Genomic DNA, 102,154 nt, shown 5'->3' on the forward strand with positions numbered 1-102,154 from the left:
GCCCTCCGGACCACCGACAGGGGATCCAGCCGCAGCGCGGCCTGCTTCGCCAGCGCCCCGATCCGTTTATCCCCGCACCCGTGCAGCGTCTTCGGATTCGAACACAGTTCCTTATCGATGCGGGCGCGGTCTTCCACACTCAGGCAGGCGGTTTCGCGGACCAGGATGGTCGCCCGCCACTCGTTCAGCCGGCCCTCTGCCAGCGCCCTATAGGTGTGCGGCATTTCCCTGATCAACGTGGTCGCCAAGCCCAGGTGCTTGCCGCCCCGGTTGGGCGAGTCCTTCCGGGCCAGGCCGATCTCCTTGGCCAGGCCCCGGCCCCGCCTCTCCACCGGAACCCCGGCCGCGGCCCGGGCCTCCCGGCGGGAGGCAACAAACGCTTCCGTCTCGCGGGCCTGCGCGGCAGCGAGGGCGCCCTTGAGTTCCTCCATCGCGGTGATCCGGTCAATCCGCACCCCCTCCGAAACATCCTGGTCCAGACCTGCGAGTTCGGCGGCCCAGCCGCGGACCAGCACAGCACCCGGATCCCCGGGAACCGGCTTCACCGGATCCACCTCCGCTGGAACGATTGACTCGAACATACATTCGACTCTACCGTCGTGTGACGAAGGGCACAACAGGTGATGCGGGGATGTGGATAACGGAAGAGCGCTTAGCGAACGGCCGGGTTTGCTTGATTGGCTTGGCCCTAGATCTAGCCTCATGAACCTGGACCCCCCCCACGCGAGGAAGCCCCCGCCAAGAGCGGAGGCTTCCTGCGTCAGTGCGAGTGACTGCGAGTGACGATTTCTTATTTATAGCTGGCCGAACTCTTCACGCACCGGCTGTGGCCGGTTGTCGGCGTCGTATTCGTAGATGCCGATGTAGGCCTCGGTCGGATCACCGTTCTCATCGAAGGAGATCGGGCCGGAGATGCCGTCGTAGTCGATATCGGTACCCTCGCGGAGCAGGGTCACACAGCCGGCGAAGTCGTAGCACTTCTCGCCTTCCATGGACACCGACTGCATTTCTCCGGCGATGTCTTCGCCGTTGGTGCTGCCGGCAGCTTCGGCGGCCAAAGCCACGAGGTTCACGGCATCGTAGGATTCACCGGCATAGGCGTAGGAAGTTAACGCGTCATCGATTTCCGCGAGAGAGGCCTTGAACTCGTCCTTTGCGAAGGTGCCGGGAATGGTGCCCTGCGCGCCTTCCATGGCGCCCGGGTCCATATCTTCACTCAGGTCGGCGGTGTTGCCGTCCACCAGGAACAACTGGTCCGGTGTGATGCCCTTGGCCAGCAGAAGCGGGGCAATGGACTTCACCTGGTCGAACGTGATCAGCGCGATGGCATCCGGGTTGGCCGCTGCGACGGCGTCAACCTGCGAGCTGAACTGCGAATCGCCCTCATTGAACATTTCCGTAGCGACAATCTGGCCCCCGGCGCCTTCAAACGCGGTCTTCACGTTATCCCGCAGGCCCGTGCCGTAGGCATCGTTCAGGACGATCATGCCCAGCGTCTGCGCTCCACAGGAGACCATGTAGCTGCCCAGAGTACGCCCCTGGAGCACGTCCGAGGGAGCTGTACGCCAGTACAGGTTGTTGTCGTCCCAATCCGTGAAGTCCGGCGAGGTATTCGCCGGCGAGATCTGCAGGACGCCAGCCCCGGTGATCTGGTTGATTACGGTCTTCGAAACGCCAGAGGAGGCTGCGCCGACAATGGCGTTAACATCCTGGCCGAGCAGTGCGGACACGGACTGGGTGGCGATATCCGTGGTGGTGTCGCCCGAGTCCCGGTGCACAACGTCGACGTCTTCACCGAGAACGCCTCCTGCCTCATTAATCTGCTTGATGGCCAGATCAACGCCGGCAATTTCGGGCGGGCCAAGGTAGGCCAGCGCACCCGTGGTGGGCAGCAGTGAGCCGATCTTCAGCGGTGTATCCGTGGACCCCTTTGTCTCCGGTACCGCTGCCGGATCCCCCTTGGTTCCGGTGGTCGGACCCGCGGCTTCGCCGCCCTCTGGGCAGACAAGCCCGGCGGCTGCGGGTGCAGAGCCGCCGTTTCCTTCGGTTTCGGTCGAAGTGCCGCCCCCACAGGCTGACGCGAACAGTGCGACGCCGAGACCGAGTGCCGCGAATCTGGCCGCGCGCGCGGTGTTACCGCCGGCGCCAAACAGCACTGCGTTACGTGTTGCAGTCATGAATTTTTCTCCTCGATCCAAAGGTCCGCGAACCTTCGATGCGAATATCAGGGTTTCCTGATTAGAAGAAAAGCTAGTGCACAAATCGCCAAAAAATAAGACTATTCGGTTACATCATTGTAACGCTCGTCACAGTCGGGCTCTTTTACCCCGAAAAGGACCCTTCCGAGACCTTCCGGAACGGAAAGTTGTACCCCCGGTGGGACTCGAACCCACACTGGATCGATTTTAAGTCGACTGTCTCTGCCATTGGACTACGGGGGCGTGCCGTGAAAATGCACCTCCTAAGCCTACTCGATCCGCCCGGGCCAGGACGAGGCGGGCACGAAGGCCTACAGCCGTGCGAAGGGCTCGGCGTAAGGGAACGTTCCAGCAGGCACCTCGCTGCCACCAAGCGGCAGCGCCATGAAGTAGTTGCCCCATTGCGGATCCGGCGCTTCGATGCCGAGCTCGGAGGCCGGCCGGTAGCCGAATCTTGGGTAATAGGTGGTGTGTCCAAGCAGCACGATCACCGACTCCCCCATCCCCTCGGCACGGATTCTGGTTTCCTCCAGCAGCGCTGCCCCGATTCCCTGCCCCTGACGTTCGGGCAGGACGGAAATCGGGCCCAGACCGAGCGCCGGCTGATCACCGATAAAACCACGGGTGGTGATCGAATGGCCAACAACCATGTCCGCATCGACAGCAACAATCGAGAGCCCGGGCAGGTAGCCGTCGCATTCGAACAACTCAGCCAGCAGGGCCACCTCGGCCGGCGGGTTGGGCCCTTCCTCAGTGGCGAAAGCACGGCCGGTCAATTCCAGTATCGCCGGCCGGTCTCTCGTGTGTTCGCTGCGCAATTCCATCATTGCAGTCTAGATCGCCAGCCAACCAACGCCATCCGCACAGCCAACCAAGCTCATGACGGCGGGAGCCGGGGTTCCGTACGAAACCCCGGCTCCCGCCGTCGTTAGGTTCTGCTCCGCCCGTCGCTGAACCCGGATCCCGGATCGTTAGCGCTACGAGGCTTGACGGGTTGTTAGCGCGAGTCTGCAGGCGCCTGCTCGTCGGCCTTGTCCTCTGCCTGCTTTTCGGCGGGCTTCGGCTCGGCGGACTTACGCGGCGGCGTGGCAGCGGTGCGGAAGGCGCGGTACGGCGTTTCCAGGTCGGCGATCTCCGTGGTGTCGCGGCCAAGGACCGCGTTGAGCAGCCAGTCGGCGACGACGCGGATCTTGCGCTCCACGGTCGGCATGGCGAAGCCGTGGTAGCCGCGGTGTGCCAGCCAGGCCAGCGGGCCCTTGAGCTTGATGCCCATGACCTTGGCAACGCCCTTGTTCAGCCCCAGGCCGGCAACGGCACCGAGGTTCTCGTGCTTGTACTCCTTGACCTCGCCCACGCCCCAGCGTTCGGCGAGGATGTTCTTCGCCATGAGCTTGGCCTGGCGCACGGCGTGCTGGGCGTTCGGGACGCAGAAGCCACCCACACCGCCGCCGGTCAGGTCCGGGACGGCTGCGACGTCGCCGGCGGTCCAAGCGCCGTCGATCGGCTGGCCGTTGTCATCAATGATGTGGAGTTCGGCGTTGGCCTTGACGCGGCCGCGGTCGTCCAGCGGGAAACCGAACTGGCGGACGATCGGGTTGGCCTGCACGCCGGCGGTCCACAGCAGGGTGTCGGTTTCGAAGGACTGCGCCGGGGTCTTGTCCGGCATGTTGATCAGGTCCAGCTTGCCACCCACGGCCGACGCCAGCGAGGTGTTCAGCAGCACCTCGATGCCGCGCGAGCGCATGTGCGAGACAACCCACTCGGCCTGGTGCTCGGTGACCTCAGGCATGATGCGGCCCATGGCCTCCACCAGCACGAAGCGCAGGTCCGAGCGCTTCAGGCGAGGGTTGTTTTCCGCGGCGTGGCGGGCCATGTCCTCGATCTCGGTCATGGCTTCGATGCCCGCGAAGCCGCCGCCGACGCCGACGAAGGTCAGGGCGCGCTGCTTCTCCGGGCCGTCCGGCATGATGGAGCCGGCTTCGATCCGCTCCAGCACGGTGTTGCGCAGTTCCAGCGCTTCTTCAATGGTCTTCAGCCCGATGCCCTCTTCGGCGAGGCCCGGGATGGGGAAGGTGCGGGTCACCGCGCCGGCGGCAATCACGACGTCGCGGTACGGGATGTCGAAGCTGACTTCGCCGTCTTCGGATTCAACCACGGCAGTCTTGTTGGCATGGTCGATCGAGGTCACGCTGCCGGTGATGACTTCGGTCTGCTTCAGGTGCATGCGGTGGGAAACCACGGCATGGCGGGACTCGATGGAGCCGGCAGCCACCTCCGGCAGGAACGGCTGGTAAGTCATGTAGGGCAGCGGGTCCACCAGGGTCACGATGCCGCCGTGGGCCTTAACCTTCTTCTGGAGCTTAAGGGCCACATAAAGTCCGACGTAGCCACCGCCGACTACGAGGACGCGAGGACGGTCTGAAAGAGCAGGAGTGTATGCCATACGAAATAGTGTAAACCCTTTTGTGAAAGTTTTCACTAAGTGGCCGGAGCTCGCGCGGAACCGCGTGAAGCGGGCGCTGAAACGCGGTCAGGTCCTCGTGTAGTCAGCGGTTCTGCGGATCGCTGCCTTTGCCGGTTCCTTGGCCCATACTCTTGCCCGATTCCTTGAGCAGCGGCTCGCGGATCGGCGGCAGGAAACCCGTGTCTTCGCCGTCGTCGGCCCCACCTTGTTCAGCGGCTGCCAGATGACGGGCGCGCAACGTCTGCTGGACGCCGAGGCCGATGACCAGGATAAACACGAGGCTGAACCCGATCACGATCACCGCGGGAAGCACGTCCCCTTCGAGCCGCGGCGCCTCTGCCACCGGAGTGGTGGGCTCTGGCACAGCCGGCTCTTCCTCCACACGGTTGGCGGGGGCCTTGGTTTCAAGCGGGGCCACCTGCCCCCTGCGGTGCACGGTGATCCACTGGGCGATCGAGCCCACCGGGTTCGCGCCGACAACCGGCACGTCCGCGGTCAGGGCCGCTTCGGCGTCGAGAATGCCGAAACCGTAAATCGGGTCGTGACCCGGGACGCCGGCGTCTTTGGCCGTGGAGATGATGCGGTTGACTACCTGGGCCGCGCTCATCTCCGGGTATTCGGCACGAATGAGCGCCGCAACGCCGGAGACCAGCGGGGTGGCGCCTGAGGTGCCGGACCAGTCCGCGTAGAGGCCTCCGGGCAGGCCGCCCACCAGATCCTCGGCGGGGGCCGCCACGCCAATGACGATGCTCTGGGCCGAAGCGCCTTCGCTGGCTTCGCCTTCGCGGTTCAGCCCGGCGACCGTCAGCACACCGGGAATGGTGGCGGGTGCCCCGGACTGCTCTGTTCCGCCGGCGCGGTTGCCCGCGGCGGCCACAATAACGACGTCGTTCTGCTCGGCATAAAGGAACGCTTCGTCCCAGCTTTCGGGCCAGGACGTGCTGGAGCTGGTCAGCGACATGTTGATGACCTTGGCACCGTTGTCCACGGCCCACTTCACCGCGGCGGGGATCTGCTCTTCGATGCTGACACCGGCCGGATTCGGCGAGCCGAGCCAGGTGGAGACGGTCAGCAGGTCGGCCTTGGGCGCCACCCCGATAACACCGTCGGTACCGGCGCCGATGCCCTTGTCCTTGGGCTCAGGCGCCTTCTCGTCGTCGTCCTTCTGGTCTTTGTCCTTGTCGGCGGCGTCCTTGTCCGCCTCCTTCTTTTCGGGGGCGTGGCCGCGGCCGGCCAGCAAGGTGGCTACGAGGGTGCCGTGTTCAGGAGTCTGGCCGATGCCGCGCTGCCCGTTGGGCGCGCCTGCGCCGGAAACATCCGTACCACCGACGACGGCGCCCCTGAGATCCGGGTGGCTGGCGTCCACGCCGCTGTCGATGACGGCGACCTTGACGCCTTCGCCCTGCGAGGTCTTCCACGCTTCGCGGATGCCGTAGGAGTCCAGCCAGTACTGCTTGTCCCGGGTGGCGTCGGCCATCGCCGCCGGGGCGAAGACTGTGCCGCCTACCAAGGCCAGCACGGAGACCACAGAGAGTGCGGCGGCTCGGACCGTGGCCCGACGGCCCGGTCTTCCGGCCCTGCTGTGCATGCGTGTCCTCTTTCCTGGATTCCCCGGTGTCCTGCCAGTCCGTTATACGGGGGCATGGCGGACTATCCTACCGTTGATCGGACCGGCGGCCCTTTTCGGTTACTTCGTGCTTACCCGCGGGCGGCGCTCATGGCGATGCCGTCGAGGATGTCGTGCTCACTGGCGGTGGCCCCGTTGACCCTGCCGGCAGTCAGTTCATTGACACGATTGTTAATGGTGCGCCAGATCAGTGCCCCGGCGCCAATCACGTCCACCCGGCCCGGATGCATGTAGGGCAGCGCGGCGCGTTCAGCATGTGACATGGACAGCAGCGATGTGCAGGCGGCAGCGGTTTTGGCCGTATCCAGCTCCGCTCCGTGGATGGTGTTGGGCTGGTAGTCAGTCAGGCCAAGGGCATGGGCCGTCACGGTGGTGATGGACCCGGCCACGCCGACCAGCCGGTCCGTGTCAGCGAGCGGTACGTCCGCCAGCACGGCGTCGATGTAGGCGTTGATATCCGATTCCGCGGCGGCGATTTCGACGGCGGTCGGCGGATCCGATTTGAGGTGCCGTTCGGTAAAGCGCACACAGCCCATGTCCGTGCTCAAGGCGGCCTGGACTCCCTCGGACGTGCCGAGGACGAACTCGGTGCTGCCGCCGCCCAGGTCGACCACCAGCACCTTCTCGCCCGGTGCGGTGGCCAGCACGCTTGCCGCTCCGGTGAAGGACAGTTCAGCTTCCTCGGCGCCGGTGACGACCTCCGGTTCCACGCCGAGCCGCTCCCGGATCCCGTCGACAAAGACCTGCCGGTTGCCGGCGTCACGGGTGGCGGAGGTGGCGACGAAGCGCAGGCGTTCGGCGCCGTGCTCCTGCAGCAGGGCCGCATATTCCTCCGCCGCGGCGAAAGTACGTGCCAGGGCTTCCTCGGCGAGCATGCCGGTGGCGTCGACGCCTTGGCCAAGCCGGACCACCTTCATCAGCCGCACCACGTCGGTCAGCACGCCGTCGTCGTCGATATCGGCAATCAGCAGGCGGATGGAATTTGTTCCGCAGTCAATGGCACCTACGCGGCTCATCGGGCTCCCTCTTCCTGTTCCGGCGCGCCGTGTTCGCCCGCCGGTTCCTCTTCGACAGCACGACGGCGTTCTGCCTTCTTGGCCTCGAGCTCTTCCGGGCTGAGGCCCTGGGTCTTGGTGTGGCGGCTCAGGTCCCTTGAGGGGGCCGGACCCGCGACGTCCCAGGCGCCGTCGCAATAGCAACGGTCCTTGGTCCACCATTCGGCGATCCCGTCCAGCGCCTCGTCGCCCAGCGGGTTGACGCCCGGGCCGACGGCCAGCGAATGGCCCACCAGCACGTGCAGGCATTTGATCCGGGTGGGCATGCCGCCGGCGGAGACACCGGCAATCTCGGGGACAGACCCCACGCCGGTGCGGGCGCCGATTTCGTCGCGGACGCGCAGATAGTCCTCGTGCGCTTCGCGGTAGGCGGCAGCCAGTTCCGGATCGTGTTCGAGCCGTTCAGTCATTTCGGTCATGACACCGGCGGCCTCAAGCCGGGACACGGCCGAGGTGATGATCGGATGGGTCAGATAGAAAGTCGTGGGGAACGGAATGCCGTTGCCCAGCCGCGGCGCCGTGGTGGCCACCAGTGGATTGCCGCAGACGCAGCGCGCCCCTATTTCCACCACGTCCCGCACAGGCCGGCCGAGCTGCCGGCTGAGGGTCTCCAGATCCTGGGGTGTGGGTGTGCGCGGGTCTTCCATGGCGCGGTCCTTCCTGACTGTGCGGACATGCTGGTGGGGGCTGGGTGGATGGCTCGTGCGTGCGGGCCCTGGCGGGTTGACTGACTGGTTCGGGCTGTTTTTTTGCCCCGGGCCGGCAGGCAGACCGGACCCGGCTTGTATGCTGCCACGGCTTCCCGACAACGTCCCGGGCCGATGCGGACCACGCCTCGGCGCTGCATCGGTTCCGCGGGCCATCTCTGCCGCCGGGCAGACCGGCTATTCCGCTGGTTTCTCGGCCTGTGTATTCGGCTTTTCCCCGGCCTTTTCCTCGTTCTCTTCCGCGGGAACATCGGTAGCTGCCCGCTTCACCGAGTCCCACAACGCGTCCACCCACGGCAGGTTGGACGGCGCCGCCACGGACGCATGCTCCTCGGATTCGCTCAGCCCCTCGGTCCCGGTCACCAGATAACGTGTCTCACCCGGCATTACATAGAATATGCGATCGCGGGCCTGTTGTTTGATGTACTCCGGGTCCTCCCAGCGGGCCAGCTCCCGCTCCAGCTTGCTCTGGGTCTTCTGCTCGGCTGCAATCTCGTGTTCCAGCGCGGCGATTTCGGAGCGTTGCTCAATGAAGATCCGCACGGACGGCGCCAGCAGAATGGTGATCGTCACGAGTACGACGGCGAGGGCCAGCATGCGTCCGGAGAAACCCCTGGCCGGGACCGGCGTGCTTCCGGTGCCGTCGCCGCCGTCCTCCGGCCGGTCCTGCGGCGTCGTCCTGCTGATGATGGGTTGCCGGATGCCGCCGGAGAGCTCGCGGCGTTCGGCCGCCCGGGCTTCCGACGGCGAGGGCTTCTTTTTGGTTCCTTCAGCTTTCGATCCGTGGGACTTAGCCTCGGAGCCACCGAAGTCCGCACGGATAACCTTCGCCTCGGACGGGGCACTTTCATGCCCCACTGCGCCGCCGTTGGTCCGCCCTGCGCTCCCGGACATGGAACCACCCGGCGCCCCTGAACCGGAACCTGTTTGCACAGGCCCGTTGCCGCCGGCCGGGCGGCCGGCACGTGGCACTCTGGGGCGTCGGGTGGCCATGGAGCTCCTAAATCATTGGTCGTCGGCAGGAAATGAGGTTATCAGTCCCCGCTTAAGACGATACAGATTCAGGGGCAGGGTTCAGGCTTTGAAACGCGGGAAAGCGCCAGCACCTGCATAGCGCGCGGCGTCGTCGAGCTCTTCTTCGATGCGCAGCAGCTGGTTGTACTTGGCCACACGCTCGGACCGGGCCGGGGCGCCGGTCTTGATCTGGCCCGCGTTGGTGGCCACCGAGATGTCCGCGATCGAGGTGTCCTCGGTTTCGCCGGAGCGGTGCGAGGTGATCGTGGTGTAGCCGTTGCGCTGTGCCAGCGAGACGGCTTCCAGGGTCTCCGTGAGGGAACCGATCTGGTTGACCTTGACCAGCAGCGAGTTCGCGGTGTTGGCGTCGATGCCCTGCTGCAGGCGCTCGGGGTTGGTGACGAAGAGGTCATCGCCCACCAGCTGCACCTTGTCGCCGAGTTCGGCGGTCAGGGTGGCCCAGCCTTCCCAATCGTCCTCGTCCAGCGGGTCCTCAATGGAGACCAGCGGGTAGTCGGCCACGAGCTGCTTGTAGTACTCGCTCATCTCGGCCGCGGTCAGGGACTTGCCCTCGAACTGGTAGGCGCCGTCGGAGTAGAACTCGGAGGAGGCGACGTCCAGTGCCAGCGCAATTTCCTTGCCCGGGGTGTAGCCGGCCTTGTTGATCGCCTCGGTGATCAGGTCCAGCGCGGCGCGGTTGCTCGGCAGGTTCGGGGCGAAACCGCCCTCATCGCCCAGTCCGGTGGACAGGCCCTTGTCCTTCAGCACGGTCTTGAGGCTGTGGTAGACCTCTACGCCCCAGCGCAGGCCTTCGGAGAAGGTGGCAGCACCCAGGGGCACCACCATGAATTCCTGGATGTCGACGTCGGAGTCGGCATGGGAGCCGCCGTTGAGGATGTTCATCAGCGGAACGGGCAGCACATGTGCGTTCGGGCCGCCCAGGTACTTGTACAGCGGCAGGTTGGCCGACTCGGCGGCAGCGTTGGCCACGGCCAGCGAAACGCCCAGGATGGCGTTGGCACCCAGGTTGGACTTGTTGGAGGTGCCGTCCAGATCGATCATGGTCTGGTCGATCAGGCGCTGGTCGGTCGCGTCGCGGCCCACCAAGGCTGGCTGGATGGTGTCGAGTACCGCGTTGACGGCCTGGCTGACGCCCTTGCCCAGGTAGCGGTTCTTCTCGCCGTCGCGGCGCTCGGCCGCTTCGAAAGCACCGGTGGATGCCCCGGACGGGACAGCAGCGCGGCCCATGGAGCCGTCCGAGAGCAAGACCTCAACCTCAACCGTGGGATTGCCGCGGGAATCAAGGATTTCACGCGCGTGGATGGCATCAATAAGCGCCATTGATTGCTCCTGTTCATTGGAACGAAAGATGAAACTCTTTACAACAGGCCGCCGGACAGCACTGTCGGTCTAAGCGTAATCGAGAACGGGGCGTGCTTACGCGCCCGTTACGCCGCGTTGAAACCGGCGCACAGCACCCCGCAGCGCCTGCTCTGCGTCCAGGCCTGCGGCAGAGGCTTGGCTAACGACGGCGAGCAGCAGGTCTCCGAGTTCGGTTTCGGAGGCCGGTGGCTGGTTTCCGGCTGCGGAGGCGCCGGGCTGTTGCTCCACGGGGAAGCCGGCACGCCTGGCCCGGTCGATCGACTTCGCCGCCAGCGTCAGTGCGGGCAAGGTCGGCGGGATGCCGTCGAACGGGCTGTCCCGTTCCGGCCGCTCGCCTTGCTTGACTGCATCGTAGCTGGCGACGATCTCCTCGATGCTTTCGGGGAAGGTCTCCTGCAGCGAACCGTCGGATTTGAACACATGCCGGTTCCGGCGGACCAGCTTTGCACTCAGGTACTCCGCCACATCTCCGAAGTCGAAGTTGCCGGCCTCCTCCTGTATCCGGGCATGCAGCAGCACCTGGAAGAGGACGTCGGCCAGCTCGCCCTTGAGTTCGGCGGTTGCGGTGCCCGGCCCGGCCTCGATGACCTCGGCCAGCTCGTGGGATTCCTCGATCAGGTACTCGACCAAGGACTCCTGGGTGAGCGCGGCTGTCCACAAGCAATGCTCGCGCAGCAGCGCCACCACCTGCACAAGCCGGCCGACCGCCGTCGTGCTTTCAGCCATGGCAGGTTTACCCCTGGTAGGCCCTGAACCCCTCGGCGATGTATTCGACCAGTGCTTCCCGCTCTTCCAGCGGCAGGAAGGCTGCTTCGGCTGCGTTGAGCGTGATTTCGAGCAGGTCATCGAGATCGTAGTCGAAGGTTTCGACCAGCAACTCGTACTCGTCGGTGAGCGTCACGCCGCTCATCAAACGGTTGTCGGCGTTGATCGTGACCTTGAAGCCGGTCTGGTACAGCAGGTCGAACGGGTGGTTTTCGATGCCCTCGCCAAAGGGCGCGGTGGCACCGGTCTGCAGGTTCGAGGACGGGCTGCATTCCAGCGCGATGCCCCGGTCCCGGACCCAGGCGGCAACGCGGCCCAGCGTGACGAGGCCCAGGTCGGCGTCGTTCTCTTCGTTCGGGGTGAAGTCCACCTGGATGTCCTCGGCGATGCGCACGCCGTGGCCCAGGCGCAGGGCGCGGCCGCTGACCAGGGCGTCGACGATGCTGTCCAGCCCGGCGGCCTCGCCGGCGTGGATGGTGACCGGGAACTGGTTTTCGGCCAGGTAGGTGAACGCGTCCTTGAACCGGTAGGGCGGGAAGCCGTCCTCGGCGCCGGCGATGTCGAAGCCGACGGCCCCCTTGTCCCGGTGCCGGATGGCGAGCTCCGCGATTTCCTGGCCGCGGTCCGCGTGGCGCATGGCGGTAATCAGCTGACCGACCTGGATGGGACGGCCGCTGGCTTCGACCGCGTCCACCCCTGCTTCCAGCCCGGCCTGGACTGCTTCGACTGCCTCATCCAGCGTCAGCCCCTTGGTGAGGTGCTGTTCCGGCGCCCAGCGCACCTCGCCGTACACCACGCCGTCGTCCGCCAGATCCTCGACGAACTCCTTGGCGACCCGGTGCAGGCCTTCCTTGGTCTGCATTACGGCTACGGTGTGGTCGAACGTTTCCAGATAGCGGACCAGCGAGCCGGAGTCCGCGGACTCCCGGAACCATTCGCCCAGCGCGACGGGGTCGGTGGACGGCAGCTGGTGGCCGACTTCGGCGGCCAGTTCGATGATGGTCCCGGGGCGGAGTCCGCCGTCGAGATGGTCGTGCAGCGAAACCTTGGGCAGGCTGCGGATATCAATGTCGACGTCGGCGGCAGGGTCAGCAGAGTAATTAGGCTCAGTCACAGGCACCACCTTACGTTGACAGCCGAACCGATGCACGCCTCGGCGGCCGTTGTGCAGAGGTGGTGGAAAACGCGATGTTCAGTGCGAGACCGGGGTGCCGGTCCGCGCGTGCGCGCTCTTGGAAGCGGCTGCTGAATCTTCCGTGGCCGAGGCGGTGTCCTCCGCCTCGTGGCTCTTGCGTACCTTGCGCTTGTAGAGCAGTTTCAGGCCATGGTCCACCACGAGACCCATGGCCAGGGCGATGACGATGGCCAGGCCGGCTGCCAGCAGGCTGTGGTCGTGGAACCACTGGCCGGCGAGGGCGCCGATGCCTACGGAATAGAGCGACCAGGAGATGCCGGCAATGATGCTGAAGAAGACGAACCTGCGCTGGTGGAAGCCGGTGGCGCCGGCGGTCATGTTGACGGCAACGCGGCCGATGGGAATGTAGCGGGCGCTGAGGATCAGCAGGGCTCCGCGCCGGTCGAGTTCCTTCCGCGCCCAGGCGAAGGCCGAGGCGACGCGCGGCCGCTGCATCCATTTGAAGCGGTTCGAGCCGATGCGCCGGCCGATCACATACGCAATGTTGTCCCCCGCTATGGCACCGGCGGCGGCGATGGCCATGACCAGCCACACATTCGGCACGCCCGCCGAAACGGACAGCGCGGCAAGGGCGACAACCACGGATTCGCTCGGCACCGGCGGGAAAATCCCGTCAATGAGGCAGAGCGCGAAAAGCAGCGGATACACCCACCATTGGGCGGCCGCATCGATGATGAAGACGTTAAGAGCGTCCATAAAAGCCTGCACGTGAATGATCCTGTTCGCCGGTTGGTTATTCCAACGATGTCACGTTGCAATAAGTGCCGCTATCGGGTGTTGCCCTGATCAACCCCCTGAGATAACGGTACGTGCCCGCAATCCTGCGCGCATCATTCCCACGTCCCATAACGGCAGGTTCCGCGCCTCTGACCACCGCGGCTGCCTCATCCCTCGGGTTGAGACAGCCGCGGCTCCGGCCACTCCCCCCGGGCACCGGTATGGCAACAATTATGCACGCGGTATGGCAGCTGCGGAAGAGGTTTGTCCATCCGATGTAGTTATCTCTACCCCAGTTTCCGCGCACTGGGGTAGGGGGAGCTCAGGCGATGCGGTCGATGACCAGTTGCTGGGCAGGCCTGTCCCCTTCGGGACCAATAACGACGGCGTCTGCCAGCGCTTCCTTCGCCCGGTCGAATTTGTCCGGCGTGTCCGTCAGCAGGGTCATGAGCGGCTCACCCGCCCGGACCATCGCGCCCGGTTTTGCATGCATCCGCACTCCGGCACCCGCCTGGACCGGATCCTCCTTGCGGGCGCGGCCGGCACCCAGTCGCCACGCGGCGACGCCGACGGAGAGGGCATCCAGGTCCAGCAGGACGCCGTCCGCTGCGGCATAGACCACTTCGGATTCTTTGGCGACAGGCAAAGCGGCCCGCGGATCGCCGCCCTGCGCCTCAATCATGCGGTTCCAGACGTCCATCGCCCGACCGTCCTTGAGCGCGGCGGCCGGATCCGCGTCCGGCACACCGGCAGCCTGCAGCATTTCTTCGGCCAGCCGGATTGTCAGTTCCACCACGTCCTGGGGGCCGCCGCCGGCCAGCACCTCCACGGACTCCTCCACCTCGATGGCATTGCCCGCGGTCAGTCCCAGCGGCGTGCGCATATTGGTCAGCAAGGCCACGGTGTTCACGCCGGCATCCTTGCCCAGGCCCACCATGGTTTCGGCCAGCTCGCGGGCCATGTCCTCGTCCTTCATGAACGCACCGGAGCCGACCTTGACGTCCAGCACCAGCGAACCGGTGCCCTCGGCGATCTTCTTGCTCATAATGGAGGAGGCGATCAGTGGAATGGCCTCCACCGTACCGGTGACATCGCGCAAGGCGTAGAGCTTCTTGTCCGCCGGGGCCAGGCCGGCGCCCGCGGCGCAGATCACCGCACCCACATCGGCCAGCTGGGCCATCATTTCGTCGTTGGACAGGTCCGCGCTCCAGCCGGGGATCGACTCCAGCTTGTCCAGGGTTCCGCCGGTGTGCCCGAGCCCGCGGCCGGACAGCTGCGGGACGGCAACGCCGAAGACGGCTACCAGCGGGGCCAGCGGCAGGGTGATCTTGTCCCCCACACCGCCGGTGGAGTGCTTGTCACTGGTCGCCTTGCCGAGCGAGGAGAAGTCCATCCTCTCGCCCGAGGCGATCATCGCCGTCGTCCATTGGGAGATTTCCTCGCGGCTCATGCCGTTGAGGAGGATGGCCATGTTCAGGGCGGACATCTGCTCATCGGCAATGGCGCCGCGGGTGTAGGCGTCGATGGTCCAGGCGATCTGCTCGGGACTCAGCGTGCCCTTGTCGCGTTTGGTCCGGATGATGTCGACGGCGTCGAACTTCTCACTCACGTGGCTCTCCTTCTTTCAGCGTGCCAGGACTCAGCCCAGGTTTTCGGGACCGAAGGCGTCCGGCAGAACCTCTTCCATGGACTTGATGCCGGAAACGGTCATCAGCTGCATGCCGGGCGCCCGGAATTCGTGGAGCAACTGGCGGCAGCGCCCGCACGGCATGAGGATGTTGCCGGCGCCGTCGACGCAGCTGAAGGCCACTAGCCGCCCGCCGCCGGACATATGCAGTGCGCTGACCAGTGAACATTCCGCGCACAGCGTCAGGCCGTAGGAGGCGTTCTCCACATTCGCCCCAGAGACGATCCGGCCGTCCTCGGTCAGGGCCGCCGCGCCCACCGGATACTTCGAGTAGGGCACGTAGGCGTGCGCGGAGGCCGCGCGCGCCGCGTCCTGCAGGCCCGCCCAGTCCACCTCTGCGGGGTCCGCCCCGGTCTGGTCCGCCTCGGCCGGGTGGACGTTCAGCGACGCCCGGCCGTCGTCGGGTGACGCCCCGCCATCGTTAGGTGACATTCCGCCGTCGTTGGTCGGATACGCTGGCATCTCCGTCATGTCAGCCCTTGATGTACGGCACGCCGTTGGCCGCCGGTGCCCGGGACCTGCCGACCAAACCGGCGACGGCGAAGATGGTCACGATGTACGGCAGCATGGCCAGGAACTGGTTGGGTACCGGGGTGCCCAGGAAGCTGAGCACGTACTGCAGGTTGGTGGCGAAGCCGAACAGCAGGGCCGCGAAGAAGGCGCCGATCGGATTCCAGCGGCCGAAGATCAACGCGGCGAGGGCGATGTAGCCCTGCCCGGCCGTCATGTCGCGGCCGAAACTGGAGACGGACACCAGCGTGAAGAACGCGCCGCCGAGTCCGGCCACGACGCCGGCCAGGGACACGTTCATGAAGCGCATCCGGTTGACCTTGACGCCCAGCGTATCCGCCGCTTTGGGGTGCTCGCCGACGGCCCGGGTCCGCAGGCCCCACTTGGTGTGGAACAGACCCACGTAGATCACCGCGACGGCGACATACATCAGGTAGCCCACAATGGCCTGCTCGAACAGGATGGGTCCGATGATCGGAATGTCGGAGAGGAACGGAATGGAAATGACCGGCAGGCGCGGCGGGGAGTTCCAGGTTTCGGCATCGGCGCTGAGCACGGTGGAGAACAGGAACCCGGTCAGACCGGACACCAGCACGTTGAGCACCACGCCGACAATGACCTGGTTGACCAGGTACTTGATGCTGAACACCGCCAGCACCAGCGAGACCAGGACGCCACCGACGGCGGCGGCGAGCAGGCCGACGAAGGCGCTGCCGGACAGGGATCCCGCGACCGCTGCCGAGAACGCGCCGAAGAGCAGCTGTCCCTCAATGGCAATGTTGATCACGCCGGAGCGTTCGCACAGCACGCCCGAGAGCGAGCCGAAGATCAGCGGCACGGCCAGCGTCACGGATCCGGCCAGCAGACCATAGAGCGCCACGTTGGGCGTGCGCGCGCTGCCGACAATCCAGCTCAGGAAGGCCGCCACAAAGACGACGGCGAACACGGCGATCAGCCAGCCCGGGACCGGCCGGCCCGCCCGGACCTGCACGAAGGCCAGCGCGGCTGCGGCAAGCATGATCACCGCGCCGATCCAGCCCATGACCGGGGCGAAGACGACAATCGGCGGGAGCACGATGGCATCTCCCGGGTCGGACAGCCGGAAGGTCACCTCGTTGCCGGGCGCCCCGATGGCGAAGACCAGCAGTGCGAAGACGGCCAGCACGGCCAGCGTAATGGGAGTCTTCCAGCTCCGCACCGCGCCGGCGCGGGTGATGCTCTGCTCGGGCGCGGTTGACACTGCCGTGCTCATGCTGAACCTCCGGTCGTGGCGGGCTTGCGGGATTTGGCTCCCTTGGGGCTCCTGGGCCCCTTGGTCTTGCCGGGCTCGGGCAGGTGGAACAGCGCCCTGACCAGCGGCGGGGCCGCGATGAAGAGCACGATCAGGGACTGGACCACCAGCACAATGTCGATGCTGGTCCCGGTGCTGATCTGCATGGTCACGCCACCGGCCCGGAACGCGCCGAACAGCAGCCCGGCGAAGAACGTTCCCCACGGCGTCGAGCGTCCCAGCAGAGCCACGGTGATGGCATCGAAGCCGAAGCTGGCTGCCACGCCGGAGGACAGGACCTGTTCGGTACCGGCCACCTGGGCCACGCCGGCGAGTCCGGCCAGCGCCCCGGCGATCAGCATGACCACAACGTAGCCCTTGGTCACGCTGATGCCTGCGGTGCGCGCCGCCACGGGGTTCGCACCCACCGCGCGCAGTTCGAAGCCGATGATCGACCGCTTGAGCAGCCACCAGACGAACACCGTGGCCAGCAGCGCCACGATGAAGCCCCAGTGCAGCCGGAAGGCGTCGCCGAACAGCGGCGGATACATGGCCGTTTCATCCAGCTGGGGACTGATCGGATTGGAGGAGCCCGGGCGCTGGAAGGCGGGCGTGGTCAGGAAATAGGTGACCAGGTAGATCGCCACGTAGTTGAGCATGATGGTCAGGATGACCTCGTGCGCGCCGGTCTTCGCCTTGAGCAGGCCCACCAGTCCGCCCCAGATCGCTCCGCCGATGATGCCGGCCACGATCACCAGCAGCAGGTGGATGCCCACCGGGAGGTGCAGGCTGAAACCGACCCAGGCCGCCAGCGTGGCACCGATGATGATTTGGCCCTGGGCGCCGATGTTGAACAGGCCTGCGCGGAAGGCCAGCGCCACGCCCAGACCGGCGCAGATCAGCGGCGTCGCCACCGTCAGGGTCTGCATCAGCGGGGAGATCATCCGTGTGAAGGTCTCGCCCTCGAAATTGAAGACGGACCCTTGGAAGAGCGCGAGGTAGGCCTCGGACGCGGCCGACCAGGCCGCCAGCAGCATGTCCTGCGGCCGGGCGAAGAAGTAGGTGGCTCTCTGCGCAACGTCCTCGTCCGTCAGCGCGATCAGGATTCCACCGGCAATCAGCGAGAGTACGACGGCGAGCACGGCCACCAGGGCGTCGCCGCTCATGATCCGCTGGACTACCGTCTGCGAGCTGGCTTCGGGGTGGAGGTCTCCGCTTTGCGCGGTGGCAGGTACCGGCGGCGGAGCAATCCGGCCGTCGTCCGTGTCGACCATGGCCTCAAGGCGTACCTCGGAGGCGTGCTCGTCGGTTTTCTTCCGGGCGTGCTTATGCTCGTCCTCGCTCATTTGTCCCCGCTTTCAGGATCAGTGCGTGCCGGATCAGTGCCTTGCGCTTCTTCCGCGCCCATCCCCGCCATCATCAGGCCCAGGGTGTCGCGCGAGGTGTTGCCGGGAACTATGCCCATCAGCCGCCCCTGGTACAGCACGGCGATGCGGTCCGCCAGCTCCAGGACTTCGTCCAGTTCCGTGGATACGATCATCACCGGTGTGCCCTGGTCCCGTTCTGCCACAATCCGTTTATGCAGGAACTCGATCGAACCGACGTCGACGCCGCGGGTCGGCTGCGAGGCGATGAAGAGTTTGAGCGGCCGGGACAGCTCGCGGGCCATCACCACCTTCTGCTGGTTGCCGCCGGAGAGCGTGCCCGCGGCAGCAGTGGCCGATTGCGTCCGGACGTCGAACTCGGCGATCCGCTCGGCGGCGTTCTCCGCCACAAGCGCCGGCTTCATGGCCAGCCCCTTGGCGAACGGCGCCTGGTCATAGCGGTTCAGGATCATGTTCTCGGCTACCGAAAAGGCGCCGACCAGTCCCTCCACGCTGCGGTCCTCCGGCACAAAGCCGACGCCGGAGTTGATGATCTCCTTGGTGCCGCGTCCCACCAGCTCCTTGCCCTCAAGCCGAATGGAACCGGAGACATGCTCCTGCAGGCCGAGGATGGCCTCGGTGAGTTCGGTCTGGCCGTTGCCCTGGACACCGGCGACGGCCAGGATCTCGCCCCGGGCGATCTGCAGGGAGATGTTGTCCACCACCCGCTGTCCCGTCGGCGACGTCACGGTCAGGCCGTCAATGGCAAAGGTTGCTTCCCCCGGCTGGGCAGGGGCCTTGTTAAGGGACAGGCTCACCGAGCGGCCCACCATCATGGAGGCCAGGTCGGTGGTGGAGGCGTTGGGATCCGCATCGCCGACCACCTTGCCGCGGCGGATGACCGTGATCAGGTCGGAGACGGCCTTGACCTCGCGGAGCTTATGGGAAATGAAGACAATCGATTTACCATCCGACTTCAACTGGGCGATGATCGCGAGCAGTTCGTCGGTTTCCTTCGGCGTGAGGACGGCCGTGGGCTCATCGAGGATCAGCACCTCGGCATCGCGGACCAGCGCCTTGATGATCTCGGCCCGCTGCTGGACGCCGACCGGCAGGTCCTCCACCACGGCGTCCGGGTCGACGTGGAAGCCGTACTGCTCGGAAATCTGCCGGATCTTGGTCCGGGTCTCGTCCAGGTTGAGGATCCCGCCCGCTTTGGTCGCCTCGTTGCCCAGGGCGATGTTCTCCGCCACGCTGAACACCGGTACCAACATGAAGTGCTGGTGCACCATGCCGATTCCCGCAGCCATGGCATCGCCGGGGCCGTTGAATTCAACCGGATTGCCGTCGATCAGGATCTGTCCCTCGGTGGGTTCGTACAAACCGTAAAGGACGTTCATCAACGTGGACTTCCCTGCGCCGTTCTCGCCAAGCAGGCTGTGTACCTGTCCCGGTTCGACCACGAGGTCTATGTGGTCGTTGGCAACAAAGGAACCGAATTTCTTGGTAATTCCCTTTAGCTCGAGCTTCAAAACCCCAACCAACCTGTTCTTTATAGGTGTCAGCGGAACGTTTTCGTGCAACGGGCGAACTGTCTACAGCCTAAACCGATCGCACCAATAACAGAACGAACCGCCGCCCCATGCGGATGAACGCACGGAGGCGGCGGTCCGGCCGGTTCAGCTGCTACTTGGGGCTTGCCTCGGATTCAACGGTGATTTCGCCGGAGATGATGGATTCCTTGATGGTCTCCAGCTCCTGCTTCAGCTCATCCGGAACGTTGGCTTCCTGATCGTGGAACGGCGCCAGCGAGACACCCTCGTTTTCCAGTGTGCCGACGTACGGCGTGCTGTCGAAGTTGCCCTCTAGATCAGTCCGGAGAACGTCCTCGACGGAGGCAGCCATGCCCTTCATGACCGAGGTGAGGATGAATTCTTCACCCTTGCCGGCGCTTTCGTAGCCGTCCGAGTCAACCCACACGACCTTGGCTTCCTTGCCTGCTTCGTTGGCTTCGATCACGGCGTCCAAGGTCCCCAGACCCACCGGGCCGGCGACGGGCATGATGATGTCCGCGCCCTCGTTGATGAAGTTCTGGGTATTGGTCTTGCCCTTGCCCTGGTCTTCGAAGTTACCGACAAAGGTGCCGTTCTGCCGCTCCTTGTTCCAGCCGAGCAGCTGGACGTCCTCGCCCTTCTGCTCGTTGTAGTACTTCACGCCGTCGGCAAAGCCATCCATGAAAATCGTGACGGTGGGAATCTGGATGCCGCCGTACGTGGCGACCTTGCCAGTCTCGGTGACACCGGCGGCCAGGTAGCCGGCCATGAAGGCGGCCTGGGCCGTGTCGTAGACGATCGGCTTGACGTTATCGGTGAACTCGGGATCCGAGTAGTCGACAATGGCGAAGTGGGTCTCGGGGTTGGCGGCGGCGGCTTCCTTAGTGACATCGCCAAGCAGGAAGCCGACGGTCAGGACCATGTCACACCCGGACTGCACCATTTCGTCCACGTTCGGCACAAAGTCGGTTTCCGCCTGGGACTCGGCCTGCTGGATCTGGATGCCCAGACCCTCTTCGGCCATCTTCAGGCCTTCGTAGCTGGACTGGTTGAAGGAACGGTCGTCGAAGCCACCGGAGTCGGAAACGATGCAGCCGAGGTAATCGGCTCCTTCCGCTCCCGCGCTGCCTTCGGTTTCGGCCGGAGGCGCGCCGCAACCGGCGAGGACGAGGGCAGATGCGCCGAGCATGGCCGCGGACACGCCGGTGCCGCGCTTGATGGTGCGCAGTGATTTCTTCAAGGTTCCTCCAAAAAAGAAAGATTGCCCCACTGCCGTAAACCACTGAGTGCAGTCAGGATCGTGTCCTGTCACCACTGGCATCCGCGCGGCGGGCGCACCCGTCCTGCAGGTGCGTTACGAGCCTACAATAGTGGCCGCGGGTAGGGCAGAGTATCAATTTCCGGCACTTGGACGAACATTGTTGAAAATTTGTTACTTACTGGTATCGCCACAGAACAAACGACGACGGCGGGGCCCGGCTGCGTGCCCCGGCTCCGGTTCATCTGCGGTCAGGCTGCTAGCCCTGGTCCTTGCCGCGGCAGGCCATGACGGCGGCGGCGGCCATGACGCGCACTCCTACGCCAATCGCGTGCTCGTCCGGCGTGTAGTCGCCGCGGTGCAGGTCGAACGTCTCGCCGCCCTTCGTCCGCGTGCCCAGCCGCATCATCGCGCCGGGAACTTCCTGCGTCATCCACGCGAAATCCTCGCCGCCCATGGACTGAGGCGTCAGTATGACGGAGCCGGGGCCAAGCTCCAGCCGTGCGGCGGCTTCGATCAAACCGGTTTCCCGCTCGGTGTTGATCACCGGGGGCACGCCGCGGATGTGTTCAAGCTTCACTTCGACGCCGAACGGCGCCGCCACCTGCGTGACTACCTCATCGAGCAACTCGCCCGCGGCATGCCAGGCCTCGCCGTCGAGACAGCGCATGGTGCCGGCCATGAACCCGTGTGCGGGAATGGCGTTCGGCGCGGCGCCGGCGCGGATCTGGCCCCAGACCACGGAGACCGCGCTGCGCACGTCGATCCGGCGGCTCAGCACCGCCGGGACGTTGACGGCAATCTCGGCCAGCGCGAAGACCAGGTCCTCGGTCAGGTGCGGCCGCGAAGTGTGCCCGCCGCGTCCGGAGAGTTCGATCCGGATGGTGTCCGATGCCGAGGTGATGGCGCCGATCCGGGTGCCCACCTGGCCCACATCCACGCGGGGGTCGCAGTGCAGGGCGAGGATGCGGGGCACATCCACCAGGACGCCCTGTTCAATCACGGCCAAGGCGCCGCCCGGCATGGTCTCCTCGGCCGGCTGGAAGATGACGCGCACCCGGCCGCCGAGCTCCCCTTCCATTTCCAGCTTGCACAGCACCAGGGCCACGCCGAGCATGACCGTGGTGTGGATGTCGTGGCCGCACGCGTGGCTGATGCCCTTATTAACCGAGGCGTATTCCAGCCCGGTCTCTTCCATGATCGGCAGCGCATCGATGTCGGCACGCAGGCCGATGGCCAGCGGCCCCTCGCCGATGTCCACGTACAGCCCGGTTCCCTCCAGCGGCACAGGCTCAAGCCCTGCCTCCCGCAGTCGGGCAATGAGGTTGGCCGTCGTACGGAACTCCTTGTGGGACAACTCCGGATGCTGGTGCAGATCCCGACGGAACTGCCGCAACCCGTCCACGAACGGGGCCGTCCACACACCTATGCGGGGAATGCTGTCCGAAGTCTCTGAAATAGTCTGCACAGACAAACTCTACCCAGTTGCCGCCGGAAGAGCCGCGTTCAACGTACCCGCGTTAAGCGAACCATGCGGCCCGTTTCAGAGGACGTCGGTGTCGCCGCTGGCGCGGAGGGATTCGACGGCCTTCTTGACCTGCTGGGCGTGTTCCTTGGTGGTGATCAGCAGCGCGTCCGGGGTGTCTACGACAACGACGTCGTTAATGCCGATCAGCGCGATCACGCGCTTGGTATCGGAGACCACCATCCCGGTCGAGTTCTCCGCATACACCCGCGCGCCCTCGCCGAGCACTGTCAGGTTGTTCGTCTCCGACGCGGCGTTCAGCCGGCCGATCGCGGCGAAGTCCCCCACATCGTCCCAGGAGAAGTCGCCGGGAATCATCGCCACGTCCCCGGCCGCGGCCGCCGGCTCCGCCACCGCGTAATCGATCGCGGTCTTCGCCAACCCGGGCCACACCCGGCGGACCACGTCGCGGCGCTTAGGGGTGTCCCAGGCCGCGGCGATCTCCATCAGCCCGGCGTAGAGCAGCGGCTCGTTCGTCTCCAGGTGCTTGAGCAGCAGCTGAACCGGGGCCACGAACATGCCCGCGTTCCACGAATACCCGCCCTCGGCCAGGTATGCCTGCGCGGTCTCGGCGTCGGGCTTCTCCACGAACTCGGTCACCCCGAGCGCGTTCGGCGCCGCGCCGATGCCCAGGTTCCCGTTGGTGCGGATGTACCCGAACCCGGTCGAGGGGTGGTTGGGGGTGATCCCGATCGTGACGATGTAGCCCTCGGCGGCGGTATGGATGGCCTCGCGCACCGCGTCCTGGAACTTCTCCACCGGGTTGATCACCTGGTCCGCGGCGAAGGAACCCATGATGATCCGCGGATCCCGGTGGTACAGGATCGCTGCGGCCAGCCCGATCGCGGCCGCGGAGTCCTTCGGTTCGGGCTCGAGCACCAGGTTGTTCTTTGTCAGCTCCGGCAGCTGCGCCAGCACCGCCTTGCGGTGCGCGGTGCCGGTGACCACCATGGTCCGGTCCCCGCACAACGGCTCCAGGCGCGAATACGTCGCCCGGATCAGCGTGCTCCCGGACCCGGTCAGGTCATGCAGGAACTTCGGCGCCGCCGCCCGCGAGAGCGGCCACAACCGGGTCCCCACCCCGCCGGCCGGAATAACACCGTAAAAACGGTCCAGCACATTGTCTTCATTGGCCGGGCCATTGCCCAGCGGCTTATCAGTAGTCATCACTTCAAAGGTAGACCAGTCCGGCGCCGGGCGTACTCATCCTGTGGAGGTATCCGGTGCACGCGCCTGTCAAGGGCTGTCCGCAGCGTGAACGCCGGGAACTGGCTTCGAAGCCCGTCTGCGAGGCCGGGAATAGGGCACGTTTTAATGGCCTAAATGGCCTAATTTGCCCCTATTTCGCGCGGATCGGCCGTTCGTGACAGCGCCGCTGTTAAAAAGCTCACATGACCATGTCTTCAAATTGAATAAGCCCTGAGCGAAGCCTAGATTAGTCTAGAACGAAGAGCGCTCTCGCATGGCGTAACTCTGCGTGGAAACCACGCTAGCGCCCTTGCGATGCAGGGAGGTTAATTCAGTGTCGAAGACACCAGCAGGAACCCTCTACCGCGGCCGAGAAGGCATGTGGTCATGGGTAGGACACCGCGTCACCGGCGTCGCAATTTTTTTCTTCCTCTTAGTACACGTACTGGACACCGCGCTGGTACGCGTATCGCCGGAGGCATACAACGTCGTTATAGCCACGTATAAAAACCCGTTCATGGCCCTTCTGGAAGCGGGGCTGGTAGCAGCCATCGTCTTCCACGCCTTTAACGGACTGCGTGTCATCCTCGTGGACTTCTGGAAGAAGGGCCCGAAGTACCAGGCACAGCTGTTGTGGGGCGTTGTCGGGCTGTGGGTTCTCGTCATGGTTCCGTTCCTGATCCGTCACCTTACGCTCGCATTCACCGGGGGTCACTAATCATGGCAGTTACATCTGAAATCCAGGCACCGCGCTCCGGTCGCGTTGCTCCCAAGTACACCCGCCATGGCAGCTCCCGCGGCAACTTTGAAATGCTCGCATGGCTGTTCATGCGCGTTTCGGGCCTCGTCCTGGTTGTCCTGATCTTCGGCCACCTGTTTGTGAACCTCATGGTTGGCGAGGGCGTGCATGCCATCGACTTCGGCTTCGTGGCCGGCAAGTGGGCCGACCCGTTCTGGCAGATCTGGGATCTGGCGATGCTGTGGCTGGCCATGCTCCACGGCACCAACGGTGTGCGCACCATCATCAACGACTACGCGGACAAGGACGGCACGCGCTTCTGGCTCAAGACCGTTCTCTACGCGGCCACGGCCGTCATCATTGTGCTCGGCACCTTGGTGATCTTCACCTTCGATCCGTGCCCGCCGAACGCCGCTGCTGAACTGCTGCCTTCCTTCTGCCCCGCGCCGTAGTCCGGCGCCCGGCCGCGCCGGAAACGCGGCCGGCAGAACATCCAGCAGAACGCCGCGGGCGCTGCCATCGGGGCAGCACCCGAGGCAGCATCAGCCCGTGAAGAACATTTGGTTTCAACAGAAAGAGCATCTGGTATGCAGGTCCATAAGTACGACGTCGTTATTGTCGGTGCCGGTGGCGCCGGTATGCGCGCCGCCATTGAATCAGGCCAGCGCGCGCGAACAGCAGTACTGACCAAGCTTTACCCCACCCGTTCCCACACCGGCGCTGCCCAGGGCGGCATGTGCGCCGCGCTGGCGAACGTGGAAGAAGACAACTGGGAATGGCACACCTTTGACACGGTCAAGGGCGGCGACTACCTGGTAGACCAGGACGCCGCCGAGGTCATGGCGAAGGAAGCCATCGACGCCGTGCTGGACCTGGAAAAGATGGGCCTGCCCTTCAACCGCACGCCCGAAGGCAAGATCGACCAGCGCCGCTTCGGCGGACACACGCGCGACCACGGCAAGTCCCCGGTCCGCCGCGCCTGCTACGCTGCCGACCGTACCGGCCACATGATCCTGCAGACCCTGTACCAAAACTGCGTCAAGCACAACGTTGAGTTCTACAACGAGTACTACGTTCTGGATCTGCTCCTGGTCGAGGAGGAAGCACTCCGCGAAGACGGAACTCCCTACATGCAGAAGCGTGTTGCCGGCGTCGTCAGCTATGACCTCGCCAGCGGCGAGATCCACGTTTTCCAGGCCAAGTCCGTGGTCTTCGCCTCCGGCGGCGTGGGCAAGGTCTTCAAGACCACCTCGAACGCCCACACCCTGACCGGTGACGGCATGGGCATCGCGTTCCGCCGAGGCATCCCCCTGGAAGACATGGAGTTCTTCCAGTTCCACCCGACCGGCCTGGCCGGCCTGGGCATCCTGCTCTCCGAAGCCGCGCGCGGCGAAGGCGGCATCCTGCGCAACGCCGACGGCGAACGCTTCATGGAGCGCTACGCCCCGACGATTAAGGACCTTGCGCCCCGCGATATCGTGGCCCGTTCAATGGCCAACGAGGTCCGCGAGGGCCGTGGCTGCGGCCCGAACAAGGACTACGTCCTGCTGGACCTGACCCACCTGGAGCCGGCGCACATCGACGCCAAGCTCCCGGACATCACCGAATTTGCGCGCACCTACCTGGGCGTGGAACCGTACACCGAGCCGGTGCCGGTGTTCCCGACCGCGCACTACGCGATGGGCGGCATCCCGACCAACATCAAGGCCGAGGTTCTGCAGGACAACGACACGGTTGTCCCCGGCCTCTACGCCGCCGGTGAGGTAGCCTGCGTCTCCGTTCATGGCTCCAACCGACTGGGCACCAACTCGCTGCTGGACATTAACGTCTTCGGCAAGCGCGCCGGTATCGCCGCCGCCGAGTACGCCAAGGTAGCGGAGTACGTGGAGGTTCCGGAAAACGCCGACCAGTTCACGATCGATCTGATCGAACAGGTCCGTGCGGCCAACGGCACCGAACGCGTTGCCCAGCTGCGCAAGGAACTGCAGGACACCATGGACGCAAATGTCCAGGTCTTCCGCACCGAGCAGACCCTGAACGAAACGCTGAATGTGATCGCGTCCCTGCGTGAGCGCTACAAGAACATCGGCATCCAAGACCGCGGCCGCCGCTTCAACCTGGATCTGCTCGAAGCCGTGGAACTGGGCTTCCTGCTGGACATGGCCCAGGTCATGACCGTTGCCGCCATGCACCGCGAGGAATCCCGCGGTGGCCACTTCCGGGAAGACTTCCCGGACCGCAATGACGAAAAGTTCATGAAGCACTCCATGGCATACAAGGATGACTTGGCTACGTCCGAGTCCGTTGCCGGTATCCGTCTGGAAACGAAGCCGGTTGTATTCACGCGCTACGAACCGATGGTGAGGAAGTACTAATGAGCACCCCGACCGAAATTCCCGAAGGACCGTCAAAGGTCGAGCTGGCCCCCGGGGTCGGCGGCGGAGGGGAAGTCCCGAGCTTCGACATCACGCTGAAGGTTCGCCGGTACGATCCCGAGGTTTCGGAAGAAGCCCGCTGGGACGAGTTCAAGCTGACCATGTTCGGCACGGACCGCGTGCTGGATGCCCTGCACAAGGCCAAGTGGGAGCACGACGGCTCCGTTTCTTTCCGCCGTTCCTGCGCCCACGGCGTCTGCGGCTCCGATGCCATGCGCATCAACGGCCGCAACCGCCTGGCCTGCAAGACGCTGCTGAAGGACCTGGACACTTCCAAGCCGATCCTCGTCGAGCCGATCAAGGGCCTGCCGGTGGAGAAGGACCTGATCGTGGACATGGAGCCGTTCTTCCAGTCCTACCGCGAGATCATGCCGTTCCTGATCAACTCGGGCCACGAGCCGACGCGTGAGCGCCTGCAGTCCGCCGAGGACCGCGAGCGTTTCGACGACACCACCAAGTGCATCCTGTGCGCTGCGTGCACCTCGTCCTGCCCGGTCTTCTGGACCGACGGCCAGTACTTCGGCCCGGCCGCCATCGTCAACGCGCACCGCTTCATCTTCGACTCGCGCGACGATGCCGGCGACATGCGCCTGGAGATCCTCAACGACAAGGAAGGCGTGTGGCGCTGCCGCACCGTCTTCAACTGCACCGAGGCCTGCCCGCGTGGCATCCAGGTGACGAAGGCGATCGCCGAGGTCAAGAACGCCGTGCTGAACCGCAAGATCTGATCCGTCCCGGCTTGCCGGGTCCGTCAGGTCCTTACGACCTGCCAGCAAACGTAAGGTGCCGATTCGTCAGGAATCGGCACCTTACGCTTTTAACCATCCGCCCGCATTCCGGCTCGAGGGCCAGACAGGAGCAGCATGACCACGTTCGAGAAAGTGAGCTTCCCAGGGGTTGGCGGCACCACGCTGGCCGGGGTCCTGGATATACCCGACGGCGAAGTGCGGGCCTGGGCGCTGTTCTGCCACGGCTTCACGCTGGGCAAGAACAGCGCGGCCGCGGCCCGGATCTCCAAGGCACTGGCCCGGCACGGCATCGGCGTGCTGCGGTACGATGCCGCGGGCCTGGGCGGCTCCACCGGAGACTGGTCGGCGGCCACCTTCTCCACAAAAATGGCGGACATCGGCAGTGCGGCGGCGTTCATGCGCGAGAGCGGTCGCCGGATCTCGCTGCTGATCGGCCATTCCCTCGGCGGGGCCGCCGTGCTAGGCGCGGTCGGCAGCCTCGACGAGGTCAAGGCCGTGGCCACCGTGGCCGCCCCGTTCCGGCCGGACCATGTGATGCACCTTTTCGACGAAGAGATTGACGACGTTGAGCGCACCGGCTCGGCCGAAATCACCTTGGGCGGCAAACGGCTCGAAATCCGTCGGCAACTCGTGGAAGATCTGCGCCGGACCGACCTGACCGGCTGCATCAGCAACCTGGACCGGCCGCTGTTGGTCATGCACTCCCCCACCGACAACACCGTGGGCGTGGAGAACGCCGGAGAGATCTTCGCGGCGGCCAAGCACCCCAAGTCATTCATCTCGCTCGAAGGCAGCAACCACATGCTGACCGACCGGGATCAAACGGACCGCGCCGGCCTGCTGATCGCCGCCTGGGCCAACCAGTACCTGGATACCGAAGACCCGCTGAGCTGACCCTGCCGGACGGAACCAGTAGCGGAACCGGCAGGACGGTTGCAGCCTGGCAGACTGCTCACGGAACGCTGGCGCCGTCGAGCGCGTGGTCGAGGCTACCGTCCTGCTTCAGCTGAGCGCGCCGGCGCAGGGACAGGAAGCCGCGTGTCCGGCCGCCGGCCTGTTCCCGGGCGTGCAGGTCCGCCTTGCCGATGGCGCCCCACGCCGTCGCTATCAGGTACACCTGGCTGAGGAAGTAGAACCAGACAAACAGGCCCAGGATCACCGCGAACGGCGCCAGCAGCGGGTTGTTTCCCACGGTGCCCAGCAGGTCCGACGCGAAGTACCGTAGCACGGTACTGCCGATCCCGGCGATCAGCGCTGCCTGGAACATGATGCTGCGCGGCATGCGGACACCTGAGGCGATCCGGAACAGCACCACGGCGGCCACCATGTCCAGCAGCAGCATGACCAGCACCGCGGTCATCTTCGTCAGCGGAACCACCGCGCCGCCTTCGAAATGGAGCAGATTGATGATCAAGTCCAGCGCAGTGTTCGCTATGCCGGCCACGGCCGAGGTCAGCATCAACGCCACCCCCAGCAACAGCAGCGTACCGACGTCCTTGAGCTTGATCAGAACCGGGTTCCCCTGCAGCGGCGGCAGCCCGAAGACACCGCGCATCCCCTCGCGCAGGCCGGCAATCCAGCCCAGGGAGGTCAGGATCATGGCGGCCGTGGAAATGATCAGCGTGATGCCGAACGCCCCGCTCTGGGAGAAGAGCTGTTTCGGGGTGGCCAGGCCGCCGTCGCCGGTATTGATCAGCCCGGGCGTGGAATCGTTGACCACTTCCACCACGGCCAGCTGCAGGTCGCGGTTTCCGGAAGCGATGAGGCCGAAGATGGAGAATCCCGCCACCAGCATCGCTGCCACGGAGAAGAACATATTGTAGGCGCTGCCCGCCGCCATGAGCGGCCCGTGGCGCATGCTGTAGAGCATCCAGACCCGCATGACCCGCCACGCATGGGCTTTCGCCAGAAAGTACTGCAGGGCGGCCAACACGGTCTTGCCCGTGGAGCTTTGGCGCCGGGCCCGGACGAAGGCGCGCCGCTTTTCCAGCTCGACAACCTTCAGCTTCTGCCGTTCGAGCGGATGCGGTGTTTCGGATTTACTCCCGCTGCTGCCCGTCGCCTTGCGCGCTGCCCTCTGCGCCGATTTCTGTCCCAAAGCTCAGCTCTTCCCGCAGTATCCAGACTCCTGACGAATCGTGCTCGTACAGGCCCATGCTACTGACGGCGAAGGAAGCGTCATAGTCAGCAAGCTTATTTTCGGCCGCATCCATGCCGGCATCGCTGACATCGTGGGCCACGGTGATGTGCGGGTGGAAGTCGAATTCCAGCTCCCGGGCCAGCGGTCCCGCCTGCAGCTTCCGGTGCAGCGCAACGATCTCATCGAAGCCCTCGGCAATGTTGAGGTAGACCACCGGCGACACCGGCCGGAAGCTGCCGGTGCCACGCAGGGCTACGGTGAAAGGCTGCTGGCTGCGGGCAATCCGGCGGACGTGTTCGGTAGTCGCAGCCCAGTCCGCTACCGGCGTCGTTGTCACCAGCGTGACGTGCGGCGGGATGACGGCGGCCATCGGGTCGCCGAAGGAGGCACGCCAGCTCTCAAGGTCGCCGGCCAGCGGCTCCGGAATACCGATAACGACGCCGGCACAGCCCACCTCAGGCAGGGCAGCCGGACGGACGCCGCCGTCCGGGGCGACGCCGGGGTCCACCTGCAGCGGGTGCTGGCACATTGCTAGCGCCGTGCTCCTGCGGGCAGGAAACCGACCTTGTCATACACATCGGCCAATGTAGCCGAGGCGATTCCGCGGGCCTTTTCGGCGCCGCGGGCCAGCAGCCTGTCCAGCTCGGCCGGATCGTCCAGCAGTTCCTGGGCACGGCTCTGGATCGGCGCCAACCGCTCCACCACGAGTTCCGCCAGATCCACTTTCAGGTGGCCGTACATCTTGCCCTGGTAATCCGCGACGATCGAGTCGATGCTCTTGCCGCTGAGCGTGGAGTAGATGGTCAACAGGTTGGACACGCCGGGTTTGGTGTCGCGGTCGAAGCGGATCTCGGTGCCGTCGTCGGTTACCGCGGACTTGATCTTCTTCGCCGCGGTCTTCGGGTTGTCCAGGATGTTGATCAGGCCCGCCGGGGAATCGGCCGACTTGGACATCTTGGCGTTCGGGTGCTGCAGATCGTAGATCTTCGCCCCCTCCCGCGGGATTACCGCTTCAGGAACCACGAAGGTCTCGCCGAAGCGGTGGTTGAAGCGCTGGGCCAAATTGCGGGCCAGTTCCAGATGCTGGCGCTGGTCTTCGCCGACCGGCACGCCGTACGGACGGTAGAGCAGGATGTCCGCGGCCATGAGGACCGGGTACGCGAACAGGCCCACGCTGGAGTGCTCGGCTCCCGACTTCTGCGACTTGTCCTTGAACTGGGTCATCCGGGAGGCCTCGCCGAAACCGGTAATGCAGTTCAGCACCCAGGCCAGCTCCGCATGCTCGGGCACATGGGACTGGACGAAGAGGGTGGACTTCTCGATGTCGATCCCGCCGGCAATGTACTGCGCGACGGTCACCCGGGTGCGCGTGGCGAGCTCGGCCGGGTCATGGTCCACGGTGATGGCGTGCATGTCCGGGACGAAGAAGATGGAGTCATATTCGTCCTGCATGCTGACCCAGTTCACCAGGGCGCCGAGGTAGTTCCCGAGGTGGAGCGAATCCGCCGAGGGCTGCATGCCGGAGAGCAGCCGCTTTCGCGAAGTGCTTGCGGCGGCCTTGGTGGTTTCGGCGTCGTCGGTGGTCTGGGTTGTGCTGGTCATATGAGCAGGATCTTTCTAGAAGCGGTAGTCCACTACCAAGGGTGCGTGGTCTGAGAAACGCGCGTCGTAGGTCTCGGCGCGGTCAACGACGGCGTCGGACGCGAGGGCGGCGAGCTCCGGGGTGGCCATGTGGTAATCGATGCGCCAGCCGGCGTCGTTGTCGAAAGCCTGTCCCCGCCACGACCACCAGGTGTACGGACCGGGGACCTCGCCGGCGAGGGAACGGTGCACGTCCCGCCAGCCGTGCTCGTCGCCGAAGAAGCGGTCGAAGTAGGCCCGTTCCTCGGGGAGGAAGCCGGACTTCTTGACGTTGCCCTTCCAGTTCTTGATGTCCAGGGTGGTGTGGCCGACGTTGAGGTCGCCGACCACCAGCGCGTAGTCCTTGGTGGTCTTCAGCTCCGTGAGGCGGTTGCCCATGACGTCCAGGAAGCGGTACTTGTCCACCTGCTTCGGCGTATCAGCCTGGCCGGAGTGGACGTAGGCACTGACCACGGTCAGCGTCTGGGTGCCGTCGTCGGACGGGATCTCGAAGTCCGCTTCAACCCAGCGGCCGGAAGTAACGAAGTAGTCGTCGCCGATGTGGTCCCGGGTGGCCACCGGGGCGATGCGGGAGGCAATGGCGACGCCGGCGCGGCCCTTCGCTTCGGCTTCGGCGTGCAGGATGTGCCAGCCGTCCCCGAGCAGTTCGCGCACAATCGCGTCAGGGGCCCGGACTTCCTGCAGGCACAGAATGTCCACATCGCGCTCCGCCAGCCAGGCTTCCATGCCGCGCTTGTAGGCGGCCCTGATGCCATTGACGTTGACGGTGGCGATCCGCAATTTTTGCCTTACCGCGATGCCTGCTCCGCCTGCTGCAGTACCGGATTCCTGAACGATGCCCTCGGGTGCCAAACTCACTCGACTACCTTACCCAAGCCCGCAGCTCAGTTGACAACCGTGCCCGTAACCGGACCCTCGCCGTCGTTCTTGCGGATCATGCCGCGGCCGTTGTGGGCGGTCACCTCGATGGTATCGAGGGCGCGCTCCACCATGCCCTCGTCCTTGCCCAGATAGTCCCGGACCACCTTGGCCTGGACCTGGACGATCTTGAAGCTGTGGTCCAGCTTCTCGTCCCGGACGGCGTTGGCCTTGGCCACCTGCTCCTCCACCACGGCGGTGCCGCCGGCGGTGCCCTTAGGCATTTGCTGGGCAGCGAAGTCTGCCTGGGCGGTGGCGAACTTCTCCTTGGCCTTCTTGGTGGCACCCCGGACGCTGAACACCACGAAGGCAGCCAGCAGCAACCAGCCGAGCGCGATGATGGCCACGATCCAGCCGATCACATCGTTCTGGTTGGCGGCGAAAACAACGGCAAAAAGAAAGACCAGCACCATGACGGCGATGCCGAGGTTGCCCGCCTTGAACGGCAGGACGCGGTTGGCAGAGGTATTCGCTGAGGGGTTCCCAAGGGATTGCATGGAGCTATTGTCTCAAATCCTGACCCCGGGCGCGGGCTGCTTCCACCGCAGGCGAACGATCCGCCGCGGACCGTCTTGGCGGCGCCCATTTGCGCGCACGCCGGGCAGCGTCACCAAAGCACCAAGCAGAACGGATGCCCCGCCGGGTCCAGATAGACCCGGAAGGTTTTGGTGCCTGACTCCATGCTGGTGGCGCCGAGCTTGAGGGCCAGTTCCTCGGCGATGTCCAGGTCCTTGACCCGAACATCCACATGCATCTGCTGCGGGTGCTCGCTGCCGGGCCACTGCGGCGGCATGTAGTCCTCCACCTTCTGGAAATCGATGCCGGGGCGGCCCGTCCCGTCGCCGATGCTGATCCAGCCGTCCTCGTCGTGCTGGATGCGGATCATGCCCAGCAATTGCTCGTAGAACGTGGCCAGGGAATCCGGATCCGGACAATCTATGACCAGCGACTGCCATGTACCTATCATCGCCAACTCCTGAACTTCGTGTAAGCGTTCTATCGGGCACCTTCCATGATCACCCGCACCCGGAGTGATGGCTACCCTCGCGTGGCCTGCCGGCTGTCGGCGGCAGAAAACAGGCGCACCATCACTGCAGGAACAGTTTCCGCAACCTCGCGGTAGTCAGGATCAGGCCGAGCACAATCATGACCAGGTAGTAGAGCACGTGGATGCCGGTCGCGGCGGTGAACGTGCCGACGCTGAGCTGGCGCAGCAGTTCCACCCCGTGCCACAGCGGCAGCGCCTGGATCATCCACTGGATGGCCTGCGGGTACACGGACAGCGGGTAGAACGTCGCGCTGAACAGGAACATCGGCAGCATGAGGAAGTTGATCCAGTCCATCTGCTGAAAGGTCTTCATGAAGCTGGTGATGCCCATTCCGAAGGACGCGAACCCGAAAGCTATGACCACCGACGCCGGAATCATCAGGAGCGCCCAAGGCGTGGTGATCAGCCCCATCACCCCCATGATGGCCGTGAAGCCCGTGGCGTAGAGCGCGCCGCGGAGCAGGGCCAGCGTGATCTCGCCGAGCGCCACGTCCAGCGGGCCCAGCGAGGTGTAGAGCATGCCCTGGTACAGCTTGGCGAAGTTCAGCTTGAAGAACACATTCCAGGTGGAGTCGTATACCGCGCCGTTCATCGCCGACACGGCCAGCAGGGCCGGGGCGATGTAGGCGATGTAGCCGATCTCCTGGCCGCCCGGGCCTTCCACGGTTCCGACCAGCGAGCCGAGCCCGATGCCCATGGCAATAAGAAAGAGCACCGGCTCCACAAAACCGCTGGCCATGACCGCCCAATTGCTGCCCCACGTCGCCTTCAGACCACGTGCGACGACGGCACGTACATTTCCCGAGTAAAGGGAACCGAAGGGGCGCCCCGACGGCAGGAGCTGAAGCTGGTCCCCGGAAGAAGTTGGGCCGCTGCCGGCGGTCGCGCTCATTTGCCCAGCCTCCGCTCATAGATCCGCTGGGAGAAGATCCAGCCGGCCAGTGCCAGCACCGCCAGATAGAGTACGTGGGTGATGGTCAGCCAGACCGGCTCCCCGTATCCGTAGCTGAGCACCCGGCCCAGCTCTGCGGAATGCCACAGCGGGGAAAGCCAGCCGATCCACTGCACCGCCCACGGCATGGAGGCCAGCGGGAAGAACGTGCCGGAGAACAGGAACAGCGGCATGACGATGAACCGCTGGACCATCGCAAACTGTCCGCGGTCCTCCTGAATGCTGGCGGCATAGGCCATCAGCGGCAGCCCGAAAGCCATCCCGCCCAGGGCGGCCGTGAAGATCATGATCCAGCCGGTGGAGCCGGGCACTGCCTCGAACAGGAGCAGGAACGCGAAGTAGATGCCGGTGGTCAGCAGCAGCCGGAAGGAAACTCCCAGCGCGTGGCCATTGACCAACTGATGGCTGCCCAGCGGGGAGGCATTGGGCCCGTAGTACGTGCGCCGCCATTTGAAGCCGGACATTACGGGATACGTGTTCTCCTCGCTGGCCACCATGATGCCGGCCGTAGCCAGCAGGGCCGGGGCCACAAAGGTGAGATAGGAAACCACGCCGCCATTGCCGCCGTCGAGCGTTGCATTGGTGTTGGCATCGACCAGCGAGGCCAGGCCGACGCCCATGGCATACAGGTAGACCAGGGGTGTGCCCACGGCCGTCATGGCCACCGTCCAGCCGTAGCCGCGCATGGTCCGGATCCAGTGCTCGGCGAAGTAGAGGGAGCCGTATTTCCGGGCCTTCGCGGCAGACTGCTCCGGGGTCAGGGGAACGTGGAGGGACAACAGCGGCGTGGCCGCGTCTGCCTCGCGGGCACTGGCGGACCCCGGGGGCGGGGTTGGCCCGGGCTGGAGATTGTTCTCAGTCAACGAGGCTCCTGCCGGTCAGGCGCAGGAACACGTCTTCCAGGCTGGAGCGGCGCACTAGCGAGGTCACCGGGTGAAGCCCCCGCCCGCTGACCTGTTCCAGCGATGTTTCGCCGTCGTGCGTGTAAATCAGTACGCGGTCCGGCAGGGTTTCGAGGCGCTCGCCGATCCCCTCGAGCTGGGCGGCCACGGTAGCGTTGCGCTCGGAGCCGAAGCGCAGCTCGAGCACCTCCCGCGTGGAGTATTCGCGAATCAGGGCGGCCGGGGACCCCTCGGCCATGATCCGGCCTTTGTCCACCACAATCAGGCGGTCGCAGAGTTGCTCGGCCTCGTCCATGTAGTGGGTGGTCAGCACCAGAGTCACGCCCTGTTCCTTGAGCCGGAACAGCCGGTCCCACAGGATGTGCCGGGCCTGCGGATCCAGGCCGGTGGTGGGTTCATCCAGCAGCAGGATCTTCGGCTCGTTGATCAGCGAGCGCGCAATGGTCAGCCGGCGCTTCATCCCGCCGGAGAGCGAGTCCACCTTGGCCTTGGCCTTGTCCGAGAGCTGGGCAAACTCGAGCAGTTCGTCCGCCTTGGGCCGCAGGTAGCTGTGCGGCAGGCCGAAGTAGCGCCCGTAGACAATCAGGTTGTCACGGACCCTGAGGTCCTCGTCCAGGTTGTCCTGCTGCGGGACCACGCCCAGATGCGCACGGACCTCGGGGCCATGCTGCTCCGGGTCCAGACCCATGATGGCCAGCTCGCCGGAGGTGCGCTGGGAGACGCCGCCGATCATCCGCATGGTGGTCGATTTGCCGGCGCCGTTGGGGCCGAGCAGCCCGAAGGATTCACCGGCGGGCACGTCGAAGGAGATGCCGTCGACAGCGGCGAAATCCCCGTACTTCTTGGTGAGCCCGCGGGCGGAAATAACCGTCTTGGTCAGCTGCTTCGGCTCTACTATGTTAGGCACGTCACAAGCCTAATCGAGTTCACTGATTGAGCAAGGTCAATCACCGCCACATGCCTAGGCAGGCGGCAGATTGCGGGCATTCCGGGCGGCGCTGGCGGCGAAGCCAACCATGGCCTCCGCGCGGTCAGTCAGCCTGATCGATTCGGGCCAGACCATCTTCACGGCAACGGGCTTCACGGCTGGCACGATCGGCTTGGGCACCACCGGCAGCCCCTCATAGGAGGAATCAATCGCCGGCCGCTGCACCAGCACCGAATACCCGACGCCGCGGCCCACCAGCGAACGCGTCAGCTCGAAGTCCGTGGTGCGGTAGCGGATGGCCGGGCTCACGCCGGCCTGCTCGAACAGCGTCATGGTGTGGTGGCTGCTTGGCGGGGCATCCAGCAGGATCATTGGATCCTCGGCCAGCTCCTGCAGCGAAACCTCCGGCTGGCCGGCCAACCTGTGGGCCTGCGGCAACAGCACATAGCCCCGCACGTCGTAGAGCTGGACCGAGCCCAGCCCGGGACTCAGGTCCATGTCGTACACGATGGCCAGGTCCAGCTCCCCGGCGAAGAGCCGCTCCTGGATCCGGTCCTGCGGCCCTTCCACGAAGTCCAGCTGCACCTTCGGATGGTTCACGGTGAAGCCCTCGATCAGCACCGGCAGGATGGTCGGCGCGACGGTGGCATAGCAGCCGATCACCAAGGGCCCGGCCAGCTCCCGCCCGCCGCTGCTGGCGTTGAGCTCCAACTCCTCGGCGGAGCGCAGGAGCTCGGCGGCCTGCGCGTAGAGGTACGTGCCGGCCGGCGTCAGCGACACCCCGTGGGCCTTGCGCCGGACCGTCAGCTGCGTCTTGAAGATTCGTTCCAGCTCGGTCACCGCTGCGGCGACGGCGGTCTGGGACACATGCAGCTTGGCCGCGGCACCGGAAATGGTTCCCGCTTCCGCCACCGCCGCGAAGTAGGAGAGCTGCCTCAGCGTGTAGCGCGCCACCGTTCCTCCTATCCCCCGCTTTTCTGCGGATAAATCAACTATTTATGAACTTTACCCGGGGATATGATTCCTGCCACACTCAGTTGAAAGACAGCTCACCTACCGTGCCGGTCCGACCGGCAGCAACAAGGAGTGGACGATGACCGCCGAAGCCATTGCAGCCCGCCCGGTGCCCACCGCGGACTGGGTGACCATCGAGGACCTCTACCGCAACCCGTTCCCGATCTACCGGAAGATGCGTTCCGAGGCGCCGGTCCATTGGGTGCCTGCCGTGAACCGCTACATGGTCACCAGCTACGCGGCCTGCCATACGGTCGAGAATGACCAGGAAATCTTCTCCGCCGACGAAACCAACTCGCTGATGAAGCGCGCCATGGGCCACTCGATGCTCCGCAAGGATGATCCGGATCACGACGTCGACCGCAAATCCTATGGTTCGGTGCTGCGGCCAAAGGCGATCAAGGAGCACTGGAACGCGATCTTCCAGGCCAACCACGAAAAGTACCTGGCCCGGCTCAAGGCCGCCGGCCCCGGCTCCGACCTGATCTGGGAGTACGCCGCTCCGTACGCGGCGGAAAACCTGCGCCTGGTGATGGGCTTCCACAACGCCACGCAGGAAGACATGCAGCGCTGGTCGCAGTCGATGATCAACGGCACCGGCAACTACGCCGATGACCCGGAGGTCTGGGCCGCCTCGGAAAAGTCCTACAACGAGGTCGACGACGCGATCGATGAGATCCTGCCCTACCTGCGCAAAAACCCGGACTCGAGCCTGCTCTCCGGCATGACCAGCATGCCGATCCCGCTGGAAGCCATCCGGGCCAACATGAAGATGACCATCGGCGGCGGCCTGAATGAGCCGCGCGACGTGCTCGGCGTGGCAGTCTGGGCACTGCTCTCCCATCCGGACCAGCTGGCCCAGGTACTGGCAGACCCCGCGATCTATCCCACCGTGTTCGAGGAGTCCGTCCGCTGGGTCGCGCCCATCGGCATGTACCCGCGCGAAACCACCCGCGACACCGTCCTGGAAGGTGTGCAGCTGCCCAAGGGCGCCCGCCTCGGCGTCGTTGTTGGTGCTGCCAACCGCGACCCGCAGGTCTTCGAGGATCCGGAGAGCTTCAACATCAACCGGCCCAAGAAGCCGCATCTGGCCTTCGGCGGCGGCAACCACTACTGCGCCGGCGCGTGGGTGGCCAAGGCCTCGGTGTCGGGGATCGCGCTGCCGCAACTCTTCGCCGAACTACCCAACCTGCGCCTGGACCCGGAACGGCCGGCCGTCGATGCCGGCTGGGTGTTCCGCGGCATGAACGCCCTGCCGGTCCGCTGGGACGCGAAGTAACCGGCATATCATCAGACCAGACCACACTTTCGAGAAGGAAATCTCCCATGGCTAAAGTCAGCTTCCACCACAATGACGGCAATGTAGACGTGCTCGACGTCGACCCGGGCACCTCCCTGATGCGCGCGGCCGTGACCAACGGCGTCGCCGGCATCGTCGGCGAATGCGGCGGCCAGGCAATGTGCGCCACCTGCCACGTCTACGTCCGCCCGGAGTACCTCGACGGCCTCCCGGAAATCAGCGAGGACGAAGAGGAAATGCTCGAATGCACCGCAGACCCGCGCGATGAGGACCGCAGCCGGCTGGGCTGCCAGATCAAGGCGGGCGAAGGCTTCGACGAGATCGAGGTCGACGTTCCCGCCAGCCAGATCTAGGAAGTCCGCCACCACAGAGAAGGGCCACCATGACCGCCGCACCCACCACATCGAGCAACGCGCAGCACTCCCAGAACCAGCAGAACATTGTCATTGTCGGCAACGGGCAGGCCGGCATCCAGCTGGTCGACTCGTTGCGCAGGGAAGGCTACGCCGGAACCATCACGGTCATCGGCGAGGAAACGCACTTCCCGTACCAGCGCCCGCCGCTGTCCAAGGACTTCATGGCCGCGGACAAGGAGCCGAAACCGCTGCCACTGCGCGCGGAAAAGTTCTTCACCGACAACGACGTCGACTCCCGCCTGGGCGTGCGGGTCACATCCATCGACCGCGCCGGACATACCGTTGCGCTGTCCGATGGATCCAGCATCGGCTACAGCACGCTGGTGCTGGCCACCGGCGCCGCCAACCGCGAACTCAACGTCCCGGGCAGCGGTCTGGAAGGGATCTACGGGCTGCGGACCCTGGCCGACGCCGAAGCCGTCCACGCCCGCCTGGACACCGTGCGCTCCGTCGTCGTCATCGGCGCCGGTTTCATCGGGCTCGAGTTCGCCGCCGCGGCGCGCAAACGCGGGCTGGACGTCACGGTGCTCGAATACGCGGACCGGCCAATGGCCCGCGCGCTGAGCCCCGTGATGGGCAACTGGTTTGCCCAGGCCCACCGGGACATGGGTGTGGACCTGCGCTTGGGCGAAGGCATCGCCTCCTTCACCGGCAACGACAGCGGGCAGGGCGAAGCCGGGCAGGCAAGCGAGCGCGGGCACGTGGCCGCCGCGGTCAGCACCACCGGCGAAACCTACCCCGCCGACATGGTGCTGGTGGGCATCGGCGTCATCCCCCGCACCGAACTCGCCGAGCAGGCCGGACTCGCGGTGGCGAACGGCATCACGGTAGACAGTGCCATGCGCACCGACGACGAGGACATCTACGCCCTGGGTGACTGCGCGAACTACCCCAGCCACCACGCCGAGGCGCGCACCCGGCTCGAATCCGTGCAGAACGCCACCGACCAGGCCCGGCACACCGCCAAGTCCATCCTCGACACCCACGACGGCGGCCGCGACTACACCGAGCTGCCCTGGTTCTGGTCCACCCAGGGAGACCTGCGGCTGCAGATCGCCGGCATCGCCCACCCCGACGACGAAAGTGTCCTGCGCGGAAACCCGGACGAGGGGAAGTTCTCCGTCTTCTGCTACCGCGGCGGCCGGCTGGTGGCAGTCGAATCCGTGAACCAGCCCGCCGACCACATGGCCGCCCGCAGGGTCCTCGCCCAGGGACGCACCCTGAGCCCGGGACAGGCCGCCGACCCGGAATTCGATTTCAAGGCCTACTCCAAGGCCGCCGCGGCAGGCGTCTAGCCGGTCCTCAGTCCTGGCCGCCCAGAACCCGCACGGCCAGGTCCACCACGGCTTCGGCCCGCGGGCTCAGCGACATGTCTTCGGGCCAGATGGCGCAGACCGTGGTCCGGGTGGCCGGCGGGGACAACGGCCGGATGGCCACCGGACGGCCTTCGACGGTCAGCCCCGGAGAGTTCGGCCTGGACATCAGCAGGGCATACCCAAGTCCGCGGCCGACCATGGCCTGTACGAGCACCATCTGGGGCATTGAGGAGACAACGTTGGGACGCAGGCCGCGTTCGGCGAAGACATGGTGGGTGTTGGCAGTGCTGGGGCTGGAGTCGTACATGATCAGGGACTCCCCGGCCAGCTGCGCCAGATCCACCGTCTCCTGCGCCGCCAGCTTGTGGTCCGGCGGCAGGACGGCCTCGAGTTCCGTCCGGTAGATGGTCCGCTGGTTGTAGCCCGCGGGCAGCTGCATGTCGTAGACGATGGCCATATCCAGCAGTCCGGCGTCCAGCGCGGGCAGCAGTTCGGTGTGCGTGCCCACGGTGACGTCCACGTTCAGCTGAGGATGTGAGGAAGGCAGGGCTTCGAGGATGCCGGGCAGCAGGTTGTGGGCCAGGCTGCTGAAACAGCCCAGCTTCACCGGGCCCTTGAGCGTGCCGGCTTCTCCTGCCAGGTCGTTGACCAGGTCGTCGGCGTCGCGGATGAGCCGGCGCGCCCGCTGGGCAAAGAACTGCCCCGCAGGAGTCAATTGGAGCCCGCGCGCCTTGCGCCGCACGCACAGCTGCTCCCCCGCGATCTTCTCCAGGGCGGTGATGGCCTGGGAGAGGGCCGACTCCGAGATGCGCAGGCTGGCGGCGGCCGCACTCAGGGTGGGGAAATCCGGCAGGGCAGCGAAAAGCTCCAGCTGGCGGAGCGTGAAGTTAGCCACAGTTCTTCGGTCCAATCAAGGAAGTTATGCAGTTCTCTGAAGTTTACCGGAGGAAGTTTTCCTGTGATACTCGTAACAACTGTGGACTAGTTCTACTTTTCAACCGTTCATGAATTCAACCGGCTCCCGTGCCGGCCACATTGCAGTAATCGCTCGATCAAGGAACATGTATGAGCACTCACACGCAGCCCCGCTCCGAGGCTTCGAACCAGCGCCGGGTGGCCTTTGCCACCATCATCGGCACCACCATCGAGTGGTACGACTTCTTCATTTACGCCACGGCCGCGGGTCTGGTCTTCGCCGACCTCTTCTTCAAGCCGGCCGGCGACTCGATCGGCCTGCTGCTTGCCTTCGCCTCCGTGGGCATCAGCTTCCTCTTCCGGCCTCTGGGCGCCTTCCTTGCCGGCCACTACGGCGACAAGATCGGCCGCCGCGCCATGCTGGTGCTCACGCTGATCCTGATGGGCGCGTCGACTACGTTGATCGGCTTCCTGCCCACCTACGCCACCGCCGGCGTGCTGGCTCCCATCCTGCTGCTCCTGCTGCGCATCGTCCAAGGCATCTCCGCCGGCGGCGAATGGGGCGGCGCGGTCCTGATGGCCGTCGAGCATGCTCCGCGGGACCGCCGCGGCCGCGCGGGCTCCTTCCCGCAGCTCGGTGTTCCCCTGGGCATGCTGCTGGCCTCGGGCGTCACCGCCCTGATGACCGGTGTCATCTCCCCCGGCGCAGCCTTCGTCGAATGGGGCTGGCGCGTACCGTTCCTGCTGAGCTTCGTGCTCATTGTGGTCGGCTACGTTGTCCGCCGGACCGTGGAGGAAAGCCCGGTCTTCCAGGAAATCGCGGAGAAGAAGGAGCAGCGCTCTGTTCCCGCCGTCGAGCTTTTCAAGAAGCATTGGCTGCTGGTCATCCTGGCCGCGCTGGTCTTCGCCGGCAACAACGCCGCGGGCTACATGGCAACCGGCGGGTTCATCCCCAGCTACGCCACGGATCCGAATGGCCCGGTCGGGCTGGACCGCACCCCGGTCCTGCTGGCCATCACTTTCGGTGCCGCAATGTGGTTTGTCTTTACCCTGCTGGCCGGCATTCTCTCCGACAAGATCGGACGCAAGAAGACCTACCTGATCGGCTTCACCGCGCAGGCCATCACCGTCTTCCCGCTGTTCTGGCTGATCAACACGGGCGAGCTGTGGGCGCTCTACCTGGCGCTGGGGCTGTTCTCGGTGGGCCTGGGTCTGGGCTACGGACCGCAGGCTGCCTGGTACAGCGAGATCTTCCCGGCCTCCGTGCGCTTCTCCGGCGTCTCCATCTCCTACGCGCTGGGCGCCATCCTCGGCGGGGCGTTCGCGCCGACCATTGCGCAGGCGCTGGTGCAGGCCACAGGTTCCTCCACCGCGGTGTCGGTCTACCTGCTGCTGGTGACCTTCGTGTCCATGGGCGCCGTGCTGGTCCTGCGGGACCGCCCGGGTATCGACCTGAGCATCAAGAACCAGGCCGAGCAGGAAGTCGGAGCCACCATCTTCGATAAGCGCCGCGGCGCCTCCACCGACGACGCCGACACCGTGAAGGCCACCGTCTAAAGCGCTCCTGCACAGAACAGCCCGAAGAGGCCCTGGATTTTATGTCCGGGGCCTCTTCGTTTGCGTCGTAGCCGGGGCCGGACCGGCCTCGGCTAGCGTTGCGGCTGGGCGCGAAGGACCTCCAGCCGTTGGCGGAACTCCGTCTCATCGATCTCTCCGCGGGCATACCGCTCGCGCAGGACGCCTTCGGCTCCCAGGACACTTTCCTGCCTGCGGTTGCGCCACATGGTGCGGCGGATCAGGAAGACGGCGAAGCCGATAACCAGGATCCAGAAGAGCGGAACCAGCAGGATCCACCAGCCGGGTCCGCGTCCGTCATTCCAGGGTCCCTGGGCGACAAGGCTCGTGGCGGCGATGGCGCCGGTTGCTGCGGTCAACATGATTGCTCCAAACTTTTCGTCCGTGACCGTCCGTCGATCACAGTTCAAGTCTTCCGAGCGCGACGCCGCAGGTCGTCGCCCCGGTGGAGACACTTATGCACCGCCGGCTACTCTCCCGGGAGTGCCCGGCAGTACTCCCACGTGACTTGGCTGGCCGGGCGGGCTGAAGGCTACGGCTGGCCGCCTTCGCTGCTTACCGGTCCGGCCCCGCGCCGGTCCAGCCGGGCCGCACCAGCCCGGACTCGTAGGCCAGGACCACCAGCTGCGCGCGGTCACGGACCATCAGCTTGGTCATGATGCGCGAGACATGCGTCTTTGCCGTCAGCGGCGTGATGCAGAGCTTCTCGGCGATCAGCGCGTTGTTCAGCCCGGCGCCGACCAAGGCCAGGACTTCCCGTTCCCGTGCCGTCAACTGCTCCAACGACGACGGCGCCGCGGGCGCGGGGCGGGACTCGGCGGCCACCTTGGTCAGGAGGCGGCGGGTGACGGACGGCGAGAGGAGTGCGTCGCCGTCGGCCACTGCACGCACGGCGCGGATCAGCTCTTCGGGCTCGGTGTCCTTGACCAGGAAGCCGCTGGCCCCGGCCCGGATGGAGTCGATAATGTAGTCATCCAGTTCGAAAGTGGTCAGCATGATGACGCGCGTACCGGAGAGCTCGGCCGCGGCCAGAATCGTTGCGGTGGCATCGATGCCGTCTCCCCCGGGCATGCGGATGTCCATCAGGACCACATCCGGCTTCGTTGCCTTGGCCAGGCGGACCGCTTCGGTACCTCTGCCGGCCTCCGCAACGACCTCCATGTCGTCTTCGGCGTTGAGCAGCGCCCTGAAGCCGGCCCGGATCAGGGTCTGGTCATCCGCGAGCAGCACTCTGATCATCGGTCTGCCCCTCCTGAACCCGGCATGCCGCCCGTTGCAGGCCGGCCGGCAGCTGCAGGCCTGTCGCCCGGCAGCGGAATGCGGGCGTGCACGCGGGTGCCTGCAGGCTCGCGCGTCCCCACCGCCAGTTCGCCGTCGAGCGTATCAAGCCGCTCTCTCATCCCGCGCAATCCGTTGCCTTCCGGCGCATTCCCCAATCCCACGCCGTCGTCCTCCACTGTCACTTCGAGCACGCCATCGGCGACGCGGATGCCCACCCATGCCTGACTGGCGTTCGCGTGCCGGACGATGTTCGTCACGGCTTCCTGGATGATCCGGTACGCCGTGCTTTCCGCGGCGGCTGCGCTTTCGGGCAGCTGGCCCGCGCGGTTATCCAGCCGGACCTGCAGGCCGCCCTGTTCGGCCCGTGCCAGCAGTTCCGGCAGCTGGTCCAGCCGCTGGGCCGGAGCCCTCGGCGCGTCCTGGCGCAGCACCGCGAGGACGTCCCGCACCTCGGCGAGGGCGTCCTTGGAACCGGACTTGATGGCCTCCAGCGCCTGCCGCATCTGCTCCGGATCCGGATCCTTCCGGGCCAGGTGCAGGGCGACCGATGCCTGCACATTGATCATCGAGAGGGAGTGCGCAACGACGTCGTGAATATCCCGGGCAAGGACCAGCCGCTCTTCATTCCGCCGGCGCTGCTCCGCCTCGAGCTCGGAGCGCCGGCGTTCGGCGCGTCGTCCGGCACGGGACGCCAGCAGCTCCCCCATCATGACGACTATGACCAGCCAGGCCACGCCTGCCCCGGCCCGGGCGGAATCGGCGAGCCCGCCGGTGAAGAAGGCGGCGAAAAAGAACAGCAGAGCCAGGCCGCCGACGGCCCCCCAGGCCCACCAGCGTGCCTTGGAGCGCACCGCGATGAACAGCGCCACCACCAGGGAGAGCCAGATGGGTCCGCCCGGATAGCCGGCCGCGAAATAGGTTCCCGTTGCCAGGGCTGCCCCGGCGGCCATGGGACCGGGAGCCTTGCGGCGCAGCGACAGCAGTGCGGGGCCGGCCAGCAGCAGCACGTAGGCCAGGGGATCCAGCGGACGCTGGGAAAACTGGTGGGCGGCGGCAAAACTGGTGCCGACCAGCTGGATGACGGCCGTCACCGCAATCAGGACGGCGGTGGGCGGCCCGCGGAAGCCCGGGTTCATGATCCGAGCGTACCTGCGCGACGGGGCGCTGCGCTTCCGCCCGGAGGTGTAGCGGGCCTACTCCACCGGGAGTAGGCCCGCCTCGAAGCAGGGTTTAACTGCGAACGGGACCCTGCTGCCGCCGTGAAAGCGGAGCAGAATCCCGAAACGCAGCAGAACTGCGGTCAGCGTGCCTGGCGCTCGGCGGCTTCCACCACGTTGGCCAGCAGCATGGCGCGGGTCATCGGACCCACCCCGCCCGGGTTCGGCGAGAGCCAGCTGGCCACGGACTTGGCCGCGGGCTCAACGTCGCCGGTGACCTTGGCCTTGCCGGTCTCCTCATCCTCAACGCGGCTGACACCGACGTCGAGCACGATGGCACCGGGTTTGAGGTCTTCGGCCTTGACCATGTGCGGCATGCCGGCGGCGGCAATCACCACATCCGCGCGGCGCAGCTCATCGGCCAGGTCCACGGTGCCGGTATGGGCCAGCACCACGGTGGCGTTGATGGACTTGCGCGTCAGCAGCAGCCCCAGCGGCCGGCCCACGGTGACACCGCGGCCCACCACAAGCACGCGCTTGCCGGCCAGCTCGATGTCGTGGCGCAGCAGCAGTTCCACGCAGCCGTGCGGGGTGCACGGCAGCGGCGAATCGAGCGGCGCGTTGACGTTGAGCACCAGCCGGCCCAGGTTCATCGGGTGCAGGCCGTCGGCATCCTTGGCTGGGTCGATCTTCTCCAGGATGGCGTTGGTGTCGATGTGCTTGGGCAGCGGCAACTGGACGATGTAGCCGGTGCAGGCCGGATCGTTATTCAGCTCATCGAGGACCGCTTCCAGTTCCTCCTGCGAGATGGTGTCCGGCAGGTCGCGGCGGATGGAATTGATGCCTACCTCGGCGCAGTCCTTGTGCTTGCCACCGACGTACCACTTGCTGCCGGGGTCCTCCCCCACCAGCACCGTGCCGAGCCCGGGCACGATACCGCGGGTCTTTAGCGCGGCAACCCGCTCGGTGAGCTCTTCCTTGATGCGTTTGGCCGTAGCCGTTCCGTCCAGCTTCTGCGCGGTCTGGGTGGCTTCAGAATTCATCGGGCTCCTGTTCGGAATACGTGTGGACTGCGGGAACCGGCCGGAGCCGGCGTTACCACTGCTCGTGGCCGGGGTACAGCGGGAACTGCTGGGCCAGCTTGGTCACGCGCGTGCGCAGCGCCTCGACGTCGGCCCCGCCCTTGAGCGCTGTGGCGATGATATCGGCAACCTCGGTGAATTCGGTAGAGCCGAAACCACGCGTGGCCAGCGCCGGCGTGCCGATGCGCAGGCCGGAGGTAACCATCGGCGGGCGCGGGTCGAACGGCACGGCATTGCGGTTCACGGTGATGCCCACCGAGTGCAGCAGGTCTTCGGCCTGCTGGCCGTCCAGTTCGGAGTTGCGCAGGTCCACCAGGACCAGGTGCACGTCGGTGCCGCCGGTCAGCACAGAGACGCCTGCCTCGGTGACATCGGCGGCGGTGAGGCGTTCGGCCAGGATGCGGGCGCCCTCAAGCACGCGCGCCTGGCGGTCCTTGAACTCCTGGCTGCCGGCAATCTTGAAGGCCACTGCCTTGGCAGCGATGACGTGCATCAGCGGTCCGCCCTGCTGGCCCGGGAAGACATTGGAGTTGATCTTCTTGGCGAAGTCCTGCTTGCCCAGGATGACGCCCGAGCGCGGCCCGGCCAAGGTCTTGTGCACGGTGGAGGTCACGACGTCGGAATGCGGCACCGGGTTCGGGTGCAGCCCGGCGGCCACCAAACCGGCGAAGTGCGCCATGTCGGTCCAGAAGTAGGCGCCGACCTCGTCCGCGATGGAGCGGAACGCCTCGAAGTCCAGCTGCCGCGGGTAGGCGGACCAGCCGGCGATGATGACGTTCGGGCGCTCGGCCAGGGCCTGCTCGCGGACCTTGTCCATGTCCACGCGGAAGGTCTGCGGGTCCACCTCGTACGCGGCGACCTTGTAGAGCTTGCCGGAGAAGTTCAGCTTCATGCCGTGGGTGAGGTGTCCGCCATGGGCCAGGGACAGACCCATGATCTTGTCGCCCGGATTGATCAGGGCGGCGAGCGCGGCGGCGTTGGCCTGCGCGCCGGCGTGCGGCTGGACGTTGGCGAACTCGGCGCCGAACAGCTTCTTGACGCGTTCGATGGCCAGGTTCTCGGCCACGTCCACGTGCTCGCAGCCGCCGTAGTAGCGGCGGCCCGGGTAGCCCTCGGCGTACTTGTTGGTCAGGACGGATCCCTGGACCTCCAACACGGAGCGCGGGGCGAAGTTTTCGGAGGCAATCATTTCCAGCGTGTCGCGCTGGCGCCCGAGCTCGGCATCGAGAACGGCAGCGATTTCGGGATCGACTTCGGCCAGAGGCTGGTCGGTGACTGACGGGGTGGAAGACGTCACGGGGTTCTCCTGGAGATAAGGGATTTGCTACAGGTCAGGCTACCGGTTGCGGACAGACTCACGCATTGTGTGTCCGGCCTGCAAAATTGCACCGCAAGGCGCATCCGGTTGAAACTTGACCCTCGGCCCAGGCGTGCGATCCGTGGTCTGCACTGTGCAGCGCCAATCAACCCACGGGTCGGTTGGCCCTGCCGCCGCTTCCTGATGGTGGTCCACCTGACGCCAGTCGCGACGATAGGAATTCTACTGCGCCTCCCGCAGACCCTGAAAAGTACGACGGCGGCGGCCTCCCTGGCTACGGGCGTCACCGACTTTTTTCGACACGTTTCGACACGTTCTCGACACATTTCCGGGCGGCATCCCGCCCCCATCCCGGCTCCCATCCCGCCTCCCCCCGCCCGACGCCGTCGAGGCATCTTGGAATACCCGGGCACCCAGGGCCGTTGGAACCCATAGAAGTTGACGCATCAACCAATTCGAGCGGGAGCGGCATGGACAAGGTTCTGGACGCAGTGATTATCGGCGCCGGCCAGGCCGGCCTCAGCGCCGCCTACCATCTGCAGCGGCGCGGCCTGGTTCCGGAACAGGACTACATGGTCCTGGACGCGAACGAAGGCCCCGGCGGCGCGTGGCGGCACCGCTGGCCCTCCCTGACCTTCGACGCCGCGCATGGGCTGCACGATCTCCCCGGCCTCCCGCTCGGGGTTCCCCACCCCGCGGAGCCGGCGTCCGCTGTCGTTAGCCGTTACTACGGTGCCTACGAGCAGAAGTTCAATCTTTCCGTCCACCGCCCCGAACGCGTCGAATCCATTACCAACGACGACGGCGGCGCCGGGCAGCTGCTGCGGGTCACCAGTGCCTCGGGCCGCGAGTGGCTGGCGCGCACGGTCATCAGCGGTACCGGCACATGGGACCGGCCGTACTGGCCCTACTACCCCGGGCGCGAGACGTTCCGCGGCCGGCAGCTGCATACCCACGATTTCCAGTCGGCCGACGAGTTCCGGGGAAAGCGCGTGCTGGTGGTCGGCGGCGGCACCTCGGCCCTGCAGTTCCTGCTCCAGCTTGATGCCGCCGGCGCGCGGACCGTCTGGTCCACGCGGCGGGAGCCCGACTTCATTACCGAGCCCTTCGATGCCAGCTGGGGCATCGAGGTGGAGCGCAAGGTCAACGAACGAACCCGCGCCGGGCTGCCGCCGGTGAGCGTGGTCGGCGTGACGGGCCTGCCGCTGAACGAGACCTACAAGGCAGGTATCGACGCCGGCGTCCTGGTCTCCCGCGGGCGGCTTGCCCGGATCACCGAGGACGGCGTGGTGTTTGCGGACGGATCGGCCGAGCAGGTGGATGTCATCCTGTGGGCAACCGGCTTCCGCCCCTCGCTGGACCACATGACCCCGCTGCAGCTGCGTGAGCCCGGCGGCGGTATCCGCATAGGGCCGGACGCCGTGTCCGTAGTCAAGGAACCGCGGCTGTTCCTCGTGGGGTACGGCTCCTCCGCCTCCACAGTCGGTGCCACCCGGGCCGGCCGGGCGGCGGCGATGGCAGCGGTGCAGCAGCTGAAGATCCTTCGGGTCCCGGAGCAAGGAGCGCATGCACTGGCAACGGTGGCCGGCTGACGCCGTCGCTCGTGACGCCGTCGTCGGTTTCGTCGCCCGCACCGGTAACCTTGGAGCTGTGAGTGAAGCTTTCCTGCCCAGCACCGATTCCACCTACAACCTGACGCTCTCCTGCGAGGACCGCCCCGGCATTGTGTACGCCGTGACCGGAGCGCTGGTGGAAGCCGGCTGCAACATCGTCGATTCGCAGCAGTACGGGAACCCGAGTTCCGGCCGGTTCTTCATGCGCGTTGCCGTTACCACCGGCACGTCCTACACAGACCTGCACCGGGCGTTGCAGCCCGTGGCGGAAACCTTCACCATGAAGTGGAGCCTGAACCAGCAGGGCGCCAGGATGCGCACTCTGCTGATGGCTTCCAAGTCCGCGCATTGCCTCAACTCCCTATTGTTCCAGCAGCGCTCGGGCACGCTGCCCATCGACGTCCCGATCATCGTCTCCAACCACACGGACCTGGCGGACATGGCCGAGTTCTACGGCATCGAATTCCGCCACATTCCGGTCACGCCGGACACCAAAGGCGAAGCCGAACAAGCGCTCCGCGACCTGGTGGCCGAGTACGACATCGAGCTCGTGGTGCTCGCCCGCTACATGCAGATCCTGAGCAACGAGCTCTGCACGGACCTGCAGGGCAAGGCGATCAACATCCACCACTCCTTCCTGCCGTCTTTCAAGGGCGCCAGGCCGTACCACCAGGCGCACGACCGCGGCGTCAAACTGATCGGCGCCACGGCGCACTACGTCACGCCGGATCTGGACGAGGGCCCGATCATTGAGCAGGAAGTCATCCGCGTGGACCATGCGAAGTCCGCGGAGCAGTTCGTGGCCATGGGCCGCGACGTCGAGGCGCGCACGCTGGCCACCGCCGTCCAGTGGCATGCCGAGCACCGCGTCCTGCTGGACGGGCAGCGGACGGTCGTCTTCAACTGACCGGGCTCTCCCGCACCTGCCCTTCTCCTGGCTGCCGTCCCCACGTAGGGTCGGAGCATGGGCAACTATGAGAGGGACCTGACAACCTACTATGACCGGCAGGCCGAAGTCCGCGATGCCCGGACACCGGATCCGCAGCGGGTGGCCAAGCGCAGCGAGTTCATCGAGCACCTCAAGGCGACCCGCCGGCACGACCTGCTGGAAATCGGCTGCGGCACCGGCGTCGACGGCCTCGCGTTCAAGGCCGCCGGCATCCGTTACACCGGGGTAGACCTCTCCGAAGCGAGCGTGCGGATCGCCAGGCACAAACAGCTTGAAGCCTCGGTCGCCTCTGCCCGCGAGCTGCCGTTCGCCGACGAGACCTTCGACGCCGCCTGGACCATGAGCACACTGCTGCATGTCGCCAACGCCGACCTCTACGGGGTCCTGACCGAAATCATGCGCGTCCTCAAACCCGGCTCCCCCTTGGCCGTGGGCCTCTGGTCCGGCTCCGACAGCGAGGGCATCAACGCCGCGGACGATCAGGAACCGCAGCGCTTCTTCAGCCGCCGCTCCGACGAGACCCTATTGAGCCTGTTCGAACCGCACGGCACCATCCGCGACTTCACCACCTGGGAACACGACCAGGACCCCGGGCATTACCAGTACTTCATGATCTATAAACCCTGATTTACGACGGCGGTGCGCACGCCGCGCTGCAACCCCGGCTTGGGTAGGCTGGTGCCATGGCCCACATCATCACACTCGCCGGCAAAACCCCGGCCACCGACCCGTCCGCCTTTGTCGCTCCCACCGCCACCTTGAGCGGCGATGTGGAGCTGGCCGCCGATTCCAGCGCCTTTTACGGCGTCTCGGTCCGCGGCGACAGTGCCCCGATCCGGGTGGGAGCAGGCAGCAACCTGCAGGACAACGTGGTGCTTCACGCGGACGCGGGCTTCCCCTGCACCGTTGGTGCCGGCGTCAGCATCGGACACACGGCCGTGGTCCATGGCTGCACGGTGGAGGACAACTGCCTGATCGGCATGAGCGCGACCATCATGAACGGCGCCGTCGTCGGCGAAGGCTCGCTGGTTGCCGCGGGCGCCTTGGTACTCGAGGGCACGCAGATCCCGCCCCGGTCGCTGGTGGCCGGAGTTCCAGCAAAGGTCCGACGCGAACTCAGCGACGAGGAATACCAGTCCGTCCTCGACAACGCGGCGCACTACGTCGAGCTCGCCAAGCTGCACCGGGATGCCAACGCATAATTTCCAGTCCACCTGGTCGTCTTTCGTTAACTTCTTGACTACAAGGGGTAGCGGGAGCACCCTGTTAGGTATGCCAGCCGAACCAGCCACAGTGACGGGCACCGACCACCGGCCCGGCTCCCAGAGTGCACTGCGCAGGCGCAACAGCCAGCGGGTCATCCGCGCGCTCATGACCAGCGGCGGGCTGACCCAGGCCGAGCTGGCCCGGCAGACCGGTCTGTCCACCGCGACCGTGTCCAACATCGTCAAGGCCATGGTCGATGACGGCCTGATCCTGACCTCGCCGACCACCAGCTCCGGCCGCCGGGCGCTCTCCGTCACACTGAACGGCCGCGGTGCGGTTGCGGTCGGCGTGGATTTCGGCCGGCGGCATGTCAACGTGGTGCTGGTCAGCCTGGACCACCGGGTTCTGGCTGAGGACGGCGTCGAACTGCCCCTCGGCCACCAGGCGGAGGAAGGCATCGAGGCCGCCGCCCAGCTGGTCCGGCGGCTGCTGGCGGACACCGGCGTGGAACCCGGATCGCTCCTCGGCCTGGGCGCCGGCATTCCCGGCCCGATCGACCACCGCACCGGCAAGGTCATCCACGGAGCGATCCTGCCCGAATGGGTGGGCATCGATTTGCTGGGCCGGCTCCGCGAGGCGTTCGGCATTCCGGTCTTCATCGACAACGACGCCAATCTGGGTGCATTGGCACAGGTCAGCTGGGGCCCCTACCAGAACGTGCAGAACCTGGTTTTCCTGAAATTGGGCTCCGGCATCGGTGCGGGACTGATCCTCAACGGCGCACCGTTCTACGGCAACATCGGCGTGACCGGCGAAATCGGCCACGCCACCGTCGCCGATCACGGCCTCATCTGCCGCTGCGGAAACCGCGGCTGCCTTGAAACGGTGGCGTCGACCTCCACGATGATCGAGCTGCTGAGCCGCGGCAAATCCGAACCGGTCAGCACCGAAGACATTGTCCGGATCGCCCTCGACGGCGACCCGGCGGCACTGCGGGTAATCGACGACGCAGGGTTGGCGGTTGGCCGGGCGCTGGCGAACGTGTGCAATCTGGTCAACCCGGAAGTCATTGTCCTCGGCGGCTCCCTGACCGGGCTAAACGCCATCCTGCTCGACCCCGTGCGCCGGGGGCTGCTGCGCCATGCCGTACCCGCCGTGGGCGAATCCACCGAACTGGCCATGTCGGGACTGAGCAACCGGGCCGAAGCCCTCGGCGCTGCCACGCTAGTCCTGCAGCAGGCCGAGCTGCCCTCGTTGTAAAAACAGCCCGCATGCTGGCTCGGCAGAAGTTTTGCGTTCAACTCTTGACGGCAACGTGTGTGACGGAGTTAACTTCATGGCAAGCCACGAACCCGTGTGCAAACTTCAGCCAGACGACAAAGTAGTCAATGACTGCTCAGTAATGGAGGCGTTATGCGACGCGTATCTTTGCTCGCCAGCGTTGCGGCAGCAGGCTTGCTCCTGTCCGCATGCGGCGGAGGAAGCTCGGTCGAAGAAGCGAACCCGACAGAAGCTACCGGTTCGGTCGGGGTCTTTACCTGGTGGGCCGACGGGTCGGAGAAAGTAGGCCTGGATGCGCTCGTGGACATCTTCGACGAGCAGTATCCGGATCTGACCTTCGACAACCTGGCCGTGGCCGGCGGCGCGGGCAGCCAGGCCAAGAGCGTTCTTGCGGCCAACCTCAAGTCCGGCAATCCGCCGGACTCCTTCCAGGCCCATGCCGGGGCCGAGCTGCAGGACTACATCAATGCGGACCAGCTCGAGGATTTGAGCTCCTTCTACGAGGAAGCCCAGCTCAATGAGGCTTTCCCGCAGGATCTGCTGGACCGCCTGACCGTGGACGGCAAGATCTATTCGGTTCCGTCCAACATCCACCGCGCCAACGTGGTGTGGGCCAACGTGGAAGTCCTTGAGGAAGCCGGCCTGGATCCGAACAGTCCACCAGCCGATCTCGACGCCTGGTTCGCGGACATGGACAAGATCAAGGAAAGCGGCACCACCCCGCTGGCTGTCGCCGGTACCTGGACCCAGGTGCAGCTGTTCGAGAACATCCTGCTGGCAACCCTCGGCCCCGAAGGCTACAGCGGCCTCTGGGACGGCACCACGGACTGGAAGAGCCCCGAGGTGACCGAGGCGATCGAGAACTACAAGAAGGCGCTCAGTTACACCAACTCGGACCGCGACACCCTCAGCGACTGGGGCCCTGCCACGCAGCTGGTCGAAGACGGGGCCGCGGCCTACAACGTGATGGGCGACTGGGCTGAAGCCAAGTTTGCGCAGGACGGGCTGAAGCCGGGCACGGACTACGTGTACTTCCCGACACCCGGAACCGACGGCGTCTTCGACTTCCTGGCCGATTCGTTCACCCTGCCGAAGGGCGCCCCGAATCCGGCCGGCTCCAAGGCATGGCTGACGACCATTTCGAGTGTCGAAGGCCAGCAGGCGTTCAACGCGGCGAAGGGGTCCATCCCCGCCCGCACGGACGTGCCGAGCGATGAATTCGGCGAGTACCAGCAGAGCGCCATCGAGGACTTTTCCTCGGACACCATCGTCTCCTCGCTCGCCCACGGCGCTGCGGTGCCGGTGGCATGGCTGAACGAGCTGAGCACCGCCGTGAGCAAGTTCGGCGGACCGCAGGACGTTGCCGCACTGCAGGAATCTGCCGCTTCGATAGCGGAAAAGTTCGCGCAGTAGTTCCGGACAACACCGGTGGGCGGGTGCGGCTCAGGCCTCAAGCACCCGCCCACCGCGTTCGTTCCGCTGCTGCCTGAGGAGAGATAGGGTTCGTGTTCGCGAAAATCAGGACCTGGGGCCCGGCGCTGGCCTTGATATCCCCCACCATCATCTTGCTGGGCATCTTCGTTTACGGACTGATCGCCCAGAACGTCCAAATCTCCATGACCAACCAGCACACGTCCCTGCCCCGCGCGGACTTCGTCGGTCTGGACAATTACTTCCGCCTGTTCGGAGACGCCGACTTCCAGCACTCGCTGCGCAACCTGCTGCTGCTGACGGTTGTCTTCCTGGCCGGCACGCTCATCTTCGGGTTTCTCTGGGCCTGGATTCTCGAACGCCCCGACTTCGGCGAAGGCTTCTTCCGCTCCGTCTACCTGTTTCCGATGGCCGTATCCTTCATCGCCTCCGGCGTGGTCTGGCGCTGGCTGCTCTCAAGCCTGCAGACGGACCAGCCCGGCGGCGAGCGCACTACCGGCCTGAACCGCCTGCTGGAGAGCATTGGGCTGGGTTTCCTGCAGAACAGCTGGTGGTCGGACCCCAACTGGGGTGTGGCGGCCATCGCCGTCCCCGCGATCTGGCAGCTCTCGGGCTACGTCATGGCGCTGTTCCTGGCCGGTTTCCGCGGCATTCCGGACGAGTTGCGCGAGGCCGCCCGGATCGACGGCTGCAGCGAATGGAAGCTGTACCGACATGTCATTTTCCCGCAGCTGAGCCCGGTCATGCTTTCCGCCGTCATCATCATCGGCCACATGTCGCTGAAGCTCTTCGACCTGATCCGCGCCATCGTCCCGGATGCCAACACCTACGACATCCAGGTGCCCGCCACCATGATGTGGGTTAAGTACATCGGCAGCGACTACGCGGATTCCGCCGCCATCGGCACCATCATGCTCATTCTGGTGGCACTGGTGGTTGTCCCCTACCTCGTCTACACCTCCCGGCAGGAGAAGCGCTGATGGCGACCGCCACCGTCCCGCCCCCGGTCGAAGTCTCGACCCCGCGCGCGCCCGCCCGCAGCAGCGGCGGGCAGAAAATCAACCGCACGCTCAAGTACGCGTTGCTGCTGGTGTTCGTCGTCGTCGTCCTGATTCCGGCCTATGTGCTGGTCATTACCAGTTTCAAGGGACCCGCCGATGCGGATCCCTCAACGGCCTGGTTGCTGCCGACGGCGTGGGAAACCGCCGGCTGGGCCAAGGCCTGGGAGACGCTGGCGCCTGCGCTTGGCCGCACCTTTGCCTTGGTCATTCCGGCGTCCATCATCTCTGCCATGCTGGGCTCGATGAACGGCTTTGTCCTCTCGCGCTGGCGGTTCCCCTACGCCAATGTGGTCTTCACGCTCATCTTGTTCGGCATGTTCATCCCGTACCAGGCGGTCATGATCCCGCTGACCCAGCTGATGCAGGGGCTCAACATCCCCAACGGAATCCCCTCCCTGCTGGTTCTGCACATCGTTTACGGCCTGCCCATCTGCACCCTGATCTTCCGCAACTACTACGAGTCGGTGCCCAGCGAACTGATCGAAGCAGCCAGAGTGGACGGTGCCGGCCTGCTGCGGACCTATGCCTCGGTCATCCTGCCGGTCTCCGCGCCGGGCTTCGTTGTTGTCTTGATCTGGCAGTTCACCTCAGCCTGGAACGACTATCTGTTCGCTGCCTTCTTCTCCTCGGGCAGCAACGGACCGGTCACCATTGCCCTGAGCTTCCTCGCCGGCGGCCAGCTGACGGATTACGCCGCGTCCATGGCCGGTGCGCTCATCGCATCGTTGCCCACCCTGATCGTCTACATCATCCTCGGCAAGTACTTTGTGGGCGGTCTGATGAGCGGCTCCGTCAAGGGGTAGCAAGGGCATCCCCCGGTCGGACATACAGCAGCGACCGGCATCTTTGGGGAACGATGTTCCTTCAAGATGCCGGCCGCTGAGCAGTTCCTGACGAAGTGGGCTCAGGACGAAACCGCCGCTGTCACGGGCGGCGCTGGTCTCCGTCCGCGTCGCGGGCAACGTGGCGGCCCTCGTCGTCGCGGTTGACTTCGGGGCCGCGGTGTTCATCGCGGTCACCGGCGCCCCGGTCACTTCCGCGCCCGCCCTTGCGCTTGTCGTCGGTGTTGACGTCCGGATCCATTTCGTCGGCCTTGCGCAGCTGCTCCTGCGATTCATCGCGGATGCCCTGGGCATCGGCCTTGCGCTCATCGGCCTGCTGCCGCATCCGGTCTGCTTCCATCCGCGCACGCTCGGCCTCGATGTCCGCCTGCTCGGCATCAACCTGGACGCGGTGCGCCTCCGCCTCGCGTTCACGGGCGCCCAGCGCAGTAGCCTGGGCCGATTGACGGACTTCGGCGGCTTTCGCCCGGTCCGCTTCCTGCCGTTCATGCATCTTGGCCTTGTTGCGCTTCTTCGCGAAGAAGGCAATCAAACCGATGATGATCAGAAGAACTACAACTGCAACAATGATCCATACAATCTGGGATGTATCCATGGGTATAGCGCCTCTTTCCTGCTGAACGGGAATATCAGCCTACTTACTTTGTACCACTCATGGAGTAGCAGTAACAGGGGCGCAACACCGGAACCGCAGGTCAGCGGCAAGGCGGACTACTGCCGCGGGCGCCGAGAACCGGGCCAGGACCCGATGCGCCCGCTGGCAATTGTCAGTACCGGATGGCGTCGATGACCTTGACCCGGACCGCCACCACTGCCGGGATCAGACCGGCAAGAGCACCCACCACGGTTGCCGCTCCCAGGCCGATCAAGGCCGCCTCCAGTGGAAAGGGCGGCAGTTCGCTCACGCCGGCGGCAATCACGTCCTGCACCCACGGGCTCTTGACGACGGCCACCGCCAGCATCACGCCGATGACCCCTGCCACGAACGTCGCGACTACGGATTCGAGCATCACGCCGAAGAAAATCCGGCCACCCGTCGCACCGAAACTGCGCCGGATCCCGACTTCGCGCACCCGGTAGCGGACCGTCACCATCGAGATGTTGAGGAGCCCGACGGCGCCGAGCAGCAGCACCAAACCCGCAATTCCGCCGACGGCGAGCTGAATGCTCTCGAACGGGTCGCCGAAGGCCGCATAATCGGATCTGAATACCTGTGCCGAACCGGGCCCGAACTGTGCCGCGAGATCACTGCTCATGGCGGCGGCGAGCGGTTCGGCAATCTCCTCCGGAACCCACATCTCCATCGCTGGGGGCATCAGCGCCTCGCCGCCCAAAGCCCAGGCGTCGTAGTGCGCCGCGAGCAGCATTGCCTGCGGCGGCGCCTCGGGCCACTGGTTGGGGACCACGCCGACGACGGCGGCCGTAATCGGCCGCTCCCGGACGATCTGCACCGCGGGATTCTGCTGCAGATCGGGAAGCCCCAGCCGCTGGTGGAAAGCCTCGTTGACGATGATGGCAGGTGCCAGCCGCTGCTCGTCGGTGGGCGTGAACCAGTGCCCGAGGGACAGATCCACCCGGCGCATCGTGCCGTACCCTCGGTCCACCACCATGGTTTCCGCCGCCGAAACGCCGTCGGGGAACTGGAACGGAACCGATGTCTGGTAGCGCACGCTCGAATGCTCAACGCCATAACGCTCCACCAGCCCCTCAAGGGCCTCCCGTACTTGCGGTACCTCCAGTTCTCCGCTGGCCGGGAAAACTTCGGCAGTCACGGTGGCCGCGCGGCCGCCCTGCTGCTCCTGCGTCTGCACCATGGCTTCCCGGGACATGTTACCCAGCCCGACGACGGTGGTCAGGGCCGCCACCGACAAGGCCACTCCGATCAGCGCCAGCAGGATCCTTGTCTTATGGATCCGCAGTTCTGCCCAGGCTTCGACCAGGGCCGCGATTAAGCCGGTCATGCTGCAGTCTCCCCGTCAACGAGCACACCGTTTTGCAGGCGGTAATGCCGCTGTGCCAGCGCGGCGACGTTCGGGTCATGCGTGATGGTGACCAGTGCGGCCCCGGACTCCCGTGCCACGTTATCCAGCAGCTTCATCACGGACTGGCCCGTTTCGATGTCCAGTGCGCCGGTCGGCTCGTCCGCCAGGATCAGCTGGGGCGAGCGTACCAACGCCCGCGCGATGGCGATGCGCTGCTGCTCGCCGCCGGAGAGTTTGTGGGGTTTCTCCCGCAGCCGGTCCCCCAGCCCCACCGATCCGAGCATCTCGGTGGCCAGCCGCTCACGCTGCCAGAACTGCTTGCCCCGGGCGTAGAGCAGCGGCGTCATGACGTTCTCCAGCGCGGTGCGGCCGGGCAGCAGGTTGAACTGCTGGAAAATGAATCCCACCCGGGCGCCGCGCGTCACGGCGCGGCGCTTTTCACTCATGGACTGGACAGGCACGCCCCCGAAGGACATCGCGCCTCCGGTAGGAACGTCCAGCAGTCCCAGGATGTTCAGCAGGGTGGACTTGCCAGAGCCGGACCGGCCCACAATGGACAGGTGGTCGCCGATCCGGATGTCCAGGTCCACGCCCTGCAGAATGTGCAGCGGTTCATGGTCGGGAATGAGTACCGTTCGCTCTACCCGCTCCAGCGCAACCAGCGGTGCTTCCGGATGCTCTGCCGCCGGCGTCCGCGAGGTGGTGGTTGCCGTCATCCGCCCATCACCATGCCGAAACCTTCCGTGCCCGGCCCCATCAGTTCCTCGGCGGGAGCACCCGGGACGAACTGCAGCACCAGTTCGCCCTCGTCCAGTCCTTCGGTGATTTCCACTTGCTGGCCGTCGTTGAGACCAAGGCTCACCTCGCGATCGACGGGCTCCGCACCGCCGTCGTTCTCCACAACCCAGACGACGCCGGAGTCCACCGCGCCCTTGACCGCGGTGGTGGGCACTGTGATCACGTCCTCGGCAGTGCCGGCGCTGATGTCGATGCTGGCTCCGAGACCGGCGAAAACGGTGACGTCTTCGGGCACGGCGCAGCTGACCGTGCCGGTGGACGTTTCAGGGGCTGCAGGCCCGAACGGCCCCATGGCCGCCGGGTCCTGCGGCGCCTGCGGGGCCGGGTCCGAGGAGGATGCTTCGCCCACGGTAACGGCCTGGCATTCGAACGGCGCAGGGCCACCTGTGACCGTAACCATCGCGGTACTCGGGCGGTCCAGCAGCCGGAACTGCTGGTCCGAGGTCAGGGAGCCGGAGACGGAAAAGGTTCCAGGCGAAAGCGTCACGGCATCGGCACCCACACTGACCTGCTGGTCCACGAGCACCGCCAGGTCCGTCACCTTGCCCGCCGCTGTGGCCACCACGTCGGTGTAGGTATAAACGGGAGCGGGCGGAGCAGCCTGCCGTACCGGTTCCGGCTCGGCGTTCCCGGCAGTCCCGTTGGGCCCGCTGGTGTCGGAGGTCCCGCCGTCGTCGGCGGTCCGGCCCGCAAAGAGTTCGGTGGCCTGCGCCGGATCCGGCTCCACGAGCTTCTGCACCTGGAAGAGCGGATCGCCCTTGGCAACGTCCGCGCCCACCGCCACATGGACAAAGTTGACGGTGCCTTCGGCGGTACTGCGGACCACAACGGCCGGATCGCTCGCGACGGCCCCCTGCACCTGGACCACGTTGGTCACGGTGCCGCGGGCGGCCGGAATGCTGGGCGTGACCAGTTGCGCCGCGGGCTGCTGGTCCGTCGCCTCTGCACGCATGCCGTCAACGAAGGCCAGCTTGAAAAGTGCCACGGCGATGACGGCGAAAATGGCCATCCAGACAATCGGAAAAACGTAGCGGCGCACGGCGCTCATGCCTATCCCCCATTTCGATGAAGGTGCCACTCGCCGGGCACCCGAACAGCGCGGCACCACCGTCAGGTGAAACGTTGAGACTTGCCCCGCTTGATGGACGTTATCATTTGCAGCGGTAATGATGGATTCATGACAACGCCCCCGCGAATCATCACGCCGCCCTGCGCCGCCCCCGGGGCACCCAGCCCGCTAGCCGCCACCGGCCGGCCGTTGCGCTGGGGCGTCGTTTCCACGGGGAAAGTCGCCGCCAAGGTCAGCGGTGACATCGCCCTGCTCGAGGACTCCGTGCTCCAGGCGGTGAGCTCGCGGGTGGCGGAAAACGCGCTGGCCTTCCGGGACCAGTTCGGCTTTACCGCCGCCTATTTTGATGACGACGGCGGCAAAGGCTACGAGCAGCTCTTCGCAGACCCCGACGTCGATATCGTCTACGTGGCCACTCCGCACGGTCAGCATTACGAAATTGCCCGGAGCGCACTGGAAGCCGGCAAGAACGTGCTGTGCGAAAAGTCCCTGACCATCAATGCGCGCGAGGCCCTGGAGCTGGCCGAGCTGGCCCGGAGCAACTCGCTGTTCCTGATGGAGGCAGTCTGGACGCGGTTCCTGCCGATCGTCCACCGCGCCTGGGAGATCCTCCACTCCGGGGAGCTCGGCGTGGTCCAGTGGCTGCAGGCGGACATAGGCTTTCCCGCCCTCTATGATCCGGCCGCCCGGCTGTGGAATCCCGCTGCCGGCGGAGGAGCCCTGCTGGATCTGACCGTCTACCCGCTCACGTGGGCCCTCGGCACGCTGGGATTCCCGCAGACCATCTCCGCCGTCGGCCATATTAACGACGACGGCGTGGACGCCCAGAACGCGCTGACCCTCACCTACAGCTCGGGCGCCCAGGCGCAGCTGACTTCCTCGCTCCTGGCGTCCTCGCCGCGGACCGCCACGATCTGCGGCAGCAATGGCTGGCTTCGCACCAACAGCCCGCTGCACAATCCAACCGAGTTGATCATCCGGGAGCACAATGGAACGCCGCGGATCGAAACCTTTGAGCCGGTGGGCCAGAACTATGTGTACGAGTTGCGCGATGTCACCCGCTGCATCCAGCAGGGCCTGCTGGAAAGTCCCACCATGCCGCTGGATGACACGTTGAACACCATGCGCCTGTTCGACGGCGTCCGAGCCCAGCTCGGCGTCAGCTACGTCAACGACCGGGCCGTGCCGGTAGCGGACTGACCCGCAGCCCGGCTGCTTCCGCGGTTAGGACTTGGCGGCATCCTGCCGGCGCCAGAACGCTGCAATGAGCGCACCGGAGACGTTGTGCCACACGGAGAAGATGGCGGCGGGCAGCGCGGATTCGGGCGTGAGGTGCTGGGCGGCCAGGCCCGCAGCAAGGCCCGAGTTCTGCATGCCCACCTCGATGGCCGCGGTACGGCGCGAGGAGATCGGCAGCTTGAACAGGCGTGCGGCACCGTAACCGAGCGCGTAGCCGAGGCCGTTGTGCAGCACCACCGCGATGAACACCAGCAGCCCTGCTGCGGCGATGGCCGCCGCACTGCCGGAGACGACTGCGATAACCACGTAGGTAATGGCCAGAACCGAGACCCAGGGCAACAGCGGCAGCGCCTTGGCCACGAGCCCGGGCAGGAAGAAGCGTGCCACCAGGCCCAGTACCACGGGGATCAGCACAATCTGCACGATCGATCCGGCCATGGACGCGGCGTCAACCGGCATGTACTGGTTGGCCAGCCACAAGGTCAGGACCGGCGTCAGCAGCGGCGCCATCAACGTCGACACCGAAGTCATCGCCACAGATAAGGCGACATCGCCCTTGGCCAAGTAAGACACCACGTTGGAGGCGGTCCCGCCGGGGCAACAGCCCACCAGGATCACGCCCGCCGCCAGCGCCGGCGGCAGTCCAAGCGCCATGCTGATCAGCAGGCCCAGCACCGGCATGATGACGAACTGCGCGATCACCCCGAGCACCACAGGAATCGGCCGCTTGGCGATCAGCGCGAAGTCCGGCGGCGTCAGGGTGAGCCCCATGCCGAACATGATGATGCCCAGCGCCGGCGTCACCAGTGTTCCCCAGCCGGTAAAAGCCGAGGGGAACAGGAAAGCTACGACACCGCCGGCCAGAATAAGGATCGGGAACAGCGTGACCGCGATTGTCGCGGCGCGATCCTCCCGGGTGGTATCGATGCTGGCGGTTGCTGTCCGAGGTGGTTCAACTGGCGAAGTCATTGCGCAAGCTTATAAATGCTCCGCTCCGAGCGTCCACTATGTGGAGGGTTATATCAATATGCGGACATCGGTGGATGCGGCCTCTTCCGGTGTTTGGCTCCCGCCAAGTTCCCAGTGAAGAGGCCGCGCCCCTGCCTGCCGTTCAGTTAGCTCCGCATCGGAGCAACTTCCTTCCGACTGATGGCCAGCAGGCCGCCGAGAAGAATCATCGCCATCCCGCCGAACAGCAGGTCCGTCGTAGTAGCTCCCGTCTCGGCGAGGGTTCCGGCACCGTCACCTGACACGGTGCCATCCGAACCACCAGGCACGCTGGCATCCGAACTACCAACAACGACGCCGGCCGCCGGCGTTCCGCTGTTGGTCCCGGTCGCGTCGCTGCCTGCGATGCGGTTAGCGGCTACCGACGCTTCAACGCCGTTTGACGCTGAATCACCCTGCGTCCCTATGATTGCCCCGCTACCATTAGCAGCAGCGACGAAGGCAGAATCCAGGGTTCCTTCCATTCCGGGAGTTCCTTCAGCGCCGACGAGGACCCCTCGGTCTCCGGCGATCCCTGCAGGTGAATCCGTGTTCGCCTCGGTTGCATCGGTTCCGGCATCAGTTCCGCCGGAGGTGTCGCCACCCGGAATCCCGGTATTGCCGGAACCCTGCGTTCCAGCTACGCCGTCTCCGTCGTTGCTGTCTCCTCCGGTTGCATCTTCGTCAGTTGCATCGCCGCCGGTGACGTCTGACCCTGGAGTACCGTCACCGTCCGAGTCAGGATCCGTTCCATCCTCATCAGCGGGGTCCGATCCTGGTGTTCCATCGGTATCCTCAGCACCGCCGGTTCCATTACCCACTGTTCCAGCCAGGCAGCCATTGCCACCTGTCGCAAAGCCTCCAAGGACCAGCCCGGCATCCAGACAAATGTCGGCAATTACGCCAAATCCGTCGCCGTAGCCAGCGTTTACGACCGTCTCCACCTCGGCAACAATGTCTCCGGCAACATCAGTGTCGACGTTGCTGAAATCATCGGTACCGATCACTTCGCCGATCACCAGCGTTGCATCCGCAAGTACGTCCGCATCGGTGGCAAGCAGACCGTCATTGGTACCGGTGCTGCTCTCCGCAGTGCGGCACGGCAGTCCGTCCGCCGAAAGTCCGGCGCCCAGCAACGACACGTCAGCATCAAGGCAAACGTCAGCGGCAACGTCGACCAGGCTGTCTTCATCAAGCGCCACATTTACATCGGCGGCGGCATCAACGTCGGCAGCAGCAACATCCTCGACCACCACATCGGCAGCCGCATCCTCCTCGACAATGACACCGTCATCGCTACCGGTGCCGCTCTCCGCAGTGCGGCACGGCAACCCGTCCGCCGACAGCCCATCACCCAACAGAGCCACATCAGCATCAAGGCAAACGTCAGCGGCAACGTCGACCAGGCTGTCTTCATCAAGCGCCACGATTACATCCGCGGCAGCGTCAACGTCGGCAGCAGCAACATCCTCGACCACCACATCGGCAGCGGCGTCCGCGTTGGTCGCTACTGCTGGGGCTTCATCCTTTTCTGCGACCGTTTCAGCAGCATCATCAGCTGCTTCGGCCAGAGCGCCTTCCTCGGTGCCTACCGTAGCTTCTGCCATTACGTCCGCATTAGCTTCCACGGTATTGTCATCGACCATCGCGTCAGAATCGGCGAGTACGACATCGGCTTCGGCTTCTACATCCGCAACTGCTTCCACCTCCGCTTCCGTCACCCGAGGTTCTTCGGCAATCGCATAGTCCTGTTCTGCTGTCCCGACGGCAACGTCAGCATCCGCAACCACGGCTGCCTCAGCTTCCATGGCCTCCGGCGCGGGCTCTGCTTCCACGGGAGCGGCATAGTCAACAGCGTCGCCGTCAAGTTCCACGTCGGCCATTACATCGGCCACTGATTCGGCTCCAAGCAGTTCGGCGTCGAGATCCGCGTCTACCTTGAGACCGCGGACCTCGGCGTCCACATCCGCTACGGCATCGAGCCCGACGTCGTCGGCGATGACATCCAGGTTCGCGTCAACTGCCACTGTGCTGTCCGGAGCAACCGCAGGCTCCGGTGGTTCAGATTCCGCGGCTGAAGCAGCCGCGGTACCGAGGACGAGAAGTCCTCCGCTAAAGACGACGCTGCACAGCGCCGTCCGCATTGTTCTACGCATGGTTGTTCTCCTGATTGAATCTGTCGCCGCCCTGTTGCGGGTGGCCATGGTCCTTGTGCTGCCGGTAAAAGGGCAGCGTGGACCAGAATCAATCAGGAGAGGAACCGGGATCCGAAGAACGTGAAGCGGGCAGACTCCAGGCCGAGCCATCGGCAGTACCCGAATTGGCTAACGGCGCGAGCAGATTAGAAAAAGGCACGTCAGCAGCGCCTTGGCCGGCGGATGCACTTCCGCCAGCGGCAGCAGCGCCGCTTCCGCCAACGCCTGCTGGGACGGCGGTCGGCGTAGCCGCGACGGGCTGGCCGGGATACGACTCCACGGCAGCACTATGGGCATCCTGGTCCGCGACCGCCGAAGGTGTGTGGGAAATTTGGGCCAAGAACTGGGCCGGAGTTGGTTGAGGTTCCGCCCGAGCGGGCGCTGCTTCGTACTCGTCTTTCTGGCGGTTGTCCGATGTACCAGCGGCGGTATCGGCGGGAACGACTTCGGCGAGGCCATCCGCCAGCTGGTTGCTGGGAACCTCAGCTACCGCAACGGAGACAGATGATGCATCCGCGGTCGGGCCGTCTTCGACGGGATCGACAACGGGAGCAGCAGCTTCGATCACCGGGGCGGTAGCAGGTGCTGCTGCTTCGACGACAGGTGCCACAACAGGTGCCGCGGCTTCGACAACCGGAGTGATTACCGGCTGTGCAGCGGCAGAACCCGTCTCAACGACGGGCTCCACTACATCTGCTGCCGTTTCGAGCACCGGCTCGGTCAGAGGCGCGGCTGATTCAAGGACAGGATCGGATACTGAGGCAACAGCGCCAGCTACCTCGTGCGTTGCCGCTGTAACCGGTTGCACGGACTGGGCGACTGACTTCCAAGCAGCGCCGACAGGAGCCGCAGCTTTTTCGACAACTGGAGTGACCTGTTCGGTCACAGCCGCAAGTTCGTTGGTAACGGGCGCCGGCTCGGCGGTCGCTGCTCCCACAACATTAGTAGTGGGCGTGGTCGCCTCGGTGAGCACCGCCGTCGTACTTTGAGTTTCTGAACTGAGCACTTCGGTCAGAAGTCCATCGTCAGCATCCGCGGCACTCGCGCCGGCGATCCCGAAAAGGCCGAATCCGGCGGTGGCTGCAGCTGTGAGCACGACCTTGCGCACCAGGACTGGCACACGGGACAGCGGCTCAACGCGCACCGTGACCACCCCCGTGACGACCAGTTTTGCTTCCGAATTTCAGGCTACGTCCGTCGCGAGCACGAGTCCAGAGGATTAGGTGAATCGGTTAGACATCTGTTCGCTCTGAGCTATGAAAAGGGTTAGCACTCCACCTACCTGAGTGCTAATCTATGAACGTAGTTGAGCGATGGTGACTCAACTATAGTGACAGGAAAAACCGCTCCGTACGGGGCGTGCGAAGGAGTTGATGACAATGGCCATGAAGTTTGACCCATTCCGTGAACTGGACCGCGTCGCCGGTGCCTCGATGGAAAACCGCCCGGGCCTGCGGCTGATGCCGATGGATCTGTACCGCGACGGGGACCACTACATTCTGAACGCGGACCTGCCTGGGATCGATCCGGGATCCGTTGACATCGACGTCGACGGGCAGCTGCTGACCATCCGGGCCGAGCGAACGGTGCGCGGCGCCGAAGGCGTCAAGTGGCTCACCCGCGAGCGCGAAGGCGGCTCCTTCCTTCGCCAGCTCAACCTGGGCCAGGGTATCGACATCGATGCCATCTCCGCCCGGTACGAAAACGGCGTGCTCTCGGTGTCCATTCCGGTCAGTGAGAAGGCCAAGCCGCGCAAGATCGAGGTCGTCACCGGAGCAGCTGAAACCGTGGCGGTGGAAGGCGCCGAAAGTGGCGACGAGCAGAAGTCGGTTGAGTCGTAATCCCTGACCAGCGTCCATGCGGCCCCTTGCCCTGCCGGGTGAGGGGCCGCACCCTTTGCCCGGCGCCTGCCGTTGGTGGCCCGCACTCTATACAAGGTGCCCGCGTGGTGGTTACCTTCAAACATGGGCTCAGAAGTCAAAACCAAGACGTTCAGCCGTGAGCAGCGCACCCGTTACCGTGAACGTCTGCTGGAAAACCTGGAAAGCTTCGGGCATTACCTCGCTACCGCCGAGTTCGCCGGAACCGGTTCCATTGGTATGGAGATGGAGCTGAACCTGACCAACTCGGACTGCTCCCCCGCGCTACGCAACTCCGTGGTGCTCGAGGCCATCGCCGATCCGGCTTTTCAGACCGAGATCGGCGCCTTCAACATTGAGCTCAACCATCCTGCCCTCGCCGTGGCCGGCCGGGGGCTTGAGAAGCTCGAGAACAGCCTGCGCGACCAGTTGAACCATGCGGACGAACGCGCCGCATCGGCAAAGGCCCGCATCCTCATGATCGGCATCCTGCCGACGCTCAAACGCGCCCTGGTGGAAGACATGTCCTGGCTCAGCGCCGGGAAGCGTTATGCCGCCCTTAATACTTCGGTGCTGCAGGCCCGCGGTGAAGACGTGCTGATGGACTTGCGCGGAATCGAATCGCTGTCCTTTTATGCCAAGAACATTGCACCCGAAGCCGCCTGCACCAGCGTGCAACTGCACTTGCAGGTCCAGCCCGCCGAATTCGCGCCGGTCTGGAACGCGGCCCAGATCGTCGCTGGACCGCAGGTGGCGCTGGCGGCGAATTCGCCGGTATTCATGGAGAAGCTGCTCTGGCACGAGACACGGATCGAAGTGTTCAAGCAGTCCATCGACACAAGGCCGCCGGAAATGCGCAATCAGGGTGTCCGGCCCCGGGTGTGGTTCGGCGAACGGTGGATCACCTCGATTTTCGACCTGTTCGAAGAGAACGTGCGCTACTTCCCCGCCCTGCTGCCGGAGCTCTCGCGGACCACCGGTAAACAGACCAAGGCCGGCGCACCGCTGCTACCGGAACTCCGCCTGCACAACGGCACCGTCTACCGCTGGAACCGTCCCATCTATGACCCCGGCGACACCATGCCCAACCTGCGGCTCGAAAACCGGCTGCTACCTGCCGGGCCCACCGTGGTGGATACCGTGGCCAATGCTGCCTTCTTCTTCGGGTTGGTCCGGATGATTAGGACGGCGGACCGGCCGCTGTGGTCCCGGCTCGCGTTCAAGAGCGCGGCCGATAACTTCATCAACTGTGCCAAGCAGGGACTGGAAGCCACGGTCTATTGGCCGGGCATCGGAGACATTCCGGTGGTGGAGCTGATTATCCGCCATCTGCTGCCGCTGGCCGCCGAGGGCCTGGCCGATCTTCGTGTAGCCCCGGATCTGATCGACCGATACATGGAGATCCTTCGCTCCCGCGCCCAGACGGAACAGAACGGCGCCAACTGGCAGATCAAGACCCTGCGGCTACTTGAAGCAGGCGGGCTGGACCGTACGGCAGCGCTGGCCGAGATGACGCGGCAGTATTCGCACAACATGCATACCAACGAGCCGGTACACACCTGGCCGGTGGAGGGTGCGGCGGGGTAACTGCTCCGGTCAAGACGCCTGGTTTGGCGGCGGAAACCAATGGCGGCCGTGTGCCGTCACTTACGAGGGAGAGCCGATGCTGCGAGGACTCACTACTGTCAGCTTCTATGCGGAAGATGTCACGGCAGCCATGGACTGGTACAGCCAGTTGCTGGGCGTGGATGCGTACTTTGTGCGGCCGGAACAAGGCCCGCCCGCCTACATAGAATTCCGTATCGGCGATTACCAACACGAATTGGGGATTACCGACAGCCGCTACGCACCTCGCGGTGCCGCTGCATCACCGGCCGGTGCCGTCGTCTTCTGGCATGTCGACGACCTGCCGGGCGCGATGGAGAAGCTACTCGCCATGGGCGCCTCGGAGCACGAACCCATCAATGAGCGAGGTGAGGGGTTCGTGACCGCTTCAGTGGTCGACCCGTTCGGCAACATTCTCGGCGTGATGTACAACCAGCATTATCTGGACGTTTTGGGTTCGACAGGATCAGCCTGACATTGGGCAGCTAGTCCCGCTCGCCCTGTGCACTCGCCACGGTTGCCTCGGCGTCCGGTGGCCTGCTGTCTGAACCGTCTGCCTCTGTGTCCCCGTCCGATTGGACGGGGAAGACCACGTCCCGCAGGTACCGCAGCACCACAATTCCTACCGCTGTTGTCGGTACCGACAGGAAAGCTCCGACGATGCCGAACAGGGTGCCGCCGACCGTTACCGACGCCAGCACCACGGCCGGGTGGATCTTCAGCCGGGTTCCGACCAGGAACGGCTGCAGCAGGTTGCTCTCCAGCTGCTGGACCACAATCACCACGCCGAGCACGATCAGGGCCGTGACCCAACCGTGGGAGATCAAGGCGATCAGGGCGGCGAGCAAACCCGTTGCCACCGCACCGACCACCGGGATGAAGGCAGCGATAAAGATCAGGACGGTCAAAGGAAAGGCCAGCGGAATGCCCAGGATGAACAGGGCTGCGCCGATGAAGACCGCGTCGACCAAAGCGACGGCGGCCTGGGCCGAGATGTAGCCGGACAGGGTTTGCCAAGCCCGGGAGGTCATCGCGGCGGCGTGGACGTAGACCCGGGCGTCCGTCCAGCGGCTGGTCCAGGCGAGGAAACGGTCGCCGTCTTTGAGGCAGAAGAAGGTGAAAACCAGGACCAGCACGAAGATCACGGTGCCCGATGTGATAGCGCCCAGACCGGTGGTGATTCCCGACGCGATGTCGCCGGCGTGCTGGCGGATTTGGGATACCGCGCTGTCCACCAGGGAATTCAGGTCCGCGTTTTCCAGATTGAACGGCGGCCCCGCAAGGAACTGCGTGATCTGCCCGAGGTTCTCACGGGCCTTCCCGGCCAGCCCCGCGGTTCCCGAGGCGAGCGACGGAATCACCAGCATCAGCACTCCGACGACGGCCGCCAACGCAGCGAGCACAGTGACAAAGGCCGCCAGAGCCTTGGGCATGATGCGGCGGGCCAGCCGGTTCACCGGCCACAAGATGCTGGCCAGCAGCAGGGCCAGGATCGTCGGGAAAACCACCGACCACAGCGCACGAACCAGCCACCAGGCCAGCACCAGACCGATGGCGATGACAACGGCGCGGCCAGTCCACAGAGCCGTGCGGTCAACCCCGGCGGCGAATATCCCCCGCGGCTCCTGCGGCTTCACCCCTGGTCCGGTGGCGGACTCCACCGCGTCCGGATCGGCCTTGAGCGTGCTCGACACCGACCGGGTGGTAGACGCCTGACGCTTCGGAATAAATCGCATGCTTCCTATCCTGCCCCACTCGGCCAACGGATCCTGCACCTACCTAACGAAGACCTGACATGGTTCCACCGGACAGGTTTAGTGTGTAGGCATGAATGGATCAAGGCAGCAATCCTGACCGGGCCCATGAACACTTCCCACGAAGCGGTCATCATCGACCTAGTTGACGAAGTGCTGGTGGGCGGGAATCTGGCCGCCCTGGAGCGGTTCTATGTCCCCCGGATGGTGCCGGTCGCGCGCCGATGGATCGAGCCGTTCCGGATTTCGTTCCCGGACGTCCGGATGTCCGTGGTGCAGTTGATCTCGGACGACTCCTCGGTGGCCGCCCGGTTCCGCTGCTCCGGCACCCACCTCGGGATCTGGCGAGGCCACGCTCCTACCGGACGCCGCTTCAACAAGGTTGATGAAGTGTATTTCTTCACCTTCGAAGACGGCCTGATCGTGCGGGCCTGGGGACTGGAAGACTCCCTTGCCCGGTTCCAGCAACTGGGCCTTACCCCGTGAACCTCAACCGGCGATCCCAATGGTGCGGGCGGCCCGTGCCAGAGGCGGTTCATGCCAAAGTACGACGACGGCCCGCACCTTTCCGTTCAAAAGGTGCGGGCCGGCGTCGTACGCTTCAGGCTTTTGGCTGTGCCTGACCGGTCCTTAGCTCAGCGTGGCCAGAACTTCGTTGAGCTTGGCCGACGGGCGCATGACCTGGGCGGCCTTGGCGTCGTCCGGCTCGTAGTAGCCGCCGATGTCAACGGGGGAACCTTGCACGGCGAGCAGCTCGCCGACAATGGCATCCTCGTTGGAGGTCAGGGCGTCGGCAACGGCGGCGAAGGACTTCGCCAGCTCGGCATCCTCGGTCTGCTTGGCCAGTTCCTCGGCCCAGTAACGGGCGAGGTAGTAGTGGCTGCCACGGTTGTCGAGCTCGCCGACCTTGCGCTTGGGCGACTTGTCCTCCAGCAGGAAGGTGCCGGTGGCGCGGTCCAGCGTGTCGGCCAGGATCTGCGCACGCTTGTTGCCGGTGGAGTTGGCCAGGTGCTCGAAGCTCACGGCCAAGGCCAGGAATTCGCCGAGGCTGTCCCAGCGCAGGTGGTTTTCCTTCAGCAGCTGCTGCACGTGCTTCGGAGCCGATCCGCCGGCGCCGGTTTCGAACAGGCCGCCGCCGTTGATCAGCGGAACGATGGACAGCATCTTCGCGCTGGTGCCGAGTTCGAGGATCGGGAACAGGTCGGTCAGGTAGTCGCGGAGGACGTTGCCGGAGACGGAGATGGTGTCCTCGCCCTTGCGGATGCGCTCCAGGGTGAAGGCAGTGGCCTCCACCGGGGACATGATCTCGATCTGCAGGCCCTCGGTGTCGTGGTCCTGCAGGTATTCCTTGACCTTGGCGATCAGGTTGGCGTCGTGGGCGCGCGTTTCATCGAGCCAGAACACGGCCGGAGTGTTGGATGCGCGGGCGCGGTTGACGGCCAGCTTGACCCAGTCGCGGACCGGCACGTCCTTGGTCTGGCAGGCGCGCCAGATGTCGCCCGGGGCAACCTGGTGCTCGATCAGCACGGTGCCGGAGCCGTCCACGAGCTGGACGGTGCCGGCGGTCTGGATCTCGAACGTCTTGTCGTGGCTGCCGTATTCCTCGGCAGCCTGGGCCATCAGGCCAACGTTCGGGACCGTGCCCATGGTGGTCGGATCGTAGGCGCCGTTGGCACGGCAGTCGTCGATGACAACCTGGTAGATGCCGGCGTAGGAGCTGTCCGGGAGCACGGCGAGCGTGTCGGCTTCCTGGCCGTCCGGGCCCCACATGTGGCCGGAGGTGCGGATCATGGCCGGCATGGAAGCGTCCACGATCACGTCGCTGGGAACATGCAGGTTGGTGATGCCCTTGTCGGAGTCCACCATGGCCAGTGCCGGGCCCTCTTCCAGGCCCTTCTTGATCGCAGCCTGGACGCCTTCGCGGACGTCGGCCGGCAGTTCCTCAAGACCGTTGAGGATGGAGGCCAGGCCGTTGTTGGGGCTCAGGCCTGCGGCAGCGAGCTGCTCGCCGTAGGTCTCGAAGAGTTCGGTGAAGTACGCCTTGACCACGTGGCCGAAGATGATGGGGTCCGAGACCTTCATCATGGTGGCCTTCAGGTGCGCGGAGAGGAGCACGCCCTCTTCCTTGGCGCGGGCAACCTGTGCGGCGAGGAACTCGTCCAGTGCGGCGGCGCGCATCACGGTGCCGTCGATGACCTCGCCGGCGAGAACCGGGAAGTCCTTCTTCAGGACGGAGACGGTGCCGTCGGCGGCAACAAGCTGGATCTTGATCGTGTCGTCGGCCGGAATGACCACGGACTTCTCGTTGGAGCGGAAGTCATCGGCGTCCATGGTGGCGACGTTGGTCTTCGAATCGGCCGACCAGGCACCCATGGAGTGCGGGTTCTGCCGGGCGTAGTTCTTCACCGAGAGCGGTGCGCGGCGGTCCGAGTTGCCTTCGCGCAGGACCGGGTTCACGGCGGAACCCTTGATCTTGTCGTAGCGGGAGCGGATGTCCGTCTCCTCGTCCGAGGAGGGGTTGTCCGGGTAGTCAGGCAGGGCGTAGCCCTTGCCCTGAAGCTCGGCGATGGCGGCCTTCAGCTGCGGGATGGACGCGCTGATGTTCGGCAGCTTGATGATGTTGGCTTCGGGCTTCTTCGCCAGCTCTCCGAGCTCGGCCAGCGCGTTGCCGGTCCGCTGGTCTTCAGTGAGGTAGTCACCGAAGACGGCGATGATGCGGCCAGCCAGCGAGATGTCGCGGGTCTCCACCTCCACACCTGCCGTCGAAGCGAAGGCCTCGACAATCGGCAAGAACGAATACGTGGCCAGCATCGGCGCTTCGTCGGTGTGGGTATAGATAATCTTGGCCATTGGTGAGGCGTCTCCCTAAGGTCTACGGAACTCTGTAAATCCTGTTGAATTCACCATCTAACTTACCCGAGGAGGCCCCTTCGATCCCTATCGCGGCCCGATATGCGCCATTTCATGACCGCGCTCCTACCCCTTAAACGCCGTTGCCGGGCACAACGGTTGCTTTGAACCTAGGTGCCCGGCACGGCGCTGGCAAGGGGTGTCAGCCTGACTTGCCAGTGGCGGAACTGTTTAGTGGAAGAAGTGGCGCGCTCCGGTGAAGTACATGGTAATCTCGGCGGCGTTGGCTGCCGCCACGACTTCCTCATCACGCACCGAGCCACCGGGCTGGACGACGGCGCGGACGCCGGCGTCGATCAGGATCTGCAGTCCGTCCGCAAACGGGAAGAACGCATCCGATGCAGCCACTGCACCGCGGGCCCGCTCCGGCGCAGCGCCGCCTTCGACGTTGGCGGCTCCCCCGGCGGCGTCAGCACCGCCGTCGACAGCCACGCCCAGAGTATTGGCGCGCTCCACGGCGAGCTTGCAGGAATCCAGCCGGTTGACCTGGCCCATGCCGATGCCCACCGCGGCACCGTCGTTGGCCAGCAGAATGGCGTTGGACTTGGCGGCGCGGATGGACTTCCAGGCGAAGGCCAGATCGGCCAGCGTCTTCTCATCGGCGGCCTCGCCGGCGGCAAGCGTCCAGTTCGCGGGGCTGTCGCCGTCGGCCTCCAACGTATCGGACACCTGGACCAGCACGCCGCCGGATACCTGGCGGATTTCGGCCGGGTCGCGGCGGTAGCCGTCCGGGAGGGTGAGCAGGCGGATGTTCTTCTTGCGGGAGAGGATCTCCACGGCCTCGGGCTCGAAGTCCGGTGCGATGACAACCTCGGTGAAGATGTCCTTGACGGTGCTGGCCATGCCGGCGGTCACCGTTCGGTTGGTAGCAATCACGCCGCCGAAGGCGGAAACGGGATCGCAGGCGTGGGCCTTGGCATGAGCATCGGCTATAGGATCGGCGGCGCCGGGTGTGGCCACGGCGACGCCGCACGGGTTGGCGTGCTTGATGATCGCCACGGCAGGTTCCGCATGGTCGAAGGCGGCACGCAGGGCAGCGTCGGCGTCGACAAAGTTGTTGTAGCTCATCGGCTTGCCGTGCAGCTGGTCGGCCTGCGCAATGCCCGGCGTCGCGCCCTTCTCGACGTACAGGGCAGCGCCTTGGTGCGGGTTCTCGCCGTAGCGCAGTACTTCCGAGCGCTCCAGGGCCAGGCCGGCGTACGGCGGCCACTGGTTGGACTCATCCGTATCGTCGCCGAACTGCGCGGCGGTCCAGGACGCCACGGCGTTGTCGTACGCAGCGGTGTGCGCAAAAGCGGCAGCCGCCAGCCGACGTCGTGCGGTCAGGTCAAAGCCGCCTTCGGCTGCGGCAGTCACCACGTCGGCGTACTTGGTGGGATCGACGACGACGGCGACGCTCGGGTGGTTCTTTGCGGCCGCGCGCACCATGGACGGTCCGCCGATGTCGATCTGCTCGACTACCTCGTCCTGGCCGGCGCCGGACTTCACGGTGTCGACAAACGGGTAAAGATTGACGACGACGAGGTCGAACGCCTCCACCCCGAGCTCCTTGAGCTGCTGGATGTGGTCTTCGCGGCGGCGGTCGGCCAGAATGCCGGCGTGGACTAACGGATGCAGGGTCTTGACGCGGCCGTCCAGGCACTCCTGGAAGCCGGTGACCTCGGACACCTCTGTTACGGGGATGCCCGCCGCGGAGATCTTCTTGGCCGTGGAACCGGTGGAGACGATGCGTACGCCTGCCTGGTGGAGGCCCTGCGCCAGCTCCTCCAGTCCGGTCTTGTCGTACACCGAGATCAAGGCCCGGCGGATGGGAACACGGTCAAGCTGCTTCAAGCTCACGCAAATCTCCAAGGATGCAAAAGTATGGGGGATGGCATCAGTTTAGTTCACGGGTGTCTTGAGCGGAGAGTATGAAGTGGCGCCGGGCAGGCCGCTCCCCCGCGGCCAACCTTCCGGCCACCAGAGCTAAATACGCCGAGCCCCGGCGGATGGGGGAACATCCGGGGCTCGGCGGGTCTGTTGAACCGGCTTTGGCGGGCTTAGTCAGCGGCGGTATCTGCGCTCGAGGCGGACTCCGGGCTGGGCGAAGAGACCGGGCTTGGCGCCGACTCCGGGGTTGCAGGAGACTGGGCCGACATCGGCGAGGGCGCGGACTGCGCGGACATAGGCGATCCCGCGGACTGCGCGGAAACAGGGGACACCGGCGAGGCTGCCGTCTGCGCGCTAGTGGGCGAATCCGCCGTCGTAAGCGGTTGGTCCCAGACGTTCGCTTCCGCTGGCGAAACCGCCCGCTCCAGCACAGGCGTGCTTGCCGAAACTTCTGCCTGTGCCGTGATGCTGCTGCCAAGGTCCTGGGGAATCGTCGCGCTATCGGCAACTGCTGCCCCCATGCCAAGTGCCATGACTCCGAGGGAGCCCGTTGCGATCCAGATGTTCCGCTTGTTCATGAGAAGTATCCTTCGATGCGAGCCGAGTGCCTTGCTGGTAGCAACATTGCGCCTGGAACGTGAGATAAACAGGAGAACCCGATGAGAGAGTTCTCATTTTTGATGATTCGCCCGCACGGCACACCTCGAGACCGGGCGCAGTAGAGTTTTTGTAGGTGCAAAGGGAAGGCGTCATGACCGAAACCCAGAGAATTCCCACGGGCGACCACATAGTGCAGGAACTCCCCTGGCGCTGGAGGGTGCAGGGGAAGATCTTCATCATCGGCGGCCTGGGGTTCATGTTCGACGCGTGGGACGTCACCCTCAACGGCGTGCTGATCCCCTTGCTGTCCGACCATTGGAGCCTCGAACCGTCACAGGCAGCGTGGATCGGCACCGCCAACCTGATCGGCATGGCAGTCGGAGCGTTCGTCTGGGGCACCATCGCCGACCTCATCGGACGGAAGAAAGCCTTCACGGCGACGCTGCTGGTCTTTTCCATCTTCACGGTCTTCGGCGCCTTCGCCCCCGACATCGTCTGGTTCTGCGTCTTCCGCTTCATCGCAGGCTTCGGCCTCGGCGGCTGCGTGCCCGTGGACTACGCCCTTGTCGGCGAGTTCACGCCACGCAAACAACGCGGCCGCGTCCTCACCGCGATGGACGGCTGGTGGCCGGTCGGCGCAGCCCTCTGCGGCTTCGTCTCCGCCGGCATCATGGCCACCTTCGCGGACTGGCGCTACACCATGCTGATCATGGTGCTTCCGGCGCTTCTGGTCTTCTGGGTCCGCCGATCCGTCCCTGAGTCTCCCCTGTTCCTCATCAGCAAGGGCCGCGGCGAAGAAGCCGCCCACGTCATCAACGATCTGGTCAGACGTACCGGCGGCACGCCGACCGAATGGCGGCTGCCCGAACCCGAGGCCATTCCGAAGCTTACCGTCGGCAACATCTTTGAACAGTTCCCGGCCATCTGGAAACACAACTGGAAAATAACGACGGCGGCGTGGGCCTTATTCTTCAGCATTCTGCTGGTCTACTACCTGGCTCTGACGTGGATGCCACGCATTCTGATCGAGTCCGGCTTCGCCGAAGTCCGCGCATTCATCACCACCGCCGGCATGGCGGGCGTTGGGCTGCTGGGCGTCATCGTCGCCGCGTACTTCGTGGAAAAGACGGGCCGGAAGTGGATCCTCGCGGTCACCGGACCGCTCTCAGCTCTCATCCTGGTCATCGTGGCGCTGGTGATCGAGGTCCCTGCAGCCGTGATCATCTGGCTACTGGTCTACGGCTTCGTCGTCCAGATCGCCATCCCGGTGCTCTACGCGTACGTCTCCGAGCTTTATCCCACCGAACTGCGAGGCTCCGGTTTCGGCTGGGCCTCAACGTTCTCCCGAATCGGCGCCGGCTTCGGACCGCTGATCTTCGTCTCGATCATGTGGCCCTACCTCGGCCTAGCCTGGTCCTTCGCCATCGCCGGAGGCCTAGTACTGATCGCTGTCCTCTGGATGGCCCGGTTCTCCCCCGAGACCAAAGGCGCAGAACTGCACTGAGTCCTTTGGCCCCCGGCCCGCTTACTTGCCAGTTGACGAGTAAGCGGGCGCGGTGCCGCCGATCAGCAGCCGGCCCCGTTCGGATTCTCAAGACAGTTATCGGCGAAGTTGTTCACAACAGACCGCCACACACTGATCGTCACCGGCTCAGCTGAAAATGTTCCTGTTCCAGGGATGGGTATCGCCGGTCCCCCATTTACGCTGTAGGTTCCGCTGAAAGTGGTTGTGAGGGAAACGTTGAAGTCTCCAGTACTGGTGTAAACATGACTCGTCGCCGTTTGCTCGCCCCAACGCGCCTGAGGCAAGGGACCTCCGGGAGTGAAGGTCGGTCCCAAGCTTGTACCGTCGCCGTAATTCCAACTGTAGTCCTGCGGGATCGCTTCAATAACGACATCCTGCCCAAGCATCTTAATCTCATGAATTTGATTCTCTGACTCGGCATAGACGTTCGTGTTAGCGCCAATAAGAGTGTGAGGGCTCGGTTGAAGTGTCAAACTACCAGCGTCCACAGGTAACGATCGGAATGCCGAGAGTATTCTTTCGGCGATCTCGCCCAACACGTCTTCATTCGGATCGCTGTTATACATGCAGACGATGCCCCCGAGGCGGATCCAGGAGGTCGTGTCGATGAGGCTGCTACGCCAAAACCATTGCACGGGCACTCCGTCGTCACCGTCAGTGCATTCGGGCAAGTTATTGGCGCAAAGAATGGATAAGCTGTCACCCACACTGCAGCCATATTCATATTTGTACTCCCGAGTGCTTTCGACCTGTGTTCCCTCTGGGAGTGTTGACCAGTGTTCCGTGCCTGGCATCTTTACAAAAAGCTCTATGCCTAGCCCCTGGTTGTCGATGCGCCCGGTTCCCGGCAAGTATTCGTCAGTCGGTTGCATTGTCAAGAAGGTCATAGCGGCACTTAGATCGATAGCCGCCAGTATTGCTCCTGACCATGCCATGACTTTAAGAGTCATGGTTCCGTTCCACCGACCATGCCCAGGTCGCGGACCGTCCAGTCTCCGTTATGGAAGGTAGCCATCATTAGATCTATATGACCTGATGAAGCAGGCTCTTCTGTGTGCAACTCACCTTTCGAGTAGTAGTCCAATTGGTTGAATTGAACCTGGACTGGTAGCTGATGTACTCCGCTGGGATCGGTCGTCATTTCCTTACCGGTCCCCACAACTTCAGCACGTCCTCCAACCAGCCATCGGCCATCTGCATGCCAATCGTCGATGACCTTAAACGCTTCTTCGCAACGACGGCAATCGGCGGACGTGATCTTCCTGATCGGTTCGGTATCACCGGATTCATAGGCGTAGCTCAGCAGTTCATACCAGTGTCTGGCAAAAGTTGCTAAGCCTTCTTTACTTTCCTGTCGTGTTCCTTTGGGCATCTTTGGGACAGGAACGTTTTCGGCCGGCCCATCAGCCGAAGCTGGCTTGTATTCCGGAGTGGCACTTGGTGTAGGCGTCGGCGTTGCGGTTTCAGCAGCAACGGCCGAAGTTGCGGGTGAGGCAGAACTGCCAGGCTCGCCCTCTGCATCACCTCCGCAAGCTGTCAGGCCGAGGGCGGCCACAGCCAGCACGGCAAACACCGAGGATCGGGCACGCGTGAAAGTATCGAATTTGGTCCTGCGGTTCACCGAGACCCCTATGCACTGGTCGGGTTGCTTACTGACGTATTCGAGCCAGTGTAATCACACGTTTAACAAGGCAGGAGGGTTATCCACAGGAAACCGGGCTCCGGGAGCTCAATAAGTCGCGAGGGCTGCAGCCGCTACACGGCGGTTATCGCCGCCAGAAAAGCTAACCGGTGCGTGTACTGAGGTCCGCCAACGTCTGCACCAGGAGCTTGCGCTCCTCCACTTTGATTCGCTCGTGCAGGACTTCCTCGGTGTCTTTCTCCAGAACGGGCACTGCGGCCTGCGCGAGGATGGGGCCGGTGTCCACGCCGGAATCGACGATGTGCACGGTGACCCCAGTGATTTTCACGCCGTGAGCCAGTGCGTCCCGCACTCCGTGGGCGCCCGGGAAGGAGGGCAGCAGCGCGGGATGGGTATTGACCATGCGGCCGTCGAAGGCCTCGACGAATTCGGCATCCAGGATGCGCATGAAACCGGCAAGCAGCACAACGTCCGGGGCATAGGATGCGACGGCGAGCTGCAGCGCGCGGTTCCACTCCGGGCGGCTGCCGTAGTCGGCCGGTGCCACCACGAACGTCTCGATCCCTGCACCCTCAGCCCGCTCGAGCCCCAGGCAGCCCGGGACGTCGGAACCCACGGCGACGATATCGGCGTCGAGCTCCCCTGTTTTCACCGCTTCGATGACTGCCTGAAGGTTGGTGCCGGAGCCGGAGACAAGTACCACGATGCGCATGCGTCAACTTTATGCTCCCGGCTCGCCTAGGCTTAAACCCATGGAACATGACACACGGCCGCGGCCCAGCGAGGAACAAACAAAAAACGCCAGTCTCTATCTGCGGGTTCTGCTGTTGCTGGTGCTGGCCACGTTCCTGGCGGCGGCGTTGCCGCTGCCGTGGAAAATTGCCGCGCTCGTCCTGGCCGTGGCCACCGTGGTGGTTTCGATCGTGGGTCTGGTGAAGTCAGTCCGGCACGGCCTGCCTGGGACGCTCCGGATCACGTTCATTTTCGGCATCATCGTCGGCGGTTTCTTCGCGCTGACCGCCCTGGCGCAAATGGTCTTCTGGCCGCTCACGGCCCAGTACGAGGAGTGCACACGCCTGGCGGTCACGCAGAGCGCACAGGAGCAGTGCACCAACGAGTACTCGGAAAAGCTGCTCGACTACAACAACCTGTTCAACCCGCAGGGCTGACGGATCCGCCGTCGCTATGGCGGCGGCTAACCGTCGCCGCTGCTGCGGCAGCTAGTCTTTCTTGCCGCGGCTCTCCGCCGGCATCGTTGCGGCGCGGCGCGGTTCGCGCTCCAGCCAGGGGCCTACGGCGTAACCAATAACGACGCCGGCAGCCACTTCCAGCGCGACCCAGAGTGCCGTCCACATCGGGTCCGGCCCCAGGTCCACGAAGCGGCCGATGCCCAGAGAACCGCGGGACAGCCAGGCCAAGATCGCAGTGCCGACGCCGGCGGCGGCGCCGATCAGCAGGCCAAGCACCACGGTGGAAGCCGCGGCAGTGAACCAGCGGGTCTGGACCTTGATCGACAGCCATTCGTCAAAGTGGTTTTCACCCTCGCGCAGGAACCACCAGCCGGCCAGCACGCCGGCAACGACAGGCAGCAGCAGGGCGGCCATTCCGTAGGTCAGTTCGCCGGTAGGCAGGGCTCCGAGCAACGGGAACGCCGGGAGCGGGCCCACAGTGGTGGCGAGCGGGCTGATGGAGCTGCCTGTGCCGACGGCGAACCCGGCGCCGGAGGACCAGGCCAGCGTCCAGCCAACGAAGTTCGGCATCAGGCCCAGCTGCGCGACAGTGAGCACGATGCCACCCACTACGCCGGTGTTGAGCTCCTGGTAGATCTCGATGATGTCCGCCCAGTGCAGGGCAATGTCCACGGCCAGCAGCAGGGCCGCCAGGCAGACTGCGGCGGTGACGGCCAGCAGGCCTGCCCGTATGACGGACCAGACATAGGAGCCGGCCCAGCGAGAGTGCTGGCTGGTCTTGGCAACCCAGGCGGCCGCGTCGACGCCGATTAGCCGGCCCCATGATCCGGCCGCGCGGTACGCCCCGATGATCAGGCCGGACCCGGCCGGGATCAGCGGTATCAGGGCGCCGGCCATCATGGAAATTTCCACTTCCTCGGTCTGCACCAGATAAGCGGTGGCGCCGCCGACAAAGGCATACACGCCGAGGGCACCGAGCAGCGCCTGCCAGAGCTGGTCGGTATACGCGGCACGCGCCAGACGTCGTCCCGCCCGCCAGGACAGGAAGAAGGGCAGCAGCGTCAGGCCAAGCGGGACAAGGGACAGCGTTCCTCGCTCGGTGTCCGCGGACGTGGTGCCCATCAGGATCTCCAGCTGCAGCGGCACGCCGTGGATCAGCAGCCAGGCCTGTCCGCCAAGCCTGGCCAGCGAATCGAAGCTGCGGTCTTCGAACCCGTCCGCGAACCACACGCCGACCAGCGGCAGCAACACGACGATCGCCGAGAGCAGCGCGCTCTGGAAAAGTTCGAAACCCCCTTGCAGCCAGAGGGGCATGGGCAGTCCGCTCTGCCCGCCCGGGCGCCATTTGAGTTTCATTGTCTCCATGGTGCCAGTTGACGGGCCATCGTCCGGCCAGCGACGCGGCGGAGCAGCCAAAAGCGGCGGTCCTAACAGTCCCGCCGCCCGGCGGCCAGCGCAACACTAAGGCCGAAGCACAACCTTAATGCAGCCGTCCTCCTTCTTCTGGAACATCTCGTACATGGCCGGCGCCTCGTCCAGGGAGACTCGGTGCGTGACCAGATCGGACAAAGCCAGCGGGTCGGTATCGTCGTCCACGAGGGGCAGCAGGTCGGTGATCCAGTGCTTGACGTTGCACTGGCCCATCCGCAGCTGGAGCTGTTTGTCGAACATCTTCAGCATCGGCATCGGATCCGCTTCCCCGCCGTAGACCCCCGAGAGCGAGACGGTACCGCCGCGCCGGACCGAGTCGATGGCCGCGTGCAGGGCGGCCAGCCGGTCCACCCCCGCCGTCGTCATGGCAAGCTTCGCCACGGGGTGCGGCAGAACCCCGACCGCGGCCTGGGCAGCGGCCGCCACCGGCGAACCGTGCGATTCCATCCCGACCGCGTCCACCACGGAGTCCGGCCCGCGTCCGCCGGTCATGTCGCGCAGGTCATCGGCGCAGTTCCTGGTCCAGTCCAAGGTGGCGATGCCGTGCCGCTCGGCCATCTGCCGCCGCTCGGGGATGCGTTCGACGGCGATGACCCGGTATCCCAGATGTTTGCCGATCCGGCTGGCCAGCTGCCCGATGGGGCCAAGCCCGAACACGGCCAAGGTGCCGCCGCCGGGGACGTTGGCGTAATCCACGGCCTGCCAGGCGGTGGGCAGGATGTCGGAAAGGAACAGGTAGCGCTCGTCCGGAATGCTGGTGTTGGCCACCTTGATCGGGCCGTAGTCCGCGTGCGGCACCCGCAGATACTCCGCCTGCCCGCCCGGCACCGAGCCGTAGAGCTCGGTGTAGCCGAACATCGCCGCGCCGGTCCCCTTCTCCCTGACCTGGGTGGTCTCGCACTGCGACTGCAGGCCGAGGCCGCACATGAAACAGTTCCCGCAGGCGATGTTGAACGGAATGACCACCTTGTCGCCTGGCTTGATGTTGGTAACGGCGCTGCCGACTTCCTCCACAATGCCCATGGGCTCGTGGCCGAGGATGTCGCCCTTGTTCATGAACGGGCCCAGCACCTCGTACAGGTGCAGGTCCGAGCCGCAGATGGCGGTGGAGGTGATGCGGATGATGGCATCCGTGGGGTCCTGGATGGCCGGATCCGGGACCTCCTCGACGGACACTTGACGTTTGCCTTGCCAGGTCAGAGCTTTCATGTCTGGAACTCCTGTCAATGATTCGCGTGCCGGGCCGCGGGATTTCTCGTCGGCGGGAACCTTTTCAACGCTACGCGCCGGTTCTGGTTCGGGCTAGAGGTTGACAGGCCCCGACGGGAAAACGCGTCAACGTACGACGGCGGCACGCACCTCAGGGGGCAACGGCACCTTCCCTTTCCGCCGGCTCTCCTGCGGCGGGCAGGATGTTCTGGTTCCCGCGGAAGATATTGTCCGGATCGAGGTCCCGTTTGATCCGGGCAAGCCTGGCGTAGTTCTCGGGCCCAAAGGCGGCCATGATCCGTTCCTGCCCCTCGTGGCCGATGAAGTTCAGATACACGCCGCCGCTGGCATAGGGGGCGATATCGCGCCGGAAGCCCTTGGCCCAGCCAATGGCTTCAGCGGTCTGCGCCGGGTCCTGCCACACGGCAAAGGGGTGGGTCATCCATTGGGCAGTGCGCCGGGCCATCGGAGTGGAGTCGGGGTCCACCCTGCTGGCCCGGCCGCCCCAAGGCGCCAGCAGCATCTGTGAGGATTCATGCGGCAGCGCTTCCCCGAACCGGAGGAAGACATCCAGCGCCGCGTCCGGAAATTCGTCATGGTAGTCGGCCGTCCAGTAGTTCAACTGCCCCGGGGCGTCGTCGAGCATGGACTGGAAATCCGCGTACGGTCTGGGCTCGACAATATCGGCCGCGGGCTGCAGTGATACGAGCGGCCGGACCGCCTCCCTGCCCTCGTCCGGGTCGCCGGCATAGATCACCACAAGGCCCAGCGCCGGCTTCCCCTGCAGCTCGGCCGGCACGAACTCCTCGGGCGGCGCGATCACCGAGAGCAGGCAGGAGCCCAGGGCTTCGGGCGAGGCCGGTACGAAGTCCCGGTAGGCACGCGCCACGTCCCGGGCCTGTCCGAGCGGCCACAGCAGCAGGCCACATAGAACCTGCTCACCGACGTCGTACATTTTGAACGTGAAGGAGGTAGCGACACCGAAATTCCCGCCGCCGCCGTGCAGCGCCCAGAACAGCTCCGGGTTCTCATCGGCGCTGGCCGTCACTTCCTCCCCAGCCGCGGTGACCAGGTCCACGGAGATCAGGTTGTCGCAGGCCAGTCCCCAGGCGCGGTCCATCCAGCCGGAGCCGCCACCCAGCGTGAAACCGGAAACGCCGGTCGTGGAGACCCGGCCGCCGGTGACCGCCAGGCCGTAAGGCTGCCCCGCCCGGTCGAATTCTCCCCAGGTCACACCGCCGCCAACCGTTGCCGTGCGGGCCTGAGGGTCAACGGCGATGTCCTTCAGCCCGCGCACGTCGATGACCAGTCCGCCCTCGTTCATGGACATGCCCGCAACGGAGTGGCCGCCGGATCTGACGGCGATCTCGAGGCCGTGCTGCCGCCCGTATGACAGCGCTTCGCGGATGTCGGCAGCGCTCGAACATTGGGCGATGACGGCCGGCCGCCGGTCGATCATCGCGTTGAAAAGTGTGCGCGCTTCGTCGTAGCCGGCGTCTTCCGGCCGGATCCATTCCATGGTCTGCTCCTTCGCACCATGGGCCACCCGAGACAGATGTTACGCCGGGCAGCGACGGGCAGCCAGCACCAAAATTGAGCGGGTGGGCGCGGGACAGTCCAGCACTTTCACCGGCGCGGAAAGGGAAATCCGTTTTTCGGGAAAGGGTGTTTTAGGCAATCATTTTTGGCGGGGTTTCTGAATGACGGGACTTTAAATGGAAGCGGGCGGCTGGTTCAAAAAGAACCAGCCGCCCGGAAAGGCGGAATATTCCGGGAAATCAACACGGCAAGAATGCCGCGGACTGCCTCCGGATTTCCGCCAGCCTAGGTTTCTTCATCCAGCCCCAGCTCAGGCGCCCTTGCGGCGCTTGGGAATGAGCTCCTCCTCAGCTGAGGACTTCGAGCGCTTCTCAGCACGCTTTTCCTTGATAGATTTACCCTGTTTCTTGGTGTTAGACCCCTGCGGGGACTTTCCTGCCATTCCAGCTCCTTTTTCAAGGCGAAATACAACGGTATGAGAGACCATACCTGCTTTAAAATAAAAAGCCAGTGCGGGCATGAAACAGTTGGAAAAGGAGCGCTACGGGAACAACGGCGCGGATTTAACCGTTGAAGTCCAGCTTTAACCGATCAGGTCCAGCAGTCCCTTGATCAACGCAGCGAGGGCGCCCACGAACGCCATGATGATGACGGCCACGCGCGCGTGGTCGTCCTTGATGTGCCGCAGCAGCTTCTCCCCCGTGAAGATCCCGACCACGATCATGACCCCCAGCGCGGCCCACATCCACCAGTCCAGTTGCGGCAGATGGGACGGGTTAAGCCAGGTCCTGACGCCGACGGTGATCAGGCAGATCACCAGGAAGTAGGGCTGCAGCGTGCTGGCGAACTCGCGCTGCGGCCAGCGGGCCAGCACCGCGTAGGCGCTGACGGTGGGGCCGCCCACGCCGGCCAGCGAGTTTGTCAGTCCTGACCCCAGCCCGGCCAGCGCCTTGGGCGGATTCCCGCTCACCGTCACGGAAGCGCGGTGCAGCACCACGGACAGGCCGAGGGCGAAGATGACGATGGCACCCACTGTGACCACCAGCGGCGCGGACGGGACGTTGACGGCAACGAAGGAGCCGCCGATGGTCCCCAGGGTGGCCGGGATGGTCAGCCACCAGAACATGTTCCAGTTGATGTCCGCCCAGACCCGCGGCACGATCAGGCCACAGGAGACCACCGAGCAGATATTGATCATCATGATCCCCGTGTGCGCGCCGAGCAGCATCACCAGGATGGGCGAGAGCAGCAGCGCGAAGCCCACTCCGGCGATCCGCTGGGCCACCGAGCCGAGGAAAATCGCCACCAGGATTACGGTCAGGAGTCCAAGAGTCACCCGACTACACTAGCCGCCTCCCGCCGCGTGCCCGGACCGCTTCTCCCGCCACCGGCCCGGACCGGCGCCGTCGTGAGTCTTTTGCAAGTGTTCACCGGGGCGAAACCCTGTCCTCGCCGGGAGTCTGCGCCCAGCCGCCACGGTAGAAGCGTGAGGATCGCCATTGTTGCTGAATCGTTCCTGCCGCATATGAACGGCGTCACCCACTCGCTGCTGCAGGTCATTGCGCACCTGCGCCGGCGGGGCGACGACGTGCTGGTCATCGCGCCGACGTCGTCGTGGCTCGATGACGAGGCGCCGGCCGAGGTGGAGGGCTACCCGGTGCACCGGCTGCCGTCCGTCCCGCTGCGCGGCTACGCCAATGTGCGGGTCGCCGCCGGAACGCCGGCGCGGCTGCGGCGGATCTTCGCGGACTTCATGCCCGAGGTGGTGCATGTGGCCTCGCCGTTTATCCTCGGCTGGCGGGCCGTGCAGGCCGCGCACCAGCTGGGCATCCCCGCCGTCTCCATCTACCAGACCGAGGTTCCCGCCTACGCCGCGCGCTACGGTGCCCCGTGGCTGGAGCAGCTGTTGTGGCAGCACGTGGAGAACATTCACGAACTCTCCACGCTCACCTTGGCGCCGTCCAGTTTCGCGGTCGACCAGCTGCACAGCCACGGCGTGCGCCGGGTGCACCTGTGGCGGCGCGGTGTGGACACCTCGCGTTTCCACCCGCAGAAGTACGACGCCGGGTGGCGGGCTTCCGTGGCGCCCAACGGCGAGCGGATTATCGGCTTTGTGGGCCGGCTGGCCGCGGAGAAGCAGGTGGAGGATCTTGCCGTGCTGGCCGACCTGCCCGGCACGCGGCTGGTCATCGTGGGGTCCGGGCCGCTGAAGGACTCGCTACGAGCCAAGCTGCCCGGCGCTTACTTCGCCGGCTTCCAGGGCGGCGAAGACCTGGCGCGGATGGTGGCCAGCTTCGACCTGTTTGTCCACCCCGGTGAATCCGAGACGTTCTGCCAGACCATCCAGGAAGCGCAGGCCTCCGGCGTGCCGGTGGTGGCGGTGGGACGGGGCGGTCCGCTGGATCTGGTGGACCAGTCGCGGACCGGCTGGATCTATACGCCCGGACGGCTGGATGAACTGCGGTCCCGGGTGCAGGACCTGATCGGCGACGACATCAAGCGCCGGGCCTTCGGGCAGGCGGCGTTCGAGTCCGTCCAGGGCCGGACTTGGCCGGTGCTGTGCGAGCAGTTAGTGGGCTATTACGCCAAGGCGATCTCGGTGAAGCGGCGCGCGCTGAACGTCCAGGCCCGCGAGTACCTTCGGTAAGCCAGACTCCCGAAACCAGGAGACAGCAGATGCCCTTTCCAAGGTTGGAAAGGGCATCTGCTGCGCAGTCGATGTTCTAGTAGCTGGCGCGGGGCGCCTGTGCCTCTGCTCCGACTCCTGCTTCTTCCGGAATGTACTTGGCGGCGAGCGCCTCGGTACCGCGGGCCAGCAGGGCCACGTCGGCGCCGACGTTGACGAAGTCCGCCCCGGCGTCGATGTAGCGGCGGGCCGAGGCTTCGACGAACGCGTTGACCCCGACGAACTTGCCGGCGGCCTTCACGTCCTCGATCGTCTTGACCACCGCGGCCACTACGTCCGGGTGTTCCTGCTGGCCAAGCACGCCCATGGAGGCGGCCAGGTCAGACGGGCCGATGAAGATGCCGTCGATCCCGTCCACTGCGGCGATTTCCGCTGCGTTCCGGACTGCCTCGGCCGCCTCGACCTGCACCACCAGGGTGACCAGGTCCTCGGCACGGTTCAGGTAGTCGGGGATGCGGTTCCAACGTGCCGAACGGGCCAGCGCCGAGCCCACCCCGCGGATGCCGCGCGGCGGGTAGTGCATGGCCGCCACCGCGGCCCGGGCCTGCTCCGCGTTGTTGACCATCGGCACGATCAGCGACTGCGCGCCGATGTCCAGGAACTGCTTGATCTGCACCGGATCGTTGAAGGGGACACGGACCACGGGGATGGCCTGGTAGCCGGCGATGGCGCGCAGCTGGGCCAGGACCGTCTCCAGCCCGTTGGGTCCGTGTTCGGCGTCGATCAGCAGGTAGTCAATGCCTGAGCCGGCGCAGATTTCGGCGATGCCCGCGTCGCCGGAGCACACGAACATGCCCGCGATGGTGCGGTCGGCGTTGTTGACGAGGTCCTTGAAGGACGGCGCTGCTTCTACTCGAATCGGCATGTGATGGATCCCAGCTGTCCGTAGTCGGCGTGCACAGTGTCGCCCTCGTAGACCCACATCGGGCGGGTGAAGGACCCGGCGAGGATGGTTTCGCCGGCCTTAAGGTGGTCGCCGTGCGGGGCGATCTTGTTGGCCAGCCAGTACACGCCGGCGGCCGGGTGGTTCAGCACGCCGGCGGCGACGCCGGTCTCCTCCACAGTCTGGTTCTTGTACAGGATCGCGGCGATCCAGCGCAGGTCAACGTCCTGCGGGCGGACCGGGTTGCCGCCGATCACCATCGCGCCCATGGCGGCGTTGTCGGAGATGGTGTCCACGATAGTGCGGCCTTCCATCTCGATCCGCGAGTCCAGGATCTCCAAGGCGGGGACCACGTATTCGGTGGCGTTCAGCACGTCGAAGATGGAGGCGTTGGGGCCCTTGACATCACGGTTAAGCACGAAGGCCAGCTCCACCTCGACGCGCGGGTGGGTGTACTGGTCCCACTTCACCGTGCAGCCGTTTTCGAGGATCATGTCGTCGAAGATGATGCCGTAGTCCGGTTCGGTAATGCCGGTGGCGGCCTGCATCGCCTTGGAGGTCAGACCGATCTTGCGCCCGGCGAGCTTGCGGCCGTTAGCTTCGCTGCGCTCCCGCCAGAGGTTCTGCACGGCGTAGGAGTCCTCCACCGTCATCTCCGGATAGCGGGCCGTCAGCCGAGGCACCGGGGTACGGGTGCGCCCGGCCTCCACCAGCTCATCGGCAATCTTCTCAATGGTCGTCTGATCAAGCACGCGACAGGCTCCAGTCCAAAGTCATCAACTGCGGGCAGCCGGACGGAACCCCGTCCGGTCTGGTGGTCCTCCCTACCGCGGCGGTGCCGGGCGGCCACAGCACCATAGTACGGTTCGCCGCGCTGTGCTGAGACTTCCGTTACAGCCTGCCAACCCGCGAGCTCCGCCGGCGTGCCGGAGAGGTTGCTCACACTGTGCGGCACGTCATGCGTCGGTTTGCGCTGCTGACCTACCCTTAATGGGAGCAAACTGCGGCCGGCGCCCTTCCGGCCGTGCAACACCGCCGCAGGCCACCGCCGGGCGGATCCAGTTGAGGAAGTATCCTATGTCGTTTCCCTTCCGTACCCCGCGCCGTGCCGTCGTTTCCGCGGCAGGTGCCGCGGCCGCCGTCGTACTTTTGGCCGGTTGCAGTGCCGGCGGCACCGGTTCCGAGGAGAATGCGGGCGAGCCGGTCAGCGGCGGGAACCTCGTTTACGCCACGGGCGACGCCGAACCGACGTGCCTGGATCCGCATGTGGGCGGCAATTACCCACAGGCGCTGGCGGCCAGCCAGTACCTGGAACCGCTGGTTTCCAAGAACGACGACGGCGAGATCATCCCGTGGCTGGCCAGCGAATGGCAGGAAAGCGAAGACGGCCTGACCTGGACCTTCACGCTGCGCGAGGGCGTGGAGTTCGCTGACGGCACCCCGCTCAATGCCGAGGCAGTGAAGGCCAACATCGAGCACGTCCAGGATCCCGAAACCGCGTCCTCCACCGGCTACCTGGCGCTGCAGAAGATTGAGAGCGCCGAGGTGGTCGACGACCTCACCCTCAGGCTGAACCTCAAGGCTCCGGACAGTGCGCTGCTGGAATCGTTCAGCATGCCGTGGGTCGCCATCCAGTCCCCCAAGGCGCTGGAGCGCAGCCAGGAAGAGAACTGCGCGGCGCCCGTCGGCACGGGACCGTTCATCGTGGAGGACTGGGTCAAGCAGGACTCGATCACCATGGTCCGCAACGAGAATTACAACTCCCCGCCGGCCGATGCCGCCCACGAGGGCCCGGCCTACCTGGAGTCCATCACCTGGAAGTTCATTCCGGAATCCGCCACCCGCTATGCCGCGCTGCAGGCCGGCGAGGTGCACGTGATCGACAACGCCCAGCCGGACACCATTGCCGCAGCGGAGAACAACGACGTCATCAAGCACCTGGACGCCCCGCGGCCCGGCGCCTCCAACCGGCTGGAGCTGAACACCAGCAAGGCGCCCTTCAATGATCCGCTGGTGCGCGAGGCGTTTGTCCGGGCGGTGAATGTGAACGACGGCGTTTCCTCCCTGTTCTTCGGGACCGCCGAACGCTCCTACTCGCCGCTCTCCAGCGTTGAGCCGCTGAGCTACTCCGACGAGTCCCTGTTCGGCTACGACCCGGCCGAGGCCAACCGCCTGCTGGACGAGGCCGGCTGGACTGAGCGGGATGCCGAGGGCTACCGGGTGAAGGACGGGAAGCGGCTGAGCCTGGAGTTCCCGGTCAGCACCAACCAGTCCATCCCGGCCGAGCAGTCCCTGTTCGAGCAGCTGCAGGCCACGGCCAAGGAAGCCGGCTTCGAGATCAAGCTGAACCTGCTGGATCTGTCCAGCTGGTACGGCGCCCTGGCCGAGAACGATTACAACCTGGTCAGCGCCCCGTACACCAAGGTGGGCCCGGACGTGCTGCGGATCCTGTTCCACTCGGACAGCACCGTTCCGGCACCCAGCGGGTACTTCGCCAACCTGTCCCAGGTGAAGCTGGACGAACTCGATGAGATCCTGACCAAGGGCAGCGAAACTTCCGACCCGGCCGAGCGCGCGGCGCTGTACGAAGAGGCGCAGAAGATTGTGCTGGAGGGCTACTACATCCTGCCGCTGTACGACCAGCAGAACCACTTCCTGTACCGCTCGGAAGTCTCCGGGTCGCGGGCGCTGCCCACCGTGTCCACGCCGACGTTCTACGATGCCTGGCTCAACTCCTGAGCAACCGGCTCCCGGCCGGCCGGCGCTGAGCGACGGCGACGGGGGGCCGGCGCGGACGCTGGCCGAGGGCGTCCGCCTCCCCACAACCGTACGCTGGCTGCTCGCCAAGATGCTGGGCGCGGTCTTCGTGCTCTGGGCCGTTGCGACGCTGATCTTCTTCGGGATCCGGCTGATCCCCGGCGATCCGGCCGAAGCCATTCTCGGCGGCCCGGGATCGCAGGCGTCGCCCGAGGCGCTGGAGCAGGTCCGCCGGGACTACGGGCTGGACCAGCCGCTGCTGGTGCAGTACTTCACCCAGCTGGGCCGCCTGGTGCAGGGCGATCTGGGCGACTCCTACTCGCTGCGGATGCCCGTGGCCGAGCTGCTCGGCAACCAGTTGCCCGGCACACTCCTGCTGTCTGCCCTGGCCCTGCTGGTCGCCTGGCTGCTGGCGCTCGGACTGGCCGGCTGGTCCACGCTGAACGGCAAGGCGGCCGCCGTCGTTGCTTCGGGGCTGGAGATCGCCGCAGCCGCGGTGCCGCACTTCTGGCTGGCCAGCATCCTGATCCTGCTGTTCTCCAATACGCTGGGCTGGCTGCCGCCGGTCAGCACCAACTCCGCCGACGGGCTGGTGCTGCCCGTGCTGGCGCTGGCGCTGCCGCTGGCCGGATTCCTGGGCCAGGTGATGCGCGAATCCATGCTCAACGCCATGACCTCGCCGTTCGCGCTTTCCGCCCGTGCCCGCGGGGAAGGCGAGACCGGTGTGCTGTTCCGCCACGCTCTGCGCCATGCCGCGCTGCCCGGCATCGCGCTTTCCGGCTGGGCCTTCGGCAGCCTGCTCAGCGGCGCCGTCGTCGTGGAGTCGATCTTTGCCCGCCCGGGGCTGGGCCGGACCCTGCTCAACGCCGTCACGCTGCGCGACATCCCGCTGGTCACCGGCGTCGCCCTGGTCTCGGCACTGGCCTACGTGGTGGTCATGGCCGCCAGCGACGTGGCCGAGCGCGCCGCCGATCCACGGTTGCGGGGCGCATGAGCATCTTTTCGAGCAAGCGCAATCACCAGGACCCGATACTCGCCGGGACCTCAGGCGCGGCTGGAACCCCTGATGTCACAGAGACTCCTGGCACGCCCGGCGCCGCAGGAACCCTCGGACCCACCCGCGGCCTGCTCCGGGTGTCCGGGCTGCGCGCCGTCGAACTCGGCGCCGCCGCCGTCACACTGTTCCTGGTGCTGGCCGCCTGCTTCCCCACGCTGCTGGCGCCATTCGACCCGCTGGCCATCAACCCGGCCGACTCGTTCCAGGGCCCGTCCGCCAAGCATTGGTTCGGCACCGACGAGTCCGGTCGCGACATCTACTCGCGCGTGATCCACGGCGCCCGCCCGTCGCTGCTGATCGGCGCAGCAGCCACCGCCATCGGCGTCGGGCTGGCGCTGGTGCTCGGCACGCTGGCCGGGCTCGGCGGCCGCTGGCTGGATTTCGGCGTGGGCCGGATCCTCGAAGTGCTGTTCGCGCTGCCGGGCCTGCTGCTGGCGCTGGTGTTCATCGCGCTGGCCGGCCCGGGGATCACCACCTCGGTCATCGCCGTCGGGCTCTCGACGGCGCCGGGCTACGCGCGCATCATCCGCGGCCAAATCAGCCAGCTGAGGTCGTCCGCAATGGTGGAGGCCGCCGTCGTACTGGGCCGCCGCCCGGCGCAGGTACTCTTCCGCCACATCCTGCCCAACGCCCTCCCCCCCGTCTTTGTGCTCGGCACCCTCGGGCTGGGCCAGGCCGTGGTGTGGGCGTCCTCGCTGAGCTTCCTCGGCCTCGGGGCACCGCCGCCGGCCGCCGAGTGGGGTGCGATGCTGGCGGCCGGCCGGACGTATCTGGGCACGGCGTGGTGGATGACGTTCTTCCCCGGCGTCGCGATTGTCCTGACGGCGGCGTCCTCGACCGTGCTGGGGCGCGCCCTGCAGCGAAGGGTGGCCGGACGGTGATCGCGGAGAACGACGCCGTGCTGCGGGTTGAGAACCTCAACGTCGGCTTTGGTGCCGTCCCGGCAGTGCGCGGGGTGTCTTTATCCATCGACCGCGGGCAGTGCCTGGCGCTGGTGGGCGAATCCGGTTCCGGCAAGTCGGTGACCGCGCGGGCCCTGATCGGCCTCGCCGGGGAAACTGCGGGCGTTTCGGCGGAGCGGATGGAACTGGGCGGTAAGTCCTTGACCGGACTGGGTCGGCGCGGCTGGCGGCAGTTGCGCGGCAGCAAGGTCGGCTTTGTGCTGCAGGATGCGCTGGTCTCGCTGGATCCGCTGCGGACCATCGGGCGCGAGATCGAGGATTCGCTCCGGCTGCGCACCCGGCTGACCAGCGCCGAACGCAGCCGGCGGGTGCTGAAGCTGCTGGCCGATGTGGGCATGGACGATCCGCAGCTGCGGGCGGGCCAGCGCTCCGGCGAACTCTCCGGCGGCCTGCGCCAGCGGGCCCTGATCGCCTCCGCCATCGCGCTGGATCCGGCGCTGCTTATCGCCGACGAGCCCACCACCGCGCTCGATGCCACGGTGCAGGCGCAGATTCTGGACCTGCTGGCCTCACTGCGGGAGCGGGGAACGGCGATGCTGCTGATCAGCCACGATCTGGCAGTGGTCGGTTCGGTGGCGGACCAGGTGGCGGTGATGACCGAGGGCAGGATTGTGGAGCAAGGCCCGGTGGCGCAGGTCCTGGGCTCGCCGCAGCACGACTACACAAAGAAACTGCTGCGCGCCTTGCCCTCCGGCCATCCCCGCGGCGCGCGCCTGTCCCGATCGTCGATCTCGTCCAGCCCGAAGGCACCGAAACCGACATCGGCGGGCGGCCGTTTCCCGCAATCCGGCGCCGGCGCACCCGTTCTGCAGGCCACCGGCCTGACCAAACGCTTCCGCAACCCGGACAAGACCAGCTTCACCGCCGTCGATAATGTCTCTTTCGAACTGGCCGCCGGGGAGACGCTCGGGCTGGTGGGCGAATCCGGTTCCGGCAAAACCACCATCGCCCGCATCGCGCTCGGCCTCACCGCACCGGATGCCGGCCAGGTCCGGCTTTTCGGCGAGCCTTGGAGCGCGCTCACCGAGAAGGACCGCCGGAGCCGGCGGCCGTTGATCGGCACCGTCTACCAGGACCCGCTCAGCTCGTTCGATCCGCGGCTGACCGTCGGGCAGACCCTGGCGGACGCGGCCACCGGCGGCCGGACGCTGAATTCCCGGAGCGCCGGCGAGCAGGTCCAGGACCTGCTGGAGATGGTCGGGCTGCCCGCGGACTTTGCCCGCCGCGGCCCGCGCACGCTTTCGGGCGGCCAGCGCCAGCGCGTCGCCATCGCCCGCGCTCTGGCGCCACGGCCCCGGATCCTGATCTGCGACGAACCGGCCTCGGCGCTGGACGTCTCGATCCAGGCCCAGATCCTGGACCTGCTCGATGACCTGCAGCGGGAACTGGGGCTGAGCTACCTGTTCATTTCGCACGATCTGGGGGTGGTGCGGCACATGAGCGACAGGGTTGCCGTCCTGCGTCGCGGCCGGATCGTCGAGCACGGCCCGGCCGAGCAGCTCTTCGCCGCGCCCCAGCATCCCTACACACAGCAGCTCCTCGCGTCTTCCCCAGCCCTCGAAGCTCGCTGAATCCACAGTCGCCTCACCCCGGCGGGAAGGCAGGCTTAGTATGGAGGAGATACGCCACATCCAAAACTAAAGGAGACTTCCATTACCGAATCGCTTGCCCCCAGTGACATTTCGGATGCGTACTTTGGTGCCCCGGAACCGGAGGAAAGCCAGCGCGACGTCGTTGAGGTGACCTCTCCTGCCGCCGTCGCACGCTTGAGCGACCGCGAGGATGTCGTCAAGGTCAAGCGGCGCTATGCGCTGGTCAACAGGGACCGCACCCAGCATGAGGCGATGGTGGAGGACCTGCTGTTCATCCGCCGTGTACTCGATGACGCTGGTATCGGATACTTGCTGGTCCGGGGCAATGATGCCCGCCCGGTCATCGCCATCAATTGGGATGACCGCCGGGAACTTCAGGACGCGCTGGCCGCCGCCTGCCTGAACGAACCGTTCTACTCCATGACGGTGGACGCCAAGAAGAAGCGCGCGCTGCTGGTCGGCGACGGCCGGCTCGCCGAGGGCAACCAGGCCCGCATCTTCCGGCTCTACCGCCCCCGTATCGAGCCGAACGGCGGGCTGGTCTACGGGCAGTCGGCCGGCGTGCAGCTGGAACTGTGGATGTGGCAGGACGAGAAGCTGATCCTGCCCATCGAAAACTCGCTGACCCGGCGTTCGCTCCCTGCGGCCGAAGCCGTCCGCGGCACCGTGCGCCGGTATGGCCTGGACTGGCCGACCATCGAGAACATGTTCGCCGACCACGCCACGGACATCGACTTCGAGATCGACATCGTCTTCTCCTGGGTGGACGGGAACGATCCGGCCTACCAGGCCGCCCGCCGCAAGCGGATGGAAGGGGTCATCCTCGGCGAGGGCGACGACGCCGAGGCCCGTTTCCGGCAGATCAACGAGCTCAAGTACGCGCTGCGTTCGGTGTACATGTTCGCGCCGTGGATCCGCAACATCTACATCGCCACGGACTCCCCCGTGCCTGAGTGGCTGAACGCCGAGCATCCGGCCATCAACATTGTGCGCAGCGAAGAGCACTTCAAGGACCCCTCGGTCCTGCCCACGCACAACTCTCAGGCCGTCGAGGCGCAGCTGCAGCACATCGAGGGCCTGAGCGAGCACTTCCTCTACTCCAACGACGACATGTTCTTCGGCCGCGCGGTGGGTCCGCACGTGTTCTTTTCCCCTGGTGGCATCACGAAGTTCATCGAGGCCTCCACCCGGATCGGGCTGGGCGACAACCACTTGGACCGCTCAGGCTTCGAAAACGCCGCCCGCGTGAACCGCAAGCTGCTCTACGATCGCTTCGGCCGCATCACCACCCGGCATCTGGAACACTGCGCCGCGCCCCTGCGCAAGAGCGTGCTGCTGGAAATGGAGAAGGAGTTCGCCGCCGAGTTCGAGGCCACCGCGGCGAGCCGTTTCCGCGCCAAGGACAACATCTCGGTCACCAACTCGCTCTACCACTACTACGCGCTGCTGACCGGACGCGCCGTCACGCAGACCGAGGCCAAGGTCAAGTACATCGACACCACCATGTACTCGGGGCTGAAAGCATTGGCGAAGCTGCTGAAGAAGCGCAACCATGACTTCTTCTGCCTCAATGACGGCAGCTTCCCGGAAGTTCCGGCCCTGGAGCGGCAGGAAGTCGTGACAGACTTCCTCGAGAAGTACTTCCCGATCCCCGCGCCCTGGGAAAAATAAGACCGATGGGAAAAATTAACGGCTCCGGGCAAGTAACAGCCTAACGAGAATTACGACGGCGGGCGCTCACCCGCCGTCGTTGGGTTAGCTGTCGGCTTTACCGTCGGCAAGCCTTAACCACCCTCGCTACCGCGTGGCCGGCTGACCACACCAGCGGGACGGTACAAACCAGCAGTGCCAGCGGGTTGGGCCGGAACGAGGCTTTGCCTTGGCTGTCCGGCGCCAGCACGCCGACGGGCAGCACCATTCCGCCGCCGCCACCTCCGCCTTCGCCGGTCTCCGATTCGCCGCCGCCGAAGCCGAATTGGACGAGCGCCACCGGAACCACCTGCTCGGAGCCCACCTGGACCGGTTCGCCGTAGGCCCGTCGGACGCCGAACGAAGTGACCCTGTCGGCGATCGCAACGATCACATCGGTCCGCTTGGCAGGTTCCGCCGCTGGAGTTGGGCTGGCCGAGGCAGAGTTAGGCGAGGTTGGGCCAGCGGAAGTTTGGGAAGAATCAGGCATCATGCACCCAGCCTATTGAGCCCCGGTACCGCTGGCTACAAAACGGTGCCCGCACCTGCGGAAGCCGTAAACGCAAAGGCCCGTGCCGCCGTCGTTGTCAGACTCCGGCGAGCTGGCGGCCGCTCTCGGGAATCCGGATGCCGGCCGCGTCCAGCCGGCGCTGGGTTTCCTCCGGGGACACGTATTCGCCCACGGTGGCGTAGTCGCCGATCGGCACCACCGAGTGGACGATCGTCTCGTCGTACACGTGGACCAGATTGTAGGCCTGGGCGCCGTCGCGGCCGCGGGTGCCGCCCACGGGAACGTTCAGGTCTTGCGTGTAGCAGGTCGCCGAGGCTACCGACACAGGAATGCCGGCGAACATGGCGGTGGTGGAATAGTGCAGGTGCCCGGCCAGAATGGTCCGCACGTCTGTATCCTCCAGCGCCGCGGCCAGCCGGCTCTGGTCCCGCAGCTCCACCAGCACGGACAGATCCTGCACGCACGGCACCGGCGGGTGGTGCAGCGCGAGAATGGTGCCGTGCGGCGCTGACACCGCCAGCTCCCCCTTGAGCCAGTCCAACTGGTTGTCGCTGAGCTCGCCATGGTGGAACCCGGGCACGGTGGAATCCAGCGTGATCACGCGCAGGCCATCGACGTCGTACGCTTTATCCAGCGGGGACATGTCCGCCGGCTGATCCAGCAGACCAGCGCGCAGATTGGCGCGGTCGTCATGGTTCCCCATGGCCCAGATGACCTGCGCGTCCAACCGCTCCGCGGCCGGCTCGACGATGGCGCGGAGCTTGGTGTACGCCTCCGGCTCGCCCTTGTCCGCCAGATCTCCGGTGAACACGATGGCCTGCGGACGCGCGCCGGAAGCCTCGAGTTCGGTGAAGACCTGCTGGAGCCGGGCCTCGCTGTCCACCTGTCCGTACAGGGGATTCGGACCGCCCACCAGATGGGTGTCGCTCATGTGCAGTATGAAATGGTGAGGCCGTGGATGCTCGGCCTGGATGTAATCCATCACTAACCTTCTGCTGTTTCGGAACCGGGATACCCGTTTCCTATTACATTCCATCCAAGCAGACGAGGCTCAAACCGCAAGTTAACGCACGGCGGCATTTCGGTTTGTTTCGCTTAACTGAATCTCAGCAGCCCATGCATTAGCAACGGAAAACAGTGTGAAGTGCGCCGGAAACAAACTGTAGCCCGCGCCACCGGGCTGCGCAGCTGTCACATCGGGCTGCGCACTCGCCCTTCCGGCAGAAGCTGCCCGCCGACCACTGGCAGGAGCGGTCCCCCGGAAGTACGCTCGAAGGGACCGAGCCTGACTACCGGAAGGACCTGACATGAAGCTCAGCCACATTCCCCTGCGCCTGACCACCGGCGGATTTATCCTCAATTCCGGCATCGGCAAGATGAACCTGGACAAGGACAGCGCCGCATACCTGCAGGGCATGGCCGGCAACATCCTGCCCCAGATTAAGGACATGGAGCCCGAGCAGTTCGGCAAGTACGTCAGCTACGGCGAACTCGCCCTCGGCAGCGCGCTGCTGGCTCCGTTCATCCCCAGCCGGCTGGTGGGCCTGGGCCTCGCCGCATTCTCCGGCACGCTGATCGGCATGTACCTCAAGACCCCGGGCATGACGCACGAGGACAGCGTCCGCCCCACCGCCGAGGGAACCGGCCTGGCCAAGGACATCTGGATGTTCGGCATCGCGCTGGCCCTGATCCTGGACTCCAAGGGCAAGCAGAAGTCGCTGAAGGTCTAGCCGGCCACCGTCTTTAAAGCCGAGAACGACCGCGGCGCCCCACCTTTTTGAAGGCGGGGCGCCGCCGTCGTCCGCTGTTGGTAGTTTGCTACACGTCGGCCTTGGCGCGCGCACGGATCCGGCTGATCGCCGTGATGAGCAGGGCAACCGCCAGCAGGATGTACAGCGTGATGGTGATCGGGCTGTCCACGAAAACGGCGTAGTCCCCGTTCGAGGACAACAAGGCCGAGCGCATGGAGGTTTCGGCCAGTGGACCCAGCACAATGCCGATCATGATCGGCGCCAGCGGGATGCCGTAGCGGCGCATCAGGAAGCCCAGCACCCCGATGCCGAGCACCATCAGCAGGTCGAACACCGACGCCGACGTCGCGTAGACGCCCAGCCCGCAGAAGACCGAGATTCCCGCGTACAGGTACGGCTTGGGGATCAGCAGCAGCTTGGCCCAGAACCGTGCGAAGGGCAGGTTCAGGATCAGCAGCACGATCAGGCCGAGGAAGAAGCTGGCCAGCAGCGCCCAGACCAGATCCGGTGCGCGGTCGAAGAGCAGCGGGCCCGGCTGCAGCCCGTACTGCTGGAACGCGGCCAACATGATCGCCGCAGTGGCCGAGACCGGCAGGCCAAGCGCCAGCAGCGCTCCCATCGCGGTACCCGTGGTCGCGTTGCCAGCCGCTTCCGGCGCGGCCAGTCCGCGGATGGCGCCCTTGCCGAACATCGGCTTCCGGCGGCGGCGGTCCAGCGAACGCTCGGCCCCGTAAGCCAGGAAGGTGGGCACTTCCGCGCCGCCCACGGGAATGACGCCGAAAGGTACACCGATCGCTGTGCCGCGCAGCCAGGCCGGCAGCGCCTCGCGGAATTCGGCCTTGGAGAGGTACGGCCGGCCCGAGGAGGGCGTGGCCACGGCAGCCGGATCGCGCCGGATCCGCGAGGCCACGTGGAACACCTCGCCGAGTGCCAGGATGCCCACGGTGACGGTGATGATGTTAACGCCGTCGAAAAGTTCCGGCACGCCGAAGCTGAAGCGCTCGGCGCCGGAGATGCTGTCGATGCCGAGCACGGCAATACCGAGGCCGAAGACCAGGGAAACCAGTCCCTTGATCACCGAGTCCGAGACGACCGAGGAGGTGGCCAGGAACGCGAAGACGGCCAGCGCGAAGAATTCCTGCGGGCCGAAGTTGGCGGACAGATCGGCGAGGACAGGGGCGAAGAACACCACCAGAATGCTGGCGATGATGCCGCCGATGAAGGCGCCGATGGCAGCGGTCGCCAGGGCTTGCGGTGCCCTGCCGGCCTTGGCCATCTTGTGGCCCTCGAACGTACTGGCGATTGACGAGGCTTGTCCCGGTGTGTTCATAAGGATGGCCATGGTGGAATCGCCGAAGAGCCCGCCGAAGTACACCCCGGCGAACATGATGAATGCCCCGATCGGATCCAGCGCGAAGGTCATCGGCAGCAGCAGCGCCACCGCCATGGAGGACCCGAGCCCCGGGAGCACCCCCACTGCGGTCCCGAGGAACGCGCCCACGACTACCCAGAGCAGATTCATCGGCGTCAGCGCCAGGCTGAAGCCTTCCATCAGGTTGGCTAGAGCATCCATTTAGAACACACCTCCCAGGATCCCGGCGGGCAGACTGAGGCCCAGTCCGGCGCCGAAGGCGAGCTGGATGAGCGAGGCGACCACCAGTGCCAGGCTGATGTCGAACAGCGGCCGGCGGCTTCCCATGGCCCGGGCCATGCCCCAGAACAGAACAGCTGCGGCAATGATCCAACCCAGCGGTTCCATCAGCAAAGCGAAAAGCAGGAAGCTGCCGATAGCCACCACAACCGAGGACCAGTCCGAATACGATGCGTACTTCCTGGCCGCGGCCTTTTCGGCCGCGGCCCGGACGTCCGGATCCAAGTCCTCTTCGAATTCGTAGTGCGGGGGCTTGGGCGGGTCCGGGTTCTTGATCGTGAACACGGCCAGGAGCACCGAAAGAAGGTAGCCGGCCGCCACGATCAGGGCCGGGAAGAATGTCGGTCCAGGGAAGGCTGCGCCCGAAGGTACATCCATGTCGAATATGCCCACCAGCAGATAGGTGCTGAACGCCGCCAGTACGACGGCGATGACGATTCCACTGCGTCCGTGCCAGAAGCCCTGGGCGGTAGGCGTGGCGGGCCCGGCCGGAGGCGCTGTGCCCGGCTGCGTTTGGTTGTCCGGATGTGTCACAGGTCCAGCCCTTCCAGGATCTCGGCGACTTCTTCTTCCTCCGCGGTGATGAACTCCTCGAATTCTTCGCCGGCCATGAACGTGTTATCCCATTGGTTGCGGGCCAGAGCGTCTTCCCACTCTGCGGTCTGCGACATTTCGGTGATGATGCTCAGCAACTCCTCGAAGTCCTCGTCGCTGGTCCCCGGGGCAGCGACCATCCCGCGCCAGTTGCTCATTTGCACGTCGTAGCCTTCTTCCAGCAAGGTGGGAACGTCGATGCCTTCCAGCCGCTGCGGCGCCGAAATGGCCAGAGCCTTCACCCTGCCTGCCTCGATCTGGTCCGCGAACTCGTTGTAACCGCTGATGGCTGCTTTGGCGGTATCGGAGAAGACGGTCTGCAGTGCTTCGCCACCGCTGGTGTTGGGGATATAGGTGGTCTGCGAGGCATCGATCCCGGCTTCCATGGCCAATTGCGCCATGACCAGATGGTCAATGGAGCCGATTGAGCCGCCGGTGAACGGGAACTCCCGCGGATCCTTCTTCCATTCGGCGATCAGATCATCGATGGAGTTAAAGGGCGAATCGGCGGCCACCACGATCGCGTCGTAATCATCGGCGAGCCGGGCCAAGGGGCGCACGTCGTCCATTCCCACCGGGGAGTCGTTGAGCTGGATGCCACCGAGCATCACGGTGCCCGTGGCCATCAGGGTTGAGGACTGTCCGTGCATGGTGGAAAACTGGCCCAGACCGATGGTGCCGGCTGCGCCGGGCACGTTGACTACCTGAACGCTGTTCACAATGCCGTTGGAGCGCAGGGCTTGCTGCTGTTCGCGTGCGAAAGTGTCCCACCCGCCACCGGCACCGGCAGGAGCAATAAGGGTCAGCTTGCTGCGCAGCTCTGCATCGGCTGCACTGCGGGAGGAGGTGAAGACTGCGCCTCCGATGACAATCGCCGCGATCACGCCATAGATAGTTAGACCGATGGTCCGTTTCCGGGAACGGCCACTCGCGGCCATGGACTCGCCGGGTTGGGGCTTCGGGGATGCCATGATTCCCGACCTTCCTTAGAATTGCTGATAGTGGAGCATTCACCATGCGGACTTTGGTTCGTTAGAAGAAATCGATCCAATGTACGCTATTTCACGTGGCCAGAGTGACCTAAACCCGTCGCAACTGGCGAACGGCGAAAGGTAACACTTATGACTATTCTCGTTGGTCGGTCCCGCTCCAGGGAAGGAACGGCCGCCTTTACAGCTGCCGTCGCGGAAGCTCGACTCCGCGGACAGGATCTTGTGGTTTTCGATCTGGACCGGACCGTTCATGATGAAGAGGTCGTCAGCGGCAGCCAGTTGGACTTCCCTACCGAGGTGGAGGGGGTGGCCGTGAGCTACCGGCTGCCGAACGAGCGCAGCCGTGATGCCGTGGGTGATCTTCTGGACACCGCTGAGGCCCTGGATCCGTCGCTGATCATCATTGGGATCCGGCACCGCAGCTCCGTGGGCAAGTTCCTGCTGGGCAGCAGCGCCCAGCAGATCCTGCTACAGGCCAATGCCCCTGTCCTCGCAGTGAAGGCAGAGTACAGCGCGTGATCACAACGGAGCGTTGACGCCCGCTTAGGATTGTTCCGTGAACGATTCGATCCATCCAGACGCAGGATTAGCGTCAGCGGAATCTGCAACCATGCCCGGATTTGCGACCGGCAGGACAGTGCTGCCCGCCGACGCTTTGATCCGACAGGCCACAGCCGACGACGCCGTTGCCCTCGCCGAATTGGCCGCGGCAACTTTCCCGCTGGCGTGCCCTCCGGTCATGACCGAGGACGACATCAACGGCTACATTGCAGAGCATCTCACCGAGGCCCGGTTCAGCAGCTATATCGCTAACGCGGAACGAACCGTGATGGTGCTCGAAGGGCCGAATGCTGATCCAGGTGACGTGCCCACAACTCGCCCTGGCCTGAGATTGGTGGGCTACAGCATGCTCATCCACACCCCTCCCCTGGATGTCGAAGTCCAGGCGGCTCTGACTTTGCGGCCCACCTCGATGCTGAGCAAGTTCTACATTCGGGCCGACGCCCACGGCAGCGGCCTGTCTCATCGGCTCATGAACGTCACCCTGTCCGCCGCTGCGGAAAACGGTTCGCGTGCGGTGTGGCTCTCCGTCAGCGAGGAAAACGTGCGTGCCCAGAAGTTCTACGCCAAGAGCGGCTTCCGGACCGTTGGCGGCATGAACTTCCCCACCGGCCGCTTGACCCTGCGCGACTTCGTGCTGGAACGAGCTGCCTAAAAACCATACTCAGGCAATTCACAGGTTGCTCCCGGCGAACAATCAAGTTCAAGGCCTACTGTGAAGTTACCTCATAAAGGTGCGAGTGATGCGGCGCCGGCCGGTCGGAGTTTTCCCCCAACCTCCAACCAGCCGGCGCTATCTCTTTAACTTCAATCAGTACCCCCACGGCGGACTCTAGGGGCGTATTACCCCCACAGACCCTGCCGGTCTTTTCCACACCCCTGCCGGCCACCGCTTCGCGAGCTGCTTCGTACGCCTTGGGCATCACGTCGCCTTGGTCGCCCTTGCAAGCTCCGCCGTCGGAAAGTTTCCGATGTTTTTCTGCCGCTTCCACTCCATGGTGTGTGCGTGGTCACAAACTGTCAGAGGCGGTTCGTAGGGTGGGGGTATGGAAGATTTCCAGTTTGATTTCATACCGGCGCCGGAGCCGGACCGGGAGCGCGGTTTGCGGGCGCTCGGTTTGGCGGGCAGTTCGTTGCTGGAAATCATGCTGCACAAACTCCTGCTTGATGCCTGGGCGGAGGAGAACCTGGCCTTCGGCGGCCGGCACTCGGAGCCCTTCGATGAAGCGGCCGAGGAAGCCGCCCAGATGCTGGCGACGGCTGCGGTGCTGCCGGAGGTGCCGGGCCTGCCGGAGGGCTGGGAGAACCTGGCGCCGGCGGCGCTGGCCGCGGTTTTGGAGCGGATTGATCCGGATGGCCTGGATGATGTCGGGACC

Annotated in this window: 95 protein-coding genes, 1 tRNA gene, 1 pseudogene and 1 riboswitch; of the genes and pseudogenes, 34 read left to right on the plus strand and 63 right to left on the minus strand. The window is 65.3% G+C overall.

All coding sequences use genetic code 11. The features are described from left to right. The 21 genes and pseudogenes from AC5RWO_RS19380 to AC5RWO_RS19480 form a co-directional block, all read right to left on the minus strand. Positions 1-581: pseudogene (locus AC5RWO_RS19380) on the minus strand (HNH endonuclease); the annotation flags it as partial. A 213-nt stretch (positions 582-794) separates the two neighbouring features. Beyond that, on the minus strand, positions 795-2,177 hold the full coding sequence (locus tag AC5RWO_RS19385; protein WP_498733276.1) for an ABC transporter substrate-binding protein: 1,383 nt from the start codon (positions 2,175-2,177) through the stop codon (positions 795-797). Between the two features lie 191 nt (positions 2,178-2,368). Then, positions 2,369-2,441 (minus strand) — tRNA-Leu (locus tag AC5RWO_RS19390). A gap of 68 nt (positions 2,442-2,509) precedes the next feature. Next, positions 2,510-3,022 carry a GNAT family N-acetyltransferase gene (locus tag AC5RWO_RS19395; RefSeq protein ID WP_498733278.1) on the minus strand — a complete coding sequence of 171 codons (513 nt, stop codon included), beginning with the start codon at positions 3,020-3,022 and terminating at the stop codon, positions 2,510-2,512. A gap of 173 nt (positions 3,023-3,195) precedes the next feature. Further along, positions 3,196-4,641, minus strand: a complete 1,446-nt coding sequence (locus AC5RWO_RS19400) for an NAD(P)/FAD-dependent oxidoreductase (RefSeq protein WP_498733280.1) — start codon at positions 4,639-4,641, stop codon at positions 3,196-3,198. A gap of 103 nt (positions 4,642-4,744) precedes the next feature. Beyond that, positions 4,745-6,250: a S8 family serine peptidase gene (locus AC5RWO_RS19405; protein WP_498733282.1), complete on the minus strand. Its 1,506-nt coding sequence runs from the start codon at positions 6,248-6,250 to the stop codon at positions 4,745-4,747. Positions 6,251-6,360: 110 nt separating this feature from the next. Beyond that, entirely contained in the window at positions 6,361-7,305 is a 945-nt protein-coding gene (locus tag AC5RWO_RS19410) for a Ppx/GppA phosphatase family protein (protein WP_498733284.1), read from the minus strand. Continuing rightward, complete coding sequence (locus AC5RWO_RS19415; protein ID WP_498733286.1) at positions 7,302-7,991, minus strand: DUF501 domain-containing protein; 690 nt, start codon at positions 7,989-7,991, stop codon at positions 7,302-7,304. Before AC5RWO_RS19415 ends, AC5RWO_RS19410 begins: the two co-directional genes overlap by 4 nt. 237 nt (positions 7,992-8,228) lie before the next feature. Then, positions 8,229-8,945 carry an FtsB family cell division protein gene (locus AC5RWO_RS19420; protein WP_498733288.1) on the minus strand — a complete coding sequence of 239 codons (717 nt, stop codon included), beginning with the start codon at positions 8,943-8,945 and terminating at the stop codon, positions 8,229-8,231. Positions 8,946-9,125: 180 nt separating this feature from the next. After that, positions 9,126-10,406: a phosphopyruvate hydratase gene (gene eno / locus AC5RWO_RS19425; RefSeq protein ID WP_498733289.1), complete on the minus strand. Its 1,281-nt coding sequence runs from the start codon at positions 10,404-10,406 to the stop codon at positions 9,126-9,128. 96 nt (positions 10,407-10,502) lie between these two features. Beyond that, positions 10,503-11,174 carry a MazG nucleotide pyrophosphohydrolase domain-containing protein gene (locus tag AC5RWO_RS19430; protein WP_498733291.1) on the minus strand — a complete coding sequence of 224 codons (672 nt, stop codon included), beginning with the start codon at positions 11,172-11,174 and terminating at the stop codon, positions 10,503-10,505. A 7-nt stretch (positions 11,175-11,181) separates the two neighbouring features. Beyond that, on the minus strand, positions 11,182-12,327 hold the full coding sequence (locus AC5RWO_RS19435; RefSeq protein ID WP_074699251.1) for an adenosine deaminase: 1,146 nt from the start codon (positions 12,325-12,327) through the stop codon (positions 11,182-11,184). A gap of 78 nt (positions 12,328-12,405) precedes the next feature. After that, positions 12,406-13,104 (minus strand): DedA family protein, encoded by a 699-nt coding sequence (locus AC5RWO_RS19440; RefSeq protein ID WP_498733293.1) that lies wholly within the window; start codon positions 13,102-13,104, stop codon positions 12,406-12,408. A gap of 343 nt (positions 13,105-13,447) precedes the next feature. Next, positions 13,448-14,734: a thymidine phosphorylase gene (locus tag AC5RWO_RS19445; RefSeq protein WP_498733295.1), complete on the minus strand. Its 1,287-nt coding sequence runs from the start codon at positions 14,732-14,734 to the stop codon at positions 13,448-13,450. A 30-nt stretch (positions 14,735-14,764) separates the two neighbouring features. Next, a complete protein-coding gene (locus tag AC5RWO_RS19450; protein WP_498733433.1) occupies positions 14,765-15,244 on the minus strand; it encodes a cytidine deaminase in 480 nt (159 codons plus the stop codon). Positions 15,245-15,284: 40 nt separating this feature from the next. Continuing rightward, entirely contained in the window at positions 15,285-16,574 is a 1,290-nt protein-coding gene (locus AC5RWO_RS19455; RefSeq protein ID WP_498733296.1) for an ABC transporter permease, read from the minus strand. Continuing rightward, entirely contained in the window at positions 16,571-17,938 is a 1,368-nt protein-coding gene (locus AC5RWO_RS19460) for an ABC transporter permease (RefSeq protein ID WP_498733298.1), read from the minus strand. The genes AC5RWO_RS19455 and AC5RWO_RS19460 overlap by 4 nt, the downstream gene beginning before the upstream one ends. After that, on the minus strand, positions 17,935-19,488 hold the full coding sequence (locus tag AC5RWO_RS19465) for an ABC transporter ATP-binding protein (protein ID WP_498733300.1): 1,554 nt from the start codon (positions 19,486-19,488) through the stop codon (positions 17,935-17,937). The genes AC5RWO_RS19460 and AC5RWO_RS19465 overlap by 4 nt, the downstream gene beginning before the upstream one ends. Positions 19,489-19,642: 154 nt before the next feature. Next, positions 19,643-20,749, minus strand: coding sequence for a BMP family lipoprotein (locus AC5RWO_RS19470; protein WP_498733302.1), 1,107 nt, complete (start codon positions 20,747-20,749; stop codon positions 19,643-19,645). A 277-nt stretch (positions 20,750-21,026) separates the two neighbouring features. Then, the gene (locus AC5RWO_RS19475; RefSeq protein WP_498733435.1) at positions 21,027-22,205 is read right to left on the minus strand and encodes an amidohydrolase; all 1,179 of its coding nucleotides are present in this window, start codon (positions 22,203-22,205) and stop codon (positions 21,027-21,029) included. 105 nt (positions 22,206-22,310) lie between these two features. Then, positions 22,311-23,459, minus strand: coding sequence for a mannose-1-phosphate guanylyltransferase (locus AC5RWO_RS19480; protein ID WP_498733304.1), 1,149 nt, complete (start codon positions 23,457-23,459; stop codon positions 22,311-22,313). A 355-nt stretch (positions 23,460-23,814) separates the two neighbouring features. Here AC5RWO_RS19480 and sdhC point away from each other — a divergent pair, with 355 nt between their 5' ends. The 5 genes from sdhC (at position 23,815) to AC5RWO_RS19505 (ending at position 28,297) form a co-directional block, all read left to right on the plus strand. Further along, positions 23,815-24,198: a succinate dehydrogenase, cytochrome b556 subunit gene (gene sdhC / locus AC5RWO_RS19485; RefSeq protein WP_139006899.1), complete on the plus strand. Its 384-nt coding sequence runs from the start codon at positions 23,815-23,817 to the stop codon at positions 24,196-24,198. Positions 24,199-24,200: 2 nt separating this feature from the next. Further along, complete coding sequence (locus tag AC5RWO_RS19490; RefSeq protein WP_498733306.1) at positions 24,201-24,671, plus strand: succinate dehydrogenase hydrophobic membrane anchor subunit; 471 nt, start codon at positions 24,201-24,203, stop codon at positions 24,669-24,671. A 135-nt stretch (positions 24,672-24,806) separates the two neighbouring features. Then, on the plus strand, positions 24,807-26,594 hold the full coding sequence (gene sdhA, locus AC5RWO_RS19495; protein WP_498733308.1) for a succinate dehydrogenase flavoprotein subunit: 1,788 nt from the start codon (positions 24,807-24,809) through the stop codon (positions 26,592-26,594). Then, positions 26,594-27,382 carry a succinate dehydrogenase iron-sulfur subunit gene (locus tag AC5RWO_RS19500; RefSeq protein WP_139006896.1) on the plus strand — a complete coding sequence of 263 codons (789 nt, stop codon included), beginning with the start codon at positions 26,594-26,596 and terminating at the stop codon, positions 27,380-27,382. Before sdhA ends, AC5RWO_RS19500 begins: the two co-directional genes overlap by 1 nt. 135 nt (positions 27,383-27,517) lie before the next feature. After that, positions 27,518-28,297, plus strand: a complete 780-nt coding sequence (locus AC5RWO_RS19505) for an alpha/beta hydrolase family protein (RefSeq protein WP_498733310.1) — start codon at positions 27,518-27,520, stop codon at positions 28,295-28,297. Positions 28,298-28,355: 58 nt separating this feature from the next. On the opposite strand, the gene AC5RWO_RS19510 is transcribed toward AC5RWO_RS19505, so the two are convergent. The 10 genes from AC5RWO_RS19510 to AC5RWO_RS19555 all read right to left on the minus strand — a co-directional run bounded on the left by AC5RWO_RS19510 (position 28,356) and on the right by AC5RWO_RS19555 (position 36,886). Beyond that, positions 28,356-29,501, minus strand: coding sequence for a YihY/virulence factor BrkB family protein (locus AC5RWO_RS19510; protein ID WP_498733312.1), 1,146 nt, complete (start codon positions 29,499-29,501; stop codon positions 28,356-28,358). Continuing rightward, a complete protein-coding gene (locus tag AC5RWO_RS19515) occupies positions 29,443-30,072 on the minus strand; it encodes a 2'-5' RNA ligase family protein (RefSeq protein WP_498733314.1) in 630 nt (209 codons plus the stop codon). The genes AC5RWO_RS19510 and AC5RWO_RS19515 overlap by 59 nt, the downstream gene beginning before the upstream one ends. Positions 30,073-30,074: 2 nt before the next feature. Beyond that, on the minus strand, positions 30,075-31,145 hold the full coding sequence (gene trpS, locus AC5RWO_RS19520) for a tryptophan--tRNA ligase (RefSeq protein WP_498733316.1): 1,071 nt from the start codon (positions 31,143-31,145) through the stop codon (positions 30,075-30,077). Positions 31,146-31,160: 15 nt separating this feature from the next. Further along, on the minus strand, positions 31,161-31,982 hold the full coding sequence (locus tag AC5RWO_RS19525; protein WP_498733437.1) for an exodeoxyribonuclease III: 822 nt from the start codon (positions 31,980-31,982) through the stop codon (positions 31,161-31,163). A gap of 86 nt (positions 31,983-32,068) precedes the next feature. Next, positions 32,069-32,599, minus strand: a complete 531-nt coding sequence (locus tag AC5RWO_RS19530) for a hypothetical protein (protein WP_498733318.1) — start codon at positions 32,597-32,599, stop codon at positions 32,069-32,071. 110 nt (positions 32,600-32,709) lie between these two features. Next, positions 32,710-33,069: a VOC family protein gene (locus tag AC5RWO_RS19535; protein ID WP_498733320.1), complete on the minus strand. Its 360-nt coding sequence runs from the start codon at positions 33,067-33,069 to the stop codon at positions 32,710-32,712. A gap of 121 nt (positions 33,070-33,190) precedes the next feature. Further along, a complete protein-coding gene (locus AC5RWO_RS19540) occupies positions 33,191-34,042 on the minus strand; it encodes an ABC transporter permease (RefSeq protein WP_498733322.1) in 852 nt (283 codons plus the stop codon). Then, positions 34,039-34,965, minus strand: coding sequence for an ABC transporter permease (locus AC5RWO_RS19545; RefSeq protein WP_498733324.1), 927 nt, complete (start codon positions 34,963-34,965; stop codon positions 34,039-34,041). The genes AC5RWO_RS19540 and AC5RWO_RS19545 overlap by 4 nt, the downstream gene beginning before the upstream one ends. Continuing rightward, the gene (locus tag AC5RWO_RS19550) at positions 34,958-35,911 is read right to left on the minus strand and encodes an ABC transporter ATP-binding protein (protein ID WP_498733326.1); all 954 of its coding nucleotides are present in this window, start codon (positions 35,909-35,911) and stop codon (positions 34,958-34,960) included. The genes AC5RWO_RS19545 and AC5RWO_RS19550 overlap by 8 nt, the downstream gene beginning before the upstream one ends. A gap of 54 nt (positions 35,912-35,965) precedes the next feature. Next, positions 35,966-36,886, minus strand: a complete 921-nt coding sequence (locus AC5RWO_RS19555) for a LysR substrate-binding domain-containing protein (RefSeq protein ID WP_498733328.1) — start codon at positions 36,884-36,886, stop codon at positions 35,966-35,968. A gap of 139 nt (positions 36,887-37,025) precedes the next feature. Here AC5RWO_RS19555 and AC5RWO_RS19560 point away from each other — a divergent pair, with 139 nt between their 5' ends. The 3 genes from AC5RWO_RS19560 to AC5RWO_RS19570 are packed head-to-tail and all read left to right on the plus strand — an operon-like array spanning position 37,026 to position 39,957. Then, positions 37,026-38,225 carry a cytochrome P450 gene (locus AC5RWO_RS19560; RefSeq protein ID WP_498733329.1) on the plus strand — a complete coding sequence of 400 codons (1,200 nt, stop codon included), beginning with the start codon at positions 37,026-37,028 and terminating at the stop codon, positions 38,223-38,225. 47 nt (positions 38,226-38,272) lie between these two features. Continuing rightward, positions 38,273-38,599 carry a 2Fe-2S iron-sulfur cluster-binding protein gene (locus AC5RWO_RS19565; RefSeq protein WP_074699272.1) on the plus strand — a complete coding sequence of 109 codons (327 nt, stop codon included), beginning with the start codon at positions 38,273-38,275 and terminating at the stop codon, positions 38,597-38,599. Between the two features lie 29 nt (positions 38,600-38,628). Next, on the plus strand, positions 38,629-39,957 hold the full coding sequence (locus AC5RWO_RS19570; protein WP_498733331.1) for an NAD(P)/FAD-dependent oxidoreductase: 1,329 nt from the start codon (positions 38,629-38,631) through the stop codon (positions 39,955-39,957). Between the two features lie 7 nt (positions 39,958-39,964). Here the strand turns inward: AC5RWO_RS19570 and AC5RWO_RS19575 are convergent, their stop codons facing one another. After that, positions 39,965-40,873 (minus strand): LysR family transcriptional regulator, encoded by a 909-nt coding sequence (locus AC5RWO_RS19575; RefSeq protein ID WP_498733333.1) that lies wholly within the window; start codon positions 40,871-40,873, stop codon positions 39,965-39,967. A gap of 170 nt (positions 40,874-41,043) precedes the next feature. On the opposite strand from AC5RWO_RS19575, the gene AC5RWO_RS19580 reads away from it, so the two are divergent. Further along, positions 41,044-42,450, plus strand: a complete 1,407-nt coding sequence (locus tag AC5RWO_RS19580) for an MFS transporter (RefSeq protein ID WP_498733335.1) — start codon at positions 41,044-41,046, stop codon at positions 42,448-42,450. 92 nt (positions 42,451-42,542) lie between these two features. On the opposite strand, the gene AC5RWO_RS19585 is transcribed toward AC5RWO_RS19580, so the two are convergent. From AC5RWO_RS19585 to glyA, 5 genes are all read right to left on the minus strand, one after another. Further along, positions 42,543-42,830, minus strand: a complete 288-nt coding sequence (locus AC5RWO_RS19585; protein ID WP_498733336.1) for an SHOCT domain-containing protein — start codon at positions 42,828-42,830, stop codon at positions 42,543-42,545. A 193-nt stretch (positions 42,831-43,023) separates the two neighbouring features. Then, the gene (locus AC5RWO_RS19590) at positions 43,024-43,707 is read right to left on the minus strand and encodes a response regulator (protein WP_498733337.1); all 684 of its coding nucleotides are present in this window, start codon (positions 43,705-43,707) and stop codon (positions 43,024-43,026) included. Next, complete coding sequence (locus tag AC5RWO_RS19595) at positions 43,704-44,885, minus strand: sensor histidine kinase (RefSeq protein ID WP_498733339.1); 1,182 nt, start codon at positions 44,883-44,885, stop codon at positions 43,704-43,706. The genes AC5RWO_RS19590 and AC5RWO_RS19595 overlap by 4 nt, the downstream gene beginning before the upstream one ends. A 164-nt stretch (positions 44,886-45,049) precedes the next feature. Next, positions 45,050-45,949: a bifunctional methylenetetrahydrofolate dehydrogenase/methenyltetrahydrofolate cyclohydrolase gene (locus tag AC5RWO_RS19600; protein ID WP_498733341.1), complete on the minus strand. Its 900-nt coding sequence runs from the start codon at positions 45,947-45,949 to the stop codon at positions 45,050-45,052. Between the two features lie 52 nt (positions 45,950-46,001). Beyond that, on the minus strand, positions 46,002-47,285 hold the full coding sequence (gene glyA, locus AC5RWO_RS19605) for a serine hydroxymethyltransferase (RefSeq protein WP_169991183.1): 1,284 nt from the start codon (positions 47,283-47,285) through the stop codon (positions 46,002-46,004). Between the two features lie 162 nt (positions 47,286-47,447). Next, positions 47,448-47,525: riboswitch (ZMP/ZTP riboswitch) on the minus strand. A gap of 251 nt (positions 47,526-47,776) precedes the next feature. Here glyA and AC5RWO_RS19610 point away from each other — a divergent pair. The 8 genes from AC5RWO_RS19610 to AC5RWO_RS19645 all read left to right on the plus strand — a co-directional run bounded on the left by AC5RWO_RS19610 (position 47,777) and on the right by AC5RWO_RS19645 (position 55,650). Next, on the plus strand, positions 47,777-48,898 hold the full coding sequence (locus AC5RWO_RS19610; protein WP_498733342.1) for an FAD-dependent oxidoreductase: 1,122 nt from the start codon (positions 47,777-47,779) through the stop codon (positions 48,896-48,898). Next, positions 48,873-49,826, plus strand: coding sequence for a formyltetrahydrofolate deformylase (gene purU, locus AC5RWO_RS19615; RefSeq protein WP_498733343.1), 954 nt, complete (start codon positions 48,873-48,875; stop codon positions 49,824-49,826). The genes AC5RWO_RS19610 and purU overlap by 26 nt, the downstream gene beginning before the upstream one ends. Before the next feature lie 57 nt (positions 49,827-49,883). After that, positions 49,884-50,495 (plus strand): class I SAM-dependent methyltransferase, encoded by a 612-nt coding sequence (locus tag AC5RWO_RS19620; protein ID WP_498733345.1) that lies wholly within the window; start codon positions 49,884-49,886, stop codon positions 50,493-50,495. Positions 50,496-50,551: 56 nt separating this feature from the next. Next, positions 50,552-51,070 (plus strand): gamma carbonic anhydrase family protein, encoded by a 519-nt coding sequence (locus AC5RWO_RS19625; RefSeq protein ID WP_498733346.1) that lies wholly within the window; start codon positions 50,552-50,554, stop codon positions 51,068-51,070. Positions 51,071-51,140: 70 nt separating this feature from the next. Beyond that, positions 51,141-52,334, plus strand: a complete 1,194-nt coding sequence (locus AC5RWO_RS19630) for an ROK family transcriptional regulator (RefSeq protein ID WP_498733348.1) — start codon at positions 51,141-51,143, stop codon at positions 52,332-52,334. 153 nt (positions 52,335-52,487) lie between these two features. After that, positions 52,488-53,768 carry an ABC transporter substrate-binding protein gene (locus tag AC5RWO_RS19635; protein ID WP_498733350.1) on the plus strand — a complete coding sequence of 427 codons (1,281 nt, stop codon included), beginning with the start codon at positions 52,488-52,490 and terminating at the stop codon, positions 53,766-53,768. 92 nt (positions 53,769-53,860) lie between these two features. Beyond that, complete coding sequence (locus AC5RWO_RS19640; RefSeq protein WP_498733352.1) at positions 53,861-54,766, plus strand: carbohydrate ABC transporter permease; 906 nt, start codon at positions 53,861-53,863, stop codon at positions 54,764-54,766. Further along, positions 54,766-55,650: a carbohydrate ABC transporter permease gene (locus tag AC5RWO_RS19645; RefSeq protein ID WP_498733354.1), complete on the plus strand. Its 885-nt coding sequence runs from the start codon at positions 54,766-54,768 to the stop codon at positions 55,648-55,650. Before AC5RWO_RS19640 ends, AC5RWO_RS19645 begins: the two co-directional genes overlap by 1 nt. A 121-nt stretch (positions 55,651-55,771) precedes the next feature. Here AC5RWO_RS19645 and AC5RWO_RS19650 read toward each other — a convergent pair whose 3' ends face one another. The 4 genes from AC5RWO_RS19650 to AC5RWO_RS19665 all read right to left on the minus strand — a co-directional run bounded on the left by AC5RWO_RS19650 (position 55,772) and on the right by AC5RWO_RS19665 (position 59,517). Next, on the minus strand, positions 55,772-56,284 hold the full coding sequence (locus tag AC5RWO_RS19650) for a hypothetical protein (protein WP_498733356.1): 513 nt from the start codon (positions 56,282-56,284) through the stop codon (positions 55,772-55,774). A gap of 172 nt (positions 56,285-56,456) precedes the next feature. After that, positions 56,457-57,650: an ABC transporter permease gene (locus AC5RWO_RS19655; RefSeq protein ID WP_498733358.1), complete on the minus strand. Its 1,194-nt coding sequence runs from the start codon at positions 57,648-57,650 to the stop codon at positions 56,457-56,459. After that, positions 57,647-58,387, minus strand: a complete 741-nt coding sequence (locus AC5RWO_RS19660; protein ID WP_498733359.1) for an ABC transporter ATP-binding protein — start codon at positions 58,385-58,387, stop codon at positions 57,647-57,649. The genes AC5RWO_RS19655 and AC5RWO_RS19660 overlap by 4 nt, the downstream gene beginning before the upstream one ends. After that, entirely contained in the window at positions 58,384-59,517 is a 1,134-nt protein-coding gene (locus AC5RWO_RS19665; RefSeq protein WP_498733360.1) for an efflux RND transporter periplasmic adaptor subunit, read from the minus strand. The genes AC5RWO_RS19660 and AC5RWO_RS19665 overlap by 4 nt, the downstream gene beginning before the upstream one ends. Before the next feature lie 129 nt (positions 59,518-59,646). Here AC5RWO_RS19665 and AC5RWO_RS19670 point away from each other — a divergent pair, with 129 nt between their 5' ends. After that, positions 59,647-60,738, plus strand: coding sequence for a Gfo/Idh/MocA family protein (locus AC5RWO_RS19670; protein ID WP_498733362.1), 1,092 nt, complete (start codon positions 59,647-59,649; stop codon positions 60,736-60,738). Positions 60,739-60,762: 24 nt separating this feature from the next. Here AC5RWO_RS19670 and AC5RWO_RS19675 read toward each other — a convergent pair whose 3' ends face one another. The 3 genes from AC5RWO_RS19675 to AC5RWO_RS19685 all read right to left on the minus strand — a co-directional run bounded on the left by AC5RWO_RS19675 (position 60,763) and on the right by AC5RWO_RS19685 (position 65,103). Then, positions 60,763-61,746 carry a bile acid:sodium symporter family protein gene (locus AC5RWO_RS19675; RefSeq protein WP_498733364.1) on the minus strand — a complete coding sequence of 328 codons (984 nt, stop codon included), beginning with the start codon at positions 61,744-61,746 and terminating at the stop codon, positions 60,763-60,765. Positions 61,747-61,892: 146 nt separating this feature from the next. After that, a complete protein-coding gene (locus AC5RWO_RS19680) occupies positions 61,893-63,920 on the minus strand; it encodes an LPXTG cell wall anchor domain-containing protein (protein WP_498733366.1) in 2,028 nt (675 codons plus the stop codon). A gap of 88 nt (positions 63,921-64,008) precedes the next feature. Next, positions 64,009-65,103, minus strand: coding sequence for a hypothetical protein (locus tag AC5RWO_RS19685; protein WP_498733368.1), 1,095 nt, complete (start codon positions 65,101-65,103; stop codon positions 64,009-64,011). Between the two features lie 235 nt (positions 65,104-65,338). Here AC5RWO_RS19685 and AC5RWO_RS19690 point away from each other — a divergent pair, with 235 nt between their 5' ends. The 3 genes from AC5RWO_RS19690 (at position 65,339) to AC5RWO_RS19700 (ending at position 67,898) form a co-directional block, all read left to right on the plus strand. After that, positions 65,339-65,800 carry an Hsp20/alpha crystallin family protein gene (locus AC5RWO_RS19690; RefSeq protein ID WP_498733370.1) on the plus strand — a complete coding sequence of 154 codons (462 nt, stop codon included), beginning with the start codon at positions 65,339-65,341 and terminating at the stop codon, positions 65,798-65,800. A 123-nt stretch (positions 65,801-65,923) separates the two neighbouring features. After that, positions 65,924-67,405 (plus strand): glutamate-cysteine ligase family protein, encoded by a 1,482-nt coding sequence (locus tag AC5RWO_RS19695; protein WP_498733372.1) that lies wholly within the window; start codon positions 65,924-65,926, stop codon positions 67,403-67,405. Between the two features lie 76 nt (positions 67,406-67,481). Next, the gene (locus tag AC5RWO_RS19700; protein ID WP_498733374.1) at positions 67,482-67,898 is read left to right on the plus strand and encodes a VOC family protein; all 417 of its coding nucleotides are present in this window, start codon (positions 67,482-67,484) and stop codon (positions 67,896-67,898) included. Between the two features lie 10 nt (positions 67,899-67,908). On the opposite strand, the gene AC5RWO_RS19705 is transcribed toward AC5RWO_RS19700, so the two are convergent. Continuing rightward, positions 67,909-69,159, minus strand: a complete 1,251-nt coding sequence (locus AC5RWO_RS19705) for an AI-2E family transporter (RefSeq protein ID WP_498733376.1) — start codon at positions 69,157-69,159, stop codon at positions 67,909-67,911. A gap of 126 nt (positions 69,160-69,285) precedes the next feature. Here AC5RWO_RS19705 and AC5RWO_RS19710 point away from each other — a divergent pair, with 126 nt between their 5' ends. Beyond that, entirely contained in the window at positions 69,286-69,663 is a 378-nt protein-coding gene (locus tag AC5RWO_RS19710) for an ester cyclase (protein ID WP_498733378.1), read from the plus strand. A 144-nt stretch (positions 69,664-69,807) separates the two neighbouring features. Here the strand turns inward: AC5RWO_RS19710 and AC5RWO_RS19715 are convergent, their stop codons facing one another. From AC5RWO_RS19715 to AC5RWO_RS19725, 3 genes are all read right to left on the minus strand, one after another. Next, positions 69,808-72,027, minus strand: a complete 2,220-nt coding sequence (locus AC5RWO_RS19715; RefSeq protein ID WP_498733380.1) for an NADP-dependent isocitrate dehydrogenase — start codon at positions 72,025-72,027, stop codon at positions 69,808-69,810. Positions 72,028-72,258: 231 nt separating this feature from the next. After that, positions 72,259-73,926 carry a bifunctional phosphoribosylaminoimidazolecarboxamide formyltransferase/IMP cyclohydrolase gene (gene purH / locus AC5RWO_RS19720; RefSeq protein WP_498733382.1) on the minus strand — a complete coding sequence of 556 codons (1,668 nt, stop codon included), beginning with the start codon at positions 73,924-73,926 and terminating at the stop codon, positions 72,259-72,261. 200 nt (positions 73,927-74,126) lie between these two features. Next, complete coding sequence (locus AC5RWO_RS19725; RefSeq protein WP_498733384.1) at positions 74,127-74,534, minus strand: hypothetical protein; 408 nt, start codon at positions 74,532-74,534, stop codon at positions 74,127-74,129. Positions 74,535-74,707: 173 nt separating this feature from the next. On the opposite strand from AC5RWO_RS19725, the gene AC5RWO_RS19730 reads away from it, so the two are divergent. Continuing rightward, positions 74,708-76,060 carry an MFS transporter gene (locus AC5RWO_RS19730; protein ID WP_498733386.1) on the plus strand — a complete coding sequence of 451 codons (1,353 nt, stop codon included), beginning with the start codon at positions 74,708-74,710 and terminating at the stop codon, positions 76,058-76,060. A gap of 62 nt (positions 76,061-76,122) precedes the next feature. On the opposite strand, the gene AC5RWO_RS19735 is transcribed toward AC5RWO_RS19730, so the two are convergent. From AC5RWO_RS19735 to purN, 3 genes are all read right to left on the minus strand, one after another. Then, positions 76,123-77,031 carry a PKD domain-containing protein gene (locus AC5RWO_RS19735; RefSeq protein ID WP_498733388.1) on the minus strand — a complete coding sequence of 303 codons (909 nt, stop codon included), beginning with the start codon at positions 77,029-77,031 and terminating at the stop codon, positions 76,123-76,125. Beyond that, positions 77,028-77,702, minus strand: coding sequence for a DUF6318 family protein (locus tag AC5RWO_RS19740; protein WP_498733390.1), 675 nt, complete (start codon positions 77,700-77,702; stop codon positions 77,028-77,030). The genes AC5RWO_RS19735 and AC5RWO_RS19740 overlap by 4 nt, the downstream gene beginning before the upstream one ends. 163 nt (positions 77,703-77,865) lie before the next feature. Beyond that, positions 77,866-78,435, minus strand: coding sequence for a phosphoribosylglycinamide formyltransferase (purN, locus tag AC5RWO_RS19745; RefSeq protein ID WP_498733392.1), 570 nt, complete (start codon positions 78,433-78,435; stop codon positions 77,866-77,868). Positions 78,436-78,475: 40 nt separating this feature from the next. Here purN and AC5RWO_RS19750 point away from each other — a divergent pair, with 40 nt between their 5' ends. Next, a complete protein-coding gene (locus tag AC5RWO_RS19750; RefSeq protein WP_498733393.1) occupies positions 78,476-78,892 on the plus strand; it encodes a hypothetical protein in 417 nt (138 codons plus the stop codon). Positions 78,893-78,943: 51 nt separating this feature from the next. Here AC5RWO_RS19750 and AC5RWO_RS19755 read toward each other — a convergent pair whose 3' ends face one another. From AC5RWO_RS19755 to AC5RWO_RS19775, 5 genes are all read right to left on the minus strand, one after another. Next, positions 78,944-80,269 (minus strand): cell division protein PerM, encoded by a 1,326-nt coding sequence (locus AC5RWO_RS19755; protein ID WP_498733395.1) that lies wholly within the window; start codon positions 80,267-80,269, stop codon positions 78,944-78,946. A 105-nt stretch (positions 80,270-80,374) separates the two neighbouring features. After that, entirely contained in the window at positions 80,375-81,553 is a 1,179-nt protein-coding gene (locus AC5RWO_RS19760; protein WP_498733397.1) for a zinc-dependent alcohol dehydrogenase, read from the minus strand. A gap of 151 nt (positions 81,554-81,704) precedes the next feature. Further along, positions 81,705-83,072: an FAD-binding oxidoreductase gene (locus AC5RWO_RS19765; protein ID WP_498733399.1), complete on the minus strand. Its 1,368-nt coding sequence runs from the start codon at positions 83,070-83,072 to the stop codon at positions 81,705-81,707. Between the two features lie 330 nt (positions 83,073-83,402). Next, on the minus strand, positions 83,403-83,612 hold the full coding sequence (locus tag AC5RWO_RS19770; RefSeq protein ID WP_170837925.1) for a hypothetical protein: 210 nt from the start codon (positions 83,610-83,612) through the stop codon (positions 83,403-83,405). A gap of 63 nt (positions 83,613-83,675) precedes the next feature. Then, positions 83,676-84,428 carry a sulfite exporter TauE/SafE family protein gene (locus tag AC5RWO_RS19775; RefSeq protein WP_498733401.1) on the minus strand — a complete coding sequence of 251 codons (753 nt, stop codon included), beginning with the start codon at positions 84,426-84,428 and terminating at the stop codon, positions 83,676-83,678. Between the two features lie 150 nt (positions 84,429-84,578). On the opposite strand from AC5RWO_RS19775, the gene AC5RWO_RS19780 reads away from it, so the two are divergent. Beyond that, positions 84,579-85,739: a glycosyltransferase family 4 protein gene (locus AC5RWO_RS19780; RefSeq protein ID WP_498733403.1), complete on the plus strand. Its 1,161-nt coding sequence runs from the start codon at positions 84,579-84,581 to the stop codon at positions 85,737-85,739. Between the two features lie 76 nt (positions 85,740-85,815). Here the strand turns inward: AC5RWO_RS19780 and AC5RWO_RS19785 are convergent, their stop codons facing one another. Together AC5RWO_RS19785 and hpaH are read right to left on the minus strand one after the other, a co-directional pair. Beyond that, entirely contained in the window at positions 85,816-86,643 is an 828-nt protein-coding gene (locus tag AC5RWO_RS19785; RefSeq protein ID WP_498733405.1) for an aldolase/citrate lyase family protein, read from the minus strand. Continuing rightward, positions 86,628-87,413 carry a 2-oxo-hept-4-ene-1,7-dioate hydratase gene (gene hpaH / locus AC5RWO_RS19790; RefSeq protein WP_074699314.1) on the minus strand — a complete coding sequence of 262 codons (786 nt, stop codon included), beginning with the start codon at positions 87,411-87,413 and terminating at the stop codon, positions 86,628-86,630. Before hpaH ends, AC5RWO_RS19785 begins: the two co-directional genes overlap by 16 nt. A 325-nt stretch (positions 87,414-87,738) precedes the next feature. Here hpaH and AC5RWO_RS19795 point away from each other — a divergent pair, with 325 nt between their 5' ends. The 5 genes from AC5RWO_RS19795 to AC5RWO_RS19815 all read left to right on the plus strand — a co-directional run bounded on the left by AC5RWO_RS19795 (position 87,739) and on the right by AC5RWO_RS19815 (position 94,700). Then, a complete protein-coding gene (locus AC5RWO_RS19795; RefSeq protein ID WP_498733407.1) occupies positions 87,739-89,400 on the plus strand; it encodes an ABC transporter substrate-binding protein in 1,662 nt (553 codons plus the stop codon). After that, on the plus strand, positions 89,381-90,412 hold the full coding sequence (locus AC5RWO_RS19800; protein WP_498733409.1) for an ABC transporter permease: 1,032 nt from the start codon (positions 89,381-89,383) through the stop codon (positions 90,410-90,412). The genes AC5RWO_RS19795 and AC5RWO_RS19800 overlap by 20 nt, the downstream gene beginning before the upstream one ends. After that, positions 90,409-91,356, plus strand: coding sequence for an ABC transporter permease (locus AC5RWO_RS19805; protein WP_498733411.1), 948 nt, complete (start codon positions 90,409-90,411; stop codon positions 91,354-91,356). Before AC5RWO_RS19800 ends, AC5RWO_RS19805 begins: the two co-directional genes overlap by 4 nt. Then, positions 91,353-93,008: a dipeptide ABC transporter ATP-binding protein gene (locus tag AC5RWO_RS19810; RefSeq protein ID WP_498733413.1), complete on the plus strand. Its 1,656-nt coding sequence runs from the start codon at positions 91,353-91,355 to the stop codon at positions 93,006-93,008. Before AC5RWO_RS19805 ends, AC5RWO_RS19810 begins: the two co-directional genes overlap by 4 nt. Positions 93,009-93,281: 273 nt before the next feature. Further along, a complete protein-coding gene (locus tag AC5RWO_RS19815) occupies positions 93,282-94,700 on the plus strand; it encodes a stealth family protein (RefSeq protein ID WP_498733439.1) in 1,419 nt (472 codons plus the stop codon). 97 nt (positions 94,701-94,797) lie between these two features. Here the strand turns inward: AC5RWO_RS19815 and AC5RWO_RS19820 are convergent, their stop codons facing one another. Next, on the minus strand, positions 94,798-95,112 hold the full coding sequence (locus AC5RWO_RS19820; protein WP_498733415.1) for a hypothetical protein: 315 nt from the start codon (positions 95,110-95,112) through the stop codon (positions 94,798-94,800). A gap of 193 nt (positions 95,113-95,305) precedes the next feature. Continuing rightward, positions 95,306-96,211 carry a phosphodiesterase gene (locus AC5RWO_RS19825; RefSeq protein ID WP_498733417.1) on the minus strand — a complete coding sequence of 302 codons (906 nt, stop codon included), beginning with the start codon at positions 96,209-96,211 and terminating at the stop codon, positions 95,306-95,308. Positions 96,212-96,536: 325 nt separating this feature from the next. Between AC5RWO_RS19825 and AC5RWO_RS19830 the strand changes: the two genes are divergently transcribed. Continuing rightward, positions 96,537-96,959, plus strand: a complete 423-nt coding sequence (locus AC5RWO_RS19830) for a hypothetical protein (protein WP_498733419.1) — start codon at positions 96,537-96,539, stop codon at positions 96,957-96,959. A gap of 88 nt (positions 96,960-97,047) precedes the next feature. Here the strand turns inward: AC5RWO_RS19830 and AC5RWO_RS19835 are convergent, their stop codons facing one another. Genes AC5RWO_RS19835 through AC5RWO_RS19845 form a run of 3 tightly spaced genes read right to left on the minus strand, consistent with a single transcriptional unit; the run spans position 97,048 to position 100,196 of the window. Beyond that, positions 97,048-98,553, minus strand: coding sequence for a tripartite tricarboxylate transporter permease (locus AC5RWO_RS19835; RefSeq protein ID WP_498733421.1), 1,506 nt, complete (start codon positions 98,551-98,553; stop codon positions 97,048-97,050). Beyond that, positions 98,554-99,165 carry a tripartite tricarboxylate transporter TctB family protein gene (locus AC5RWO_RS19840; protein WP_498733423.1) on the minus strand — a complete coding sequence of 204 codons (612 nt, stop codon included), beginning with the start codon at positions 99,163-99,165 and terminating at the stop codon, positions 98,554-98,556. Next, positions 99,162-100,196, minus strand: a complete 1,035-nt coding sequence (locus tag AC5RWO_RS19845) for a Bug family tripartite tricarboxylate transporter substrate binding protein (RefSeq protein WP_498733425.1) — start codon at positions 100,194-100,196, stop codon at positions 99,162-99,164. The genes AC5RWO_RS19840 and AC5RWO_RS19845 overlap by 4 nt, the downstream gene beginning before the upstream one ends. A 150-nt stretch (positions 100,197-100,346) precedes the next feature. Here AC5RWO_RS19845 and AC5RWO_RS19850 point away from each other — a divergent pair, with 150 nt between their 5' ends. From AC5RWO_RS19850 to AC5RWO_RS19860, 3 genes are all read left to right on the plus strand, one after another. Then, the gene (locus AC5RWO_RS19850; protein WP_498733427.1) at positions 100,347-100,736 is read left to right on the plus strand and encodes a universal stress protein; all 390 of its coding nucleotides are present in this window, start codon (positions 100,347-100,349) and stop codon (positions 100,734-100,736) included. Positions 100,737-100,827: 91 nt separating this feature from the next. Further along, positions 100,828-101,433: a GNAT family N-acetyltransferase gene (locus AC5RWO_RS19855; RefSeq protein ID WP_498733429.1), complete on the plus strand. Its 606-nt coding sequence runs from the start codon at positions 100,828-100,830 to the stop codon at positions 101,431-101,433. Positions 101,434-101,824: 391 nt separating this feature from the next. Next, positions 101,825-102,154, plus strand: a 330-nt coding sequence (locus AC5RWO_RS19860; protein ID WP_498733431.1) for a hypothetical protein, incomplete at its 3' end; no start/stop codon positions are given.

The organism is Arthrobacter sp. B055-34, assembly GCF_059090425.1.

Excerpts from the sequence above, each read along its gene's own strand:
- AC5RWO_RS19385 (WP_498733276.1), bottom strand. The coding sequence starts at position 2,177 with ATGACTGCAACACGTAACGCAGTGCTGTTTGGCGCCGGCGGTAACACC.
- AC5RWO_RS19395 (WP_498733278.1), bottom strand. The coding sequence starts at position 3,022 with ATGGAATTGCGCAGCGAACACACGAGAGACCGGCCGGCGATACTGGAA.
- AC5RWO_RS19400 (WP_498733280.1), bottom strand. The coding sequence starts at position 4,641 with ATGGCATACACTCCTGCTCTTTCAGACCGTCCTCGCGTCCTCGTAGTC.
- AC5RWO_RS19405 (WP_498733282.1), bottom strand. The coding sequence starts at position 6,250 with ATGCACAGCAGGGCCGGAAGACCGGGCCGTCGGGCCACGGTCCGAGCC.
- AC5RWO_RS19410 (WP_498733284.1), bottom strand. The coding sequence starts at position 7,305 with ATGAGCCGCGTAGGTGCCATTGACTGCGGAACAAATTCCATCCGCCTG.
- AC5RWO_RS19415 (WP_498733286.1), bottom strand. The coding sequence starts at position 7,991 with ATGGAAGACCCGCGCACACCCACACCCCAGGATCTGGAGACCCTCAGC.
- AC5RWO_RS19420 (WP_498733288.1), bottom strand. The coding sequence starts at position 8,945 with ATGTCCGGGAGCGCAGGGCGGACCAACGGCGGCGCAGTGGGGCATGAA.
- eno (WP_498733289.1), bottom strand. The coding sequence starts at position 10,406 with ATGGCGCTTATTGATGCCATCCACGCGCGTGAAATCCTTGATTCCCGC.
- AC5RWO_RS19430 (WP_498733291.1), bottom strand. The coding sequence starts at position 11,174 with ATGGCTGAAAGCACGACGGCGGTCGGCCGGCTTGTGCAGGTGGTGGCG.
- AC5RWO_RS19440 (WP_498733293.1), bottom strand. The coding sequence starts at position 13,104 with ATGGACGCTCTTAACGTCTTCATCATCGATGCGGCCGCCCAATGGTGG.
- AC5RWO_RS19450 (WP_498733433.1), bottom strand. The coding sequence starts at position 15,244 with ATGTCACCTAACGATGGCGGGGCGTCACCCGACGACGGCCGGGCGTCG.
- AC5RWO_RS19455 (WP_498733296.1), bottom strand. The coding sequence starts at position 16,574 with ATGAGCACGGCAGTGTCAACCGCGCCCGAGCAGAGCATCACCCGCGCC.
- AC5RWO_RS19460 (WP_498733298.1), bottom strand. The coding sequence starts at position 17,938 with ATGAGCGAGGACGAGCATAAGCACGCCCGGAAGAAAACCGACGAGCAC.
- AC5RWO_RS19480 (WP_498733304.1), bottom strand. The coding sequence starts at position 23,459 with ATGACTACTGATAAGCCGCTGGGCAATGGCCCGGCCAATGAAGACAAT.
- AC5RWO_RS19490 (WP_498733306.1), top strand. The coding sequence starts at position 24,201 with ATGGCAGTTACATCTGAAATCCAGGCACCGCGCTCCGGTCGCGTTGCT.
- sdhA (WP_498733308.1), top strand. The coding sequence starts at position 24,807 with ATGCAGGTCCATAAGTACGACGTCGTTATTGTCGGTGCCGGTGGCGCC.
- AC5RWO_RS19500 (WP_139006896.1), top strand. The coding sequence starts at position 26,594 with ATGAGCACCCCGACCGAAATTCCCGAAGGACCGTCAAAGGTCGAGCTG.
- AC5RWO_RS19505 (WP_498733310.1), top strand. The coding sequence starts at position 27,518 with ATGACCACGTTCGAGAAAGTGAGCTTCCCAGGGGTTGGCGGCACCACG.
- AC5RWO_RS19515 (WP_498733314.1), bottom strand. The coding sequence starts at position 30,072 with ATGTGCCAGCACCCGCTGCAGGTGGACCCCGGCGTCGCCCCGGACGGC.
- trpS (WP_498733316.1), bottom strand. The coding sequence starts at position 31,145 with ATGACCAGCACAACCCAGACCACCGACGACGCCGAAACCACCAAGGCC.
- AC5RWO_RS19530 (WP_498733318.1), bottom strand. The coding sequence starts at position 32,599 with ATGCAATCCCTTGGGAACCCCTCAGCGAATACCTCTGCCAACCGCGTC.
- AC5RWO_RS19535 (WP_498733320.1), bottom strand. The coding sequence starts at position 33,069 with ATGATAGGTACATGGCAGTCGCTGGTCATAGATTGTCCGGATCCGGAT.
- AC5RWO_RS19540 (WP_498733322.1), bottom strand. The coding sequence starts at position 34,042 with ATGAGCGCGACCGCCGGCAGCGGCCCAACTTCTTCCGGGGACCAGCTT.
- AC5RWO_RS19560 (WP_498733329.1), top strand. The coding sequence starts at position 37,026 with ATGACCGCCGAAGCCATTGCAGCCCGCCCGGTGCCCACCGCGGACTGG.
- AC5RWO_RS19565 (WP_074699272.1), top strand. The coding sequence starts at position 38,273 with ATGGCTAAAGTCAGCTTCCACCACAATGACGGCAATGTAGACGTGCTC.
- AC5RWO_RS19570 (WP_498733331.1), top strand. The coding sequence starts at position 38,629 with ATGACCGCCGCACCCACCACATCGAGCAACGCGCAGCACTCCCAGAAC.
- AC5RWO_RS19580 (WP_498733335.1), top strand. The coding sequence starts at position 41,044 with ATGAGCACTCACACGCAGCCCCGCTCCGAGGCTTCGAACCAGCGCCGG.
- AC5RWO_RS19585 (WP_498733336.1), bottom strand. The coding sequence starts at position 42,830 with ATGTTGACCGCAGCAACCGGCGCCATCGCCGCCACGAGCCTTGTCGCC.
- AC5RWO_RS19590 (WP_498733337.1), bottom strand. The coding sequence starts at position 43,707 with ATGATCAGAGTGCTGCTCGCGGATGACCAGACCCTGATCCGGGCCGGC.
- AC5RWO_RS19595 (WP_498733339.1), bottom strand. The coding sequence starts at position 44,885 with ATGAACCCGGGCTTCCGCGGGCCGCCCACCGCCGTCCTGATTGCGGTG.
- AC5RWO_RS19600 (WP_498733341.1), bottom strand. The coding sequence starts at position 45,949 with ATGAATTCTGAAGCCACCCAGACCGCGCAGAAGCTGGACGGAACGGCT.
- AC5RWO_RS19610 (WP_498733342.1), top strand. The coding sequence starts at position 47,777 with ATGGACAAGGTTCTGGACGCAGTGATTATCGGCGCCGGCCAGGCCGGC.
- purU (WP_498733343.1), top strand. The coding sequence starts at position 48,873 with ATGCACTGGCAACGGTGGCCGGCTGACGCCGTCGCTCGTGACGCCGTC.
- AC5RWO_RS19620 (WP_498733345.1), top strand. The coding sequence starts at position 49,884 with ATGGGCAACTATGAGAGGGACCTGACAACCTACTATGACCGGCAGGCC.
- AC5RWO_RS19625 (WP_498733346.1), top strand. The coding sequence starts at position 50,552 with ATGGCCCACATCATCACACTCGCCGGCAAAACCCCGGCCACCGACCCG.
- AC5RWO_RS19630 (WP_498733348.1), top strand. The coding sequence starts at position 51,141 with ATGCCAGCCGAACCAGCCACAGTGACGGGCACCGACCACCGGCCCGGC.
- AC5RWO_RS19635 (WP_498733350.1), top strand. The coding sequence starts at position 52,488 with ATGCGACGCGTATCTTTGCTCGCCAGCGTTGCGGCAGCAGGCTTGCTC.
- AC5RWO_RS19645 (WP_498733354.1), top strand. The coding sequence starts at position 54,766 with ATGGCGACCGCCACCGTCCCGCCCCCGGTCGAAGTCTCGACCCCGCGC.
- AC5RWO_RS19650 (WP_498733356.1), bottom strand. The coding sequence starts at position 56,284 with ATGGATACATCCCAGATTGTATGGATCATTGTTGCAGTTGTAGTTCTT.
- AC5RWO_RS19655 (WP_498733358.1), bottom strand. The coding sequence starts at position 57,650 with ATGACCGGCTTAATCGCGGCCCTGGTCGAAGCCTGGGCAGAACTGCGG.
- AC5RWO_RS19660 (WP_498733359.1), bottom strand. The coding sequence starts at position 58,387 with ATGACGGCAACCACCACCTCGCGGACGCCGGCGGCAGAGCATCCGGAA.
- AC5RWO_RS19665 (WP_498733360.1), bottom strand. The coding sequence starts at position 59,517 with ATGAGCGCCGTGCGCCGCTACGTTTTTCCGATTGTCTGGATGGCCATT.
- AC5RWO_RS19670 (WP_498733362.1), top strand. The coding sequence starts at position 59,647 with ATGACAACGCCCCCGCGAATCATCACGCCGCCCTGCGCCGCCCCCGGG.
- AC5RWO_RS19675 (WP_498733364.1), bottom strand. The coding sequence starts at position 61,746 with ATGACTTCGCCAGTTGAACCACCTCGGACAGCAACCGCCAGCATCGAT.
- AC5RWO_RS19680 (WP_498733366.1), bottom strand. The coding sequence starts at position 63,920 with ATGCGTAGAACAATGCGGACGGCGCTGTGCAGCGTCGTCTTTAGCGGA.
- AC5RWO_RS19690 (WP_498733370.1), top strand. The coding sequence starts at position 65,339 with ATGGCCATGAAGTTTGACCCATTCCGTGAACTGGACCGCGTCGCCGGT.
- AC5RWO_RS19695 (WP_498733372.1), top strand. The coding sequence starts at position 65,924 with ATGGGCTCAGAAGTCAAAACCAAGACGTTCAGCCGTGAGCAGCGCACC.
- AC5RWO_RS19700 (WP_498733374.1), top strand. The coding sequence starts at position 67,482 with ATGCTGCGAGGACTCACTACTGTCAGCTTCTATGCGGAAGATGTCACG.
- AC5RWO_RS19705 (WP_498733376.1), bottom strand. The coding sequence starts at position 69,159 with ATGCGATTTATTCCGAAGCGTCAGGCGTCTACCACCCGGTCGGTGTCG.
- AC5RWO_RS19710 (WP_498733378.1), top strand. The coding sequence starts at position 69,286 with ATGAACACTTCCCACGAAGCGGTCATCATCGACCTAGTTGACGAAGTG.
- AC5RWO_RS19715 (WP_498733380.1), bottom strand. The coding sequence starts at position 72,027 with ATGGCCAAGATTATCTATACCCACACCGACGAAGCGCCGATGCTGGCC.
- AC5RWO_RS19725 (WP_498733384.1), bottom strand. The coding sequence starts at position 74,534 with ATGAACAAGCGGAACATCTGGATCGCAACGGGCTCCCTCGGAGTCATG.
- AC5RWO_RS19730 (WP_498733386.1), top strand. The coding sequence starts at position 74,708 with ATGACCGAAACCCAGAGAATTCCCACGGGCGACCACATAGTGCAGGAA.
- AC5RWO_RS19735 (WP_498733388.1), bottom strand. The coding sequence starts at position 77,031 with ATGACTCTTAAAGTCATGGCATGGTCAGGAGCAATACTGGCGGCTATC.
- purN (WP_498733392.1), bottom strand. The coding sequence starts at position 78,435 with ATGCGCATCGTGGTACTTGTCTCCGGCTCCGGCACCAACCTTCAGGCA.
- AC5RWO_RS19750 (WP_498733393.1), top strand. The coding sequence starts at position 78,476 with ATGGAACATGACACACGGCCGCGGCCCAGCGAGGAACAAACAAAAAAC.
- AC5RWO_RS19755 (WP_498733395.1), bottom strand. The coding sequence starts at position 80,269 with ATGAAACTCAAATGGCGCCCGGGCGGGCAGAGCGGACTGCCCATGCCC.
- AC5RWO_RS19760 (WP_498733397.1), bottom strand. The coding sequence starts at position 81,553 with ATGAAAGCTCTGACCTGGCAAGGCAAACGTCAAGTGTCCGTCGAGGAG.
- AC5RWO_RS19765 (WP_498733399.1), bottom strand. The coding sequence starts at position 83,072 with ATGGAATGGATCCGGCCGGAAGACGCCGGCTACGACGAAGCGCGCACA.
- AC5RWO_RS19770 (WP_170837925.1), bottom strand. The coding sequence starts at position 83,612 with ATGCCCGCACTGGCTTTTTATTTTAAAGCAGGTATGGTCTCTCATACC.
- AC5RWO_RS19785 (WP_498733405.1), bottom strand. The coding sequence starts at position 86,643 with ATGCCGATTCGAGTAGAAGCAGCGCCGTCCTTCAAGGACCTCGTCAAC.
- AC5RWO_RS19795 (WP_498733407.1), top strand. The coding sequence starts at position 87,739 with ATGTCGTTTCCCTTCCGTACCCCGCGCCGTGCCGTCGTTTCCGCGGCA.
- AC5RWO_RS19800 (WP_498733409.1), top strand. The coding sequence starts at position 89,381 with ATGCCTGGCTCAACTCCTGAGCAACCGGCTCCCGGCCGGCCGGCGCTG.
- AC5RWO_RS19805 (WP_498733411.1), top strand. The coding sequence starts at position 90,409 with ATGAGCATCTTTTCGAGCAAGCGCAATCACCAGGACCCGATACTCGCC.
- AC5RWO_RS19815 (WP_498733439.1), top strand. The coding sequence starts at position 93,282 with ATGGTGGAGGACCTGCTGTTCATCCGCCGTGTACTCGATGACGCTGGT.
- AC5RWO_RS19825 (WP_498733417.1), bottom strand. The coding sequence starts at position 96,211 with ATGGATTACATCCAGGCCGAGCATCCACGGCCTCACCATTTCATACTG.
- AC5RWO_RS19830 (WP_498733419.1), top strand. The coding sequence starts at position 96,537 with ATGAAGCTCAGCCACATTCCCCTGCGCCTGACCACCGGCGGATTTATC.
- AC5RWO_RS19835 (WP_498733421.1), bottom strand. The coding sequence starts at position 98,553 with ATGGATGCTCTAGCCAACCTGATGGAAGGCTTCAGCCTGGCGCTGACG.
- AC5RWO_RS19845 (WP_498733425.1), bottom strand. The coding sequence starts at position 100,196 with ATGGCATCCCCGAAGCCCCAACCCGGCGAGTCCATGGCCGCGAGTGGC.
- AC5RWO_RS19850 (WP_498733427.1), top strand. The coding sequence starts at position 100,347 with ATGACTATTCTCGTTGGTCGGTCCCGCTCCAGGGAAGGAACGGCCGCC.
- AC5RWO_RS19855 (WP_498733429.1), top strand. The coding sequence starts at position 100,828 with ATGCCCGGATTTGCGACCGGCAGGACAGTGCTGCCCGCCGACGCTTTG.